This window comes from Candidatus Nitrosocosmicus agrestis, assembly GCF_008389435.1.
GTDB classification, from domain to species: Archaea; Thermoproteota; Nitrososphaeria; order Nitrososphaerales; family Nitrososphaeraceae; genus Nitrosocosmicus; species Nitrosocosmicus agrestis.
Window position 1 is genome coordinate 1 of sequence record NZ_VUYS01000005.1, and the last position, 115,343, is coordinate 115,343.

Below are 115,343 nucleotides of genomic sequence, written 5' to 3' on the forward strand. Positions count from 1 at the left end.
AATTCCAGTCATGGTGGTGTTAGTCTGGTTAGGAATAGGCATCAGACAATGGCTTGTACTTTCAAAGTGGGATAAGAAATACAAGAAATACAAAGAGTTGCAAAGAAAGGTCGATGAAAAATTAGATGATGATGAAAAAATTTAATCAGAACACGTTTCTTCTCCTACCAAGATTTCTTTAATAGAAGAATATTGTAATTTGAGACTAGACTTATTTTTTAAGCATTTATGAATTACATTGCAGAAATTATTACTACAATAAATTGAATAAGAGCACCAATTAATGATTTTTCAAAGTTCATTTTTTCAATTAGATTTATAGATCTGTAACTCGTGAAATTTGAAAATTGCTACGAATCATAGTCAAATTATATAATTACTGATGTAAAATGTAAAATTGTCTTGTTGAACTCAAAGGAATTATTGAAATAAAAAAAGAAAAAATTAGTTTGATATTGCATTAACTAAGCCTGGTGCTTGTTGATTCACAAGGCAATTCTTCTACTTCTCACGGCTAATTTAAACCACTTTATGAATCGTATGGTATTAATCATCTTTTGCTATGAATCCTAATCTTTTTTCTAATTTCCATCAGATCAGGCGAGTGGCTAATGATTTTCAATTTTATCATTTGATTCTTTTTGTTCATTAATAATATTTATGTACAGTGTTTATATGTATTACGCAGTGTAAATATATACAACATAGTCAAGAAATGTTAATTTATCTGCAACTAACATAGGATATATCTACGGAGCAAAGCCTAGAGCATTTTGAATTAATATAAAGTGGTTCGAAGCCTAAACTACCCATTCCCTTACCAGATTATACAGATAATGACATTTTAAAGAACCAGACTCTAATTTTATAAGGTAATTTATTATATGTAATTATATAGTAATCAAGATGAATTAACTAGTTGTTCGAGATTTACTTTAATTTTTTTTAAGCTTCGAAAAATCTGTTTATTATCGTCAAAATCGTCAACAATTTTTTTGTACGATAGATTAAGGTCATCCTGAATCTTCTGATTAATAGTAATTTCGCTATCACCACTCTCCAAAAAAATCTCTACTCCCAAATCTTTATTAACTAACTTAAGGGTTGAGGGATTAAAATTCGAATTATCCGATATGTAAGGCTCAAAATGCAGATTGAATGGCTTGAATTTATTGTCATCAGAAGTATAAACAATGTTTATCCCCATCTTTATCATTTCTGCTTCGGCTTGCTAATTATAAAAGTATTTTATTACCAAATAATTGTAACCTCAAGTTTTGATGGATGGAGGTATACTGGTCAGTCTTAATGTCACTGGCAAATGAAAAGATTCTTCAAGTCGAGAAGCCAAATCAAGTTGTGTACAGCAATAACCTAATTGTTTGCAAGATTCTAACCTTTAACTTCAAGACATTGTCTAATCTGTTAGCTGTATCTAGGTAACGTCAAAATTTTTTACCAAAACAATATAACTATCAAATACAGATGTCAAAGACAACTCTACTAAAAAGGTAAGATTATCTCAAATTAACCAAATAAAATATTTGAGATTGTAGCATTTGAATTTCGAAAGCCTCTGAGCTTATGTCAGATCAGAATTTATTTCATAACTCTATACAAATACAGAATGATTCATAGCAAATGAGTCATTTGCGACATTATATGTGTATTACAATTATAAGATAATTTTTTATGTGGTTTCTCTGTACCAATCTATCTATTTTTACTTTGCAATGATGGAAATAGGCTACTATATTAAAAATACAATAAAAATTTAGAAGAAGAAATTACTCGATTTTTCTTATTAAATGTGGATTTATGGTTGTTTCTTACGAGTAGTTTTTTTTGCTACAGCTTCACTATTATTGTTTTTTTCAGGTGTTGCTTTTGTTGCTTTTGTTGCTTTTGTTGCTTTTGTTGCTTTTGTTGCTTTTGTTGCTTTTGTTGCTTTTTTTTCAGGTGTTGCTTTTGTTGCTTTTGTTGCTTTTTTTTCAGGTGTTGCTTTTGTTGCTTTTGTTGCTTTTTTTTCAGGTGTTGCTTTTGTTGCTTTTGTTGCTTTTTTTTCAGGTGTTGCTTTTGTTGCTTTTGTTGCTTTTGTTGCTTTTTTTTCAGGTGTTGCTTTTAGTTTTTTTTCCAATAATCAATCTATTATAGGGTATTAAATAAATTTATTGGCTCTGAATTCAATTAAAATGGATTAAAGAATAGTAACGATATGATTTACTCGGATTTTCTCTATTGAGGAGTTTATTTTGGAAACATTAAGGTTGAAAAGAACTCGAATTTAACCAAATATTTCAAAATTTAAATAAATTCTATACGTCAAGTTAACAGGTAAACTTCTTAATTAGAGACTTTCTTATCCTTCTTCGTGTACTCCATAAGGGAAAAAACCATAATTCAAATCTTAGGCAAGGTATCAGGTATTAATCTTAATTGTAAGATTAAATTCCTAAGGATCTCGACAGAGAACACAGTGTAACAGTAGATCAAGTAAATGATGCGCAAAATTTCTACATTTTACATCTCAAAAGTTATTCAATTGGCCGGAGAATTCAGAATGGTGATTAGATATGAATGAAGTGTGCATTGCAGAATAATTTGCTACATATTCAGAATTAAATCATATATTATACTATATGAAGTCATAATCCAAATTAGTAGATTTAGATTCTGTATGTCATCATTTATTGATGCAATATATTATTGGTAAATGGTGACCATGGTTGTGATATTATCCTAATCAAAATCACTAATAATTTATCATTATCATAGTACTAAAAAACAATAATTAGTCAATACAAACATAGGATAATTGTCATAATGGAAATTTTTGATCTCATATCATTGATTCAAGGATTGGATTACTCTGCAATTTTTTTGTTAACTTTTATTTCAGCAATTTTAATTGTTGTTCCGATCCCATATTTTCCCATTCTTATGACTGCAGCTTTGGTCACAAGTCTGGACCCTAATTTAATAATTATTATCGGCGCTTTGGGAGCTGTATCTGCTAAATCAATAGTATATCTGATAAGTTATTTTGGAACAAATATCAACAGCATAAAAAGTAACTTTGATTCCAAAGAATATCCAGAAACTTTTAGAATCTTAAAAAAATATGGCGGACTTGCAATATTTCTGGCAGGTGTTACACCGATACCTGATAACATTGTATTTATTCCATTTGGAATGTACAAGTATAATCCCATAAAATTTATCCTTATAACTTTTATTTCAAAAATAATTCTCAATACAATAGTTGTATGGGGAACAGTCATGATTGGAAAGCCAATAATAGGAAATTTCTCTTCAATGTCATTAGATACCAATACTTTAATTATTACTATTTTAGTTTCACTTGTTGTATTTGGTGCCTTGTTCATTTTTTTTCTAAAAATCCGCTGGGCAGTATTTTTAGAAAAATTTCTTGTATATATAAAAAAATTGAGAACGCGAAATTTAGGAGGCAGAAATTAAGTATGATTATTACATACTGGCGGCGGAATTAGATTCGCATTTGGGTTTAATAGAACAAGGTTATTAAGAAAAAATTACTAAGTAACGATAAATGGTTGTCTTTAACTACTCTAATGTAAAGGAGGTCAAGGAGGCAGAAATTGTAATTGTAGGAGTACCTGATGAATCCAAATCACATTCAATCAGAAAAGGCGCAAATAAAGGACCAGATATACTCCGCACAATAACTAACGAAGTAAATTTTTTTGTTAGAAAAGGTATTGTCATACCAATATCTCCGATGCGCGGGTCACTGAAGGGGAAGCTTATTTATGATTATGGCAACATCAAGAGAGATCAGGTATATCAACTGATATTTGATTTGGTTTCGAATGGAAAGATTCCTATAGTTATTGGGGGAGATCACTCAATTACTACAAACATATTACGAGCAATTGGAGATTACCTTGGAAAGATAAGATTATTGTACTTCGATGCTCATCCTGATTTTGTTTCATCTACCAAAGACTATTATGGCTCTGTATTAACGGATTCATCAAAATGGATAGACTTTGAAAGAAGTTTGTTGATCGGAACCCGATCTGCTGAACTTGAAGAGCTTGAGAATACATCCACTGCAGGATTAGAAATTGTAACTCCGCTAGACCTCAAAGAAGATGGAATTTCCAAAACCCTCAATAAAATAAAAGCAAAAGGCAAAAATGGCAATAACTACATTTCAATTGATCTAGATTGTTTGGACCCTGCTTTTGCACCTGGCGTATCTGTACCTTCAGGAGGCGGCCTTTCCGGTATTGAATTAATTTCCATGGTCAAATCAGCCATTGGGATGGGCATTGTGGGAATGGATATAGTCGAACTTTCACCGGATTTTGATGTCAATGACACAACGTCTTTACTTGCCTCCAGAATTCTGTTGGAATCTATTGCCTCAATCAATTTTGGATAGTATTGGACCTTATGCAAAAAAAAGAAAAAGTCTAACAATATCAGAAATTAGTTCTATCACCGTTGCCTGCAATTACTCAGCATACATACCGATACATGAAGGGATCTAAATTATATAAGCAAGTTCTCTTCTTTAAATTAAAATGGCAAAAGCAGTTGTAGACTTTCCTCCAGGACCTTCAAAGTTTTCTCCAAAATTATTACGTCAATTATCAAGAGAGCCTATTAAAACTCTTAGTGATTTAGTGAAGGAGTACGGGGAAATAGTGTACTTTAAAATAGGAAGAGGTCAAATCTATTTAATAAATAATCCTGATTATATAGAAAAAATTTTGATATACAATTATAAGAATTTTAAGAAAGGTAAAAGACTCCAAACCGCCAAGAGATTACTCGGTGAAGGTCTTGTAACAAGCGAAGGTACAAAACACGACAATCAAAGGAAAATAGTCCACCCGCTATTTTTGCCTAAGAAGATCTCTTCGTATGGACAAATCGTTGTGGATAAAGCAACCCAGATGCATCAACAATGGATAGATGGATCCATAATCGATATTCATAAGGAGATGATGAATGTTACCTTAAAAATAATATGCAAGTCGATAATGGATTACGAAATTGATTCCGAGGAGGCCATCAAATTCTCATCTGCACTTGAGTTCTCTAAAAAATACTTCAAACGTCTCCAACATCCAATTGGTCATATTTTGGATCATTTTGAAATTCTTCCCGAGGTATCCAAAAGTAGAGAATCAATAAAAACACTTGATTCCATAGTTTACCAACTAATTATAGACAGGAAAAAAATATCTAGCACTAAAATATTGAAACCCAATTCACCAAGAAATCAAGAAGAGGATTTATTATCTAGACTTTTACAAGCACAGTTTACTTCAAATAATAATTTACAGGATGACCAAGGCAATCATGTTAAAGGTGATAAAGTTAATACAACATCTAGTCCTCGTCCGATGACTAACCAGGAAATAAGAGATAATGTAATAACTATGCTTATAGCTGGACATGAAACAACCTCAAACGCAATAACGTGGACGTATTATCTCTTATCACAAAGCCCTGAAATCGAACAAAAAATGTTTGAAGAGATCGATTCAATCCTATCGGAAGTCCAAAATAATGGTAGCAAGGTTTATAGAAATCCAACCGTTAAAGATATTCCCAAGTTAAAGTACATCGAGAAGATATTTAGAGAGTCAATGCGAATATACCCGCCGGTCTGGAGCATTGGAAGGCTAGTTGAGGACGACTATTTAGTCGACAAATATACCATACCAAAAGGATCTTCAATAATTATGAGTCAATATGTTATGCATCATAATGACAAGTATTATGACAGACCGAATGAATTCAATCCTGATAGATGGACAGATGAATTTAAAAGACACTTGCCAAGATTTAGCTACTTTCCCTTTGGTGGAGGACTTAGAGGTTGTATTGGCGAATCATTCGCATGGCAAGAGGGCATATTAATGATAGCTTCAGTATCAAGTCATTGGAAGCTAGAACTAGTTCCTAATCAAAATATCAAAATGGATCCTGGGATCACACTCAATCCTAAAAACGGCATAAGAATGAAACTAATATCCAGATCGAATTGAATAAAACACCACAGTTATTCAAGGAAAAGCAAAATCATCAAACTCACATACCGTATAACAGAGAATTGAATTAATGAATAAAAAAAGACATGAAATTTAAAACAATAAGACAAGTCCAAGAAATAAATAAAAAAAAGGTTATTACACGATCACTAATACAATTCGCCTTTACATTACTACTACTGTACAGTTCGTTTTTCATTATTGGAGTTCCTATCGAGTTTATTATACCATATATCATATCATTTGTTAGTATTTTTCTATTGTCTAACAAATACTCCGACAGGATTATGAGATTCTACAAGGATTCGAATGGTTCGATATTCGTTGATTTAGGATGGTTTTCTAATTTTTGTTACATTTTGGCTACTGTGACCCGCATCATTATAACTTCATTAGGTATCATAGTTAGATTTGGATTACCCGAAAAAATGGGAGTAGATCTAGAATTTACATTTCCAATTTTGGGGGAAACCGTTGCAGGGTTTGTGGTTGCGGCAATTGTATTTGACTTTTTGTTAATTTATGGTAAAGCAGTTTTGGCAGGTATGCAAATAAGGATGTTGAAGCACTACAAACTAATTTTGACAGGCAAGGAAGAAGTTAAAGAAACAAAGTCTGGCGGACATAAAGATTATTCTAAATAAAGGCATTGAGTTGACTTCATGACTATCGAAATCTTTATGCATTTTTAGCGAACAAAATACTCTAACTTAATCTGCATAAAGATTGATATTTCTGAACAAATATGAAACAGTATTATACAGAGAAAAACAAACTATCCACATATTTCTATGGTTTATACTTAGTTTGGTTATAAAAAAAATATCAAATTACTGTATTATCATTAAATGTTCTTTGCGTATAAATAAAAATTTTCATGAGATATAATTGATTCAGAATTAAGAATTTTTTCAAGGTTTGCAGATACTGGTAAGAAAAAATAAACGTTGGTATAAGAATCATTGTTAAAATACTTTTTGAATAGAAGACAGGTAAGTTTGAAGAATATGGATAATTCAAAGCAATTCAAATAACTGATCTGAAGGATAACCTCATTATGTAATTTCTCAAGTTTTTTTGTCATATATTTTAGTATTATCACTTCGACGATCTCTTTGTTCTGATTCACGATCAATAAAAGTTCATTATTTTGCACAAGCGAAAGTAAGTTGAAAAAACCAGAATCCAGATCACAGAATCTCCACGAATCAAAATACTTGTGAAAACTCTTGCACGAATCATTTTTCGATAAATATGTCTGGATCTCTGGTATGTCAATTAATTTTGGTACTTTTATATCAAGACTTGTTGAAAATTTCGTTGTATATCTATTTAAAGGTTCATTATTTAGAACTAATTTTTCTAATCTAATATTATAATATACGCAGTCAAAAAGTTGTATGAATCCCATCTTTTCTAGCATTTTTTGAGAAGCAAAATTATCCTGGGATACGAGTGCGCCAAATTCATTAATTCCTTTTCTAATTCCGTAATTGATACAATAATTTAGTAATTTGGTTGCAATACCTTTTTTCCTATAGTTTTTGTTTACTCTCAATCCCTCAAGCCATAAGATGTTTCGAGGACATTTGATAATATGTATCATTGCAATAGGTTGAGGTCTTAGTTTAGAATGAAAGGATGTAGTTTCAAAAATGAGTAACAAACCTGATTGATCGGATATCCATTCATCCCATGTCCGATCAATATAATCCCCCCATTCAAAGGTGTCCGTACAAAAGTCCAATACCAAATTCTTATCGGATGATCGTGCATTACGAATACCCATTTAGACAACTATAAAACTCCTTTATCCTTTTTATTTATTATCAGATATTTTTCTTCTTTTAAACAACCAATCTGGATGAATATTTATCGGCTGATAGGTACGAACATGTATAACAAATATTAATGAGTTAAAAATCCATTCAGAGATATCAAATGTCGATCAAAATTCCATATTCAATAATTGGGCTACAAGAATATCATTTTGATTGTGGACTGATTTTTCTCAGATATGATTCCTTTTATTCATTAACTTTTAATTGAATATAAAGTGACAGGTATTCAAATAAATGTTAAAGAGCACTTATGATTACATTTTAACAATTTGCTATGTTTGGTTAATTATCATTGGTTTTTTTATAGTCATTACCTTTGAAATTGTAATTCTCATAGGCTTCGTTTTTCCAATTCTTATAATATTCATTCTTCATAGAGAAAAACGAATAAATGTCAACGAAAATGGCGGGCAAAAGATAAGTAAAAATAAGTAAAAAATGAGGAACAATCATATCTGGATGATCTTTTAGTTTTAACATATCCATTTAATCTGATGAAATATCATGATTAATCAAAATCAAAAAAAAGTCATTCGAAAATTCCTGTTTTTTCTTTCTATGTCCATTAGATTTAGGGTAATAGTTATCAAAATCAATGAATAGTCATTGTGTCTATAATTTCTTATCTCTCTGACGAGTGTATCATAATTTCTGATATGTATTCCGAATAAACAGGATCATTGTTACATCTATTGATGCGTTAGATATTTTTCTATTTTCCTCTATCCAATCATCCATCTTACAAGAGTGGTAAAAATCTCTCAACTCCATAATTCTGCTTGGTTTGCATCATGGTCGAACAATTAGGGCAAGTTAAATCGTTAACCTTGGATAAAATATAATTTGTCAATTACTAAATTACTAATCCTCATGTTGAAATAAAATCAAGATATTTGTTAAAGAAAATGAAACATGATTTGAATGCCACTATGATTAGCAAAGAAGATTCAGACATCAAAATTGAAAAGGCTTTTAATTAATCAAAGCATAACTATTCCATGAAATTAGATGGAAAAGTAACTATAATTACTGGAGCATCAGGAGGTATTGGAAAGTCAGCTGCAAAAAGAGTATTAAATGAAGGTAGTAAAGTAGTTTTAGTTTCCAGGGATCGTAATAAGTTAAAAAAAACAGTAGATGAAATAGGGAAAAATGATAATTTAATGTATGCATCTGCTGACGTATCCCATGAATCAGAAGTTCTAAGCGTCATTGAACAAACCTTGGCTGCATTTGATAAAATTGATATTCTCATAAACTGCGCTGCAATTATCAATGACCCTACTCCTTTTCATTTAATGACCGAAGATCAATGGACGAATTTGATCAACGTTAATCTAAAAGGCACTTTTCAACCCATAAAAGCAGTAATTCCGATTATGATGGAACAAAAAGAAGGAAATATCATAAACATATCCTCTTTATTGGGAATGAGGGCTATACCTAAGGTCCCATTTTCAGTTTACGGGGTCACCAAAGCAGGCATAATAATGCTAACAAAAAGTATAGCAGTCGAATACGGGCAATACAATATAAGATGCAATTGCATTGCTCCATCAACTATACGCAGCCCGATAATGGAACCATATTTACAAGACGAAAATGCTAAACGGATGTTGGAGGGAGCATTTCCTCTAAAAAGAATTGGTGAGCCTGAAGATGTATCTAATGCCATATTATTCTTAGCGTCGGAAGAATCAAATTGGATAACTGGTTCTGTCATGTCCCTAGATGGAGGTATATCTGCAAAACTATAAGAATTTATAAAAATAAATATCACTATATAGACTTATATATTAAATTTTGGGCTCAAAAAACAACAAGTATTGATTAGCAGTTTATTAATAACAGTTCATCAAATATTTAAAAATCATTTGCGAGTATTGCTTCTAGATATGGGATTAAATTTAAAACCGTTAATTACATCTCATCCCATCAATATTTCGGATTTAAATGGCAAAGTAGTTGCAATAGACGCCTACAATGTGATATATCAATTTCTAGCTACAATCAGAGGTCCAACTGGAGAATTACTTGCTAATAATAAGGGTGAACCCACTAGTCATCTTAGTGGTCTATTTTATCGAAATCTAAATTTACTGTGTGATGGAGTCAAACTAGTATACATCTTTGACGGGATCCCACACAGATTAAAAACCAAAGAGATCCAAAGAAGAAAGAAGGTCAAAGAAGAAGCAACTCAAAAGTATACTTTGGCATTAGAGGAAGGAAGAATAAATGATGCAAAAAAGTTTAGTCAAGCTACTTCTGTTTTGACTTCAAATATGATAAATGAAGCAAAGTACTTGTTATCTTTGATGGGGATTCCCTTTATTGATGCAGAGTCAGAAGGAGAAGCAACTGCAGCTTTGTTATCGAAAAATGGATTAGCATATTCTTCTGTAAGTCAAGATTACGATTCCATCCTATTTGGTGCTAAAAGGCTAATAAGAAATTTAACTATTAGTGGAAAAAGAAAAGTCCCTAATAGAAATGCATATATTGATATTGTACCAGAATTGATAGAACATGATCAAGTCCTAAAAGACAATAGTTTGACTCATGAACAACTTATAGATGTTGGAATACTTATTGGTACTGATTTTAATCCCCAAGGGTTTAGTGGTATTGGACCTAGAAATGCTTTAAAACTTGTCCAGAAATATAAAAAGCTCGAAAATATAGAAAAGATAAAAGATGAATTATCAAATACTCCGTATGAGGAAATTAGGGAAATTTTTTTGGCTTCACAGACCGCTAATATAGATCATATCAAAATTGAATTCAAGGAACTTGAGAAGGAAAAAGTTGTAAAATATCTTTGCAATGAAAAGAACTTTTCTAGCGAAAGAGTTATGAGCCACATAGGGAGATTCGAAAAATACACATTAAAAAAAAGTCAGTCATTAGACAAATGGTTTTGATATTTATTAACAACCGATAAAATTTTGATTACCAATAGTATAAGAAATCAAATATAGAAGTAAGATTTGTAAATTCAAAAATCCATTTTTATAATGCTTTGATCTTAGGAAATAATCTTGTCATTCAGATGAAGATAAATTAAGTTGCTCTTCGATATATCTAATCGATGAGGGGAAAATAGTAAGAAAAAATTAAATTAAATTGACTTTAATTACGACATTGGTGTATCCGACATATTACTCTTGTTTATATCATTAATTATTAGTAGCCATGATATGAGTAGATTCGTTATTTTCAGCTGATGTAGCATTCTCCATTGACGTTTCTGCATAACTTGGAATTTCCTCATTGGGTATCTCTTGGGATTCATGTTGCGAATCTCGCACATAATCAACATTCTGTTCAGATTCTTGATGATTTATATTTTGTAAATCATAATTAATGACTTCTTCCTTACTCTCGTTCTGAACAGTCAACTGATCACCGTTGTTAGAAACTGTAGTGTTATCTATCGTTTGTTGTGTAAGTTTGTTAATGATGTTGTTAATTTCGGTTTTTTCCAAATTGACATGATCCAATAATTCGTTTGTATGTAAAGTTATTTGTTGATATATATCTTCAGTTATTTCATTACTCTTATATTGCAACTTTGCATCAAAAAGTACAGCTTTTACTCTCTTGGACTCCATATCAATTTCTGAAATTCTCTGATTTAGTCTTTCAATAATTTCCTTTGTACTTTCTCCTAGATCTTCCAATCTTTTTTCGTATTTTAAGTATACAAGTTCGGCGTCGTCTTTCATACTGTCATTGTCGGATACTATTTCTTGTAATGCTTTAATTCTTTTTAACGTTAGAGATTTTTCCCTCAGCAGTTTTTGTGCATCTAATCTCCATCTTGGAATGAAAATAACGTAATCTCCCTGAACTAAAAGTTGTTCATATGGCAAATTTTTGATTCCACTTGATCCACAATCTACACTCACAGATTCAATAGATCCTTCGATATCTGTAATAATGCCTACAACCTTCCCTATGTATGTTCCATACATGTCCTTTACTTTTTTACTGACAAATTCGAGCTTCAATTCGCTCATATAGTTTCATCAATAGACGGGTATAATGCTCGCTGTGTGAAAAAAAATTTATCATGTTATAAGATTTAATACACCAATATTTTTGATATATTAAGTTCGAAAGACAAATTAGATTGTATATTATTAATAGTTTTTAGATTAAAACAACAAAAATTGAATTTATTAATTATTCTACTTTTGGGTAGTTGAACTTAAAAGTTCTCCAATTTCGTTATGCATTTTGAGGAAATTCAATCCTTTCTCGGTTGTTTTATAGGTTTGTGAGCCTTCAACATATTCGATTAGAGTATTTTCTATTAATACAGATAAATATTCACGTAATTGTGCGTAACTTAAAAATGCTTTATACATGATTTTTGTCTTTGTAGCTCCACCATTGGCCGCATCAAGAATCATGGCTACTATTTCGGTTCTACTTCTATATTTCACATCTTATTTTCGTTCCTGCTATTTATTTTAATTTATTGCAACTTTCACATATAACATTCATATATAAGTTTGTAATGGGAGTTGAATTCTATTATATATAATAAGCAATTTAGCAAAGTCATTCTCGATATTTGAATAGAACCATTTAGTATATTCTGTTTTAATAAAAAAAGGATTTATGTTAATTAAATTTATCACTTTTATGAATGATCTTCGAAATAATAGGGATGAATCACAGGAAATTATAACTCTAGAAGGAAGTAATATTAAAAAAGTTAAAGAAAATGCTAAAAACAATCCTGATGAATTTTGGACAGCTTGTGCCAAAAACTTGATCTGGTTCAAAGAGTGGGACCAAGTTTTGGATTGGAATTATCCTTTTGCAAAATGGTTTCCCGGTGGTAGAATTAATGCTTCATACAATTGTCTTGATAAACATTTGACAACAGAGATAAAAAATAAAGCAGCTTTTATTTGGGAAGGCGAAGATGGAAAAACGATCACTGTTACATATTATCAATTATTTACGAAAGTGAATCAATTGGCCAATGCATTAAAAAAACTAGGAATCAAAAAAGGTGATAGGGTTACAATTTATCTTCCCATGATACCAGAGCTACCTATATCCATGCTAGCTTGTGCAAGAATTGGAGCCATACATTCAGTAATATTCTCAGGATTTAGTTCCCAATCAATCATAGATAGAGTAAATGATGCAGGATCAAAAATAATAATTACTGCCGATGGTGGATATAGGAGAGGAAAAACAATTCCACTTAAAAGTATAGTGGATGAGGCCATAAAAGATACTCCCACGATCGAGAAAGTAATTATCGTCAAAAGAACCTTTGACGACGTTCATATCGGGGGAAAAGATATTTGGTATGAAGACATTGTGACCGAAGAATCAAGTTATTGCCTTTCCGAGTGGAATGACAGTAACGATCCGTTGTTTATACTATATACTTCAGGTACCACAGGAAAACCAAAGGGTGTAGTTCACGGTAGCGGAGGGTATCTTACTCATCTATTTAATTCCGCAAAATGGGTTTTTGATTTCACATCAACTGACGTCTTTTTTTGTACTGCTGACATAGGTTGGATTACTGGACACAGTTATGTTGTATATGCACCTTTAATGCATGGGGTCACACAAATTCTGTATGAAGGAGCTCCTGATTATCCTAATCCTGATCGATACTGGAAAATAGTTGAAAAGCATGGAGTCACCATTCTATATACCACTCCAACGGCGTTAAGATCCTATATGAGATATGGAGACAAGATACCAAATTCATATGATTTATCAAGTCTGCGATTATTGGGTACAGTAGGAGAGCCTATAAATCCGGAAGTTTGGAAATGGTATTTTAATGTTATCGGAAAAAAGAGCTGCCCGATTGTAGATACCTGGTGGCAAACCGAAACGGGAGGCATTATGATAGGCATGTGCACTGGTATTGAAAATATTAGCATGAAACCTGGTTCAGGTACATTCTCATTACCAGGAATAGAGTTAGAGATAGTCGATGAGGAAGGATTAAAGGTAGAAAATGGAAAAAAAGGATATTTGATCATTAAGAAACCATGGCCAGGAATGCTCCTTTCCTTGTGGAACAATGAGGAACGATACAAGAAAACATATTGGGAGAAGGTATCCGGTAGTTTCTTTGCAGGTGATTTTGCTTATTTGGATAAAGATAATTATACATGGATCTTAGGCAGAGCTGATGATATTCTAAAAGTCGCTGGTCATAGATTAGGAACCATTGAATTAGAAAGTGCTTTTGTATCTCACCCCTCAATAGCTGAAGCTGCAATCACTAGTAAAAATGATGATCTAAAAGGCGAAGCTATTGTAGCATTCCTTGTATTGCGAAAAGGAATTGAATCTTCACCACATCTAGATGCAGAAGTTAATGAACATATAAGAAATACTATAGGACCCATAGCCTCAACCGAAAAGATATATTTCGTAAATAAGTTACCGAAAACAAGAAGTGGCAAAATAATGAGGAGGCTTCTAAAATCCATTGTAAATAAAGAAGCAATTGGAGATATATCAACACTTGAAGATGAGGCATCCATCGAGGAAATAAATTACGAATTTAACGAGATAAATAAGCAATTATGACATTACAGTATCCATATTCGTATAGTATAATTATAAATGAAACGTATCACAAGGTCAATGCTTTAACTGACCTAGCCCTTAAACCACATAAAAACTAAGCATAAACATTATTGCTTCCCACAATTTGAAATATGGAATCATTAAAAAATAAGAGATATTTTGAATATTATGTAGAGGTTTTTGTCATCTCATTTGGCATGATATAAGAATGGTGGTTAGGTTTAGGTTGAAATTATTTCTAATGTTGAATTTTTAGATATATTATTATATTGAATAAATCCAGATGATCCAGCTAATACAAATTGAGCTGGTATAGTATTTTTGAATGTACAGTTCGATGAATCAAAGATATTATTACATGGTTGTGCATTTTCTTTCAAGTAAACGATATTGCCACTGTGATTAAACCACATTAGATCTAAAGGAAATTTAACATTTAATAACGATATTGGATACAGATCGGGCTTGTCGTACGTAAGGAGCAAACCGGTATTAAGATTTAACTTTTCATTTCTAAATGTTAGCCACCTTTGCTTATCTGCATCAGTATCAGCAATTTCAACCGTTAGTAAATTTTCATCTAATTTTATTGTTCCTTTATCCAGATCAGTATTCCTATTCTTTATATCAGATGGAATGAATACAATTCCCAGAATTCCTATCACAAACGCAGATATTATTATTGGAATAAGGAGAGATATCTTTTTTACCATCTTCTAATTATTAAAAAATAGTAGTATTTTAAGAATGGCTACAAGATTTAACAACAAAATCATTGCAAATATCAGGATATTTTTGTCAAATTTCTATTAACAAAAAAAAGAACGAGTGCTATGCTTGTGATTCGCCACAAGCTGGACATAGTTTAATACTTTTAGACATTTTTGAACCGCATTCAATACAATATCTAAAATTATTCTTGCTCATTCATTGTTATATAGAATAGATGTAATATATTTTATTTACATAACACGTATGATATGAACAATTATTAATAGATCTAAAATTCTAAATAAGTTTGTCTTTTGTTTTGATCAATCACCATTACAGACAAGTCGCTAAAGGTTTTTCCTTCCAGTGAATTTAATTTTCCTTTATAGGTATTTTCTTTCTTGTTATTGGCTAAATTTTCGAATACCCATACATCTATTTTAGTAGTATCTACGCCCTTTTCTTTAAGAAATGAAGAAATTTCTGATGGCATGAAGTTTTTTAGTTTATCAGATGGCCATGGCCTAGGCACCAATATAACACTTTTATTATCAACAACTGATTTTACCAAGCTTATCTTTTTGTCTTCAATATCACCAGTGACATGAAAACTTATAATTGCTGCTTTATCCAATGGAACTCGAGATTTGGCTGATGCCACCTGGATGGAACTTACACCAGGAACAATTTCCACATTTTCATCGCCAAATAAATCCAAAAGCCTGTCAACAACCTCTGATTCTGAAAAATTTACATCTCCCGTAAACGGTACTGTACATATATCACCATCTTTCATTAAATCGTTAAAAACATTAAGATATACTTGTTCTTGAGTTTTCATTGTAATCTCAAATATATTATTAAAAGATCGATCCAAAATATGTTCAATTGTATTTAACGTATATTTGTAACCTATTATATAATGAGATTTTCTAATTATATCGATCGAATAATTTGTTAAATACTTTTCAGTTCCTGGGCCTACTCCCACAACATATAACTTCTTTGACAAGTAAAATTAGTAGTAAATGTATTGGATATTTAAGTGATAATTAAAATAGCGAGAATTAAGGTTATTTATAAAATTATAAACTTTATTAATAAAAAATAAAAAAATAGAGGTTTAGCCCTCTTCCCAGCCTTTCATAAATATTGCGTTCTTCTTTAATGGGATTGGTTGTCCCGGAGTATATTCCATAGGCCTCATCCAGAAAATTGCCTTGGTTGGGCATACACCGATACAGGCACCGTCTGAAATACATCTCTCTGGATAAAAGACAAATGCTTTACCTCTTTTCCAACCTTCTACAGGTTTCACTCTCAGTACATCTGGACCAAGAGCTGTACAAATTTCTACACATAAAGCACATCCAATACAATGCTGTTCACTAACATCTGGAAGTATTGCTACCGGCATCTAATAATTCACTGAAGGTAAATTTTCATTAAAACTATTTAAACACTATGGTATTTTATAACAATGATATAAAAATATACTCATTCTACTTTCTAAATATTAAGTATAATTACAATTTTCTTGGAATATTTTCGATCATCATCCATTCTATTACAGCACCTGCGAAAAGCAGTCCCGACACTATTGCGATTTCGAGTAAAAGGTATAGGAGAGATTTCCGCGTAAATTTTCTTTTAACTAATTCCATCAAAATAATTCCCCCTCTTGATATTGCCAAGCCATATGAAATAAGCTCCAAAACTCCGAAAGGCGTCAAGAAAATAATAAGCGGATTGAGAACCAAGTTATTATTGCTGGTGACAGAAATATTCATAATCGAATTGAATACCAACCCGGTCGAAAACCCAGATATTGTTCCCATTACAATACCGATTACAGGAATGAACATCACTAAGGCTATTTTAAGATTATTGAAAAATATCCCAAACTCATCTATATCACGTATCTGGTTAATGAAATTTTTTGATAATTCTTTGGAAAACGACTCGTCCATTTTAAATACAAAGCCAAGATAAAATACTCCAAGGAAGAAGAGCATTGCAATAAAGAAAAATAAAAGCCTCTTTTTAATCGAAATGAGCATGGTTAGTTATAATATTTCTATTAATATAAAAAGACTTAAAAAATATCTTAAAGTAGTTAATTTGATTATTGACCGTAGACCTCAACCTATCAAAGTTGATTTCACTAATTACAAGCAAAGGGTTTCAGATTCATCCCGACGCTCTAGTATTAATCGAAAATATTGAACAAAATGTAATTTATATAATCGAGGAAATCCTTGAGGAGAAAAGAAGGAAAAATGAGTCGAATATTATTGGATCGGACGATATCAGAAAGGCGCTAAAACATTCCCATCATCCAGATATAGGCAAGAAGTACTCTCAAAATGATAATACAATGAACGATATTGTTTCTAGTTTTGATGTTGGTATTAATATTACAAAAAACACCAAAAAATCTGCACTGGAACTGGTTACTAATACAAAAAATAATTATTATGAATATTCCCCCTCAAATAATATTATTTATGATGTAAACAACAACGTTAATAGTGGAGAAGGGGTTGATGGATACACCTCTTTGTTTCGGAGTAGATTTGAAAAATCTCTGAAAATATTATCTAATAGGCCTGACAGCAAAAGAATTAAAAAAATTGGCAATATTAAACAATTATTCAATCAGATACGAATAACTTCGAATCCCGACCTAAATTCAAAGGAGAAGATTGAAGAAACATTATTTGTAGCTGGATTAGTTATGGAAAAAAAATTGAAAAAGAATAGTTACAACATTACAATTGATGATCAAACTGGGTTATTAGAGGTGTCGGCATATAAGGAAGATTTGAAAAAGCAAATTTCGTTGTTGACTTTAGATCAGATGATTATGATAGAGTTAGAGAATAATACGAAAAGAAGGAATTGTGTTATGAAGAATTTGTATTCTTTAGACGTTCCGGATAGAATTCCAAATAGATCTAATTCAGACTCATATGCAGTATTAATATCAGATCTACACATAGGGAGTAAATTCTTTTTGGAAAATGAGTTCCAAATGTTTCTAAGTTGGCTTAACTCCAATAAGGAACCAGATGGTATTGCTTCTAAAATAAAGTATGTTTGTATTTGCGGAGACTTGATCGATGGTATTGGTATTTTTCCTCATCAAGATAAAGAACTACTTGAAAAGGATTCATATTCTCAAATGGAACATGCCACTAACCTACTTTCGAAAATTCCAAAACATATGAAAGTATTTCTGATTCCAGGAAATCATGACTTGGGAAGGCGAGCATTACCTCAACCCGCAATACCTAAAAAATATGCTAACAAGATCTACTCTTTTAGTAATATCAGAATGTTAGGAAATCCTTGTATGATAAATATGGATGGTGTAAAGACATTAATGTTTCATGGTCAAAGTTTGGATGACACTATTGCTACGATACCTGGACTAAGTTATTCAAAACCCTCTGAGGCGATGAAGATCTTGTTAAAATCAAGGCATTTGTCACCCATTTATGGTCAAAGGACACCCATAGCACCAGAGATAGAAGACATGATGGTTATTGAAGAAGTTCCTGATATTTTTCATTCTGGGCATGTTCATGTTATTGATGTAGATAGTTATAAAGGGACGTTAATTGTTAATTCTGGAGCATGGCAAACACAGACACCTTTTCAACGTGCTATGGGAATTACTCCTACACCTGGAATTGCAATTGTAATTAATTTGGCTACATTAAAACCATATCAGATTAGCTTCATGGATAATTATTCGATGTAAATGACATTTTCAAATACTAAAGGTTACAGATAATCTAATAATGTTGGTTGTATTTGTTTTGATTGAAATATGAAATTTAATTCAACAATTAAGGATTCTACTCTACTTTTTAAATAATTTGTTACCTTAAAATTATTGCACATATTTTCTGCCAGAAGAACATATTTTTCAACAGAACCTCTAGTAACAGTTTGCAACAAACTGTTATCACAAACTAAACATCTACCATATAACGGCATTCTTCTATATTTTTCTCCACATTTATTGCATCGAAAGGCCTGTGACGAATATGAACGCATGTTACCCATAATATCAGGGATTATATGCGTGGTTAGAACCATCGAAATTACTTCGTTTGTATCAACAGAATTAATAAGATTTGCGGTTGCTATTTGCATTTCTAGTTTTTCAGTCATTGTATTTAAGGTAGAATATGCACTTCTGTTTACGTCCGATATTAATACACTACTTAGATGAGTAAATCCATAGTCATAGAATTGTTTATTGGTTCCTATGCGATTTTTCAAAATTTCTATCGAATCAGAAACTTCCGAAGCTTTGACTTCTGACCAAGTTTTTTGATAAAAATTGAGAGGATATTTTCCTACGACATCGATGTTGTGAGCTTGTCGCTGAACCTCATGAGGTAATACAATTGGCTGTATTAGTAATGGAGCATCCATCAAACCGCCAATTTTATCAGGCAAATATGAGTACGAAAAATTTAGGAAGGCATCGAATAAAAGTATGATAGAGTCAGCATCGCCATCGCAATCCCTTCTCTTTGCTGAATGCCAAACAGGTGAGCCCAGACAAACTTGTGATTCTGTATATCCTATGATTCTTCCAATTATGCCCACAGATGTATGCGGAGCTAATCCCACTATTAGATGTCCAATCAGATCACTTTCATCATAGGCATTATAAACTGGTGGTAAATTGTATAAACTAACCATTTCCTCATCGATAAATTTTGCAGTTTTCAAAAGATATTTTGCGGAGTCTAATGGAATAATTACATCTTGAATTAACAACTCGATTATTTGTTTATCAGAGGTTACCTCGATATTTTTATAATCTAGTACATATCCTAAATCTCTTAACCTTGAAATAGACGTTTTTATGAAAGATGGCATAAAATGAGTGAGTGGTTCGTTAGTTGCATCAAACCTTATAGTTCCATCTTTAAATACAGATAAGCCACATTTTTGTCTTAAGATTCCTTTTTCTATTTGTTCGGCTTCTTTATCTTTTCCCATCAGCGATTTTACGCCCTTTAAGGGAGGATCAATTCTCACTCCTAATTTGGCTTCAGCTCTTGCCATTAATGTTTTTAAAGGAAATTTAATAGGAGAAAATGTTTTATATTCATTACCACATTTCAAACACTTGTTCCTAGTCTTTGAGATAGCAAGATTGTCAATGTCCAAATCAAGAGATTCAATCTTGCATACCTTGCAAAAATGCTTAATGGGAGTAGGTTGGTTACAATGGTTACAATTTGTACCTAAGGATGGAATATTACAATTATAACAAAACCTATTAGATTTCTCAGAATAGAAAGAATCAGTATTTGAAGCTTTTATTAGGTCTCTCATAGGTCCACCTTTGTTACCTACAGGAAATAACACGTGAATTGGTGGTTTCATCTTGCGTTCTGCAGCCTTTTCAGGTCGGCCTACTCGAACAGATATAGAGGATGAAAATTTTGAGCGTATTTGAATGACTGAAATTGAATTTATCAGTTTAATAACATTTAGTTTTGCTTCTCCCTTCTCAGTCATTAAATTCTTTATCATAGATTCTAAATTTTGTTTGATTCTATTCTTTTGTAAATTATCAAATAATACTGAAAATGGGATCGTATCGTTAGTATCATATAGGGATAGAAATGTTTGTTGAAATTCTGGTATACATAAGCACAGTAATGCTAAAATTTGGGATTCATCTTGAAATATTATTGTATTCGTTGATGAGTTCATTTTGTGAAATACCCCAATTTTTTCAAAAATACTTTTTAGTTTATGATCCTGAATGATCTCAATCTGTTTATTATTAGAGTCCTGATTCGCTCCTACTTTATACGAGGAAATGAAGTATAGTAATGCATTTCGAACATATAAAAAATCTTTAATCGAAATCGCTTCCCAATAGAAGGAATATTTTGGGTGAAGTGGGACATCAAATATTACAGAAATTTTTAATGCCTCTATAAATAGTGGTATAATGCTAGGGTGTGTACTTAGCTCACTTAATCTCCCTTTTGCGAAGCTAAGCATCACTTTTGAGGTATTAAAATTTTTAACTCGTTCAAATAATTCCTGCGACCATATTTCTTCAACATAGCTGGCTGGTAGAAGTTGAGCATTATTTTCAAGAAAATCACCATAACTGATCAGAATATCTCCTAAAAATAAGATCTTCACAACACGAGGTCTCAAATTTAAGGCTTGTTCAATAGTATTGATCTGTAATACAGTCCCGTCGTCTAGTTTTACTATGGGTGGTTCTATTGTGTCAACCAGTGCTATAGTAGATGCTTTCCCAGGAACATCCATTTTAATTTGTGTTCCTACAACTATGGCCGAGTTTAGTAGTATTGGAATAGTTTTATGTATACCTACAGTTGCAAACCCCGTATTAAAGCATCTCCCATATCTTAGCCTAAACCCACCGATTTTCTTGCTCATGGATAGAACAGGTCTTCCTGTAATTACCTCTGACATTCTATGGCTAACCGTATCATCATCGCCGGTCTGAATTGCACCATTTAAATTCGCTAGCCAGTTCCATCCTTCCAAACCTAAAGACTCGACTAATTTCATTAACTTCCTACATCTCCCAATTAATCCGTCATTCATGACTCGAAGTGCTCCTCCTCTAACGCGATCGGTTTTAATCCTTTTCATCTCTCTATGGATTACAAGTTCGACTGGATCCGTATCCACACCGTCGATTTCAACAGGTAGATTTGAAATGCAATAATCTACATCCTTGTCTAGAACCTTAAATTGGAAGTTACCTACTTCTCTTTCATACAACCTTAATTCTTCAATAAATCTACCAGTTTCATCATCAAAAGAGTTTGTTTGATACTTAGACAATCCGACGACTTGTCTAACATGATCGGCAATCAACATAGTTAAAGCTGCTTCAGTTCCTCCCGCCGATCTTATCGGTCCTGCAAAAGAGATAGATAAATATTGAGTGCCGTCCTTATTATTTTTTATTTGAACATCAGAAATACCTTGTAGAGGTGCAACGGTTACTCCCTCTGTAACGACGGCCAAACTTACTCTAACTGCATTCTCAAGTCTCATCCTAAGATCTCCGGATCCATATTCTCCCGTGGCTATCTCTTCCGCTATTTTAAGAGCTGCCTTTTCTTTAGAAGTAACATTCAGTAATGCTCTAAGTCTATCCGAAATGTCTATATTATGCATTTTTGCAACTCTGTCTGACAAATCATAGGCTATTTTTGGTTCAACATGATTAGTAACATCTAATCCTCTTTCTCGCGCTTTTTGAGCTAAATTGTAAAGTCTACTCACCTGATTCAATAAATCATTGTGATATTGGTCATAGTAACTAGGCATGGAAATATTGCCAAGTCGTACCTTAGATTCCTCGATTAAATCCATAGTATGCACTAGTATATGTTTATGAGCGAATAATAGATATGATATCAGCTAGTTTCTTTTCCCAAAGTAGATCGCGCTCCAATAGTGTGCCAACCACCAAAATATCCGCTCCAGCATCCACCAATTCCTTAGCCACTGTCGAATCTCTTATTCCACCCCCAACAATTAATAATCCATCATAATATTTTCTGACATTCGATACCATTTCAGATGAGATATTTTTCTTTGCCCCTGATCCAGCTTCCAAATAAACAAATCGCATTCCTAAGTATTGAGCTGCTAAAGAATACATGATAGCAATATTTGATTTTTCAAACGGAATTCCTCTTGCTCGTCCAACGAACCAAGCCGTAGTATCATCACCTATAATAATATAGCCCGTAGGTAAAGGCTCGATGTTGTATTTTTTAACTAGTAATGCACCAAGTGCTTGGGCTCCTGAAATAAAATATGGATCTTCAGAATTAAGTAAAGAGGTAAATAAAATAGCATCCGCATTGGGACATACCCCCGTAACATTGCCAGGGAATAATATAACAGGAATTGAAGTAGTTGACTTTATAGATACTACCTTTTTATCTAAATCTATCTGGTCAATTGCGGAGGAGCCACCAACTAGAATTGCAGAGGCACCAAGCATCTCCACTTTCCTTGCAACATCAGAAATATCATGAAAATTTTCCGAATCTAATAACGCAAAACATATTTTTTTATGCTTCTTCAATTCATTCTTAATATAATCCTCTACACGGCTCAATATTATACTACATCAATATAAATTGGAGTAAATTTAATGATTGCGAATATATAAAAAGATAGATTCAGCTATACAATAATGTATAGCTATTGGATAATAATGATTACCTAAATAATTCACTTTTTGTAACATTAGTTGAGAATTCTATATTTACTAAAAAACAAATGCAAATTATTTACAAAACTTATATGAAATCAAAAAGACCAATGAATATAAGTTCAGGCGCCTATTACAGGGAAGTAAAGCAATCTAAATCAAAAATATACAAATTAATCTACTCTCTGATTCTTCTAGAATTACTCAATATTCTTGATCCTGATCAACTCATAACGATAACTTCAATTGTAGAACAATTGAGACAATTACAAGAAAATCACAACAATTATCACACAAAGGACCTAGTATCAATCTTAAATGTGATAGAAGTGATGATAAGTAGAATAATAAGACTATAATTTATCACTTATTATTATATGAAATTCAGGTGAATATCACATACAATAAAGTTATATCACAGTCTATCATATCATTATTTGTGAGCATAGATCTTGTGACAATAGTGTTGTATTACTCCATTATTCCATTTGTATCTGCTTTAATTATTTCGATTCTAGCTATGCATGGATATACTAAGCTTGAATTCAAGAGTTTTAATTTTCGGAAAAACGAGTTAAAGATACAAAATATTGAAAAGGAGACAAAAGTTCAAGGTCAAAAAACTGAATTTATTATCGAGCAGTTTAACTTAATTTACGAGAGGATTAAAAAAACTGATGAAAAAATAGATGACCTTCAAAAAATGATAAAATGGATGGATGATAAACTAATTGAGACGGAAAGGATTGCCATCAAATCACAGAATAATGTAACACCACCAATTCAATATTACACAAGTAACTCAAATAATGGGACATCACATCCTCATCACGATATAATATCACCGAATTTAACTCAATCCACTGACCAAAGTGATGAGCGTCAGAATGGAACTATAGAGTATATATTAAAGAAATTAAGTGACGAATCTTTAACAACTAAAGAAATCCAAAGAGTAGTGGGAAGAACAAGAGAGCACACTTCCAGGATAATGAAAAAACTCTATGATGAAAAACTTGTTGATAGAGATATGAATATGAAGCCATTCAAATATACTATTACAAATGAAGGTCGTAAACGGTTGTCAAAGCATTCTGTTTCAGAAATTCATTCTCGTTTGAGTGGTCCAAAGTTGGAGAGTGTAGTAGATTAGAATGAGTGTCAGATAAAATATCACTATTTGATACAGTTTCCATTTTATTTCTAATTAATTTATAAAGCCATTCTTTTCCTCGTTTAGTTCGTATCAATTTGTGCTTTTCAAAATATCTAGATAGATATGTCGATATTAAGCTGAGTTGAATTGGATCGCGGTATAACTCCTCATAAGAATCTGCGATATCAGTTGATGTAAACGAACTATACGCAAAATTATTTTCAATCAACCTCCAAATCTTGGACTCAATCGATCGATTTGTATTATCTGATTTAACATCATTCTTATAGAAATTACTGCTTTGGCTAGTATGATATTCTTGCTCATTGATTGATTCTTCTCTAGTGGTATTCAAAGACTCAACCAGTTGAAGTACTTTTTGAATTTTATCTTTTGATAGATTGCCTTCTAAGGACAAATTATACTTCCCACCATCGGCATCTTCCAATTCAATCTTAATTTTCTTCTTTGCAGTGGACAATCTACCTATCTGTTAACTAAGATAACTTGTGTTAACTTAACATTATAGAATAAAAAATGATAACTATTTGATTAGTTTTTGTTAACAAAACAAGCATAATCTACTCAAGTTTTTGAAATACCAAGTGAATGATCCTTTTTTAATTCTTTTGAATGCTGTTCCAATGGAAATGAAGGGGTTGATTCACCCCTATTAACAGAGTGATCTGCAAATTTTAGGTTCCAATGGAAATGAAGGGGTTGATTCACCCCTATTAACAATTTTTCTATAACTGTTAATAAGAAAGATAATATTATAATAAAGAGCCCAGACCCCTTTATTTCTCATGTAATAACTATAATTTTAATGGAGGATTATGGAATATTATATTTTATTATTATGTATAAAATAGTTGATTAACCTGTTTAAAATAGAATGTTAATAACAAATAACAATTTAACTTGGTATTATTATTTATTATCACTCGAATGGAAAAAATGGGGTGTGCCCTTTCTCAATTAGAATATTTTAATAATGAAAGTGAGTATTATGGATTCAGATTACTTAGATAATATCTTCGATAAAGCGGTTAAAGGTACTGACCTTATCAAAAACAGAAAAACTTTGACTATCGATTATGTTCCTGAAAAACTTCCATTCAGGGACGAAGAATCTAAAATTATAGCACAGGTATTATCAGTAGTGCTGAAAGGAGGGAGGCCATCAAATTTATTGGTATTTGGAAAGCCTGGAACAGGAAAAACAGCAGTTGTAAAAAATGTTATTACTAGGTTAAAAAGAAAATCTATTGAACATGGTGTAGAAATAACTGTTACTATTATTAATGCAAAAACCTCTAACACGTCATACAAAGTATTATATGATATCGCTGAGGACATGGGAATCAATAGGTTTGACAAAAAGGTTAGAGTTCACTTCACAGGATTATCAATGGGTGAAGCTACTGATAGGATTCTAGAATTTTTAAAGAGAAATAACTTACACGTAGTGTTGGTAATAGATGAAATTGATTCTCTTGTTGAGAAAAATGGAGACGATGTATTGTATAGTCTTACTAGAGCAAATGAACGCTTGTTGGATAGTGGATTCATATCATTAATTGGAATATCAAATAGCCTCACATTTAAAGATAAGTTGGATCCTAGGGTTAGAAGCAGTCTGAGCGAAGAAGAAATTGTTTTTAACCCTTATACAGTAATTCAATTAAGAGAAATTCTAAATGACCGTTCTAAACTCGCATTTAATGAAGGATCAATAAGTCAAGCAGCGATTAACTTATGCGCTGCTGTTGCTGGTAAAGAAAATGGCGATGCTAGAAAAGCTATCGATCTCTTGCGAGTTGCTGCAGAAATAGCAGAACGAGAAAGAGCTGATATGGTTAATGAAAATCATATACGGGCAGCACAAGAAAAAATTGAAAAGGATACAAATTATGAAGTAATTAGAAATTCAACTACCCATACGAAAATTATTATTTTATCAATACTAAAATCTCAATCAGGAATGACTGGAGATGTATATGACATATATGTTTCTCTTTGCAATCGAATTGAACATGATTCTCTAACTCAGAGACGGGTAACACAGATAATTAGCGAATTGGATCAGTTAGGTTTAATCACATCAAATGTAGTAAGTCATGGAAGGTATGGTCGTTCCCAGATAATTAAGATTGCAGTCTCACCCGAAACAGTAACTAATGCCCTAAAGGATGATAGTTTTATTTCTATATTATTATAAGTAACTTATTAGAAAAGTATTCACTTTCTGATCGAATGTTCTGATCGAAAGACATGATCGAATGGACAGCTTTTTATAAATACTTGATCAACAATGTTCTATTCGATAATAATGAAATATAGAAGTAGAACAGAAATAACTGTATTAATACTAGAAGCAGCAAACGGTGGAGCTACAAAGACAAAAATCATGTACAAATCATTCCTTTCATATGCACAGTTAAAAGAATACTTTACAATGTTAATTGAGAATGGTTTGTTAGAATATGAAGATGGAACTCAAAAGTATAGAACTACAGAAAAGGGTCTAAGATTATTAAAGATATATAATCAGATAGAGGAATTAATTCCAAGTACTATAAAGTAATCTTTAGATATAATTAAGTTTTTAATTCATAACTTATTATTTGTGATGTTCCTTCCTTATATTTAATAATTAAAGTATCTCCAACTTTATATGGGCATTGACTAATTCCTCTAGGATGATCACTTGTATCTACTACGCATATTCCATCGTTTTTTGTAGTCACTTTAACCTCCGCAGTAACTTCTTCTCTTATTAAATTTTTTACAGGGAATACAAAGATACTTAATATTGCGAATGCGCCGATTGCTATGGCGACGAAAACCATTACAAGTTTTTTTGTAGATGGTTCTGATGAGGCGGAAGTTCCATAAGACATGTGGTCATTACCGATACATTATTTAAATAATTATCGCAGTTCATGTGATAGATCACAACATTGCATATATTTCTTGATACTAATTATTATTTTACAAGTATAAAGTGGGATGGAGAATATTTTTTAATGTTTTCATACATCGATATAGGAATGGAATTAAACACATATCCTTTGGTATTTCAAGATCTCAGATATTAATCACCTTTCTGATCGAATGTTCTGATCGAAAGACATGATCGAATGGACAGCTTTTTATAAATACTTGATCAACAATGTTCTATTCGATAATAATGAAATATAGAAGTAGAACAGAAATAACTGTATTAATACTAGAAGCAGCAAACGGTGGAGCTACAAAGACAAAAATCATGTACAAATCATTCCTTTCATATGCACAGTTAAAAGAATACTTTACAATGTTAATTGAGAATGGTTTGTTAGAATATGAAGATGGAACTCAAAAGTATAGAACTACAGAAAAGGGTCTAAGATTATTAAAGATATATAATCAGATAGAGGAATTAATTCCAAGTACTATAAACTCGTCTAATAGAGAGCCTTTTTAAAATCTTATTATCCTTTAATTTATTAGATTTATATCATCGCACTAGTCATGTATTACATTGAATTCTAAGATACTCGCTCCAGTTGATGGCTCTGAAAATTCAATGGGATCATTAGATCATGCTATGATATTGAGCTCAAAATTGAATACCACCCTCGTTATTCTTATTGTACTTGAAGTTCCTCCATTTGTGTACGTTCAATCTCAAAAATTGGTTAATTCTATAATGATGGATTTGGAGAAAGAAGCAAACGACATTCTTGAAATTTGCACAGGTAGAGCTAAAAATTATGGCATAACAGTGGAGACAATGTTTTTGGAAGGACAGAACGCAGGTTCCATCATCATTGATTATATTGAGAAGAATAATTTTGACTATATTGTTATGGGAAGCCGAGGACGAGGAAAATTTAAACATGCTATATTGGGAAGTGTCTCTCATAGAGTACTACATCATAGTAAAGTACCGGTTCTAATTGTTAAATAATTAATTTATTAATACTATAGTAAGGTAATCATGAGAAATTTTGAATTAGTATTTTGTTTGTATTTGAGGTAATATTTCTTCTATCTGATTATATATCTTTAATAATCTTAGACCCTTTTCTGTAGTTCTATACATATTTACCAATCCATCTTCATATTCTAACAAACCATTCTCAATTAACATTGTAAAGTATTCTTTTAACTGTGCATATGAAAGGAATGATTTGTACATGATTTTTGTCTTTGTAGCTCCACCGTTTGCTGCTTCTAGTATTAATACAGTTATTTCTGTTCTACTTCTATATTTCATTATTATCGAATAGAACATTGTTGATCAAGTATTTATAAAAAGCTGTCCATTCGATCATGTCTTTCGATCAGAACATTCGATCAGAAAGGTGGATAGTTCTTATATTTAATATCGGTTTAAAATTTATATAAGGTGCAGCATATTAACTAATCTAGTCAATAGATTTTATGAATATTATTTATTTCAATTATTTTATGATACTATTTCACTGCAATGCAGTGAACACAATGATGTTTTAAATATGTTATATAAAAAATAGGATGGTTGATCAATAATAGTGAAAAAGATTGAAATAATAATTCCAGACAGAGAGCTACAAACTGTCGGTGTAGTTTTAAAGGATAATAACATTGGTGGAATGAGCTACTATAGAGTAGAGGGAAAAGGAAAGGCTAAACCTGAACCAGTTTCAATTGGACGTGGTACCATGCAGTATACCCCCGAATTTATTCCAAGAACAAAAGTAGAAATAGTGGTAAAAGATGAAGTTGTAGAAAAGATAGTCAATACATTGTTGGATACTTTAAGTGATAAAATAGGTGGTAAAATATTCATATCTGACATACAGGAGGCAATAAGTATAAGGACAAAAGCCCGAGGCGATTCTGCCATTTAATATTTTTGGATGTATATTTTCAATTTCGCCACTAATATCGATACTACATATTCACAATATTTATAATAATCTTTATTTTATCTACAACATTGAGTAAACAAATTTGGTGTTTCTCTTGCAATTCGCTAAAATCAGTTTGCATTCACGATAATTGCAATGTACATTGTAATCTTTGTTCTAAAATTAATCAAATATTGCTTCAAAATAAAACTTAACTAAATGATATTGTTATTTTTTTTCAACTTTGATAATCTCTCCTACCGTTTGATTCATTGCTGACTCTGCAATATCACTTGCATGTTCTACAGTTCTACGTAAATCTTCTAAAATCAGCTTTATCCCTGCATTAACATTTTGTTCGTCAATAGTTTTATTTTCTAAAGAATCTAAAAATAATCTAATTTCTCTCTCTGAGGTAAGAACGTTATCACATTTATCAGCGATTTTATCTGCTAGATTATAATTTCTTCTTAGAAAGGCTTCAACTGCCGAGGTCAAAACTTCAAGAGCAGAATTACTTAATTCCTCTATTCGTTCAGCAATAGAAGTCGGAATTGGACTTAAAATTTCCATAGATTTCGATGCGATCCTAGATGCATGATCTGCTACTCTTTCAATACTTTTTACCGTTACTCTATAACTCAAACAGTCCGAAGGATTTTCTAATCCAATTTCCTGTAATATTCGCTCATTGTTAGTTGCCATAACTAAATTTCTGAGAATATATAGACTAAATCTGTCTACTTCGTCATCAGATCTAATTACTCCTACCGCAATGTCATGATTTTTTTCTTTCAATGCTACCAAAGCATCTCTGTGCATTGAAGAGGCTATTAGAAACATCCTTCTTACTGCGGTATTCACTGAAAGTTCTGGTAATGTTAACAAAACTTGAATTGTGATGATGTCTGAGGAATCTGCTATAATTTCTGTTCCGATTAAACTTCTTCTTACTACTTCTCTTACGGCCTCTCTTTGAATCGGTTGTATCCTTGAAGATTTCGCTTTTAAATTAATCAAATTAAATCCTGAAAGGTATATGGATACTATCTTCCTCTTGAGGGTATTTGGTCCTTCATCAATCATTACTTGAGTACTAACTTCGTTTGCGGAATCTTGTAATCTTTTATCTTGTTCTGGGATAATACACAATGAATTATTGGACCCCCGTGAAATAGAAACATGATCACCTGCTTTCAAATTCATTTCCTCGATCCACTTTTTAGGTAACGATAAAATATATGTAGATCGGCCGGTAAATTGAATTTTCCTAATATCTGAATTCAATTTATTTGACATCGTTAACAACCCTATTCATCGTATATAGATATTTGAAATTACGTTGCAATATCTCTTTGCTATATAATCTATATACTTTCTTAATATTGTATATACTTATTAATATAATTATTGTGCAATTATATATATTGGATTATATTATGCTATTACTAAGATATATCATTGGCAGAAAATTCTGTCAGACACATAGATACAATTAAAGAATTAGAGTCGATAAAGTATGAATATCAAATACGTTGCAGCCATTATAGATTAGAATATTCATCCAAGGAAAATATCATAACATGTTCTATTTGTGGAAAAATCTGGAACTTTTTGGAAGAAAAAGGATACTTAAATTTGATTCAAGTTTATAATGCAGAAATAGATTAGCTCTTCCATTTGTCCTCTAATTTTTTGAATAAATATATTTTTTTGAATTTGTTTAAAATAATTATCAATAAACCCACAATGAAAATGGCTAAAGTTGCTTGTATGATTGAAGTTAGTAAAAACGAAAAGGAACCAGATGGAGTAATTAGAATTTTGCTGATTGGGGCTATAACAAAGATGATAAATAAACATGCAACCATTACCAAAGACCACATAAATAATATGAAAAACCTCAAATCTAAAAATCTCATTTCGATTTGACCTTATTTCGTAGTTAATATCCATTGTATTAATATAGTTATTAATGCAATGGATGATGAAAAAGTAACTAACTTGTATATTTTCATGACTATTTGATTCTCCGAAAGCTTTCCATCAAGTAGAATGAGTCTAACCAAGGTTATTGGAGCATACTTATCTTTAGATGCCTCTAATGTAAAATCTTCATTTAAGATAGTTGGTCGAGACTTAAGTTGCCTGTGCTCTACAATCTTTCTAACGCTGATTAAAAACAAAAACGAGTTCATTATTGCGGGCAATAATGCGATTATGGCTATGATTTCAGATTTAGATGCAATAGCTAGTGCTCCATACATTGCTCCCATCAGAAGAGTTCCTGAATCTCCTGGAAAAATTCTACTAGGATATCTATGAAACAAATAGAATCCCAATAGGGCCGCTATAAATGGCATTTCAAACATAAGAATTTCTAGATCGCCGAATAGAAATGTACTAATTACAATTGGAAACATAGTTATGATCAAAAATCCTGTAGCTACTCCATTAAATACGTCTATAGAATTTATTGTATTACCAGCTAACGGTATTGATATAAGAATTAACGGAATATATAATATAGGAATAAAAACACTTCCAAATATTACATTAAGTTCATTGTCATATATATGAAACAATATTAGGGGTATGGATGCTATTATTAATGCAGCAGGTTTGAACCATCCTGGCATTATTTTGAAATCGTCTATTATGCCAATTACAAATGCAATACTCGTAGTAATTAAGATACTTATTATCTCTAAATTTCCAGTAATAAAATATAGTATTAATTCTCCGATGATGATACTTAATAACAATATGGGTCCTGCAGGCCTTGGAACTTTTGGTTTGTTGGGTTTATGGTTATCATTCACAACCTTTCCCTTAGATTTAAGAAAACTTATGAATTTTGGCATTAACGTTATATTTATTAGGAACGAAATGATAGATGCGATAACAGTTCCAATCAATAACCCTTCCAAATAAGGCAAAAACAACTATTTTATTATGAACTATCTATATATATAATATCGGTCATATTATTTGCAGTGCAGTAGTAGTTTATACTATTCGCAATAATAAATTTATATGAATATTTATGCTAACATATAAACAGATAACCTGAAAATTCTTATTTTATGTCTTTCTAATCAGCTTTTTCTAATTGTAAAAAGAATCTATCTCATTTGTTTATAATAGATATATTGTTAAGTTACTAATAGAAATCTAAAGTGCTCATTATAAAGTATGATTGTTTAATTTTTATGTGCACATAGCAATCAAAACTAACTGCATTTTAGTGATACTTTTATTGATATCGTTTACAACTATTTTCGGTTCAAATTTAAACTCTTCGTTTGGTCAAATTAGTTTAGTTCCAGATAATTCACTTATTGCTCAAACTACCGACTGTATAACTAGTATGATGACTAGTGCTCTTATTGGTATAAATTCTGATTGTACAGATAATATAAATAAAATCAACTCTACGTCCCCCGACAGTACCACATCCATATCCTCTAACAAGTCCCCCGACAGTACCACATCCATATCCTCTAACAAGTCCCCCGACAGTACCACATCCATATCCTCTAACAAGTCCCCCGACAGTACCACATCCATATCCTCTAACAGCAATCCTTATAATTTGAGCAAGAATAATCCATTTTATCACGAATTTCAGACAACGAGTAGTGTGTCACACGACAAGGATATGACTACATTCACCCCTGGTTCGACTCCTTCAATTAGCAATAACAACATTAATAACTTAAAATCTCCAGCTCAGGATAACCCTTCAACCTTTATTAAATCTCCAGCTCAGGATAACCCTTCAACCTTTATTAAATCTCCAGCTCAGGATAACCCTTCAACCTTGTCGATTTATAGACAGCAAAACATTAACCAACCAATATCTAGTCCGTATTCTTTCCAATCTTCATACACTACAATCAATAAAAATACATTGCCTACTTCAAATCACAATGAATTAAAAGATGCCTTAGATGGAAAGAATAAGCATTCAAAAGAAATTTCGGATTGTTTTGATAGAGCCTTTAGCACAGACAACTATCTATCTGATTCAGAAATTATTGAATGCGCAAAAGATAGAAACAGCTTTTCTCAAAGTAGCATTAACAGTTATGCATTAAGTGAAAAAATTGTAAATAATGACAAAAATAGTGATGGCAAAACTGATAACAAGCATTCAAAAGAAATTTCGGATTGTTTTGATAGAGCCTTTAGCACAGACAACTATCTATCTGATTCAGAAATTATTGAATGCGCAAAAGATAGAAACAGCTTTAAATAAATTTACTTTCAAATAATTTTCTCGTTTTACTTTGTGATGATAAAACAAATATTTCTCAAAATTAATCAATCTGTTGCTATGATGACAATATTCTCACCCTTGATAAAAATTTCTCCTAACTCTTGAATTTTGTTTTCTTCAAAAACTTCAGAAGCATTATCTAATGTGAGATTCATATATTGATCAAAACTTTTCAACTTTCCTTTTATTGTTCTCTTCCCTTTAAGTTTAAGAAGTATGTCTTTATTTAAACTCCCTTGTAGGATATTTGATTGATTATTTGGTGATGACAATAATCTTAAATATTTTTTTTGATATTTAGGTTTAACTTAGGGTACAGAATGCGTCAAACCCATGACCATGGCTCAATGTTGCGTAATAAGCATTGTTTTCTTACAACCTTCTTTGAACGCTCTATCGACTCTTCTTCAGACATATTGCCTTTCTTTAAATACTGCAAGAAAACTTCTTCATAAAGTTTCTTTGCCCTTTCCTCTGTAAATTCTTTAAAGTTATTACTTGGATTACCCTCTGTTTCTAACTTTTCTTTATCTAGGTTAACTCCTTTCAAATTCCTATATTCTTCCTTGCAATCATTACATTTCAAATCAAAGAAAGCCGTATGTATATTGCACAAAGACACAGCATAAAAAAAAATATATTATTATTTAACTTTTTCATACATGCAACGCAGAAAATTATTACATAATTCCACTTAGGGTGCCATAGTAGCTCAGCCTGGAAGAGCGAAGGTTTCGTAAACCTTAGGTCGTGGGTTCAAATCCCGCCTATGGCTTAAAAGTCTTAAATATCATGTTACTACCAATCTAACTTGATCCATTTTTCTATTAACCTGAAATTTTTTCGTTATATTCTTAATTTCTCTTGCATCGCCATAAAGAACAAAAATCTCAAGACATCTATCTTTATCGATTTTATTGTGAATATGGGTATTAATTATTTTATCAAATCCATGACGAATTTCACTGATTTCTTGATCAGATTTTTCATCATGTATTACTAATAAAACTGAGTGTAAAACTCCCGATAATTCATCAATCCTTTTCTCTTCTAAAAGTAAATTTCTTACACTTGCTCTTACTATCTCCGATCTGCCAGAAAAGCCCAAAAACTTTTGCAGTTTATCCAATTCTTGGATTATATTTTCATTCAGGGAGATGCTTATTATTGGCAATGTTTATTATTTCTCAATAATTCGTAATATTTGTTTTCTCAATTTTTATTACTAAATGAAATATGTGGCTCAAATCAACTTACTCGAGGTTCAATTTCTCTAATACTCAAATCCTTAAAATTCAATGCTACATTGTCCACACCAAATGTAACATTAGGTCTGGAATTCAAAACCATATGATCATTGGCCTGTCACAATTCGAGTTATAAAATACTTTGGGCTACTTACAAATCATCCTTCATCGTATTTGATATCAAAAACCTTGTCCCAGAGTTTAGAACTTGAGTTGTCCAAATATGACTCAAACTTAATGGCGGAGCCATTGTAACTATTGTAAATAACAACTTTCCAACCAATCCATCTATTCATTATAGAATCAGTTACCTTAAGTACAGCTTTTTCTTTTGTATACTCTCAGGTAAACCCGATTTGATTTTTCCATATACAGAAACGTCAGGGTAAAGTCCTCCATAAAATGACAACCCATAACATGGCGGTTTCTCATCATATTTATCAGTCCTGAAAATCCAATCAATGTCAGTTACAATTCCTTTACGACTATTGATTCTTGGATCTATTTTCACATATCCTGTAATTTCAAGTTTCTTCAATTTCTGTTCCGTTTGATATGTCAACATTAATTCAAATCTTGTCATCTTTTATTTTCCCAGAGTATTCATCCTGTTTGATTAGTGAGCACTAAAAGTAAAGGTTACTTCTGAATCATTCTTAGGATTGCATATGTTAATATATATTCTCTTGCCTCTAATTCAGTTAGATAAACTTGCCTGATCCCAAATTGATCATTTATTTGTGAAATACTGTTATTCTTCCTTGCTAAAGCCTGATAAATAAAAGAGGCTATGATGATGGATAATACAAAAGAGGCAGATGGTAATAAAGATAAACGTCGCTTTTAATCCTAATTTATCAGAGAAATAATAATATCTGGATTACCTATATGAATTCGTCATCTAGAACTTGCTACTTTTTTTACTGGATTTTTGTCCAATCTCGATTTTATTAATTTAATTAAATTTACCCCGAAAAATATTCCTGCAGCCATAATTACTATCATTCCACTAGGGGTAATATTCCATTCGTATGCTAATATTGTTCCTAATATTACCGATAATAATGAAAAACAAATGGAGATTAATATGGTCTTTCTAAATCCGTATCCCAGAAGTAATGATGAAACATTGGGAATGATTAATAGAGATGAGACCATCAAAACCCCAATCAAGCGGATTGATATTACTATTGCAATTGTGGCTAAGGTAATTAATAGAATATTTAGTATAGCTGTATTGATCCCATTCACTAACGCCTGCTCCTCGTTAAATACTAGATATACTAATTTCTTGTAGAAAGCAGTTACAAAAGCTACAACAACTATGCTGAGAATTATGGTGGTTAAAGTCTCGGTGTTGTTTACTAATAGTATACTACCAAATAGATAACTTGTAATGTCGATGGAGAACCCTCCAGATAAGCTAATTAGTACCAACCCCATAGCTAATCCTAAAGAAAGTAAAACAGATATCGACGAGTCAGCATAGACTCTTTTACTAGAATTTAGTTTAATGATAGACAAACCTCCAATTATTGAAACAACCAATGATACCCAAATAGGATTGGATTTGAGAAATAACCCTAAAGCTATACCTCCGAAAGCTACATGAGACATTGCATCGCCAAACAAGGAAAAACGCTTCAATATCAAGAATAAGCCGATTAACGTACAACTAATGGAAATTGCTATTCCTGAAATAATTGCACGCTGCATAAATTCATATTCAAAAACTTCAAACATCGTTGCTCAGCAATTCTCCATAATGTATATTGATCTATTCTTTACATCCGAGTGCAACTTTCAAACTATTCAAGTTATCGTACATCTTGGAAAAGTAATCTTTTTTTAAATCTAGTTCCTTTTGAGATATCATTTCTATTGGACTTAGGATCAGTACTTGTCCCCCTATTTCTTCCGATACGGTTTGTGCAAGCCTTGGGTCAATATTGTCTTCCGAAAAAATAGTCGTAATTCCCAACTTTTCTGCCAATTCTATTGTCTGAGAAATCCTTTGAGGATTCATATCTAGCTCTGGAGATAAGCCATTGATAGCATGTTGAATTAATCCATATCTTTTTGAAAAATACCCAAATGCATCGTGAAATGCAATGAAATCTTTCGATGGACAAATGGTCAAATTATTAATAATATTCGAATTAAGCTCTTCAAGTTTGCTATCAAATTCCTTCAAATTAGCTTGATAGTATGCTACATTCTTGGGATCCAACGTAACGAGGTTATTGAATATTATACTTGCCATAGTTTTTACAAGTAATGGATCTAACCAAATATGGGGATTTGAATTCGTTCCTATCTTTTCGATACTGATTTTCTTGCTTAAATCTACTATATTTGGGTTTGTTATCTTGCTAATCCATTTCTCGAAACCAGCTCCATTTATGAATACTAAATCCGCCTGCTGCAAATCGATTATCTGTTTTGGTGTTGGATCAAAATCATGTGGCTCTACACTCATAGGGACTATTGTTGAAACATCTACCTTGTCTTTTCCTATTTTCTTTACGAAATCATATAGTGGATAAAATGATGTGTAAATCCTTAAATTAGTATCGTTTGAAGAAATCCTTTCTATCGTCTTAGATTTATTCATGGAATTTGGGTTCTCTTGTGAATATTTGGTAGATGCCCAGGCATTAGGGGAAAACACTAAAAATGAGGTTAAAATAAAAAAGATTAAACAAATAGTATTTCTCTCTCTACAACTATTTAACATAATACGAATAGAATTATTAAAGATATAAAGCTTTCTTATTAATTTTTATTAATTTTGTACGAATAAAGTAATAAAAACACTAACCAATGAATGTTTTACTAGTGATATTTAAAGAACTTTGGGTTCAGAAAGGAAAAGAAATTTTTTGTTTCATATTTATTCAATCATTTTTAAATCAATGATGTACTTGCATTTCACTATGTATTGTAAAAATTTTAATATGTAATAATATTTCTATATAGTAAATAATCTATGCTGTTAAAGTCAAGCAATGATAAGGTCTATGCTTATCTTTCATTTCTTGGTTATGACACTCTTTATCCACCACAACAGTTAGCCATAGAACGTGGTTTATTGGATCATACTAACTTGTTAATTACTACTCCTACTGCAAGCGGGAAAACACTAATTGCCATACTAGCTGCAATTAAAACTCTGGAAAAAAATAAAAAAGTTGTTTATCTTACACCTTTAAGAGCTTTAGCCTATGAAAAATATCAAGAATTTACCTCTATCGATAAATCCGGCATATTTTCCAAAAAAATTAAAGTAAAAATTAGCACTGGAGATTTCAACACATCAAATGCGGATCTAAGTTCTTCTGATGTGATTATTATGACTAACGAAAAAATTGATTCAATAATGAGGCATAGTGCTTCGTGGCTTTCAAACGTAGGATTATTTATTTCAGATGAAATACACCTTATAGGTGATCAAGATCGAGGGCCAGTTTTAGAGATGGTATTAACTAAAATAAAAAAATATTATCCCTCATCACAAATCCTTGGTCTCAGTGCTACAATAACTAATGCAGTAGAAATTGCAGAATGGTTAAATTCAAAATTGATAGAAAGCTCTTGGAGACCGACAAAATTAATAGAAGGAGTCTATTCAGAGGGTATAATACATTGCAATAATAATACAAGGTATAATGTTACTGAATCAGGTAGAGATACTACTTCAATGACCACCGATCTGATAATGGATTCCTTGCAAAATAATGTTCAGAGTCTTGTATTTGTTGAAACGAGAAAGCGTGCAGTATCACTTGCCAAAAAAGTTTCGGATCTTGCCTATACGATATTATCTCCAGATGAAAGAAAAAATGCACTTAACGTCTCCAAACAAATCTTGGAAGAAGGAGATGATACTGATCTGACCAAAAATCTATCAAAACTAATTTCTTCTGGTATAGGATTTCATCATGCTGGTTTAAGCCTTCACAGTAGAGGCATAGTGGAGGATGCTTTTAAGAAAGGATTAATTAAATCCTTATTTGCTACACCTACACTCGCTGCAGGTGTAAATCTTCCCGCACGTAGAGTAATAATCACAAATGTTACTCGATATGATTTTATGTATGGTGCTTCAGTTCCAATAAGTATTCTTGAATATAAACAACTTTGTGGACGGGCAGGAAGACCAAAATATGATACTCATGGAGAATCCATAATTTTATCGGATTCGAGGACTAGCCATGAGGAATTATATGAACATTATATACTGGGGATTCCTGAACCTTTAAATTCGAACCTTGGAAATGCAGTATCTATAAAGTTACATCTACTTGGTCTGATTGCTTCATTCAACGGAATTAGTTTGGATGATATCTATGACTTGTTTTCAAAAACTTTTTATTCATTTCAAGATAAGAACAATACTTCTTTGTTTGATAAAATTGATTCTGCATTGGATTATTTTATGGACGAAGATTTGGTATCAATAAAAGATAGTTCTTATCGTACTACTGCCTTTGGGAAATTAGTTTCAAATTTGTATCTAAATCCGGAGACCGCTGTGAGCTTTCGGGAAATTATTACTAATATAAAGCCAAGATCATTAAGTACAAATAATGTTCTTGGTTTTCTTCAAGTGATTACAAGCTGCTCAGACTTTTATCCAAAATTTTCCTTTAGAAAACAAGATATCGAAGAATTCAACTATTTGTTTTATAATAACTATGATGAATTTTTCACAGATATAGACATAATGGATTGCTCTCGCAGTTTATGGACCTTATATGAGTGGATTGATGAATCCACTGAAAAAAGAATAAATGAAAGAATTGGAATTGAACCAGGTGATATACATAGGATGGTTGAAGTTGCTCAATGGCTGATCTCTTCTATTTTTGAAATTGCAAAATTGCAAAAAAGAAATGATTTATTACCTATTATTTTTTCGCTTGAATCTCGAATTAAACATGGGGTAAAAGCAGAACTAGTTCCCCTGGTACAAATTAAAGATATAGGTAGAGCGAGAGCACGATCTCTTTATTCTACCGGCATTCACTTACCCAATGACTTGATTACAATTTCAGAAACTAAACTAGCTTTGATCCCAAAAATCGGACCAAAATTAGCTAAAAAATTGAAAAAAAAATTTACTTAATTTGTTTATGAATCAAGTTGAATCGTACAAAATTATTCAAAATTAACCACCCCTAGGTTATTCATTTCTGAACCTATTCCATATCCTAATAATGCAATACCAGTACCAAGTAATGACATCTCCAAGCCACCTTTGATCCAACTTTTTTTTGCTAACCTGCCTTTGATTGCACCAATTATAAAAGATGAAGCAAGACTGATAGAAATGGCAATCATCAACGCCACAAAATTATTAATAAAACCTATTTTGACTATAAAATACGGTAGTATTGGTAAAACTCCACCTATCAGAAAAGATACAAACATAACAATAGCTCCTTTGATTGGATTGCCTATGATTTCTAAATTAAGTCCCAGTTCTTCAGTCAACATAGTCTTTAACCATATTTTCTTATCGGAAGTAATCCTGTCTACAACCAGTTTCAATTCATCTCCTTCAAATCCTTTTGCTTTATAGATTTGTTCGATCTCTTTTCTTTCGTCTTCTGGTTTATTTTCAATTTCGTACTCTTCTCTCTCAATCTCTGACTCTAAGATCTCTTTTTGTGATTTGACTGCAAGATAATTTTGTACTGCCATTGCCTTTGCCCCAGTAAACATTCCTATAATTGCAGCCAAAATGACTATATCCACCCCAATCGTAGCTCCTCCGATTCCTGCTACTATTCCCAATGATGTATTAACACCGTCTCCAAAACCAAATACTACATCTCTAATGTAACTACTTTCTTTGATATGGGGCTCGACATGACGATCTGAAATTCGGTTCAATGTATTTTGTTCATAGGCTATACTTGATATTTAAGGTTCGACTTTTTTTTACTGTGAATATTTTATCATGAATCATCATAATTGGAGTGGATAGTTATTTCTAGTTGAGATAACTTGCGGTAAGTAAAATTAACAATCAACAATAGGACTTTTTTTGTTAAATTGAACAATTACCTAATTATTTATTATTATTAAGTTTTTCTTAATTGCCTTGAAGCTTGTGCAATTTCTTCTCTTGCGGCAGGTGTTTCTGCTACTACATTTAGCATGACGAAGTCATGAATTGTCCAATGATTAGTTAAAACAGTAACGACTATTTCTGACTCTAGGTTTGTGAGCGTCTTTTCTACCCTTTCTCTTATTATATCAAATTTGCAAGTAATTATGAGTATAGGCGACAAGTCATTCAACTGATCTCTTGGGACAATTATTGAACATATCGTTGGCTTGTTAAGATCTGTTTTGCTCGGCATCTAATTGTGCCAAACCCATTTTATTGCTCTTCTAGTCAAAAAGTGGCCCTCTTAGAACATGATATGACCCAGTTTCGAGATTTCTATTTGGAACTGATAAAAAAGTACCTGAAACAAAATTTTGGGTCCATCCCGTGTCTTTACCAACATAGTAACAGCCGCAGCTATATTACAGCCAACACTGTCCCCATCTACTGCTATTCTATCGACATCCATGTTGTACGAGTGTAAATTTTCTGAAACCCATGTTGAAGTTTCATATATTTCTTTTAAAGCAATTCGATATTTAGCTTTTGGAGGTCTACTATGATTGATAAACACCTTTTGCTCCTTAACTGAATTTGCTAATTCTCTTGCTAGGCTCTATTTGGTATCCATTCCACCCAATACCCAACCACCACTGTGTGGGTGTATAACAACGGGAAATATCTTGTCTTTACTATCCATAGGTCTGATAATCTTTATTGAGATTCTGTTACAAGAACAATTGAAATAATGATATCTTTTATTTTAGCTAATGGTTTTGTGGCGTCCCGGATGAATGTTAGAGAGAAACTCTTGAACTTTGTCTGAAGATAACTTGTAAATGGCAGTGCCAGAATAATTTTACAATTTTTCCAAAAAAACTTTGGTTTCCTTTTCAACTCTTAATTAGTTGTCATATCTATATAACCAAGTAGTCAAAAGATACTTTAAGGTAAGTTTATCCACTTGCTTGTAATCTCATCCTTATTAAGAACCCGAAATTTTAGAACAAGTAAAATAAAATCAGACGGATTTTGGACGGATCACTCCTAAAATCTTTAAAGTTAAATAACACGAAAAAATGTTCTCTTGTAGTTTGTGATATTCCTTATTGGCATAATCTTTTTCAACGGATAAATATGGAATTATATTTTCTTTCAAGTCCTTCGCAGCGTTAAAAACCTCGTTCTTATCATCCTTTATACTCTTTGAGTAATCGAACTCAATTCTATCTTCCAAGAGGTCTTTAATGAAATTGTTAATTGAATTTTCCCTGATAATTGAATAGTTAAATTTTGTAGACTCGCTCATTATCTAAATTAATCTCAATCCTAAATAAAATTATTGATTAATAGTGCTTTTGTTTACCAAACATAGAAAATATGCTATTTCTCTACTGTCTTACAAATTATCGTTTTTTAGGAGATGAGGTAGGGCAATGTAATAACCTTCCTCATCTCAAAAGATGATATTTTTGACTTGGGAAGTTTTAAGATATCATTTATTTACTATGATAAAAGGTTATCTTATAATTTTTATATTTGAATTTTGGGCAGAAAGACTAGTTAAATAATACTTAAACTATCTACTAGTAGAAAATTGGTTAATTTGATATAGTTACCGTGTAACTTCTAATAATGATTTTAAAAATTCTCATTATAATTGTTCTTTCTATAAATCAAATGATAATGATTTAAAGGAAGCGGGCCTAGTATCAATGTTATCTGTGCGCACTAGAACATATCCAGATCCTTGATTTATTGTCTGCATAAAACCATTTTCATCATTAATTCCATCTTGTTCTTTTAGTTTTGAAAGATTATTCAATGTCCAATAAGGTACTTCATTGCCAAATCCATTATCAATAAAAGTCTCAACAGTCCTAGTATTAAGATCAGTTAAGAATGTTTTTACTTTTAACTCCACATCATCTTTGTTTGTCAGATTGTTTATGAACTGGGGTTTTCCTTCACTATTCAATTGATGGAAAATAAAATTGTTTCCGGCTAATTGCTTCATACTATCGTAATCATATTTTACATATTTGCCGTTATCTCTATATTCTAAGAGATTTGGATTGCTATCTCCAGAGACATCAAATAGTACCCCAAAACCTCTTTCTTGATCATCATCATGACTCCCGTGATGACCAGTATTAAATTGTAGTGAAATATAGGTTTCATTCTCAAATTTGCCTTTTGGTTCCTTAAAATATTCATGAATATTGCCATGCCATATTATTTCCTGATTCTTTGCTGCAGTCATATCTGGATTTCCTTCAGAATCTTCTCTCACTATTTCTATACGTGGAGAATTGATTTTATTATTCTCACTCTGTGTATGCTTATTGAAGTCCATGGTTACTCTAAATTTATTATTGTCATTAATTGGATCATTTAGTTCAAATGAATACTGTTGGTTAAATTTTGTATCAGCCAATAAGTAGCCGTTATCGCCAAAATTATCAGGACTTAGCTCATTCTGATTATTTTCATCATCGTTTAATTCACAGGGTATTTCTGAATTATTGCCTGTATATTCAGTACAATTAATCGAGTCCGATACTCTCAATATTTTGCAAATTCCTTTGTTTTCATCTGACTTTGGATTTTGAGTTGATAATAATGAATCTTGGATATTATCATGGTCATTACTCATGTAATTAGGAATACAGTTTGATACTTTTGTAGTGTTAATTAGAATGGTTGGATTTAATGACTTTGTTGAGGATTGATTAATGATTGTGCTATATACATCGCTGAACTCATAAACCGATATCAAAGAAAAAAAAGCATAAATTGTGATTGTAACAAGCAACAATTTTGAAATCAGCGATAGACAAGATTTCATGTATATGGTTATTTTTTTATTATATATATATGATAAATTTATCCATTTTTATATTAGAGATTACACCAAATCAAGTTGTCCATGAATTATTATCTAATAACATTAAATTGATAAATAAATTCGGCTTATTCTACAATTATCTCTCCTATCATCGATGGATGATATATGCAATAGTATTTGTAATTTCCAGGGCTATCAAACGTAATACTATATTTTTGTTGCAATGATTGCATCAGAATCAAATATAGAGCCTTCATCCGGATCGTTATCTTGACCCTATATCATCGTGTGAGATGCTGTGTCACCATTATACCAAGTTATTGTTTGACCTACTTCTATTCTCACTGGATCAGGTAAATATGATTCACTGCCCTTGATTCCAGAACTAATAACGGGAATAGACTCTTTTGGCTGTGATTCTTCTCTTCAGGTATACTCTGTTGGTTTTTAGACGTATCGCTTTCAACCAATGGTACTACTCTATATAGTGTGCCCGTATAGCTTAGTACGTAGAGGTATCCATCGGGTCCCACTTGAAGATCAGTATTCTATCCAATCCTTGGCCAAAAATTAGTGCCTAATTCTCCCTAGTATCATCTACTTGATTATCCGCCAATACTTTGGTATCTCTTTGGTAAGATTGGTTTATCAATATGTTATCACGTGGCTCATTTAAAGTAAAGCAGTACAATAAACCATTGTTTATATCTCCTGCGAACATATTATTTGCATATTACTTTCCAAGTTTGTCTGAATTTAGAAATATAAGAACAGTTGGACCAATTATGGTAACCCAAACAAATTTCGGATTATAGTATTTCGCATTTCCAAAGCATACTAATTCATCCTCAGATGATATGCCACGACCAAGCAAACTCTGCATTATATATCCTTGAACTTGCGACCAACCACCATTAAAACTTGATGGAATAAGGTTAATTTCATCAGCGATGGTAGGACCATTTTCAGTATCTCACAGATTACCAGTTACTGGATCAAAGTCCATTTCAAAACTGTTGCGGATGCCCATTGCATAGTAAATGTTCAATGGCAACTCCTCTCCAAAAATAGATTTATCAGAATCAACAATTCATCCGTATTGAGTTATGAGTAATACTCTCCCTAAGCAGCTAGGAGGAGGTCCATCGAGTATATTTTGAGCCTGGGTTCGATATCTACCCACTTAATCTATCCTAAAATGTATATTGTTATCTAGACCAACCAAAACCTTTCCACCATTATGCTTCCCTTTTGAATTTATGGGAGTAGCCGTCAAATCTAGCAATAAAAGTGGATTTATTAGTTGACCATTTACATACTCATATCTATAGAGTCGATTACCCCGCGGGTCAATCTGATCATCAGTATCACTTCCATCTTCTCCGTTACCTGATTCAGTACATGACAAGAATGCATATGTTTTTCCATTTAGATGCTTAAACGGCAAATCCTAACAAGCCTCGTTCAATACTGTTGGCCACAGGTACATCTAGTAATGGTTTTTCTTGTACTTGACCATCTATTACTCTAACTACTCTACCAGTATTTTTTCAGTAGCTAGTATATCGTTCTCTCCCACAAAAGACATACTTGGATGGAAATCTAACCCCTTTGTTACCTTTTCAACTATGATTCTAACATCGTTTATGGTAGGCCCATTAGGCGATAAAGGCGCTTTCGCGTATGCGCCGTAAGAGAATTGAATATTGAAAGTGTATAAAGAAGAAAACAAAATAAATACAAGTGCACAAAAAACCGTTACTATGTGCTTATGCATGATTTTGTCAGCATCTGGTATCAAATTTTTCAGCTAATTAAATTTATGAATAAATCTTAATGAAAATATAAGTTACGCCTTTATTGTAATTTATACTATATCAATCTATTTATAATGAAAAAGACATGATTGTTTATTATTACATTATATATTAAGTTGGTAACAAACTTTAGTGGCTTAGTTATCAAGGCTCCAATCAACCTCGAAATTTATTAATTCATTTGTTTTTTTACTAGTATAAAGTATGAAACATCAATTATGATTATGTTATTTTGCCATAATTCTTTTCTTTTCTAACATTTTCCATTTATTAATCCAATTGTTTAATTGATGTAAAATAGACTCCAATTCCTTGGTCCTATTCGTTAAACTATATTCAACTCTAATTGGAATCTCTGGGTAAATTTTCTTTGATACAAGACCTTCTCGTTCAAGCTCTAATAATCTTTGAGATAATACCGTACTACTTATTTCAGGAATCAATCTTTTTAACTCGTTGAATCTGACAGTACCGTTAGTGCTTAAATTCTTCAATATATGAAGGGACCATCTTTTTCCTAGTATTTCCCAAATATCTGCTACTTCACATTGGTCTTCTTTCATGAGAAATCTTTATGATAATAATATCCATGGTCCTGTATTAAAATATTGTATGATGGGTATTTCACTTATCGCTAATTTAGTCTGAGTATCATCTTGGCAATAAGAAAGCACCATATATGGATCTATTTGATACTAATTGTTATTGGTGTAATGGAATTTGATGTCTAGAAACTTGTGTTGCCTAAATACCATTTTAAAGACCAGGTAGTAATCAATGAATCAAATTACTTTATTGTATTTACTTGGTACTACTTATTTAAAGAATTAATGTTATTATCGGTTATTTAGATAAAGTTAATCTATTACAATACTTCGTGGTTCATAAAAAAAGAATTAGACCTGTTTACTCTGATATATCTGTGAATTACTACTGTAGCTGATACTGGTCTGATACATTCCAAATGTGGCAGTAAAATAGCAAACTGAAGTGTAAATGTTCTGTATGAATGAAATCTAAAAAGATTTATTGTTATAACATTCACAAATCGTCTAGACTTTATAATTTTGAGAGTATAGAATTAATGGTGCATGTTTTAGATTAATAATTCCAATAACCTGAATTGCTTTATGAAATATTAGTCAACATAAAATATGTCGACTGAGCATAAATAAATCAATCACTTTCGCAGGAACAATCCTTTTTTTTAGATCTCTTCTATCAACATAGTTTCAGGCATATCGGATGTTATCATTTTTTGTTAAATCATAACTTCTAAAACCTTACTTTACCCTAATGCACTATTAAGTATTAAGTATTAAGCAACAAAGGCATCATTTTAGATACGGATGACCTACTCATGATTTTGTATTACACGCACACAATTTGGATATGAATTTATGCCATGAATGTAGCCTCTTCTACTTTTTAAAGTTAAAAACTTTTTAGAACTTTTTAAAATAGAGATAGATCATTTTATTTAATCCTATTCTTGATTTTCATGATTGAGACTTTATAAAAAAATGTAATATTTTGTAATATTCGGCCAAGAGTATATTTTTTATTTTTTATTTTTTACTTAATAATGGACTACAAAAGAATATTATAGACAAAATAAAAAAAATTGTTATCGGATTTCTAGCTTTGCTAGAATATCTTCAATATTTTGTTCATCTTCTAACTCTGCGTCTAAAAGTTCTAGTGCAAGATGATAAGTACCGTGGTCCTTGCCATTAACACTATTGGCTAATCATTATGGTGTTTGATTACTTCTCTCTCAAACTCGAGCGCTTTTTCCAATGCGCTTCTCAGCGTCAAATACCTTGAGGGTTGGAGTTTACCCAAGCCGCTATCTTGCTCCCATTGTGCTGGGCCATCCGTCGGTTGAGTTTCCAATTGCATTAATCTGAATGCCACTTTTTTTGCATGACCAAGCTCTTCTTTGGCTCGTTCTTCAAAAAATTCTGCTTCCAATACTCCTAACCCTTCAATATTCTGTGATACATACCAAAAATAATGAAACGCAGATAATTTGGCTCCATATGCTTTTTTTAGCATTTGTACTGTACCTTCAATACCAGGTCCAGCTATTTCTTTAGACTTTTACCCATAACTTATCAAATATAGTGCGTATTTCTTTTATATAAATTTTATAATTCTGTATGATTTTTTATAAAAATATTAGTACAAGTTAACCAAATATTAATATAATTAGTACCAATTAATATAAAATTAGTACAAATTAATTCTTCCAAGAAAATGATTTAAATTTTTGGATGCCAAATGAGAGAATATAGTCTCTTGAAACAGATTATTCGGATCAAATGGATCATTTCCAATCATTCTGCTACCGATAGAACTCCTTCAGATTGGTACATATTCTGACTTTAATATTATTAATTAACAGAACTAAACTTGAAAATCTAATATACCCTATGAATGTATCTATGATAAAATCTTATCCATTAATCAATATCTACAAGGTTATTTTTTATGATGATCTGACAAAGCAGGTATTTCTTGATAGCCAACAGATTAATTCATCCAATGTCGCTTATAGTTAATAAAATGAATGAGATTTCTACAAGTATTGCCCAGAAGACATAAAATTATGTTAGCAAACATCTACTATATTTTTATGGTTATCGGAGGGTAGACAACTTTTTCTGAATATTTTGTATTTATTTTGATTACATTCTACTAGAGGATAACAAAAAATTTTAAAGTGATGTAAAATACTTTGCGTCATCATCCAAATGTAAATGTGTAAATTTGAAGCCCTTTTCCTTTTATATCCATAACTATTGATCTCGGTTCATAATCGTCGTACAATCCTATATTATATAATCTTTGATTATCCACGATAACTTTCGCTTCTTTGTCTATATCGATGGCATTGTTGGATGTATTATTTGCAAATTTATTATCTTCAGAGATCTTTATTTGCTGCCCTTTGCCAGAGGCTACAACGTTGATTGATTTCGCATAATAAGTTAATATTATTTTTCCAGCGTTACTAACCAGTTCTATATTATCCGCATTATTCTTCCAGGTGCCATTTAAATAAACTAAATTGGGTTGAATCTGTGTATTATTTAGTTTTATTTTGTAGTCTACTTGTTGATCAGGGTGGAAACCTTCTGTGTTACCAAGAGATGATCTTGCGGAAGAGTATCCAAGATATATTTCTGGTGAAATTCTTTGATTAGGATCCACGTATGTTAAGCTATTTGCAGTTACATTTTCTAAATTTGATTTACTAAGGTTGAATGAAATTTCTGTCTTGCCTTCCAAGGTAGCTTTTTCGGCTAGTAGGGTTTGAATTGTTTTCTCGGTTTCATTATACCCTCCTTCTCCTATGTGATCATCCCGGATGTATCCTTGGGTATCTATTAGATAATGTCTTGGCCAATAATTATTGTTAAAAGCATCCCACGTTTTGTGTTCACTGTCAAGTACTACAGGATAGCTTATATCGAATTTGTTTACTGCATTTTGAACATTCTTTGGATCTTTTTCAAAATCAAATTCAGGCGAGTGAACTCCAACTATTACAAATCCCTGATCAGCGTATCGAGCATACCAATCGTTAAGATACGGAATTGTTCTTATGCAATTTATACAAGTATAGGTCCAAAAATCTAGTAATACCACTTTTCCTTTCAAATCTGACAGTTTAATTGGCTGATTATTCATTGTATTGATATAATAGTCAATACCCGTCAAATCGGGTGCCTTCAAGAATCCACTCTTATCAATCGAAACAAAAGCTGTTTTATTTAAAGATACCGTCAGTATATCCCCCTTTTTAGTTATAGATTGATCAACTGATTTTTCCAACTGCTGTTGTTGTAAATAACTATGAGATGCATTACCATAAAAATTAAAATAAATACCAAAACCTATGATCAATGAAATTACTGCCAATGCAGTTACTAATGCACTGATATTATCCTTATTCATGATGCTTCTACATCTCTTTCTATTAGATATTGATTAATTGTCCCAAGAATGGGATACTGATAAGTAGTGTCAATTGATTAAAGAATATTAATATTCCTAATATTATTAAGATAGCTCCCATTGCGAGATTGAAATACTTTAGATATTTTGTCATTTTTTTTATCAAGCTAGTAGCTTGAGAAAAAAATGCACCCGTAATGAGGAATGGAATTCCAAGTCCCAACGAATAGGCCAATAACAAGTTATATGCTGTACCAGGATTCGTGACCGCTAATGCAAATGTGCTCCCCAAAATTGGCCCTACACATGGAGTCCATCCCGCTGCAAATGCTACTCCAAATACAAAGGAAGTTATGTAACTCGTCTTAAATTTAGGTAATTTAGTGAACTTTTTTTCAATATTGAGCTGACCAATTTTTAGCGATAGGATTAGATATACTCCAAATGCAACAATTACAGTTCCTCCAATATATGACAAAGATTGTTGAAAACTATTTCCAATCGAAGTGGCAAGGACACCGTTTAAAATTACTCCTAGCACAGCAAATATCAGTGAAAATCCTAGTACAAAATAGATAGTATTTATGAAAATGTTAATCTTGACTTTTCTTGTTATTAGAATCACCGAACTATTAGGATGACTTTGATCATTACCTTCGTCTCGTTCTCTACTTGCCTCTTTGATCGACGAACTTGAGAGATATGATAAGAACCCTGGAATAATGGGTAATATACAAGGTGACAAAAAGGATCCTAGTCCTGCCAAAGCAGAAAGAAAAATAGGTATTTCAAGTTCCATCTAAACTTTCCAACCCCTGCTAGTAAAATTTAGTCTCATAGTAATAATTAATATTAAGATTATTGAAATTTTATTCATATAACTGGTAACTAAAAAAAATATTAATAGTTATTTCCAAATCTCTTCCAAATCTCTTCCAAATCAATAGATCTATTTTTCCCATAACTAATATTGGTGTTTAAGAAACTGTGTTCAAAACAATGAAATCAAAATATTCTATCTATTCAAGAGTGATTTTCAAAAATATGCCTATTCCAGCCATCTCTGCCAAAGAAATGGCAAGAAGGTATGGAGTAAGTATATCTGAAAATAGCATGGACATAGTAACATAAGAATAAACAGATATGATGCTGTTAATCATTAATAAACCGCTAAAAAATATTAAACCAAGTGTGAAATTCGCTCTACTACTCCGGTATATTTTTATGAAAAGGACTATTAATGTACTTAATAACCCCAAGTTAATGACATTGATAAAAGCATTAATTCCCATCCATATATCCATTAGTTAAATCAAGTGTAACTGCGACTAGTGTATTTATTTATTTATTTCCAAATCTCTTCCGTATCTTATTTTTTACTTTTTTTGACTATCTGGTTTTTTACGTCTTGAAATGCATTCATGTTGGCCTCCAGATAACTAGAAATAAAATATAGTATTCCATATTTCTCTCCGGTTTTTGTGATCAAGTTATTCTTCTCTAATACATGGATATGATGTGCTACTGCTTTATAGTCGATATGAATAATTTCGGCCAATTGGTTGATGTTATATGGTTGTTGAATTAATAGCTCTATAATTGAAATTCTTTTGGTTCCTCCCCTTGACCCTGCAAATAAAAACCAAAATAATCTTTTAGCGTTAGGATCAACCATTATTCATCTTGCTTTTTAAATATCATAATTATCCAACTTTAATAAATTTAATTCAAATTAACTTGTTGAAATCGTAAATTTAACTCGGTGTAAATCTTAAAGGTGTTGATAAATTGAATTGATCAAGATGCCATGAGCAATAGGATTGTTGTGATCATTAAGAGTCAAATATCACACTGTAATGTTGATCTTTGGTGATGTCTTTATTCTTATACTTTATTATTGATATTATGGAAAATTCATATTATGCATGCTTAACAACACGATTAATAGCGATCATACGAGATTTCTTTGAGCATTTGCACATGGAACGAAATTATAACAGTTAGATGATATGTTATCTACATTGATGAATACCATAACGGAATCCTAGTTTATATGAAAGTCAATGCTGTTTCATTAACGTATTTGTGGCTATATCTAGACTGGAGACGTTTGCAATTGTATATAGCTTTATTGTTGTTATTGCAACCCTCGTCGATGTATAATATCAAATTAACCGTGTTATACCATCTCCTCCTCCACCTCCAAATTTTATGGTTATAAATCAGACAGTGGGGCCAGATGATATACTGGAGTGCTATTTACCTGCTTCTGTAAAAGATGCTGATTTATGATTGATGGAAGTACATTTTCTGGGGTATAAAAACTAGATATGAGAGTCTCAAATTGCTTAATAAGATACCAGTAACTACCATTAGATTAAACCATTTGAGTAATTGGAATGTAAAAATGGTTTTGAATTATTATCCCTGAGAAGAGAACAAATGATATACTAGTGAGTCTTAAATCCTTGAATTGGGAAGGTAGAAAGTATGGAATACAATAAACTTACACGAGAGGAAGAAAGGGTCATTCTGGAAAAGGAGACGGAAAGGCCATTTCTTGGTAAATATGACAATTTTTATGATGATGGAACTTTTATTTGCCGAAGGTGTAATAATCCACTGTTTTCATCTAAGAGCAAATTTGATGCTGGATGCGGGTGGCCAAGCTTTGATGCAAGCTTTGAAAATGCATTAAAACGTATACCTGATCTTGATGGTGTAAGAACAGAAATACAATGTAATAACTGTGGGGGGCATTTAGGACATGAATTCCGGGGAGAACGTTTAACAGATAAAAACACCAGGGAGTGCGTCAATTCACTATCGATATACTTTATTCCAAAAGGGAAAGAGTTGCCAAAAATAATTCAGGTAGGATAATAAATAATTCTGGAAAATATCTAGATTTAATCTATGTCGAGGCTAGGATAATTTAATAAATATATCATATTAAAATATTCCTTTTCTTTTCATATGAATACATTATTTGGTACTACTTAGTCAATAGTAAGTTTGTTTTTGTGTGTTGGAGGAAAATCTCAAGGGATGAATGTCAGATTTTTTTATCAAATGAGACAACAAATAAGGAGATGACTTATTCAAAATAATACAATTAGATAGATACTATTATTTATCATGTTTACAAAGTATTATTTTATTTCTTAGTAAAGGAACATTATATATATTATGTGAATTTGAACGAGTATGATCACTTTTTAATCTTCAACAGGTAAATCTAAATCTCAACAATATTCTTGATGACCAAAAAATTGAATAATAATCAAGGTAATCTGATAATATTTAATAGTACTCCAATGACCTCTCTGCAAAAAACTAGAAAATTAAAACCCGATAGGTATTCATAATAAGAAGGAAATGTGATGTAATTCACACTAACTATGTTATTCGTCATAAAAACTTGTTATAAGTAAGTTACCTTCTCATTTTTGGTTTACTACTGATTTGAAGTATAAAAATCATGTACACTAGAGGTTCGATTCAATATGTATGTATTATTTATTTGTCTTGTTCCTTAGTCAACCCACTAACCAGCGTAAGGTTTATTCAATAACATTCTAAAAGTAGTATACTTATGGCAAATTATGAAAACATAAAGAAATGTTTGGATGAAAGTGGTGAAGTAATGATAAGGCTAGACAACAACGAGAGTATTGAATTACACAAGCACAACGTAAAGTTTGATGATGCATCACAAGAGATTATAATTGATGCAGCGACCGAAACATATTGGATAGGGGCAGATAAAGTTTCCTACTACTGGATACATAAAGAGGGATTTGAAAAAGGAGAATAATTTTATTATTTTAGCTAATTTTTTGTCTCAAAATCTACAGCATGTATACTACATCAGATGAATTTGTTGGATAAGCATAAAGTATTGGATCATTAAGTTCCTTTGTGGTGAGACCCAATCTTATTGCTATTGAGAATATATTTATGACCTCATCAGAATGCGGTCCTAATAAATGAGCGCCTAGAATTTTATCACTTTCTTCTTCAACCAATACTTTATATCCGGAATGTGTTTCACCTACGCGTTTTGAAGAATACCAATTGGAAGTGTCTTGATTGTTAATCCTAAACCTTAATCCTTGTTCTCTGGCCATTTTTTCTGTTAAACCTACAGATGCAAGTGGCGGAATCGTAAAAACAACGCTAGGTAATCCTTTGTAAGTAGATTCCATAGTATTTCCATTTAGTATATTATTTGCTACTATGTGTCCGTCGTAGGTTGCTACTGGGGTTAATGGTGCACCTCCATTATCTACAGAGTCACCTGCTGCATATACAACAGGATTAGTGACACTTTGAAGGTATCTATTTACCCTTATACCTTTAGAAGTATAATCTACTTTACCACTTGTTAATTCCAGATTCATGATATTAGGAGATCGTCCAGCACCATGCACCACCAAATCAGCTTCCACTTTTGAATTTGTTGGCGCTGTTAAAGATGAATCTCTATTTAAAGATGAATCTATGATACTGGAAAAGTGAACGCTCAATTTGTTACCCTTAATGGTCGCGTTATCTGTCAAAGATGTTCCCAGATTTTCAATCCTTTCGACTTTTTTTTCTAATATAATATTTATACCGATATCCCTACTTTTTTGTACCAATTGATCAACAAGATCTGGATCAAAATGTTCTAATGGCTGTTTACCCCGATGCAAAATCGTGATCCTTTTAGCACCAGATCGAGCAGCAATATGAGCAAATTCAAACGAAATATACCCACCACCTATAAATACGATATTATCAGGCAATTGCTCTTTATCCAGTTCCAAAAATTGATCACTTGTAATTACGTTCTCTGATCCAGGAATATTTAAATTAGCAGGTTTGGCTCCTGTTGCTATCACAATATTCTTGCCATTTAATATGGCATTGCTAGAATCATTTCCTACTAGCACTGAATCCAGACCAACAAACTTTGCAGGGCCATGAAAAGGAACAATACCGACACTGACATAGCTTTCTTCCCTCTCTTTTGGCACGGAATCTGTAAAGGTCCTCTTAAATTTTATTAAATCATGCCATTTTATGCTAATCTCATCCATGTTGCTAATACCTTTATTTTTATGCCTTTGGAATGAGTCAATTGTTTTTGCGGCTTCAACCAGAATTTTTTTTGGCTCACAACCACGCAATGCACAAGTTCCACCAAATGGTACCTCATCAATTATTGCAACTTTTAATCCATTGGAACTACATTCCGATGCTACTGCGGATCCCGCAACCCCTGTTCCAATTACAATCAAATCAAAAATAAATTTATCTACCATCTATAACCAAATCCAATTTACTAACAAATAACCCGAAGGTATTACATTGAAAGTTGAAAGATTTCATTCTTCAAAGTTGTTTCATCTGCATGGAGTAGATTAAAATCTGAGAGATAAAAATCAACGAATAAATTACTTAAAATTCCTGTTAGAGGGACTATTTGACATGTATTTTCATGTTGCGAAGAATCAAGAAAACAACTTCTACAATTTTGTGAGGAATATAACCATGATTGTAAGAGGGATGGATTTAAAGGAAAAGTTAGGTTTCCAGTTAGCATAGAATACTAAATGCGTTATACTATATACAGGTATAGTAATTTCAATCTAAATTTTCATTCATAATTGGACACAGTAAAATATCAACTTCGCACGATTGTTCTCTCTGTGTTGCCAAGGGTAGTCAGAAAATGTCTTATTAGCAAGTTTTATGATACTTGAGGGAAGTATAGCCTTTTAACCATAGATAAGTGACCAATAGTTTTGACATGTAAACAGAGAAAATATTTGGATATACCCAAACAGTCCAAGTTGATGATGTCATATTGAGTTAAGACTGGTATGTTGTGACGATGCAGGGAGATTTGGATGCTGGAAAATTAAGATTCAAATACATCAGGCCTGCACAAATACATAAAAAGTATTGTCACAATGTGGACAATAATCGTTCACGCCTAATTTGTGCGCTAATAGCGCTTCCTTTCAACTAGTTGCCAACCATTAATCTAACGGGGACCGTCAATGGGGATACTTCATGAATAGATTGTAAGAAGACATCCAGTACCTTTCTAACTTCATAAATGCGAGTCATATTAAAAAATTGTCTGCCTAATTATCTTAACCGGTAAAGCCCTCAATGATGAACCAAACATCTAGGACTTAAGAAAAGACAACAGGTCATCGTTAACCTGATCCTGAAGTGTGGCAGTGAGGCCATGAGGAGCTCCAGCATAGTAAATTTCCTTAGCGCCTTTGATAAGCCGGGCCGACTTCTTAGCCGCGTCTTTAACTGGAACAATTTGGTCATCCATTTGGTCATCCTCACCATGCATAACCAAGGTTGGGATGTCGAACTTCTCGAGGTCGGGTAAAATCGGTCTCGGAGAAGGCCTTAATGCTTTCGTAAGCATTCTTAAGGCCAGCCTGCATGCTCCAGAGCCAGAATTGTTCCAGGATTCCTTGGGAGACCTGGGCACCTTTTCTGTTGGCGCCATAAAACGCAATGGCTAGATCCTTGTAGAATTGCGAGCGATCCTTAAAAAAATGGTAAAGTTTGTCGGCCTATTCTTATGTTACCACTTTTAATTAAGTATCATGATTGCATCATCAATAAATAACTATAAAATTTACTCCATAGAAGTCAAAAGCCGAAAGGACATAATAAAAACCAAGAATATGACCACAGCAGACACAAGGAAGGTAGTGGGACCAATCATATTATACAATATACCTCCTAACACAAGCCCAATAATACTGGCTAAGCTTCCCATACTACTTCCAACACCTTGGATTACACCCTGATGAACAGTTCCAGCACGTTTTGAAAGTATTGACATAAATGATGGCCAACTAAGACCATTACCTACTGCAAATAGAATTAATGCGACATAGACAAATATGGTGCTATTTAAAATAAACAGAACAAAATTTATGCTCAAAATTAAACTTCCAATTATCACCAATTTTTCCTCTGAAAATTTTTGTAGAGCTTTTCGAAGAATTGGCCCTTGAACCAAAATCATTACTGCACTTAATACCGAATAGAATATGCCCATTTCAGTTGTCGACCATTTCAAACCTGTAGCTGCATGGATTGGAAAAGCAGTGTAAAAGACATTAAAACCAAGAAAAATAAAAAAATACAAAACCAGCAGGAAAGATATATTCTTCAGTCGGAAGACATCTAGGATTGAAAGGTTGTTGGGATTAGGAAGTTTATAACATTCCTTTGGTTCACAAGAAAAAGCCTTTCTAATTGATTCTGTTTCTTCAGTATTGTTTATGGAAGTTGATATCGATGATGCCACTTTTGATTCCTTTAATTTGAATGCTATGACAATCAGTGCGATCAACGAAATGAATACAGCTGCCAACACTGGTAATAGTTCCTTATAAACAGTTGCGCCTAAAAGTCCCGCCAATGCTGGCCCCACAATAAAACCCAAATTGGAAGATATTGCCATCTTCCCAAAATTTTTACTTCTATTCTTGTCTGTAGAAACATCTGCAAGATAGGCATTAGCAACAGAAATATTGCCTCCTGTTATCCCATCTAACGCTCTGGCCAAAAATAGAATAGCCATTGGAAGTGTAATAATGAACGTCCCAAGAATAATCGAATTAACGCTGTAAATATGCAAGGTGGGTACTAGTAATGCAACTAGAAAAATCATCCAACCGATGAAAGTACCCACATTACTAATCAGTAAAATTTTTTTTCTTCCAATTTTGTCAGACCATTTTCCTAATATAGGTGCGCCAATAAGCTGAAATGCAGGATAAATTGCAGCTAGAATCCCATAAACAAGAGAATTACCTCCAAAATCAAGCACCAAAAATACCAAAAAAGGCAAAACTATGCTAAAACCCATAGTCCCAATAAAATTAGATAATAATAATGGAAAAATTGAAACCTGTCTATCCAGAGTGGCCAATTAAGGTACTATTCGGATCTAATTGAATATAAATATAAAAATTTGTGATTTCATACATTTTTTGTGGTTATCACGTAATTTTTCATGCATTAAGACTTGTATCAACTGTTTTAACCAAGGACAAACTTCAATCATTATTCCAATTCTTCTAAATGTTTTTTTTAAGACATGAGCATCATGGAAATCCTGGTGAGCTTCTTATTGATGCCTTTTCTACTTTTCCTGCTTATTATTAATTTATTTATTTTAGAAAAGATTGATATTAAAAATGAAAATCAGCATTAGAGTTATATCTACTTGGATAGATTAACAATAGCTTGTGACTTTTCAAATTTCCAATGATTCGTAGTATTGCATAAATAAGTATTATACAACATTAATGAGAAAATAGTAGTTTTATTAAATATTGAACAATAAAGGAGACTAATGTGCAATTTAACTTAGTAAAGCTTGCCGTTATTATATTTCTTTGAAGTTAATGATAATATCATGGTTGTTTTTTTGTCAGCCTATTATGACAATATATATTTTGTCTATTTTTGACCTCCCAATATTCCTTTTTGGGATAATCTTTTTATCAAGCTCCTAGGATATCAAAGTGTACTTTTAGACAATATACTACTAATTCTATAACTATGCTTGCTTACTTTTTTTGTTCAAATGCCCAATATTACTTTCTTAGTAGTAATCCAATAATCCTGTCGTCTAGGGGCAATGATTAATGGGCATAATCAATACAACAAAGGATAGTGGTATAATACAATCATTGGTTATAGATGAACAAGTTGATGATCTGGCAGGATCAGCACAACCCATGATAGACTATCCTTTGTTATTGAAACTTGTCTCTGTTGTCGTTCTCATTTGGAGTAGTTGCTACACCACAAGAGCGCGTAATTATAATAATATGCTTAAAGAAGAAAAAACTAACTCTTCATCAATATTTATAAATTTCAATCAAACGGTATTCGTTATCAGTGATTGTTATTTTTCTTGCATATCAAACAATATCTTTAAATTCATATGAATGAGAATAGAAGGAAAACAAACTTAGCTGACCTTTAATTTCCAATTTTGGCTCCTAATGTCTAACAAACTCTCTAATTAAATGCTTAATCAATCAGTAATTTTGTTATTATGATTTAATTATTGTTTTTTTATCTTTCTTTTTCTTGCTCATATAACTATTTCATTAATTTATTCTCCTTATAAATAAATTAATAAACAGGATTATCAAACACTTGTGAAATCATTTCTTTAAATAAGAAAAAAATGAGATACGCACTCTTGTATCTTGTTTAAAATGCAACACGAATTCAATTGATATTAGATGACTTGATGAGGATTGTCATCCGACAATTTATAATTGACTGATCTTTATATATAGAATACCTAGATTTACCATGTTATACAGGAACAAAATCTAATAGTTTTGAACTACTGATCTTTTTTCTTATCCTTTGATAGGTGAAAGGCAATAAACCAAATTAATATACATACTTTTGAAGTTGCACTATTGCGATACTAGTACAAGAGAAATTTATATCAAATTTTGTTATACTTTCGTTATCAGTTTGAGAGACAAATAATACCTTGTCTTTTCTTAATATACTGGTGTATATACATGAGCCTTTACAAAAATATATTTGAAATAAAGTTAAATCTAAAGTAATTGAATGGTGTGGATAGTAATACACAGGGTATAACAATATATTATATATTTTACATATATTAATCAATTAAATACTATGGTGTAGGTAAACAATTTTTGACAATCTATCATAAATTCAGCTTTATTTGTTAATTAATAATGAGCAAAATAAGGAAAGTTCCAAAAGGATATCATTCAGTTACACCATGTTTGGTGGTAAAAGAAGGCTTGAAAGCAGTCGAATATTATAAAAAAGTATTTGGGGCAAAAGATCAAGGATTAATGATGACTCCTGATGGAAAATCCGTTGCACACGCTGAATTAGAAATAGGTGATTCGAAGATTATGTTGTGTGATGAATTTCCTCAAATGAAGTGTCTTGCTCCATCTACTATTGGAGGTACTCCCGTTTCATTATACTTGTACGTTGAAGATGTGGATAAAACATTTAACTTGGCCGTGACAGAAGGAGCAAAAATTTTGGATCCGTTAACAGACCAATTTTGGGGAGATAGACATGGAATTGTTCAAGATCCATTCGGTCATATTTGGTCATTAGCAACTCATGTAAAAAATCTTACTGGGTCTGAAATGAAAAAGGCTGCGGAAGAAGCATTTTCAAAGAAGCCCGCATAATTTATTAACTCTCCATTGATATATTTCCCAAATACCTTTCTCTTTTATGAACCTGATTACTATCATCAACCTATTTGGAAAAAGAACTATATATTAGAATGTGGATAGGCTAGTTCTAATTAGTCTGATTTATCTGTGAATATTCTGAATTGGTAGTGTTTAATCCAAAAGGTGATTGTTTCAGATCATGGATAACTTTGTTAAATATTGAGTTTTGATTCAATTGCTATTACCGTAGTAAGATGCCTTGGTCTGTGTAATTTCTTTTTGGCGATAGATCAATCTATGAATATTGCATAAATTATTACTCATAACAGGATCTAGTAATTTCTAGTGTACTTAAATAGCATATCTATTTATTCAGATATAAATGCAAGTAGGGATCGATAGCTTTGCAGCAGCACATGATAATACTAACCTCTCAGTTAGTACTGTTGAACGTTTACAAGGATTAATGGAACAAATAGAACTAGCCGACCAACTTGGGTTAGATATATTTGGAATTGGAGAGCATCATCGCAAAGAATACTTGGATTCTGCTCCAACTGTTATTTTAGCTGCTGCAGCAGCAAGAACCAAACGTATTCGCCTAACAAGTGCTGTTACTGTTTTAAGTGCTGCAGATCCCGTAAGAGTTTTTCAAGAATTTGCAACTCTGGATCTATTGTCAAAGGGACGAGCTGAGATGGTAGTTGGTAGGGGCTCATTTGTAGAGGCATTCCCCCTGTTTGGTCTATCTTTACAAGACTATGATTTGCTATTTGAAGAGAAGATTGATTTGTTATTGAAACTGCGCGAGAATGAATATGTTCACTGGTCTGGTAATTATAGACCTAAACTTAGTGGACAAGGAGTTTATCCCAGACCCCTGCAAAATCCCTTACCAGTATGGATAGGTGTGGGAGGAACGCCTGAATCATTTATCCGTGCCGGTAATCTTGGATTACCTCTTATGGTTGCAATAATTGGAGGAAAAACACATCAATTTAGACCACTAATAGATCTGTATAAAGAAGCTGGTAGAAGAGCTGGACATCCTCTAGACAAATTGAAAGTAGGAATACATTCTCTGGGTTATGTAGGAGAAACTACTGATGAAGCCATTGAGGACTTCTTTCCTGGATATGCACATACCATGACAGAAATTGGTAAGGAACGAGGGTGGCCAAGAATGACTCGAGAGAGATTTTATGCTCAACAAGGCCCAGAAGGAGCACTTGTTGTGGGCGATCCTACTGAAGTTATCGAAAAAATAATTAGGCATAGTAAAGCACTTGGAGAGATTTCTAGATTTACCTTTATGATGAATCCTTCAGCATTAACTCATGATAAACTAATCCGCTCTACCAAATTAATATGTACTAAAGTATTACCTGCATTACGTCAACATTATGATCAAAAAGATTAACCATAATTCAATTTATATGAAGTAAATAACATACTTTTATCACAACGCTTCTAAAAGGTGATACTCTGAGATCAGTAGAATCAAAAAAATGACTCATATTCTCATTTCTTGCTCTCAAGCTCTATCTTCTATCTATCCATTCTTTGTACGACATTCGTGGGACTTTAAATAAGTCGATGGTTCTGGTATAAAAATCTCTACCGTGGGCTCTACCTATTGGTCTTATTAACTCCACAAGAATCCTGAAATCGTTTTCATTAAATTCTATGAATTCGTCCTTTAAATGTATATAAATTATTTCGCCCAAAATTATGCGTGTATTTCGAATTTCTATCGTGTTTACATGACGACATTCAAGATTAGCAACAGATTCGGCAATTCGAGGTGGTCTTATCTTTGTTGAGGGAATCTTAGTTAAACCGGCTATTTCGGTCTCATCAATATCTGAAGGAAAATCAACCGATGTAGTATTAACTTCATTTACTATCTTCTCATTGACTATGTTGATTACGAATTCTCCTGTCTGTTGTATATTATACCCTGTATCTTTTAGGCCATTTCTACGTGTCTCGTCTTTTCCAACTCCCAGTGCAACTATAGGAGGATCGTTACCCATCAAATTAAAAAAAGAAAATGGGGCAGCATTTACAATTCCTTGTGTGTCTATCGAAGTAACAAAAGCGATGGGTCTAGGAACTACTAAAGATATTAATAGATTATATCTTTTTGACGGGGACAATTTATCTAAATCAAATTCTGTCATTTTTTAAATCACTCATTCTAGACTATTAGGACACTATATCGACATAAATGCCATTTCTTTCAAGATAAAAGATTTTCTTAAAAGTAAAAGTCAGAAAGAAATGAGAACAGTAGGTCAATTCATAAATAAACTTAAGAAGACATTGCAAATAATAAATGACAATTAATAAATTTTTTTTTACATATGGTAGACAGATAGTTTGATTATCTCTAGTAGAAATGATGTAATCTCTATGCTAGAAAAAGACGCTGTAAATATTTTGTCAGAATCTGCATACGGTAAGCATAATTTGGTAATATATAGCACATATGGTGATTTAAGAGACTTTACATAAATATATTTAAAAGCAGATTCAAGAAAAAAATGGAGTAATCGAGTTTCTACCTTTTATTATACTGAAAATTCAATTCGAACTATCCTGTCTGACAGTAGTTTCGAAATAGTTGAAGAGATGATTGAAAACAGAGACAAAACTTTAATCCTACACGATTACTTAGGGATGTATTTTGATCAATCGTCACCAGAATCAATAAGGAATGCCCATTTTGATTTCGTTGAACATTCCAATGCCATGAAAACCAAAGGAATTTCAATATCAAGTTATATGGGTGATTTTTTCTTCAAAAAAGAAATCCAGAGGCTTCTTGATTATGAAAAAATCTTACACAAGGATTTTGATGCAAATCTTAAAGGATACACTCTATCACCAAAATGACTTTAATAATTTGTCTGACGATGTTAAACAAAAACTATTTAATTATCATCAAATTGCCATAAAAATTTAGCATAGATCGAATTATTTTTATTGTCAAACGTCATTTATTTGTCAACATAACTCGGGAAACTAGTGTTATATTAATCAGGTTATAAATATAATTTATTTGACTTCGTTGGCCCATAATTCATTTATCATACTTCTTAAATCGGCAAATCTAACTGGCTTTTGAATTAGCCTGTCGAACTTGGCTTGCTTGAAATTTTCTTGGTCTCTTAGATCTTTGGTTTCAAACGCTGTCATTAAAAAGATATGAATATTTTCATTGATTTCTCTCATCTTAATGGCAAGATCAATTCCACAAATTCCTGGCATCCTCAAATCGGTAATTACTAGGGAGTGTTTGTTTGATGTTTCTTTGAAAAAATCTAATGCTATTAGTGGATCAACAAAAGATACCACACCATATCCTTCCTTTTCTAAAAATGATTTAAAAAGTGAAGCTAGTTCCATTTCATCATCTATTACAATGATGGAACGGCCAGATGACATGAAAATTTTATTTTTAAGTTAGTATTTAATCTTATCTGAAGGTGGATATCTAATTGATGTATTTCACTAAAAAATTAGATCTTAAAGTAATATCCAAATTATAAATCATGGCAGACGTCTCACTTAGTCGTCTATTTAAACCAAATTTCTTATTTGAGTATGGATTTTGAGCAAAAAAGCTCAAAAATAGACATAAAGATAAATAATATCTAATAATTACAATTAGTATCACTATATATTGTATTTGTTAGTTGGTGTGGACAAATTTTTGCTTAATGGAATCGGATTTAATGAAACTAAAAATGCCCACGAGGAAATGATGGGAACTACCAAAAGTTGTAGACTTTATTATGGAGGGGGAAATAAACCACAACACGAATCCTACAAATTGCTGTTATATTCGAGTTATTATTTTTATTCGATATATTGTAGGTAATAGTTCCTTCGCTCACACAAGTAATGAGGTGTCCTCGACAGCCTACTTGATAAATTCAACTAAATAGATTCCTGTTTGTCAATTACTATGAAATTATTATTTATTTAAACTATGTGAAACAAGGTGTTTTAATGTCAAAATCTAAATTTTCTTTATTTGGACTCGCGCTATCTGCCATAATAATGGTTTCAATCACTTCGTCCTTACACTCTTTCATCAGCGCCGAACCAGTTGTCATGGATATTAATAAGGCAAAAGATCCGGGTCCAGGATTTGGGACTGAGAAAATAGGTACATTATCTATCGACGCCAAGAATAATACTATAGTTATTAATGCAAACTTGACTGCAACTCCAAAAGCAGACAAGGCATTTGAAGCATGGTTAGTGGATGCAGACGGTTCTAACTATAAGCTTAGTTTGGGTGCATTCAACGGTGGACAATTAAATGTTTCTGAAAATATGGTCAATCCATATACATACACACAATTCATAGTAACTGAAGAACCCCTCTCAGACACTGATCCTAATGCAGCAGGTACATATGGTGGAGCTGAATTACAACCACCATTTGGCCAATAATCTTTTTTTTGTTAACAATTAGCGTTTCATAATATCGCACTGCAGTGACAAAAGTTAACGATTAAGAACAAACATTTCCACTTTATAGTCTAATTTATTATGCATTGAATTTATTTTTTGCAATTTATATGAACTTAAAAAAGGTAAATAAAATAAAAAATAACTTGTAAAACGTGTTTATACATATATTCAACTCATAAAAGCACGTCTTTTCCTAGGATGATGATTATATTCTTTTAAATCGTTATTAATCGGATCAATCATGCTTTCAAATTATTTCATTTTTGGATTTTTCAAATATTTAAAATGTCAAGCTAGTTAAAAATTATGATAAAATTTTTTATTTAATTGTTGAGTTAAAAAAATTTGGATTAGGTTCTAATTTTTAGCTTGAACCGTTAACTAGGTCTTGTAATCCTTCTACTGCGCCTTGAGTAGCATTAGAAAGAGCCTCACCTGTTTCGTTCATTGCGCCACCTAATCCTTGTGTTGCGTTACCAGCTGCTTCACCTGTTTCGTTTGCAGCACCTTGCATACCTTCTCCGGTTTGATTAGCTGATTGGCTCATATTTTGTGCAAAAGCATTCACTGCAAAACTTCCTGCAACAAAAGTCAAAGCTATGAAAATAGTGTATACTAATGAATTATTCATTAATATTTAGCATTGACTATGGCTTTTAAACTTTGTGTTCTATTTTTGTGATAAATCATTATAATTGGTAACCGTTATATTTTTTATCTTGTGTTACTATGCATAGTATATATACTTTGTTATTTAAATATAATATCCTTTAGAATTATCAAATTATAATGCTGGGGACTACTATTGCAATACTACTACTTCTTTAGCGGTTAGATAGAGAATTTACAGTGTAGGTATTTAGTATCATTGATCATTAAATCTATAAATCTATTATTTAGATACAAATCTTTGAAATATCTAGATATATTTTTATTAAATAGTGGATTATTCTTCCAGCTGAATATGTAAATGTGTTGAGATTAATATTGAACTTGTAAACCGGTGTCCAGAAGTATATGCTTTTCAAACGGAGGTTAATGATGATGGGGATGTTGATTTGAGTATGTATGGTAAAAGCCAACAACAAAGAGGTGAGAACAACCTTGGATGAAATTATGACTAGTTAATTCATACCCTTTTTACTTGTTTCTGTTTTCCCTTTGGAATATTCATTGATTAAAGCAGAAAAATAGTATTTGCTTTTAAAAACTTGAGGAAATTACAAAGATAATTCCATTACAAATAAAATTAGATAAAAAATGATCTTAAATGATCCATCAAAAGCAATTGGAAAAATATTAGATACTAAATTATGAGATGGATGGAGAAATATACATATCACCATCATCTTTCATATCATAATCTTAATGTTCTCGAACCTGTCTTCTACAAATTCATTTCTGTATTTGATTAATTCTTTTTATAGGTTGTAAAGTGCCAGAAATAAATAGTAAATAGCAACATTAACTACTGTTAATAGAGAACCGATTTTAAAGAACTCAAAGAATGTAAATACCTTCATTCCTTTGGATTCAGCTGTTTGCATTATGATGATAGTGCTTGCAGCACCAATTATTGTCAAGTTGCCTGCTATTGTACTTGCTGCAGATAACATCATCCATTCAGAAATATGACTTTCATCAAAACCATTTTGAATCATAAAAGGAATGTAAGAAGCGACAAATGGTACATTGCTAAGGATTTGACTAACAAATATACTCACAGCAGAAATAATGGTATTATTATATAGCGTGTATTCAATCACGTCTTGGGTATTGTTAGTAGTGTTATCATCGAGTCTGAATGAGGGAAAATAGTCCATTAGGCCTGGAATAAGTCCTGATGTCCATAATGCGGCTGTGAAAATAAACATGCAAATAAAAAAAACTATTACCGAGTAGTTTACGCTTTTTAATATTGAAATTCTGTCCCCACTTACAATGTATAATACTAATGCACCAGCAAGTGATATTATTCCAATATCTATGTAAACTCCTGTAAACATATTTCCAATCTCTGATGATACTATGGCTCCTAAGGTACAAAGAAAGACCGCAGTTGAAATTTTAGCCAATCTGTTTGAGAACAATTTCTCAGTCCTGTCAACCTCTGAAATGCCATTTGCAAGCTTGTATTCTTTATTATCTTGATGATTTTGGATAGAAAGTTGGTTTGTTAGTTGTTGTCGGCTAACGATTAACTCTTTTTTGTAGTAGTGCTTTAAAATGAGACCACTTAACAGCAAATTAATTATTGTAGGTGGTCCTAATAACGAAACAAATGAGATGAAAGGAAGAGGAATTCCACTCTGGCTCGCTATAAGCAAGTTCTGAGGACTTCCAATGGGTGTCATTACACTTCCAACGTTAATTCCTATCGCGATTGAAATCAATACTATTGATGGCTTTACTTTCATCTGATTGCAAATTGATATAGCAAATGGTACAAGCAATATTGCAGCTGTATCATTGACAATGAAAGCTGACAGAATCCCCGAAAGAAATACAATCATTATAATTATGTTATTTGTTTTCTCTCTGAGTTTCGCAAGAGTTAATCCAATTATCCAGTTTATTACACCCGATTTTTCAAGAGCAGTTGTAATGCTAAACATTCCAAAGAGAAAACCTATTACTTGCAGATTAATTGACTTTAACGCCGATTCTAAAGGTATTATTCCATAAACCATCACCAGTATAGCTCCGATAGACATTATCAGCCAAAATGGAATATTCTTTAGTTTTGTTCTAGCAATGATTAAAGAATATACTAATAGAAAAATGCAGAATGTGATAATGATTTCGGCCAATTTTACTTCGAATTATGAAAATCATTTAATTTTGACGTCAATAGCAAATAAATCCTTGCCCATGTCGGTTAATAAGTTGTCGGGACTTATTTTAAACTTGTCTAAATAGTATTAACTTAATAAAACCTAAATTGTGTGCTTTATGACACTTTTTTTAAGTTGAAGTAATCTGCCATCAATACTTGTTGTATCGTTTGAACAAATAAAAGTTCGATCATGATTTTGTCGAGTTAAATTGCAAGCGCAAAAAAATTTTATGCTTATCCATAAATTTTTGCAACATTAATTAGGTCTACTGTGTCAATATTTGCCCATTAGATGATGCTTGGCATTTGATCGGGCAGAAAGGTCTGATCCTGCCTATATTTAGTGCTAGTAATTGAATTATGGTGTAAATACTCCTAGTAAAACCCAAAGATCTACAATGTCAACAATTCAGGTTTCCCTAGGAGCAAAGACATGATATGAAATCTGCCTTGTTTTAATTGAAAAGAATAATGCTATGAGGATTATCATGATTCTATTTCTTTACAGATATTTCTTTTCAAATCTACACAGATCTTGAACATATAATATTATAGATAGATAAACTCTCTGGATATAGTCTCCCATAGTATTTCAAATTTATTCTTATTCATACATGATGTCATTTCTGGATCTATCCAATTTGGTCTTAGTAGATATTGTTGTATGGAAATTGTGAGACTGTGTTGCCATATCTCATAGCTTTGACAGCTATTTCCATTTTATTTAAAGCAAAGTTCTTTGGAATCGCCAGCCTATAATAGTTTGAAAATTGGAAAACGAAAGCATAGGGTATGAAATCCATCTAAAGAAGCGTCCAATAGGGCCTGTTAAATTGGACCACTTTGGATTAGTGAAAACAGACATTCCACAGCTCAAAGAAGAAGGTGATTTTTTAGTTCGAAATATTTGGATGTCAGTAGATCCATTCTTGCGTATTTACATGGCCTCAGGAACCAAGCATGCAGCGGCTTTTGAATTAAATAAGCCACTCACGGGAGGATGCATTGGAGAAGTAATAGAATCTAAAAGTTCCAAGTTTAAAGTAGGTGATTATGTCAAAGCCAATTTCGGTTGGAGAAAATATTGGATTGGCAAAGATATGGACAGTGTAGAAAATTCCATATCTAAAATTGATTCAACAATAGCACCTTTAAGATCTTTTCTTGGATTACTTGGAATCACGGGCATGACTGCATATGTTGGACTGTTTAAAATATGCAATCTGAAAGAAGGACAAGATGCTGTATTTGTATCTTCAGCTGCTGGAGGAGTAGGTTCGGTTGCATGTCAACTGGCCAAGATAAAGGGGTGTTTTGTTGTAGGAAGTTGTGGAAGTGACGAGAAGGCAAGGTGGTTAGTTGACAAACTAGGTATAGATCATGCTTTTAATTACAGAAAGATAGGCCAATACAATATATCGGAGGAGTTAAAAAGAGTATTCCCAAATGGAATCGATCTTTATTTTGATAATGTTGGAGGTAAACACCTTGAAGCTGCTATTGACAACATGAATACTTTTGGACGGGTTGCTTTGTGTGGAACTACATCTCAATACAATGATGACGGTAATGCTTCTTATAATAACCAAAACAAAAAAGTCACTAAATCCAATTCTGATGGTCCCTCTAATCTTTCATTAGCTGTTTCACATAGACTTAAACTTCAAGGTTTTATATGGAGCGATCACTTTGATATTTTGAATGAATTTAATGCAAATATGTCTCAATGGATCAGTGAAGATAGAATAAGACTTCAAGAAACTATTTTTGAAGGCCTGGAAAATGCACCAAAGGCCTTTGTTAGTCTCTTTAATGGAAAAACCGTAGGTAGAACTTTGGTTAAAATTGATTAGGTCACAAGCTAAATCTTGTTTAAAAATCGATTTTTTGCAGTTACCAACAATAAATGATCTGATCATGTCATAAAAAAATTATGCACACAAAGTCCAAAATATTCCAAATAGACTGATAATTGAAACTATTGCTAATTGGAAAAATCAGACAAGCTTGATTGAGATTGTCCTTTCATGTAATCGGGATTATTATTTTGTCTTTCCAATTCTTTTTTCCAATCTGATTCTGGCAAATTCATTAATTTTAAGAAATCATTGACGGACTGAGGACCAAATCCTGCAAAATGATTATTAAATGCGATCAAAATATCTTGAATTCCCGTATTTTCATTTTGCGTTTCTCTTATTTTTTTTGCATATTCAAGCATTTCTTTGCTTCTATCTTTTACAGTTTTACCAAAATCTATATCAGAGATACTTCTATCACCGATAAATCTCACATAAAGCTGGTTGGTTGTCACAATAAATGGTGATTCTAATTCATCACGGACACTCCACACCCATGAAATGTCGTGTTCTTTCAAAAAATCAAAAACTTTATTGCTAAACCATGAGGAATTTCGTACTTCTAAAGCATATCTGAACCTTTTATCTAAAAAACGAATCATGGTTTGGAGAGAGGTAAATCCTTTCTTTTCAGACAGAAAGGGCGGGAGTTGAATTAGCAAGGTTAATGTTTTTTCTGCCAGTGGTTCCAGGGCATAGAATAGTATTGATAGGGGTTTAGAAACATCTTCTAATTTTTTTTCATGGGTTATTACTTTGGGAAATTTGAGAGAGAACTTAAAATCTGATGGTGTTTTGTCTTTCCAACCTCTTACCGCTTCCCTAGAGGGGATATGGTAATAAGTAGAATCAACTTCAACAAACTTAAGAAATTTGGAATAGTAAGATAAGTAATTTTTATTGTCTATGTTACGGGGATAAAAGGTGTTTTTCCAACCTTCATAACTCCAACCTGAACAACCTACGTAATAATTATTCAATTGATTAATTAAAGGAAAGGTACTTAAAAATAATATAACTTGTTATAAATTTTTTATTATTATTTTTTTATATTTATCTTTTAATTGAATAATACAATACCTTTTAGATAGATATTTGATTAATCAATATGTATTTTAGAAATAAGCTTTTCATCAATAACATTCTAATAATCGTGTTGACCACATGCAGTTTTCATATAATATAATATAATAGAATTGATTCATATGGACTTTCGTTCATCATGTGTTTATTATTACCAGATATATTGCGGTTTATTTTAATATACATGAAAAATAAGTTGATACATATAATTTTTTTGTTTAAATCTTTTACATAGAAATTTTATTTACTTTATGAATTATATAAAAATAGAATGTTGTAAAAAAAGAATTAAGTAATTGTGCTAATAGTGGATTGTATCGATATCAAATTTTAACAATCCTATTTTTCTTCATCGTTACTGTCATTAGCAGTGTTTAGATACACAAATATCGGAATAAATCTTGGATTCATAGTCATGTCTCTATTCGCTCTATCGCATATATGATTATATGATCTAGTCGCATTAGAGATTTCAAAAAGCAGATAATTTAGTAAGGAACTTAATTCTAGACAAAGATTATAAAGATTTCGTTTTCTGATTTTCAGTTCATTGTTCTCATTACTAAGATTATTATGAAGTAATCTTTGATCCTTTACTTTATAATTAGTGTTCTTTAACTCTGTTAATTTTTGTATAAATATATCCCAATCTTTGTTCTTGCTTTTACTATTGTGTTTATTAATATTATTATTGTTGTAGTTATAATGCGAGTCCAATTGTGAATTATCGTTATATCTGTCATTTACAAAATCCGAAAGAAAATCGTTATTCTTAAAGTCTAAAAATAGATTTCTCATAGATATAATATGCTGATTGGTCACCCCATTATTATGTAAAAATAAAAGAGAAGTGCTGGCTATAGCTTGTAATTTTAGTGTACTCGCATATTCAGGAATTTCCTTCTTTAACTTTTTCTTTTCCATTCTATATTCGTTTATTACATTTTCGAATCCTACTTTGTCGTCATACTGGTCCTCTATATCCTTGAGAAATTTATTACCCACTTCAATGGGATTGATGTTGTTTGCATTTGATATTTCCATGAAAATTTGTCGTAATTTTTTTAGCTCCTTTAATCCAAAGCCATAATTATATAGCTCATTGTAGACATTGATTGTCTGATTACAAGAATATAATTGGTCTTTAAGATAGGAAATCTGATTTAGTAAATGGTCTCTTATGGGGGCGTTTGAACTAATATCTTCATGTATCTTTATTTTAGCTTGATTTAGGGATTCTATACTTTTGTATTCTAATATTACTCGAGAAGGATCATATCCATAACCTTTGAAATCATTGATTAATTTGGAAAAAGCCTCTATTTCGTATTCAATATTTAGATTGTACTTGACAGATAATTCCTCACCTAGATTGTCATACCATCTAAAATAACCAAGTTTTTTTTCACTTTTTTTGGATAGATCATTTACATCTGATTCTAACTTGATCTTTTCCTCGATAATTTTTTGAATTCTATTCTTTATTTCACTTTCTATCTCCCATAGTCGTTTGATTTCATTCTTTTTTCGATCAATAAAAAAAGAGACCTTTGAAATGAGTGGTATATCGGCGACAGAGTTAGCAATTAGGTCTGTTTGAATACTTGGAAAACTGATGTATCTAGAATCTATGGCATTATCACTTCGAACTACGTTATTGTTACCATTATCATGATCATCATTTGGTGAATCTGATGGGATTTGGTTATTCGAGGGGGAAAATAAGGCAAAGGAGGATGAGGTGGTGGATGAGGAGTTGAAGTACCCCAACATATCTGTTATCCACTTGACCGCGATTGTTGGAGATATCTGATGATTTTTACATTCTCCGTACAATAATTGCACAAAGTATGAAACAGGATTGAGATCGGGTCTTGTATTATTAGTCTTTTTAGTATTTTTCTTTTCATTTGTCCTTTTCCTAGCGAGTCCAGGATATATTGAATCTAAAAGTGATTCTTCCTTGAGAGTCGGCCTTATGGATCCGGAATTATCAAGAATATTATTAATATTGCTGTCAGTATAGTCGCTTCTCAGCATCCAGTCATGCGGTTCATCTGGAATTCCAAACTCCATTAGCATTTGTTTTACCCTAAAACCCTCTATACAATCCTCTATGGTGATACCTGATTCTCTTAGGTTTCTCAAAAAAGATCTTATATCTTCGATATTCCCTGCAGAAACCCTTCTATTCCAATCGTGAGTGATAGTATGAACTGTTGTTTTGGAAATCCCGACCATTTTTGCAATTTTACCCATAGAATAACATGGATGTGCAAGTGAATTACTTCTCTGTAATAATGATAATTATTTTCTGACATAAGATCTATCTACTCAAATGCTTATAAGACTTCAATTTCTGCACTGTTCATTGAACCGTTCGCTTTGTTCACTAATTCGTTCAGCCTGAAAATTATGGTAAAATGCGAGGAAAATGTCATTATAGGATTAGCAAGACTCAGTCACAATTTTTCAACTCGAGTTAAAGTAAATTAGATGATTTTGCTTAGTCAATGAAATCTTTTACCTCAATCCAAAACCAATTGTATATGCTTAAACCATTATCAAAAAGTATGCTTATATCTCCATCGACCTTCCATCAAACATTCAAAGTTATTGACTATCCTGATGGTTTTAATCTCGACAAGGCAGTTCAGGGATGGTTTTATTAATAGTGGAGATCTTAGCATGGAAATGCAGATAAGTTCCCCTATTTTGATATTTTCAATGATTAGTTTTCTTACTAATAATGATGCTGAACTATTGGACACGGCTTATATACTCATTATGATAAATGATACTGAATGACAAAAAAGGTCAAGCTTAACGTCATTTCTCCGCCTGCTGAAGGATCGAGAATAATCTTTGCTACTCATGATAAAGACTCATTAGTTAAAGGTATTGAACTTGAAACCTATACATGTGGAAATTGCGAATTTGTCTTGGCAGAAAATATTATTCCAAATACATATAACGATATAGTTTTTCGGTGTCCTTCCTGCAAATCTTATAATGAAATAGCCAACTAACGATTATTTTTTTTAGAGATGTACCGACGACTATAATGGTTTAGAAATGACAGGTCCTTAAGTTATCAATTACCGTTAATTCTATCATTTGGTTTTACTGGTTTATATGATCAATGAGGTCATTTCAAATCCAATATTAACTTATTTCTTACATCCATCGATACATATCTTGATAGGAGAAGAAAATTCCTATTTTCTATTTTGAAGATTAGTGGTGGAACTCCAATCTCAACGTGTAATCGCAAAGTCATCACAAAAGATTTACTCAATATCTTCAAGTTTTATACTTTTCACCTTCCTTTATTGATATCGGATTTATTCATGTAATGTAGACTTGGGTTTGTATAGTATTCGATGGCAATATGATCTTCATCAGATACAGAAGCAGAGTTAAACCCTACTGTTACATGCGAGTAGGGGATTCTGATAACATAACTATTTTCCTTTCCTTTAGAGTTTTTAATACTATTAGATATACAATTTAAATTCTATCATTTTGCTGTTTGAGTGATTTGAAAATATCTTGCACATTTATTCAGACTTAAGGATATATGTTGAGAACTATATTTCATTGCAGGGTTTTACTCATATAATAAAGAAGAATTAAGTAGTAAAAGGAAATCCAAAGACGTATGTAACAACTTCTTATACACATGCTTATTTCGAATGCGATTTTGCATGTGTCTATACAATTAGCGCATGTCAGTATGTCCTACAATATACGTAAAAATCAATAAAATTTCTAATAGTCAAGAAATATTCGTCTAATTGTTAAAATGAAGATAGGGATGGATATAATAAGCACAAGGCTTTTTCTATCTTTCCTATCCCCATAGAGACTACATATAGGTTGACTTGTAAAGTTGGTTATTGTATCATATTTCTCAAATATAAAAATATCGATTATCACTGCCTTTGCATTTAAGAAAATATGGATATATAAATAAAGTATCAGTAATTTTTATCATTGTTAACAAGTATATCAAAAATACTTTGGAAATTGAGATAAGTCGAGTAAGCTACTGCTAATACTTGTCAAACTCGCCTCAAAAAGAATATTCTCTTATAAATTAGTAAAATTCACATACAAAAATACTTTACAAGATTTATTTCATTCATTTGAATTTTTGGGGTCGAAATTTAGTTTAATCTACTACTGACCCTGTCTCATATAGGGATTAGTATGTTATAACTATAATTAATTCTAACATAGCCTCTAACATTTTTATCGTTTGGTGCTTCCCTTGCAATATTAACATATCTTTGATGGTCGTCTAAATATTTGGATGGAATATAATATACTGGCAGAAGGCCTTGAGCTTAAAAATGCACTGGTTATAAGAGTTCTATTAGATATATGGCCTTAATTACTATCGTGAGTAAACATGTTCATGTCTGTATAAATATCTGTATATTGTTAACTGAATTTATAGATTTATACCTTAAAAAGATATCTACAATTCTAAGACTCGAAATTTGTTAAAAAGATTTACAAATAGATAACGTCTTTAATCTCGAAATAAATAAATTAGTTATGCTAGATCTTAAAAATGAAAATCTAATATTGATGTATCATCAATAATTTACTTTACATTGGAGAGGGTAAATTAGTATCGGATTCATTAGAATTTCTACTTTGGTTGCTTGTTTGATTATAGGATTCGTCTAATTTTAGAGTTGGGTTATTTGGATTTGTTAAATTCGAGGAGTTTTCTATTATTGATTGGGCTGTTACTATATGTTTGTAATTAAAAACTGCGGTGATACTAAAAATTCCAACTAATACAAACAATACAACTCTGATCATAAATTTATTAGATCACAATAGTATAAATATTTCCATATTGAAATTCTAATTTTTTTTGAAATTGTTCTTTTGTTGTAATTTTTATATGGTGCGTAGTTTGAATATCATAACCACCTAACCTTACAAAATTTCTTAAAAATAGAATCATCAATAAATCAATGAATAAAGATCCATTCATTTATCAAATACGAGATTAAATTAAGAAAAAGAAAAATAATAGTTAAATTAATAGAATTTATTTCGCAATATTATGTAACATTTCTTTTTTCTTAATCTTTTTGAGTGCATCTTCGAAATGACGCATGCTTATTCTGAATTTCATAGATCTTGGACTAATAATATTTACTGTCTCTTTGTTGTTATGATGACTGATAGCTTGAGAAGTTATTTTGGCGTTATCTAACTTTTCCATCAAATTAATGTGTTCTTTAATCGCTAGTATAGCTGCAGCATTGACCAATCCTTCTATATCAGCACCAGTATAGCCTTCTATCTTGTCTGCAATCTTATCTAAGTCACAGGTAGGGTCCAAGGGTTTTTTCTTTGTTTGTATTGAAAGTATCTGGCGTCTAGCATTTTTATCAGGTGGTGGAACTTCCATTATTCTATCAAATCGGCCTGGCCTAAGCAATGCTTCATCTATTATGTCGGGTCTATTTGTAGCTCCAATTATGACAACCCCTTTTAAATCCTCAAGACCATCTATTTCCGTCAATAACTGAGATACCATTCTATCAGTAACATTTGTATCAGACGATCCTGCTCCGGTATTTCTTCTAGGAGCTACAGAATCTATTTCGTCAAAGAAAATAATGCAGGGAGAGGCTTGTCTCGCTTTTCTAAATATTTCTCTTACTCCTTTTTCAGATTCTCCGACCCATTTAGACAACAATTCGGGACCTTTAACACTAATGAAATTGGATTCTGACGTGGCTGCAACGGCCTTTGCTATCAAAGTTTTTCCAGTACCGGGTGGACCATATAACAAGATACCTTTTGGTGGTTTTACATCGCCTTCTGTAAATAAATAGGAATACTTCAGTGGCCACTCTACCACTTGTGATAATTCTTCCTTGATTTCCGACAATCCCCCAATGTCTTCCCATAATATGTTTGGTCTTTGAATCTGAATTTCCCTCAAAGCTGAAGGTTGAATGTCCTTTAAGGCGTCTTCAAAGTCATTATTTGTTATTTTTATTTTGTTTAAGATCTCAATTGGGATTTTTGATTGTTCCATGTTTATCTTAGGTAATTCCCTGCGAAGTGATCGCATAGCAGCCTCCTTTGATAAAGATTCTAAGTCAGCCCCAACAAATCCATGAGTTACTCTAGCAAAGTATTCAAGGTCTACATCATCCATCAAAGGCATTCCCCTAGTATGAATCTGAAGAATATCTAATCTTCCATTCTTGTCTGGTATGCCGATTTCTATTTCTCTATCAAATCTACCGGGTCTTCTTAGAGCTGGGTCAATAGCATTGGGTCTATTTGTAGCTCCGATTACTACTACCTTCCCTCTACCTATTAACCCATCCATTAAGGTCAATAACTGAGATACAATCCTTTTTTCAATATCACCGAAGACTTCCTCTCTTTTTTGTGCGATAGAATCAATTTCATCTATAAATATGATAGATGGGGAACTCTCTTCAGCATGTTTAAAGATCTCTCTTAATCGTTCTTCAGATTCACCATAGAACTTACTCATTATCTCAGGCCCGCCAATAGAATAAAAGTTTGCGTTTGTTTCGTTGGCAACGGCTTTAGCTAACAATGTCTTTCCAGTTCCTGGAGGTCCATATAAAAGAACACCTTTGGGGGCCTCTATCCCAATTCTTTCAAATATCTCTGGATGTCTTAGAGGAAGCTCTATCATTTCTCTAACCTTTTGTACCTCGTTTTTCAATCCTCCAATATCTTCATAGGTAATCCTAGGCATTAGTCCTTTTAATGGGGCTTTTGAAATAGAACTAATTATAAATTCGGTTATATGTGAATCTATTATGGTTACCTTGTTAATAGGACTAATGCTGTTAATTACAAATCCTATCTTTCTTCCCATCATATTTACAGGAATGACATCCCCTCTAGTTATTACTCGACCATCAAGTAATTCAGGAAGGTGTTCCTCCAAGCCTACTACATTGAGTTCTTCAGTTGGAGAAAGTATAACCTGTTCAGATTTTTCTACATTTTCGATTTTTCTAATACTTATACGGTCATCAATTCCCTCTCCTATGTTATTGCGAGTATAACCATCTATTCTTATCAAGCCCTTTCCGTAATCTGAGGGAGGACTTGACCAAAGCAAAACATAAGTGCTTTTCCTTTTCTTACTTATTATTTCAATAACATCTCCGGTCTTTAGCTGCATACTTTCCATTATCTCTGGGTCGACTAGAGCCATTCCTTTCCCTACAAACTTGGGATCAGTTTCAGCAATTTTCAGTGTTGATTTTGGATATTGATTTATGTTGTCTTTATTTTTATTGTTATCAAGATCAACCATATTTTATAACCACCTTAAACATTATTCTTTTACAAAAAATAAGAGGTAGATAACATATGCACTCACCTTCCGTTACTGTTATTCTATTTTAATCTCTTTTCCATTTGATTTAGTTTGCTGTTTCTTTAATTTTAATTTCAACTCTAATATACCATTGGAGTAACTGGCCTTTGTCGAAGTATAATCAATTTCAACATTGAGAGGCAGCTCAGTATGGTATTTTTTCTGATTATTTTCCCCATGTATTGTTATGAGGCTCTCCGTTGCATTTACTTTGATATTTTCTTTTGATAACCCAGGCATTTCTGCAGTGATGATCAAAGTATTACTCTTTTCATCTATGGTGGTATCAACTAAAGGTTCTCTTGAACTGGATTGTTCTACGAGTCCTCTAGCTCCTGGTTTAACATTTCCAAATTCTCTGACATGAGGCCTCCCGTCAGGACCTACTGTTATTTGATATCCGTAGTAATATGGAAATGTGGATACTTTTCTAAATGCATCTACATTAGAAGGACCAATACCTCTTGCAGTATTAAAAACCCTATTTATCATTTCTTCAGCCTGTGCAAATTCCCTGTCCATTTCGTCAAAAAAGTTTCTGAATGAATTTCTTCTTGGTATTATATCTCTTTCCCAATAGTCAAACATTCAATCCACCTCACTCCTTATGTTATAAATATTACAAATATATATTTTTCTAACATATGTGTTCTATATTATTTAAAGTAAAAAATAAATTACAGATTTTTACTTTATTGGGCTGGTAATCAACTAATGGCTATAACCGAATCTGTAACCAAAATCGTCAGCACAAGTCAAAATCAATCCATACAGAGGGTAAAAACTCTAACTAAACTACTATCAGTCGAATTACTCTCTATACTAGGATTACTCCATTTGACGTTAGTTAAATCCAGAGGTGCGCTAACATATGCTCAACTTATCCAACAACAGGAAGGTCAAACACAAACAATAACTGATCCATGGTATCGATCACTAGAGATAGCACAATCTAAAGTCCAAGCAGCTCTTTCTCTTGGAGCATTCGGACATGGTGTTCCTAGGTTACACCATCTAACACCAGCTGATATACTAGTGGCCTTTAGAATGTCTGTTTTAATAGGAATTTGCATATATAGGGCGATCAGAACGTTACTTAAACATACTAATAAGGGAAAAATGTGTAGAATGTTATTATTAAATAAAATTACTATGGATGTTGGTACATTTATCTATAAACTATTATTTAAATGCGATTATTTATGGGGATAATAAAAAGATGAATTCTAATCAAATCAGAAGTTTGGAAAGCAAATCTATTATACAAAGAGACAATGTGACCAAAAAGATTCTAATAGATATCCCAAAACCATTAATCATTAGATTTCTATCTTTGCCAAAGAAATGGAAAAAAAATTTATTCCTCAATTTTTAGATTTTTGGTAGATGGATGATTTATGAGTTGCAATGGAATTTGTGAAAGATTTAAAGCGAAAAAAAATCCTTCTATTTCTTCCAGATATGCTCAAGGACAAAAAAGGTGCAGTGTTTGTGAGATTTTCATACAATGGAATGATAGTCTATACTGTCCTTGTTGTAGTTATAAGCTAAGGACGCGATCATTTAGGGGATTTGGTACGAGCAGAGAACAAAGAGAAAAACTTATTAAAAGATACTAAAAGCCATCATGACTTTTCAGACTTTTTTCTTTTTAGCCAAGGACAAAGTGTATAATTGTATCAAGTTATTCTGGTTGCATTTTATTCTAATAAATGTTCAACCAAACTTTTACTAATTTCAGTATTAGGACTTATAAACATGAAGGGCACATTTACAGGATCCTTAAGTTATTTGTGCCCCTCATGTCAATAGAATCCATTTAGGGAAGGGAGAATTCTACTCTACATTTCTACAGTGAATGTCCATAGAAGGATGATTGTTGGTTACTCATGACTTTGTGTGCTGGAATAATCCATCTCACATCATCACCTATCCATTTATTTGCAAAACCGATATTTTAAATTTATTTGTTCTAATATGAATGCTTCATATTATAAAATATTTAAATTGAAATTTTCCTCAGCCTTTTGTTTTGAATTTAACTTTCAAAATGAAAAGGATTCATATTTCTCTTTTTGAATAACTAATGGTTACTGTCGGTTAAGCTGTACTTTCAGTTATGGTTGCTTTCTTTGGATAATTTAAAACAAAAAGAATCTTGGATTAAAAACCTTCAAGACGAACGTTCCTAGTTCCAATGTGTAAATTTTAATAGGAGATCAAATTCTAATAAGCTTGTTGAGGTATATCGAAAAAGAAATCAAATCAGTACCTTATTTAGTCAAAGCATGGGATGTTATATATTTCAAAACAATTAACTAATTTTATGAATATGGGGATGATTTATCTATCCATAATTAAAATAAACAAATGTTGAACTGAATCACATCCCTATTTCTAATGACATCAGCACACACTTTTAGACAACCTAGGTGACAAAAATACTATTATAAGATCGCAAATAAAACAACAGGAAGATGTTTATATAAAACTTTAACGTATATAGTTGTTACAATGGTCAAAGCACGAGCATTAGTAAATGTATCTGCTACTGCTACTGTAAGAAAGAACAAGCCGAATCCTTCATCGACTAATGGAACCTTTACAGATAGTATATTGGTATTGTGCTCCACTGAAAACTGTTTAAACAGTGTGACTGCAAGGTGCACAATTTGCTTAGAATACTGTTGTTATGACCATGCATTTTTACATAAACATTCAATGGAGTCATTGGAAATAATCAAATAATATACCTTAACCTATTTTTTCATGATGTGTGGATATTGACTATCTATTTCTATTTGAACCCATATTGATAATTATACTACATGATTTTACAATTTGGTAAGATTGAGGAACGAGATTAGGTAATTAGAAAGGGCAATTAACCCCGCAAATGAGTTATTCCGACTAAAGGATCTCTCTTCTCCCTTCATCCAAACAGCATTGTTTTGTCGTTCTGCTCCTTCATCATATTCTATCCATAGAGCTTGAAGCTAAAGAATTATTTTAAATGTTGGTGCGTTGTGTTGTGTTGTGTTGTGTGAATACAATTGACATCATTGCCAGTGGTTTTTGAGTATACTCAAATATTATTTACTATCTAGGGGTATAGAATATTATTACTGCTCCCAAAAGTACTATAAAACCACCAATTATTTCAAATCTATTTGGTCTCTTCTTATCGACAATTAATCCCCAAACGATTGTCACTGCTACAAAAATTCCACCATAAGCCGCATACACTCTACCAAAATTCGATGGCTGAAGAGTTGGAATTATTCCGTACACAAATAATATGATACCTCCAACAAATCCAATGGTTATTTTCTTTCTCTCTCTTAGCCACTGCCATACGAGATATCCTCCTCCTATTTCAGCTACTGCTGCAACTAAGAACAATCCAAATGTTGAGACGATAGAGGTTAAGTTAGAGTTAACCGGAAGTATTGATTCCAATTTTTTCATCTTCTTTACGTGGGTAGTAAAAAATAATGAGGACTCCTACTCCAGCGACAATTGCTCCCACTATATCATAAATATCCGGAACTACTCCTTCAAAGAGATAACCCCAACCTAAAGCCATTATGATAAAAATTCCTCCGTATGCTGCATAAGTTCTGTGAAAATGAGTTTTTTGAAATGTAGGAATTACTCCATATAGAAACAAAACAAAACCACCTAGGGCTCCAAATATCCAACTATGGTTTTCGCGTAACCAAAGCCATACGAGATATCCACCACCAATTTCACATAAACCTGCCAGAAAAAACAAAATTAATGAATAAAAAATATCCTTTATTGTAATGCCCAATTATTAATTGATAATGATTTAACTCACTTATTTATCTATTAGACTATTTCTCTTTCTCACATATTGCTGGACAAATCAAATTTAGCAGTTCAAAATACGACTCAAGGGGTTGAATCTATAATTAAATTGTGTGAGTTATAGAATCAAACTCGATTCTAGTGATCGATAATGTCATCACTCGGAAAAGTAGAATATAGTCTAGAAGTATTTGAGGTTAAGTTAAGTTCTCCGAATACGAGTTTTATTCCAAAGTGATGGGTAGTGGTTAAACATTGGTAATATATTTAGATAAATTACTTAACGATAACTATTTACTATTATATTGCATTTACTATTACTATCAGTTTTTTAAACTATTAGTTCTAAATATAGGTAATATGATGTTATTGTATAGATTAGTTAGAAGATATAATGATATTTAGAAGTTGGAATCTAAAACAATAACTTTGTCATCATATCGTTTCATAATAATTTAGAATAGATTACAAGCAAAAAAATAAAAATATCTTAAGAAGATTTTGATTCCAAAATCTCTCACATTTTGCATGGGATCTTTCTTTAACCAATCAATTATCTTTTTATAATTTGAATTCACATTTTTGACATTGATTCAACCATTATTATGGTATGATGGAATATTACATTAAGAACTGCTTTGATTGAATGAAATACTGGATTTTGATATGTGCTGTATAATCTGTTACTTTATAGAAATTTATAATATTGTAATATAATAATATAAAATGATTTTAGCTGAATAATGCCAAGCAACCTCTGACGGAGTCTAATGTATTAAAGAACTTTCCATTTTCCACACAAAGAGAAAATCAGAAAGGGGTATTGAATGATATTTTGGATGCGTTTAATTCTGGTTATAGATGCATAATATTGGAAGCTCCCACAGGATTTGGAAAGAGTGCAGTAGCCATTTCAGTTGCTTTAAGTCTAGGTTCTAGCTATATATGTACTTCTACAAAAGACTTGCAAACTCAGTATTGCAATGATTTTCCATATGTAAAGGCAGCTAAGGGGAAAAATAACTTTTCTTGTTTACTTAAGCAGGATTTTATAGACAATGGGACCTATCAGTGTGGGATATGTGGTTCCTCTCACCCCAATGAATGTTACCACACAACTGTTGAATACGGCCATTGTATGACTGACGAAGCCTTTAAAGAAGACGGTTGTAAGTACAGAACTTTTGCAAAAGATTATCAGATCAGTAATAAAGGAATTACAGATGAAAAAATTTGTATTGCCAATGACACTATACAGAGCTATCAAAAACAATATTCTGAATGGTTACCTATTAGCAACCTGAAAGTACGAAGAGAGTGGAAGCCTTGTGAATATTTTAATCAATTAAATATTGCATTGGCATCGAGTCATTCTATATTCAATTATTCTATCTTCCTCGCTTTCTTATCCTATAATAAACGCATGGGCGAGAGGGACCTTTTGGTATTGGATGAAGGCCATCTTTTAGAAACAGAAATTGTAAAGTTTAGAGGATTATCGATATCTAAAAAGAGATGGAAACGATATATATCTAATTTTGAAATTGTTGATTATGGTTATGACAGTGTAGAAAGATGGATTGATTTCTTGATAGATCTTGAAACCAAGATGCTGTCTTTAATTGGTAATGCTGATTTGGCAGGTATATTTGATATCGAAAGAAGTATCAAATATGCATACTATAATTCAAGAAATATGTCATCAGAAAATCCCGATAACAAAAAAAGAATAGTTTCTGCAAATGAGTTGTTTGAAAGTGATGTTGAAATAGCAAAAAAATATTCCAATGATGAAATTGCATCAAAAGCTAAGACGATGAACCTTAGCAATGAGATTGCTATTGATGCAGTCAAAGATACGGATAGATTAACTCGAACTATAAACAGCATACTTGCAAATCCAAGAAATTGGATAGTTTCTGAGATTAAGAAAACTAATTATAAGATAGAGAAAGTGGAACTAAAGCCATTAGATATCTCGCCATATTGCAATGCTGTATTTGAGAAGGGATCCAAAATACTAATAATGAGTGCTACTATTCTTAATAACAAGACATTTTGCAAAGGAATTGGTTTAACTCCTGACGAGGTAAAGTTTATTCAGGTTGACTCGGATTTTCCAATTGAAAATAGACTAATTTATCCACTAAATATTGCATACCTTAATTACAGTAACTTACAATCAATGGATATTGTGTCTAAAATTTCTACGACTATTGATAAAATAATGTCTATTCATAAAAATGATAAAGGAATAATCCATACGACATCTTATGAACAGCTTAATTTTATCAAAGAGAATTTGTCTAAGGAAAATGCTAGAAGACTTTTGATTACTGATCCAGAAATACAAAGGGATGAAATAATCTCTCAACATACTTCAAGTCCAAAACCAACTGTACTTATTTCACCCTCACTTCATACAGGGCTTGACCTAAAAGATGGTTTATCAAGATTTCAGATCATAACTAAAGTGCCTTATCCAAATAAAAGTGATAGATGGACAAATGCAAAAAGAGAAGTTGATGCAGAATGGTATTATTGGCAGACTGCGTTGAGATTAATACAGGCATATGGAAGGTCGGTTAGATCTAGGGAAGATTGGGCAAGAACATACATTTTGGACTCAGCTTTTAGGTATTTTGTAAGAAAGAATAGAAATACTATACCGGTATGGTTTATGCAAGCAATTAAAGGTTATTGAAGATAGGAAATATCTTTTTTTTATTTTATCGGATTTACATCAATACTTTTTGAATGACTATATCCCTATCTATAATTGACAATTTTTGATAAGGCTAGATCAATGTGATTTTGTTTCTGTATGTGCCTTAGAGGTATGAGATTTAGTGTAACATATATCAATCGAAGGAAAAACTACAATAAACACTCTCTCTACTTTAGTTCAATTTTTTTATCGTAATAGCCGCAGTACATTCCTATTAGTCCTTCTTATTGATGGAATGATCATTTCAATTTTTACCTTCTTTGCCAATACCAAGCTTGAGTTGATATATTTTATATACGTTTATGTAAATTTAGTTATCACTATCCTATTTAAGATTCTATTTCTTATAATATTTACATATAGTTAAATAATTATATAAATAATATTCATCGTATAAAACCTATTTTGAAATATGATAACCTATCTATTAGATTATCGAGAACAATAAATCGCAATTTTAATATCCAATCTAAATTCGATTATCAGTATTTTTAAAGAATTCAATTCATAAGGAATATGGTATTTAAGCATACGGAAATATAGTCCCGATGCCTAGTTTCACGTGTCATAATGTTGGATTTGTCTGCAGTTATGAATTATATATTCAAATGATGAGATAATTGTTACCAAAGTTAAAGAATATAATAAGAATAATCATAAAATGATCCCAAACGATTTTACACCAGATCCTTAAGAAAATATAAGTGGCTCCATAACAGAAGCGAAATAGAAATATTGATTGATCTAGAGAACCCAATGACTCCATTTACATTTGAGATTCTAATCCCAAATTGATTCATTCTAAGTTACTATATGACTTTACTATTTGATGATTAGATAAATAATATAACATGGAGTTGTATTTAGAGTAGTTAAGACCATTCTCAACTTGGAAAACTAAAATAGATTACTAGTTAACCTGTCAAAGAAGTGCAAAATTCTGTCGTATGTTTTTAGTAGGTTACTGAAGACATATAATAATCCGCTTCTCATAAAACCTTGAATTCTTGAAAAGTGTGTAAATACTGTGCTAAAAGATAACCATCACTCTAATATACAGTCTTATTCACTTATAATTGGTAAACATGATAAATATATATAAAAAGTAAAACGATTGCTTAAAGTAATGTTCCTAAATAAACTGCTATTGACTATTTGTTCTCATCGTAGTAGTTGTAGAATTTGAATTACCAGGTCCTTGGGTAGTGGTAGTGGTAGTGGTAGTGTGTGAGTCATTACTATTTCCAGGGTTGGTATTATTACTGCTGTTTGAGGCCTGATTTATCGAGTCAAATGTATTTTCAATATTGTTACTTACGGCATTATTGATAGTGTCTGTAAGACTTTGGGCATGTGCGAATTGTATTACTGGCAGCAAAAACAAACCCAGCAGGATATAGGTGATATTCATAGATTTACTTATACAAAATAGTATAAAAAGATGGAGTTATTTATTTACCTGATAAAAGCTCAAAATTAAGGGACAAATAATCCTGATAGACTTTCATTTTTTTCTTCATTTATCCGAGACAAGATGATAGTCATAATTGAACTATTTAGATTAATGAAATAAGTTACAAAAAGAATACGGGAATATTATCTTTTGTATATTGCCTATCCAGAGCGTATCCTTTGTAAGATGTATATTTATATGATTATACTAAAGTAACATAGTTATATTGCTACTAATAGTTTGAAAGCAAGTGATTTAAAAAAATAGAAAATTGGAAATACATTAAATATAATCCTGATAAGATTTCTTTCGATAGATTGGAAACAGTTTTAATCGAGATCTCATTCATGTAATTCAGTAGACTAGTTCAAGGAATCTGGGTATGGTGTATATATATTCTAATATTGATTTCTTGTCGTTAATTGAATTATTAAATTGCATTGATAAATATGACATGATGAGGAAATAAAGAAGGATGTCTAATATTTTGATTTAATCTTCTTGTAAAAGGCCATAATACGTGATTTTCGTATGAACAAGATTGACACAGATGCCATTATAAATAATAGCCAAGCAAGAATTGTTGCAGATTCTGAGTATTCAATCATTTCTTGTTATTGATAATTGACAGAGAATTATAAAAAAATACTGTATTAAGTAGATTATTTTAGAGTAAATAGGACCACTATCTTACTTTGTCTATGAATTCTTGTTATTTCTTCTTCGACTAAACTTGACTATCAGCCGGGTTTATCATTCAGATGTAGACAATTGGTGTCAGATTGATGTAGGTGTTTTAAGAAGACAAATCCTGAGATGCTAATATTCATTTCCTTGTTTGTCTCACGTGGCCTTGACTCCCAAGCATTTATCGATGGAGGTCGGCCAGTCCTATCAATTCTTTCAAATACTATAATGATTATAATCGTAAAAACAAAATCACTCATATATCATAAACTATTTTACTAAATATCAAAATTAGCTTCTTTTTTATAGATACATGTGTAATAAATGGTGTATGTAAATAATTATGTTATTTTGAAATACTTAAAACAAAAGGAAAAGTCGATAGTCAACTATACATTTAAAAAAAAATTTAAAAAAATTTATGTAAATATATGACTTTATTTCTTTATCGTATTAATGTATTGAGGTTATAGTGCTAGAGCAAAAAATATGAATTTTCATTATATATATTTAATATATGACTAGAATCTCTTGATGAAAATAAAATTGAGATTAACGCATTAGTGTATGTCATATAGTTATAGTAAGACTAACAACCCCGAGATTTCTACTCTAATTGGTATAGATAATTTAATAATACTATTTTAAAATAAGTTTATTATTATTAGATGTACTCTTCTTAACTAATATCAGAAATTTTGATTTGTCTTAGAATCTTCCTTAAGCGTGTTGCAGTATATATATCTCAGTCTTGTCAGTAATCTTTGAGATTACTTGTATTTTTTATATTAATCAAAAATATTCTATTTATTTGATGTTTGATTTAAGACTTACAAATAGAGAGACATAATATAAAACCTGATTCCTTGTAGGATTCTATCATAAAACCTTTTATACTAATAATTATATTATTCTGCCGAACAGATATATTCATTTCAAATGATTCATTATTGAAATTAGGAATAGTGTCCTTAATTTTTCTTGGTAGCTTTTCCTATATATTTAGCTTTTACATGTCTAATTCACTTGCCCTATCTACTCAAAATATTAACTTGACCGGTATTTGGAAAGCTAATGATGGAGGAACGTATTATATAAGAAATATGGGCGATGATGTATGGTGGCTTGGAATTAGCTCAAAAGATGCTGGGAAAACATTTTCTAATGTACTAAGAGGACAAATTTTTGAAAATAATAATACGATAGTTGCCGATTGGACTGATATACCTATGGGTAGCAACATGTATTATGGTAAACTGATCTTGAATATTGATTCAAATGTCACGTTAAATAAAATCAGCGAATCCAGCTACAGTAGCAATGGGAGCTCTTCTTGTTGTTTCGGGGCCACCACTTGGCAACGATAATTCCAATTTTTCTTAGTCTAGGTCTATGCTCATGCTATAAACATATAAATTATTATAAAATCATCAGTCAATAAAATAAATCAATCTTTGTATAAATCGCCAAACATAATTTTCCTTACAATTTCGGAATAAATTGATTCAAGAATACAACAATGGCAGATCTAATCTGTTGAAGTGTCATAACTGCCCATATGTTTAAGTTACAAAATATAGGATCAGAATAACATGTCTTACTGCAAATCACTTTACATACGCAGATATTGAATTGGAAATGCTTGAAAAAAAAGCCGGTCTTACCGATTTACCACAAACCATTATTCATATAAAAGAAGCATAAGTAGATGGTGAATTGTCATCTTGTTTGAAACTAATGGTTGTAAAGTTGTATTTTCTACATCCGTGCTACATAGAATATCGATGCCTTTTTCCGTAGTTGGATGAAATACTATGTAGCCATTGTAACCTCCTATGGCTGCTCCACTATGTCCTACGATTCTGTGATCAAAATTCAAAGTCATGAGCCATCCTGATCCACCAACACCTATATCCCAATGTATTTGCACTTGTCCAACATTGCGAATTGCCTTAGGGATTTGCTCAGTGCTATACCTTATCTAATGGGCTCGCATAAATCCATCTAATATCAGTTTGATGAATCCTATATTTTTCAACAAAATTTCTAGCATGTCATTTACAGTAGAATGAAGAGCACCATCAGGGGCAATAGGACTCCAGTTCATTTTTAGTATTTTCTCCTCATTAAATGTCCAATCGCTATCCGGATTGCAGTCTGTCTGAAAGAACAAAACCTGTGTCAGCATCCCTAAAGTGTCTGAAATATCATGTTTAAAAGTTCATCAAATGATTGCCTTTTTGATTTTAGAATCAAAAATCTTAACGAACAAGTCTGTGCCCAAGGTTAGATATTTTACTTATGGGCGGTTCTTTTGCTAGTGTAATATCCTCATGTGCTTGATAAAATTGGTCCATACCTAAGTCTTTGGGGCAGTCAAAACTTTTGATCTAAACTGTAGGATCTTGCATTTCAGTTTTAGCAGGATTAAAGGAGGCGCAATAATTATCTTGAAATTCATGCAATCTTGATAATATGTAACTAAATCTTCAATAGTTATTTTATACATCTTGAAAGGGGGAACATTGACTTCGGATAGGTGAACACTTTAATAGTATCATTTATGATGATCAAATCCTCCTTTACCATATCTGCCAAGAGAATCGTGGTAAATACTTTAGTAGTGGATCCAATTAAGAAAATCGTCGTATTTAGATCTACGTTGACATTGCTATTATCGGATAATTTTTCGTAACCAAAAAATTGAGTTTCATTTGGATTAAGTAAGTAATCCTACAACTATAACAGCATTAGATTTATTGCTGTTTATTCTATCCTTTATCAATGCTTTTGATTCATCAGTTGATTCAAACTCTGTTGAGAAGCAGTATGAATTAATCTACTAAATTCTAGACTGTAGTAGCATTAGAAATTCTAGATTGAAATAGAAGAAAAGATTGTAACAGAATTATATGACATGGGCGATAGATGGTTATACAAGACAGCTACTAAAAGGAAAATAAAAGCAAATATTGAATAATTTGCAGATATTAATATGATTATTTAAATATGCAACTAGAAAGACTTGAGTTTTTTACTCATTCCATCTCATTTGAATAAAACATCCTTAGTCTGCATATTAAGGATATCGGGTGTAATATTGATAGTAATGCACGAGACTACTGGAGAGTATTAGACAAATGTACCACAATTAATAATTAAATGAATCTTTTATTTCTAATAGTACGCCTGCATACGTACACGAATGTTTCATTAGTGATGTGGAATGGATTAAGCGTTATTATTTGACGTGTTGCCTTAATGATCCATTCCCATCGCCTCAAATCCAATACAAAATACATATGTTTGATATGATATAATTTGAACTTGCTAAGGTTGGCCATTGTTATTTACCTTAAAATAATTCTAACTCTTTTATTTGGAAACCATGCAAATTTGGTGTTACCTTCAAGGTAACATTGTGAATCCTGTCGCAACGGCAACAGACAATATCCATGGTCTTTGTCTAATTAATCTTAATACTATGATCTAGCATCAGGAGACTGATCCTCTCTTCTGCATGCCTTTTTTTAATAAAATTGTTTAATTCTTTGACTGTACTACAAGATTTCATACTCTGTATGATGTACTGATGCGACTGCATAACTCAATATGCCTTGATACAAAGTCAAAAAAAATTACTAAATATGTTTTACCATTTAGAAGTAAGGAGGCACTCTTGTTCGTTTTCTGTCTGCTTTTTAGTTCTCTATATGTATAGCTTACCAATTTATTTATTTATTTCCTGCTTGAATGATGTTTAATTACTATGGAACGTATGGTATAATGACCAAAAGCACAGATAGGAAAAGCGCTCATATAATCCAAGATCATTGTTTGGTGACGCAGAGGGTTTCTTGACCTGTTGTTTTCTTATACCTGACTCAACGGGATTAGGAATTTCATGACTTATTTCTAAATCATTCAAATAAGAACAAGATTATGCTATCATAAAATTCATTACATTTATTATTACTATATTTAAATCATATAATTGAGCATGATATTTTCAAAATTATGATAGACTTCTTATTTTATATGTATCTTGTCTTCAGCGAATAAATTATCTAATTAGCATCTTACAACAATGGAACAGTATAAAACCTTGTAAAACCTTTTAACTGCACATGAAAGTCACAACAGAATATCTACAATTCAATACAGAATCAAGATTTAAACTTGTAAATATCACAAAACAGGTTGAAAAAATCTTAAAGGATAGTGGGATAAAAGAAGGATTATGCCTCGTAAATGCAATGCATATTACTTCCAGTGTATTCATAAATGATGATGAAAATGGCCTTCATAATGATTATTATAAATGGCTAGAAAAGTTATCTCCCCACGAACCCATTGATCAATATCGACACAATGATACTGGTGAAGATAATGCTGATGCTCATTTAAAGCGACAGATAATGGGAAGAGAAGTAGTAATTGCAATTACAAATGGTAAATTAGATTTTGGACCCTGGGAACAAATATTTTATGGAGAATTTGATGGGATGAGAAACAAAAGAGTACTTGTAAAATTATTAGGTCAATAATGATCCCCTATTTGGCACATCAATTCCGGGGTTCGAAAATAATAAATATGACGATTTGTAATTATGTTGACTTAATATCAATTGCATTTCACAAATCTTATTATGATTATACTCTAGTAGGATTTTAAAAAATACGAAATGAAGATCTCATCTTTCTTCAACTATAGCTATATGACATTGAAATGTTTTTAGACTAGTGCAATCTATGGAATGTCTCTTTTATGAGAAAATTAGAGACTTTCACTGTTTTACCATAACTTTCCCACTTCCCTTAATTTGGATAACTCATTAAGTGTGAGTGCAAATTTAATGTGTTCACAATGTTTGTCTGATTTATGGCTGTTATGATATGCACAATAAAGTGCATCATTTCCGATCAAAACTTCTACGTTTTCTTTCAGATTGTTATCACCTATCACTAAAGTACTATCGTAGTGATATTTGAGGAAATATTTGTCATCATCTTTCTGCTTATTTTGTTTCGTCATAAATTTACAGTCCTTTGATAATTGTTAATATTGCTGGTGAAATATTGACTTTTGTAATATTTGAAGCGATAGAGTGCCATTACATTAAAAGAAAAGTACTGCAAGTACAAATAAGAAAATGAATAAAAGTAAGAACTTGAATGCACCAAATGATTTTTCTAGTGAGGATGCACTCTTTTTGTTGTACTTTTTATTAAAATCAAGTATCTTGACATAATCTTCAACTACTTTATCTTCAAATTCCGTATACTCATTATTCCTGAATTTAGTGATCTCTGCAGAATTAATCCTTCCAGTTGTCAAATCAAAGAGTTTGTATATATCTATCAAATTTGGAAACAAAGTGGGTTTTGATGAATCTATAGCATGACGAATGGACATCATTCCAAAAATAATTGCTGACAACAACAGAATTATTTGAATTATGTCTAGATTATCCCTACTGATATAATATCCATCAATCACAACTGCAACAATGATTGAAATTATAATACTACTTGCTAGAATTAACTTAGAAGCTTTATCTTCTATACTCTTTTTGATTTCCCATTCTTTTTTACAAGCTGTAATTAAATAATCTATGAATGGTTTCATTTTATAATATTAATATTGGTAACAATCAATATTTATCTATTTTTCTTACTACATTTGTGATACTGATATTTTTTACATCGGTGTTAGATCATATGTCAAATATATAATATTAATAGTGATTTTAACTGTTTTTTTAACTTCGTATCCATACATCCTGCTCATGGCAATTTATTTTTGAATGTTACTCATAGACCTGTTATCCATAGTATTCTTCCAAAACTTCAAATGAATATACAAAATCCTTTTTAAAATTGAGAAACGATTTGAACTCAAACAAAAACTAGTTTCTAATAATCAATTGAGCTAAAAAGTACATAAAGTCGCCAAGAAGAATTTTAATCAAATAAATCTTTTCTTCGATTAAATTTGAGGACTGGTAATCTGTATGCTCAAAGATATATACAGTAATCTCCCTCATTGCATAAGTATGGTATATATTTTTGTAAGTTTTTTGATTCTGGTTGGAATATTGCTATACCTTAATAATAGCGTATTTGGTTTAGAGTGGAAAACATTCTCTAATGCTTATGTATACTTGGAACTACCTTCTGCGTGGAATATAACTGAAACTTCAAATAATCTTATTGATTCGTATGGTGCAGACATTCGGATCGTAAATCCAACGAACAAAGATAATGCATTTAGCATTAAATACAGTAACTTTATTACCGCCAAAGAAATATCTCAATCGAACTTAGAGTCTGCGAGTTACAGCAAGTTGAGCAATACAGAAAAACATTACAATATTACATTACTTGAAGGCCCTGATTTATTTACCTATACCATTAGTGGTTATCCTACATCCTCGACAATATTAGAGTATCAGGATCAAAAAAGAATATATCAAGAATTCATCGTGGATAGAAAAGATAAGGCAACAATATTGAAATATAGTAATACTCCCGAATTATTTGATTCCACAGAAAGTCAAAAGACACTACACAGAATGATTGATTCAATAAGACTTCTATAGATCCTACATGGAATGGCTTTATATCAACAATTAATGCCTCAGTATTTCAAATCGCTTTAATTTGCCATATGTCATATAGTTTTGGTTATCTTACATATTACAGTCCAAAATTCTTTTTTCTGACTTAAAAATTGCGTCTTATTGTTTATTTGGTAACGGTCTTTCTTACTTGTATCTATGCTCACTTCATTTCTATTTCTTCTTGTATTGAATGACAATCCATCATCATTCGTAATGTGATTTGATGTTTCGATGATACGTTGGGGGGAAGTTTATCTTGTCTAATTTTGAGAAATTTGGGTTCTCTCATGGTCTTATCATTGGTCTAATCATTAAATTTTCCTTCGACTTCTCTCATTGGTCTTATCTATGATTTTTTCCCCGTTTAGATATGGTACATTTCCTATAGGATAAATTACAACTTTTATCTTTTTCAATTCACTATACACGCAATGAAGTTTCAAGATCAAAATCACTTCCAGTACATATCCTATGAATCTTAATTAATTATAATATTCTAGAGTTATACCATTGCTTATATGCTGAGTGGTGGTGATCTTATTTTAGATGCTAAATTGTTGCAGCAAGTAAAAGAGATTCGAAATATTTTTCTCTATCGCCCTCGCCTCTAGGAAATCCTCTTGTAACTCAATCTTGAATATTGACAGTTTTTATTTTAAGCATTAATAGAATGCATTCCTGAATGATATTTGTATTTCTTAGGTTTTGCAATTACACCTTCAAGGATCATTTTTTATAAGATCGAAAATATCTAATCCATATTCTTCAACAAAATCTGAAAATATTCTTTTCTCATTTTATTTTTCTTTTTTTTTGGTTAATCGATATTTTTCTTCTTTCTACATATATCAATTCTTTCAGATTTTAGTTATCAATATACAAATTGTCTAATATATATTACAATGCAGAGTGAAGAATAGGCACTATTTTGATATTTCTTTTATAGTTATTATTTATACTTCCTGATTATCTTGAAAATTTGGAACTCCATTCTTGTCCAAAATCACTATTTCCCAGTATAAAATTACTGGTCTTTAAACATTCTTCATTTAAGACACTTGCGAGGATGTACAAGCACTTATATTTTATAAAAAAGGGCTAATAACCGTAAAAATATGGGTATCTTGATATTGGCAATAATATGTATCGTGTTACGATAAGATATCACATTAAGATTTGTATTTTTTATAATCCCTTAATTATATGATCAAAAGGTGGATATGCAAAAAAAGATAAATTATTATCGTAAATTCATTGTAATTAATTCATGGTAGAAGCTATTAGACTACTCAAATAGTATTTACTTTCACCAGTAATTATCCACAGTCTATAAAGATTTGACTATTAACAATTTTATCTACAAATATTACAAGATCCTCTTGGAGCAATTACGCATAAAATATTTAATTAACTGGTGATTCTAATTTTGGTAAATAACATAGTAAAGCAATTATCTATAATTGACCTTTTTTCATTATATTTACGATGTATTTATAATATGTTTATTAAATAATATCATGAGTAACACTACTAATTGGGTTGATGTAATAAAGAAAGAGGCCCGAGGGCTAAGTGATTTTGACCTCGGGGAAGTTCAAGAAGTTTCCAATGGCTTAATATTAACTCAGAAAGGAATTGTGAATAAAGAAATCTATAGTTTTCCAATTAGTATAGTTGAAAGTTTTGATGGAAATGTATTGAGACTAAAGGTTTCCGAAGAAGATGCTATAAACAAATTTAAAAAATTTACTGAAAAGGATTCTACCATATTAGAATCTAGTACTAGTGAATCTAAACGTGATTTTACTTTAGAATCTGAAGCCTCTAAAATTGATGCGGTAGTTGATAAATCCGTGGATGACTCTCTAAAAGAAGCTTTAACCACTCCAACTTCCGAGGAACTAGGACTCGAAAACAAGGTTGAAAAAGAACTTACTGCATTGGTTGACGAAACTACAAACTCTAGTAATACCTATTCAACAAATGAAACAAGAGAAATAGAGCGAATAGAATCAGAGCAAGGTCAAGATATGTTGTTTAAAGATGAAAATTCAATTAAATCCAACATATCCGAAAAAAATCCTTTAAAAAAGGAAGAAGCCGGTATATCGTAAAAATGCAGTCCGCAAATAAATTGCTACGGTTCTAAGCCAATACTTATTTCAACAATAGGGATCACAATTTTTTCATACACTATACCTTAAAATGGTTGAATAATTAGGCAAACAAGAACTTATCACAATGCATATACCATTTTTATTCTTTATAACTTAATCTTGCAATAATAGTACAAATTCCTAACCTCGTAGATACAAGCAACTGAGAATCAGAGGGAGAGTGAACTTGTTGATTGCAACAAAGTTATTGCCTCATACAATCCATTATTATTTAGTTCAATAAAATGATGAGAGATTTTTTTGTGTTGTGAAATGGGAATGATTAATAATGGAAAAAGTGAATTCCAATCAATGAAGTTTAGAATTATTAGTACTATGTTTTTGTTCCTGTGATTTAGATTCTTTTGGTACCTGATAAAATCTTTGGCTATGAATTGGAATATCTGTTGCTCCCTCATTTGATTTAGTAGGAAATAACCTTTGCACTTAATCTAGGTATACTATCTGCATAATTTAGGATTATGTTAGCTCTTGTACGGGTGTATATCTTAAATTGTATTCAGAATTCCACAAGCAAATAAAATGTATCAATATCTGCTTGATTTTGTGCCGGATTTTAACATTGAAAATGAACCTTACCTATGGGATGGTAAATATTAAAGATTATAAAAAAGATTTGAGTATTTTAGACTGCTAGTATAATCTTTCTGTATGAGATTTTTGCATTAAATCATTGGGTGCAGTGATACCATAAATCACAGGTGATTTACCAAAATGATAGTCTACACTTTCAGGATCAATTGTTATTTTAAACACGCTATTATTATTGGATTTTTGGATTATCGTAGGGACTTGTAGGGCGGGACCGTCGCGCAAACTTATAGTAGAAGTTCCATTGTATATAGTTGAGCCATTTTGTTCATTTTGAGAACTGCTCGTAACTACAAAATCTGTAAGAGTATGTGTATGCCTGCTTAATCCATTTGGTTTAATCATTTCAATCGCTGCAACAAACCTTCCATCCGTTTGATTATCTTGAGTACTATTTGTAATAACGCCCGAGTCAGTAAGATTTGTCAAACTTGATCTCCACGTACCAGACAATAGCCAATCTACATTTCCAGTATCATTTGTTGTAACTCCAATCAACGGTCCAAATACAAAAGTTCTGTCTAGAAAAGTTGATGGTATGGCATTCACAGAATTTGAAATATATCCTATTGATGCAATAGTGATAAATAAAACAGCAATTACAGATAGTTTGAATTCATAATTATGCATTGATAATATTATTGCTGAAACCCTAAATAATACTAATGTATTTGAAGCAAACAAATGCAAACAATTGCAATTAAGACTTTTACTTTTACTAATTGATTTCCATAGGTTTAATTACAATGCAGTTTGACTCTTCTAACTAATAATTCATTGAAAGTAGAATAAACGTAGATGCAAAGTAGTCAATAGAATATCACTCTATGTTTTAAATTCGATCTTAGTTATAAACAAAATTCTAAATTATTATTTTTCTTACTAGAATCTACTAATCAAATTTTTACTTATTTATTCTTCAGACTGAAGAAAAATGATCGTTAGATTATTCTATATCGAAATAGTACAGGGCCGAAAACTATCTGTTCTATATACATAAAACATGGCGAGTAAGCCATGAATAGAAAATATGAAAATGACTACAACCTGATTATCTTTTGTCTTCGAATACTGCTTGTTTGAAGAGTTTTTATCATTTATAATATTCCCCCTTTAACTTTATTAGTTGCCTTAGAATTACTGATGACAAATTAAAATATACAAAGCTAGTTAGAATGATAGAATGTTTATAGAATATAAAAAAATCTATATAAAATAATTACCTTACAATCTAGTTATATATTATTACATTCATTTTATATCAATGAATACAAAATCATTTTTTATATCTTCCATAATCGCTATCCTGCTGTTAGGATTGCTTGGAACTGGATCGTTGTCTACAATATCTCAAACTTTTGCACAAGCTAACGATACAAGCACTGACAGTAATGACAGTAATGACAGTAATGACAGTAATGACAGTAATGACAGTAATGACAGTAATGACAGTAATGACATCCCCAATGTAGATTACAGCACGGTACTTTCAGGAGATCAAGAAGTTCCACCAGTAGACACTGAGGCTACTGGAATCGCAGATTTTAGTCCATCAAATGACGGAAATGGTATCGATTATACTATCACTGCATCCGATATTGAAGGAGCAACAGCAGGACACATTCACTTTGGGATTGAAGGACAGAATGGGCCCATAGTAGTTACTCTATTTGACTTTGATTCGCCCCAAGACGAAGTTTCTGAGAGTGGAACAATTACTTCTGATGACCTATCTGGTACTTTAGAAGGAATGCAGATTTCTGATTTGGTCGATGCTTTTAATGACGGAAATGCGTACGCTAATATCCATACCCAACAGAACCCTAATGGAGAGATACGTGGGCAAATAATTAGCGAACAATTACAAGAGGATACCGAAGAACAATAACCTTATTTTTTGTTTTGGATTATAACATAGCACTTAATTTGTACAAGTCACTCTTCTGATATCGTATAGTATGTCGTAGACAACACTAGTCTGCACACTATAATAGAAATTGAAATAACATACTTACCCAGATTTATTAGCAAAATCATTTGCCATCTTGATAAAATTTTGTCAGTGACTTTTTAGTGTGTGTTCAAATACGCCCGGATAGAGCGATAAAGAATGATGTGATAATTTTATGAAAAATAATGAAATAAACATTTTGTTGTGGCGGAACAGGTGTATATATTGATCATAATTTCATTGTATCTTGTCGGATTTTAATTAGTAATGAATCCTAAGTAACTACAATACAATTATCAATTAATTCTTTTAAGACTATTATAATAAATTAATTGAGGAGAAATATAACAAATCTCTGACAAAATTTGATAGGTAAGACGAAGAGATTTATGATAAATATAATAGTAATAGTATTTTGGATGACAACATTAAATAGAATATAGGAATGTCCTTAATATAGAAGTGGATCGGGTATTCACTAACAAAAAAGCTGATTCGATTTATCTGAAGGTATCTATTACAGAGCCAATATTGTTAGCGTGTATAGATGGAGCATCTCTACCAGAGATCCATATAAGAGTGTACAAGACAGTTGCAATTACTGAACGTATTATAAGAAATTATCTTTTCCATCTAATAAATAGTCTTTTAGTTTCATACAAAGGAGTCATGAAAATGTATTTTGTAACACCAAGAGGTTTGGATATGTTAGAAATAATATATTTCCAACGCAAACGAGGAATAGCAAATTATACTGATCTTGCTCTCAAAATAGAATAACTTCTCAAATCTACGCCCATCGAAAAGAAAATCACTATAACCATAATTTCGCTATAATATGAATGAAGACGATTGAGATAAAATAATTAAATTTCTTTATCTTTGTTCTTAGTAATACAACCCCTTCTGGCATTGTCGTCAAATCGGATGATTTCTTTTAATGCGGTATGTACTCTGAAAACGCTTTATGAGAGCTTGAGCAGTAAGGACAATATTTTCTCCTTGTATTTAATTTCTGGACAGTATATTTCCCTCTTTTCAAATGGACAGTAAAGAAAAATGATTTTGGATGTGGAGGGTCTAGATTTGCTTTTGATTTGTCCGACTATTTTCCAAAATAGGTTTTAACATTAGACTGGAATAGATAGTAAATTACTATACCATTGATAATTATGAGAAATAATGAACCGACATGTCCAATAACAATAGAGCCTAAACCTACTATAATTGCTATGCCACATAATATCAAGGTAATAAGCCATGCCAAACTTGATCCGCTCCATAGTCCATATGCCACAGCAAAATATGCTAGTCCTATTATAAAGAAAATTCCAGCAAGAATTATGCCTAATATTGGTAGCAAAGCTAAAACTGTCAGTCCACTTAAAAAGGAGCTTACACCTGCAATAGCTAGAAGTACAGCAATTATTGTAACACCAAAAGGTCTATATCTTTGCATTCACTATATGGTTACTTGCTTTTACCTTTTAAACTTGAACTTTGAATACAGTCTGTTCTATAAAAATATAGTCAAAGAAAAAATCTATTATGGTGCTTTTAATGTAATGGTAACAACTACGACGTTTCCAGTTACACTTAACCCTTTTTACAAAATATCCAAGGTGATAGCAATATATTGGACCAAAGCCGACATTGAAATATTTACGAAATTGGTATTGGTCACATAAATTATAAACATTCCTATTACGGTATTTAGTAAATAGTAAAGAAAAATTCGATTTGCAAATAATAATTATTTTATATCGTATAAGTAATCTGGCATTCAAAACTGCCTGTTATTTGCTTTATATATTAAAAAATTAAGATTTACAAAATATGATTGAAAAACTTATTTCCTGATCGTAGGAATATTGGAAGAATTTAAATAATTAATTATATCTTTGGAGTACATGGGCAAACAGGACAAACAAGAAAAATATGGTGACTATTTTCTTAAGTATCAATATGATAATGCACTAGTAATTGGTGATAATAAACTGAAAGAAAATATTGAAATATTGATCGGAAAAAGGGGCATATATTGTAAGTATCACGATACACGTAGATCTGACCAAAAATGCGAGCATATCAAGTTTGCCTTGATGGCTAAAGAACTATCTAAATTGATAAGACCAGAGAAGTTAAGATGAATTTATTGTCAATGATCTCAATGTCCCTATTGGATTAAGTGTGTAAATATAAAAACTTTTGAAAAGTGCTAAATGTGTAAATTTGAGTCTTCTATTATCCAAAAAGACTTTGTGATATGACTCAAATTGCAATTTGACTATTGAATATGCTTAATGACAATAGATTTTAGATATTTGGTTTTAATTAGATGAAGGTTGTATATTCTTTATTATTAGTATCATTAATAAGCATGGTTAAGGTTTAACAGCAAGAACTAATTTCAACCTCTGATTCGATTACTAAACCAAAATAGTTAGAAAATATGTCTTCACTATTTGTTACTTTAGTAACAGGATCATATACTTCATCCAATCTCTTTAGGCTTTCATCTATATTTACCAAAAATTAAAAATCCCTAGTTTCAATTATAGACATATTTCTCCGAATAATAGTTCTGAAGCGTTCAAGATCATTAGAAAATAGTGGTAGAAGCATTTCCAATAATCAATCAAATGCATTTGGTATGGGATTTATATATAATACTTTAGGTTACATAATAACACAGATATTGTTATTGCTGATTTCCAATCACAATAAGTAGAATTTGTGGATGGTATAATCTATCAAGCAGAGATTTTTGTAATATGTTAGTATAAGGGAATCTGAGTGCTGAATCTTAATTAATATATCTACTCCAATTTCAAATGTTCGTTGACATGTATCTATGCTATCAATAGGATAGATATAGTCATTGATTTAGAATATTTCCAGTAAGATAGATACACTCATTATTATGGTACTACAGTCCATTGACTAGTAAAAAACCTTTCAGGATTCCAAACAAACGATCTCTTAATTAACACCATATTATGTTACCCTTTTACTTCTTCTACTACTTGACATTCTTTTTTTTGAACCCATATCTTCAATTTGCCAACCTTAACTTGAGTACTTGTGTGAAAATGAATTATTTCTTCAGCATTTATTCATCATTTTGTAACTGCCAGTGCCCATGGATGTTGCAAATAATTTTCCTTGGGCCATGGTATTTCTAGCCTCTCCCATGAGGATCCAGAATCTCTAGAATGATATATCCCCTGATTATTTAAACAAAAAAACTCGTCTTTAGCGTAAGGGTGAGATTCCACTAGAGAGATTATGGTATCTTTTGATTTGGGTAAACCTTTTGTTATTAATTCCCAACTCTTATCTTTATCTGAGGTGCATCTATATAGAAATGATTCAGCTTCTTGTCTTGAATGAGCTTTCCATGCATTACTTGCAGCAGATAAAATTTTGTTTTGTGGATCATTACTATTAATTGCAATACTTCCGAGATAAGTATGGAATCCTAATCCGTTTACTATTCTTTTCCAACTGCTTCCATAATTTTGACTTTCAAAGTATCCATCACCTGCAGCTGAATACAGTCTTCCTGGAATCATTTTGTGAGTCCTTAATGTATGAGTATCATATGGTCCATCACTTACTCTATCAATCCATGTTTTACCACCATCAAGACTCTTGATTAATGCTCCAGCTTCAATAGCAGTATATATGTATTTCTCATTATTTACATCGAGTTCAATCCAGCGAACGTGGTGTGTGTGAGGCCTAGGAGGAAATGACCATGTAGAAGAAGAAGGTAGTTTATTAAATTCGTCGATCTTCTTCCAAGTATCGCCACCATCGGTTGAAGTAAAGATCAAACTAGGCTCTGTACCTACCATGAGTTTTCCAAATCCGCTTTCTGTTTTTTCTACTTTACTTACTGAAAGCGACATTATATTTGAACCAGATGTATTCAGAGAAGTTTTCTCCCAAGATTGACCATTATCGTCAGTTTTCCAAAGACCGTTATCAAAAGTTCCGCAATAGGCTCTCTTAGTATTAAAAGAATCAAAGGTTACACTGGTTGGATTTAGATTATTTAGACATTGTTGAAAATTCCAACCATCTTTTGTAGAGCATAAAACTAACAGGGTAGTCTGCATTGAGGCTAATATAGTTGTCAAGTTTGTTTGTTACCACTCATATTCTCTTTATATTAATATTTAAAATTAATTTGATTTACAATTTTGCAAACGCTTTCAAAATGGATATGTATGACCTATCTCTTAATTAATTAATGCCTATAAACAGAAATCATCAATATTTGAAATAACAAATAATTTTACTGTAGGTTTTAATACTGGTTTTGCTTGTTTCGAACTTTGTAACTGTTCTAATGAAGAATTTGTTTTTACTAGATCATAAAACTGCATTTTTATTATTGTATATGTGTTATGCTTTTCCTCCTCCTTCTGGACCATAGATTTTGTCATGTTCATCTCTTTCCATTCGAGGGCCTATCGATGATCGCCCTGGTCCTGATCTAGAACCCATTATAAACTCAACATCATCCAGGGTACTTAGATAAACAAGTGTTTTGAAATTAACTCTGTGTTCTATCGCTGCGTGTCCACCATATTTTTCACGTTGGTGAAAACCAGGTACAACATCCATATCTCGTAAGATTGTTTCTCTAAAATTATTTTCATTAAATCCTTCTTTCAATTTTATTTGAAGGTTCCAACCAGGATAATCATCTTCTTTGAGTTCATTCAGCAATTCGATTATCATATCTTTGTCTACTTTAGGAAGACACCCTTGCATTGCTTCTTCTAACTCTCGAAACTTGGTTTGTATGTTGTCGGTACAATTCATATAATGATACTTACCAATGATAGTTTAAATAATGAAAACTTTTCTGGCTAGAAATATCCAAATCTTTATTTCCATTATTGAGTGATTAACAACAAGAACGATGGTTAGAGAAACTCCATGAATCCTGTGGAAAGGTCGTAAGAACTTGGAATCCTGAGACTAGGTGCCATACATATTCTTCTCAAATACAACAAGTTTAAGATCCGTTTATGCTGAATCAAACGGTCAAAAATGATGTCGAGAAATATGGAGATAGCATCAATCAATCATTGAACTACTAGTTACCTTAGATGATGACTATTCCAGTATATGTTTCTTTAATAAAGAATAAATTATCATTCTTTTTATTATTTTTATTATTACTACCATATGTCTTTCATTTGAAATGTAAAGGTATTGGACTATCTCTTCTGTAATCTATTATTAATTTTGAAAGATGTTACAAATACTAGGTGCATATTTGACAATCCTGGTATGTAGACATGAATTGCATTCCAACCTTATTCTAGGGGGGTTTTGTTACCTATATGAATCCTCATTTCTATTGTGTTTGTATAGTGCGTCTTTAGACGATTTTTTGAGGCCACATTAAAATAATGAATGAGTTGTTGTGAAACTCATGATGTTGCTATAATAAAGATATAATGTAATGCATTTACTAATAATAAAAGCTAGATATTTAAAGACGCCAAAAGGTATATGAGAATAAGGTAATATTAATTAACAATTGGAAATCTATCTTATTGATATACTTTAGTATTCAATTATATATTGGAAATCGAAAATTGACTGCAAAAGAAAAAATTGAATCAAATGATCAAAATGATAATGATTCTTGTATTCTTGAAGAAGGTGACATTTACTTTTTTTATAGGCCTAAAAAGAATTCTACAGAGGTAAAAGATATTGATGATGTTAGGAGATTTTTTATGATAACTTCTGTTAACAAACAATATGATAGGGCCAGTTATAAAATTAAAAAAACACAAAAGCAATTTTATAGACTCTTTGTAATTGGCAAGAAATCGCTACCGGAAGTGAGGCAAAGTGAAGCAAGATCTTCTGAAAGATATTGGGCTCGTGTTGGGGGTATATTTGATAAACTTGATAATATTACTAACGAATTGTTTGCGGACGAGTTTAGAAAAGGAGATGGTGCAAGACCTGTAGGAGCAGGCAAATACATCATCGCAAGGCATCAAAGCCATGCCGAGCTCGCATATGTTTTGATAACTCCCCAAGAACCTGGAGATGCCCAAGACGAATTAGGGATAGAAAAGGAGGCAAGCTTTATAATCTCAGTAATTAATCCCAAAAACCCTGCACCAAAGGGTTTTCCTAGCAGCGAAGAACCTCCGAAATATCCAGAAAAAGTATTAGAGGAGTTTAACAAAAAAGAAAAGTTTGTATCTTTGGAATCAGATACACATCTAATAGACTATCAAAACTCTCAAGTTATTCTAATAGGCGCTAGAGAGGGTAAGAATGTAATTAAAAGCGATTTGGGAATCGATATTGATGAAGAGATCAGACAGAAAGAATCTGATATTATTAGAAAACTTAAACTTGAGAATCAGAATGTGCCCATAAAGCCATTGATGGAAGGTAAATTAGAATAATTACAAATAAGTTAATTCATTTCTATCATAACATATATGATTAAATCATCTACAAATTACAATAGAGATTTTGAGGAGGATGATTTGATAATCCAAAGAATAGAGTCAATAGTTTTATCATCACTTTACGGTGCTTATAAGATCGGGTTACCAAGATTAACATTTAATGATTTAATAGAAATTATATTTAGCAAGCTTGGAAATGACATTACTTTAGATGTACAAAGAACCAACAAGATGGCAAGTAATGCAATATCTTCACTAACCAAGCGAGATTATATCATGAGTCCGAATAATGGAAAAGATTTCCGTATTACATTGTCTGGAATAGATGAACTCGAAAAGGAAGATTACAAAAATCTAGCCTAACCCTTCTTTTTCTTTTGCTGTGTTGAATTATTGAGATTTTTAATGACATTCGTATTTTCTTGATATAATAATTGAAACTGTTATCTATGAATCTGATGTTTTGAAAAATTGGATTGTCAGTTGACTTGGCTTTTGCCCCCACAATGAAATATCTTCTGATAATTATGATAACGTGTATTATATCTAGAATTCTTTCAAATAGTTACTAATTGAGATCTATATTGCCTTATTTGGTTTCAATATTAATAACCTACCTCTATCTATATCAATAATTAAATAGATTCCCATGAAGTATCAAATTATATACTCTTGGTATATACATCTCTTTATAGATACCAAAAAAGAGAATTATTAATTGTATAAATACTCATGTTTTTAATTAAATATATACACAATTTCAAAAGTTTATTTATTTGCTAGCTTGGATATACCTGATAGGTAGTATATCATATATTTTTTTACTTATATCCATCTCACTCATGTTTGTTTTTTCATTTTTTCATACTGAATGTACGAAAGTACTTTATCACTAAATTTAAAACTAAATAGGATAAAAGGGATGCGCTCATTGATGAAATTGTTGTGGATTCGATTGCAGAATAATCTAAATTTAATAAGTACGACATAAGAGCAAATCTAGTTATATTATTTATTCCGTCAAATACCGAACTGACTAGTATAATTCTAATCCATATGTTCTTCAGTAGCTTAAGATTATTTCTTTTAGAAAATCTTTTTTTATAGGCTTGCTTATTGTCGACGTGAAAGAGAATGGCAAAAATCGTTTTGTATATAAGAAATCCTGTAATTACCGTTAAAGCAGAGTTGAGAATTGAATCAATAGAATAGTGTACTAGAGAGTGGGAAATGATGATACTAGCTATAAAACCTCCTATTCCTGAAATTATTAAATTTTTATTTAAAGTGATTGTATTGTAGTATCTGCAATAGGATTTCGATACTTTGGATTTGATTTTGTTTACTGTCGCGTTCACTTATTTTGTGCAAATATGATTAATAATCTATATAATGATCATATATATTGAAAGTGGTTTTAAAAAAGAATTTAATAAATTCGCTAGTCTGCTGAAGATTATATTCCATTACTGTATGTCATTTAAACAAAAATTGTAAATCTTACCATGGACTATATATCCGACGTGCTCTGAAAATTGATTCAAAAAGTTAGTATATTATCATAAAGTTACACAACTAATTACTGCAAAATGAGTGGTAGAAGGTAATTCGACTATACTCTGTCTGTGGCATTCAATATACCTACAGAATAGTCAATTCGTTTTGAAATAAACTCATTCCTTATTATTAATCAATATCATATCTTTTATCACTGTCAGAATTGTGAAAATCGGACCTCATATTATTACAATTCTAAAAACCAAAGTAATAGATGGAATAATATTTAGAACACAAACAGTCGTATTTTCTAGAAAAAGCTATTACTGTTTATATATTTTTCATATATTAGGATATATAATTACGCATGGTTGGTAGCAGAAGTACTTCTAAAACTGCTGTTTACGCAGCCTTATTTGGTAATTTGGGAATTGCCATATCCAAACTGATAGCAGCTCTTCTTACAGGAAGTACTTCGATGTGGGCTGAAACATATCATTCGTTTTCAGATACACTCAATCAAATTTTACTTCTTTTGGGTATTAGAACTAGCAAGAAAAAAGGAACTGAAAGGCATCCATTCGGTTATGGCAAGGAGCAATTTTTCTGGTCTTTTATCGTGGCTACTCTAATTTTTGGAATTTCAGGTGTTTTATCTTTGGAACAAGGGTTAGGATCGCTACTAGGAAGTGAAATACACAGGTTAGAAAATGTATCTATAAGTTATCTTATATTGGCAATATCGTTCGTATTTGAAGGAAATGCACTTAGAATAGCTTTAGGCCTATTTAAGAATGCAATAGAGGATAGAGGTGAAAAATTTACAATCCTGTCGGTGATTAAAGAATTTAAAGAAAGCAAAGATACTTCTATCTTAACCGTCGTTGTAGAAGATTCTGCTGCACTATTGGGAATTACAATTGCTGCTATAGCCTTGTACCTTTCAGATATTACGGGAAATCTGATGTATGATGCTGTTGGCTCTATTTTGATTGGATGTACGTTAATGGCCTTTGCATTCTTTTTGGCTAGAGAGAACAAGGAATTACTGATTGGCGAATCTATTTCAAAGAGAGATTATAAATTGCTCTTCAATTCGGTATCTGGTATTTCAGAAGTAAATAAAATTATTTCAATTCGTACTATGCACTTGGCTCCTGAAGATGTATTGATAGCTATAGAAGTAAGCCTTATAGACAATCTTGACACCGATGCCATTGAGTTAGTCATAGATAAAATCGAAAATACAATAAAACAAGTTATTCCCTATGCTGTATCTTCTAAAATCTATGTGGAACTAGAACGACCTAAATAGAAATATAGGCAATATAATTTACAAGTTCTATTCTGCTATAATAATAAAGCAGCTAGTAGGAGAATTTTATCACAGGATATAGGGATGTTACACTATTAACACTTAAGTTCCGAAAAAATGAACTGTTACTAAATCTTGCAACAGAATGCATCCAGACTTCGGTCTGTGGCAAACATCCAGACTATCAGTTCATTAGTTGTCTTTTAGAAAACGTGGAGTTATCTCTATCAAATATAGGGATATATCTATGGTGGATCAGATGCTGTGTATATCCTTGATAAATAATTAATGCTAAATGAAGATAAGCTATATATGATTTAAGTTGTTTGTTAAATACTTTTAATTGTGATCTACTCCAAAGAAGAAGATGAATGTGAAAACCCTATTCCTACCGTTGATACAATAATTGATAATGACTCCAGAGTCTTATTTATTAAAAGAAATAAAGAACCATTTGTAGGTAAAATGGTTTTTCCTGGTGGATTTATGAAAAAGGGTGAAACCGCTGAAGATGCTGCTAAACGTGAAGTAAAGGAAGAAACGTCATTGGATGTCGAATTGGATAATATATTGGGCGTGTATTCTGATCCTGCCAGAGACCCTAGAGGTCATATTATATCGACCGTGTTTATTGGTAACATATCTTCTAATAGTAAGGTTAAGGAACCAATATCTGGTGATGGTGTTGCAAGCACAAAATGGATCAGTCTTGATGACTTTGATCAGGAGGATTTTGGTTTTGACCATAAGAAAATTCTAAAAGATTATAAAGCATGGAGGCAATCAAAACAAACCTCTTGGTCTTCCAAAAATTAACTGGGAATAATACCATTTAATAATTGAATCTTTCTTATAAAGAAAAAAGTCTGATTTTTAAATTATCATAAACTGCAATTATTATTGTCACTGAAACTTAAAATTAAACAAATCCCAAGAAAATGTGCTCTATGACAATCCCGATTTCAGAAATTTCTCTACTAAAATCGTCTAGTGGGGATTTAAATACGTCATAATCATTGTAATGTACCAGAATAGCTAGTTTCAGATTTATTTTTTAAACAAAGACCTTGTCTTACATACATTGTAACACGGATTTCTAATATTCTATCACCTCCAACAAGGTGCAAAATGGTTATGTCTATATCACTAAACCGTTTTGATATTTCCCTTATATGGTCATAAACTAATGTGTGGCCAGTTATGTGTAGTTTTATTGATTGATTGATTAATTGATTCCTACTACCTATAAAGTCCAATATACTTCAATTACTTTAGAAAATAATATGATATTGGTAGTGATTCATGCCTACTTGGAGTAGAAATTATTTTGACCTTTACGTCGCCTTTCACTACTGTTAAGGTATCTCGTTTCTCTAATTTTTCTATGTTGGAAAACTTGCTTTCTTAGTTGTTTTGCTACATGTGATGCAGTAACAATCAATAATGATGTATCTAACTCTCTTTCTGCATCTTGGTCAAAAGGATCTCCATGAAAATGGTATGATAATATAAAATCTATGTTTGGTAATTCCTTAATAACAATGATAGCATCAGTATAAAACTTTGGTTTTAGACCGTATCCTAGATTAACTATTTCATGCATGTGAATAGGTGATGAGTCCATAAGTATAGTTAGCCATCCAAAGCATATTTACATCATTATATTTCCTATAAATAATAAAAAAATCCTTCTTTTTGTTATCTTTTAGATCGTTTTCAAACAAAAGATTAATTTCCTTTGCCATGTTTATTGGTTTAAACAACAACATTTCTATTTATAGTAATGAATTCGGTTTATCAATCGTATTTTATTTTATTATCTTCTTCAATATTTATTTCGCTGCGTCTCTTGCTAAAAAATTAAGGTTATAAAACCATATTCTTTGTTTATTTTTAAATAAATATCTCATTAATATAATGTAAAAATTCTAGGGATCAGCCTTTAAATTATATGATGCTAATTTATTCCTGTGCAAAAGATCAATTCAAATGAAATTGTGACTCAGAAATTCATTCTTGAGCTAAATAGTGCTTTAGCAATGGAGAATGCAGGAGTAGAACGATTGCAAACGCGAATTAATGAGGTCAGTATACCTGAAGCAAAACAGAGATTAGAGCATCATTTAAAAGAAAGTGAACAACATCAGCAAAGGTTACAAAAACTAATAACAGATTTGGGAGGAAATGTGACTACAGAAAAATTGGGATTACCACTTCCTACCTATCCACAATCCATACAACAGGTTATGGATAGCTCTATGACCATGCAAGAATGGGAATTAAAAAAATCGGAATATGATATGATTGTGGAGAATGCAGAAGTTGGCTGTTATCTTGCATTATTACAAAAGGCTCAGATAGCTGGTGGTGTACTTATGAACGCAATAGAACCACTCTCGCTAAATTTAAAAGATGAACAGTCCATGGTGGATTGGATAAAGACCAACTCTCCAGGAATGCTTGCACAACTTTGGCCACAGATATAGTCTGCTATAGCAACCGCTTCATCGACATGAAATCTATAGTTTACCATGGACCCATGGACGTTAGAATAGATGACAAACCAAAACCCCAAATTCAAGATAAGGAGGATATTATATTAAAAATAACGTCCACAGCAATTTGCGGATCGGATTTGCATTTATACCATGGAAATGTTTTAGGAATGCAGCCGGGGCAAACACTAGGACATGAATTTATGGGCATTGTAGAAGCAACCGGACCTGCGGTTCATGAAGTCAAGATAGGCGACAGAGTTGTCATTCCTTTTAACATAAGTTGTGGACATTGCTCTTTTTGTAGTAAGGGAGTTTGGTCACAGTGCGACAGATCTAATCCTAAAGGAGAACTAGGTGGAACCTTTGGCTATACTCAACTATTAGGAGGATATGATGGCGGACAAGCAGAATATGTCAGAGTTCCTTTTGCAAATACTGAAGCTAATCTCAAGGTACCAGATAGTATATCCAAAGATGAACAAGTATTGTTTTTAAGCGATATATTTCCAACAGGATATTTCGGAGCCGATATAGCGAATGTTCAACCAGGTGATGATGTCGCAGTCTTCGGAGCAGGACCAGTGGGTTATTTTGCCGTCATGAGTTCTTTTCTAAAGGGGGCTGCCAGGGTATTCTCGATAGACCACTGGCCAAATCGCTTGAACAAAACAAAAGAATTGGGGGCTGAAATAATTAACTTTGACAATGAAGATCCGATGAAAACGCTAATGAAAGAAACTAATAAGAAAGGAGTAATTTGTATTGACGCGGTGGGATATGAAGCTGTAGGACACATGGCTGGAAATATTTGTAGTAGAGAGGGTAACATGCTTAAAGTTAGCAATGATAAAAACAATAACCATAGTAAGGAAAAACATCAAAATGGCCCCTATCATAGTCATGAAAATGTATCAAATCCTGGTTATGAACCATCTAATCCATTACAAGTAATCACATGGATGGCTCAAGCTGCAAAAAAGAACTCGATCGTTTCGATACCTGGGGTATATGGCTCTGCATATGATCAATTTCCACTTGGCCTATTCTTTAACCGTGGCCTCCAAATCCATATGGGTCAATGCCCGGTAAAGAAATACAATGAACAACTATTACATTTAATAGAGACCGGGCGAATAGATGCCACCAAAATAATTAGTCATAAAGCAAAGTTGGAAGATGGACCAAAAGCATACGAAATGTTCAATAATAGTAAGGATGAGGCGACCAAAATTGTATTAAAGCCTTAGGGAAAAGCCAAAAAATGCTTTATCAATCTTTTTATAATCAGTAGTATATTAAAAATTTTTGAAATATGCGAATGTGAAAAAGTGTTTTTCGTTGTTTCGGTTATATGGTCTAATTAAATGAGATAATGACGTATTGCTTAGATAATATTGTAAAAATGAAATCAAACGTAATATTAGCTTATGTAGTGAATTAATAATTATATTTGCCTCTTTTGAAACTTTGCTCACAATATCATAAAATAATTGCAAATTTCCAGAATTTTATATACTTGTGACAATTTACTTTGTTGCAAAAAAAAACATCACTGACTTTCATGACTAGCTGCTCTGACTCTTTATGCCTAAAAAGTCAGAGCTTTCGCTTTAGGTCACTATATGTAGAACACTTATTTACTGGAATTAACCTATTATTATCTGAACTATAAAAATCTACAGAATTTGCGATGGACTGGATTTTTTAATACCTCTGTGTCTAATTTCTACCATTTTTATGATCTAAATATTTGTACTTTGTTCTTTTGATCAAATTTTATTAGAAAGATTGTTCCTATTAGCGAGATAATTACTTTTGTCTATTTAACAAGATTCACTAGCCTTATTTTATATATATAGACAAAGATATATGAATAGATTTTATAAGTATGACAAAATTTAACAAATCCTCAATTCTATATCTATTCTTAATATTTGCACCAATTTCTTTTTTTCTGGATCAATTTAGGTCAGATTCTACTCTACTTTTCTTAGTGTCCATAATTTCGCTGATTCCTTTGGCAAAGCTAATAGGAGATTCCACAGAACATTTAGCTTCTCATTATGGATCTACAGTAGGATCTCTTCTAAATGTAACTTTTGGGAATGCAGCGGAGATTATTATAGGTACTATAGCCATAAGTGCAGGTTTAATAGATCTTGTAAAAGCTTCTATCATAGGTGCTATTTTGGGAAATATCATGCTTATATTTGGTTTGAGCATGATAGTAGGCGGACTCCGTCATAAAGAACAATCTTTTAATCGGGAAAATGCTGGCCTACAGTCCTCAATGATATTTCTATCTATCATTGGCTTGGCGATACCAACTTTGTTGGCAATAACTGTATTTCAATCAGATTCGGTTAATGGAGAAACAAAAATTCAACTTCTTAGTGACTCGGTTGCTATTATTTTAATATTTGTTTATGCAGCTGCTATAATTTTTACATTTGTCACACACAGGTATCTATTTACATACACCGCACATTCAAATGAAAATAATACTTCAACTAGTATGGAAATAAAACATTGGACAAAAAGAAAATCATTCTTGATACTTGGACTTAGTATGCTTGGTGTAGTCGTAGTAAGTGAAATTCTTGTTGGCTCGGTAGAAGAAACAGGCAAGAATGTGGGTTTTGGTGAAATGTTTGTTGGTGCCATTATCGTCGGTATTGTAGGTAATGCGGCTGAACATAGTAGTGCGATTCTTTTGGCCAGAAAGGGAAAAATTGATTTATCTATTGGTATTGCTGCTGGGTCAGGTACTCAAATCGCCCTTTTTGTGGTCCCGATCCTAGTTTTTGCAGGAATAGCTCTAGATCAGCCTTTCACACTAGAATTTACATTATATGAATTGGTAACTCTTTTCTTGGCAGCAATTATACTTAATTTAATAGCGCATGACGGAAAAAGCAATTGGTTTGAAGGAGTAATGCTTACTGCAGTATACATAGTAATTGCACTAGGATTCTATTTTCTCGGATAATCTTTCTAATTTTTCTATATGGTGATGATATTTACACTTTATTATTCAAAGTAAAAATATTGCAAAAGAGGTAAAATAATTAAGATTAAATATTTTTATGTGCATAATTAAATATGTGGGGAATTACTATGCTGTTAATGCGCCTCGCAGATTACATTCAACAACGCAAGGATAAAAAGACTTGTATGTTTTGTAATTATGCTGCCCAAAGTGAGAAAGAACTAGATAAACATATCCATAATTTACACCGGGAACAAATATGATGCTTAAACATTTCAAAAAATATTGTAAAAACATAGCATGATATTACAAATCAGTTATGGATTAATAGGCTTAAGATTTCCCTCGAAAATAATCTCGTAAATCTACTTTCGACCGAAATTTTATCTTTATTTCGTACTATTTAGTAAAACCTGTTTTTTTGTCTGTAAAATATACTCGATTAAGGTATATATGCAAAAGTGGACTTGCAATTAGATCTAACAAACCTGACACGGAAACAATGATCTCATTGTTGAATGTCTTGGTACTCCTTCCTATTGATATGAAAATAACTTGTATAGCAAAATCTTAGAACTACCGAATCTTCATGATAGATCGAAATCACTTTGTCCGATTCACTACAGTCTATACGATAGTGTCGAAATTGCAATTCAGAGCGAGTAAATACAATATGGTGATCACTTGAATTTGGATCCGTATTGGTATTAATAGGTTGTAACTTGATAATCTGTCCCTTCACATCTATTACCAATTCGTGAGTATTATTCGCATATTGGAAATAATTAAAAGGTATATGATTGTCTGAAAATTCTCCTATTGTATATGCCATAATAGTAAAGCGATCAACAAATATTAAATATAGTATAGACTTGATCTTTTAATTATTATTTATTATGGATTTATTTAAAATTGTATACATAGCGACTTCAAATCCTAAATAAGGGACATATATTCAAAATCAAAAGAATATGGTAGTCTATTACTCTTCTCTGTCGTCACAAATTTCGAATTATTGAAAACAACGAAATAGATTTCTCTTGTTCTTTCAAATCTTTATCTGCATCAGAAGTATTTAGGGCAATTTGGCATGACAAAATTGTAATATTGACATAGATATATTTCTGGCAATTAATTTATCTTGACAATATCACTAGTAGTAAATACCAAAGATCTCTATCCATGAAGATAATCGATAATTGAGATTTTGTTTGATTGTGTAATCGTGATAGTTCTCCTTTGAACCTGCAATTTACAGGATGTTATTACTATTATTGTTTTTTTATTGTTAGTTCTATTACTTTCATTAAATAGAAATGAATCTTTAATGCTATAATAATTATATTCGCATCTAACTGCCACTATATACGTTATCGTATTATTTTATGTTTTATATTCTTGGAGTTTGTCGGGATTTGGTTCATATCCATTACAACATCCGTGAGGAGCGATTAGTTTTGATACTTGGCCAAATACATCTGGACCTTCATCAGATACTATCATACATCTTCCTCCCATTGAGTCAATCCAGTAAATACAATTGTAGCAAAAATAACCTGTATGCAGATTAGAATCCTTGAACTCTTCTCTTTCCATATAGCCTGATTGCAACTTTGATTGCTTTTGAAATTTGGTGATATTTCCTACCACATCTGCGGCCTTTTCAATAATATTTTTGTCAGACATTTTGTTTCACTTTATTTCATCGTTGTTGGGTGTCCAAAGCGAACATATACCATGTGGTGCTATTTCATTGGATATATTTCCATGTAAATCTTGTCCTTCATCAGTAACAATTGCACAGTGATTAGGCTTTATAAAATAGATACAATTATAACAAAAATACCCTGTATGGTGATCAGATTTTCTAAAAGCACTTAATTCTAGATATCCTGCAATACTTTTGGTCAGCTTGTTAATTTGCATGGCCTCTCGCGGTATCTTTTGCGTAGAAGCAAAATTAGAGGTTATACTCATGCATGGTCATATAGAACATATTATAAAAGGATAAAAACCTTTAAAATCTGAATTTCGTTACCATTTTTATTTTCCATTCTTTATACAAAGATAAAACCAGGTACTTGTTCAGTGTTATGAAATGTAAGACTTTGTAGGAAGAAATAGATTACTTTTGAAAAACAATATACAAATGTTCATTTTACCTAATTTTTTGATAAATAAAGTCATTTGTGGGTGAAATTAGACAACAAATTTCATATATCTGTTAAGGGTTATAATCAAAATAATATAAGTATGAGAAAAAGATCTATGAATATGCAAAATCGAATCACTAATATACTAACAGGGAGCCAATTTCAAGGGCAATTAAAAACTGATACCCTAATGGCAATTTGGATTCAATATCTCATTTAGTATTTTTTTCTATGATTATCAAAATCACGATTGTATTTCGTAAAATTGCGGCCCAGGGATGCTCTTTTAGATGTGTTTGAAAAATTGACATTAATCATCTATTGAGATGTTTTATCTCGCTAAACCGATTGTACTATACAAGCAAAAAAATTCTATTGTTTATTATTATATCAAACCAATCTATATTCCCTTCTCACGCCATTAGGAAATAAACTGTTGGTAATTAAAGTAATTGCTTCTTATTTGACCTTATGCAGAATCCAGGTGTTACTCTCGTATCAAAAAAAATTTAATTCCCAATTTGAAATAGGAATTATTAGATGATACATAAGTTTAATCATGCGTGTATTGATATACCCGTTAAATAAGATCATGAACAACAAAATTTGATTAAATTTGAAGAAATCTCTAGTCATTGCAACATTTGCACTGTCATTTATCTTGACAGCCACTTTAGTGAGCAAAACATTGGATCAGACTGTATTGGCCCAAGATTTAT

Annotated in this window: 111 protein-coding genes, 1 tRNA gene and 2 pseudogenes (1 of these 114 running past the window's edge); 47 read left to right on the forward strand and 67 right to left on the reverse strand. The window is 31.7% G+C overall.

The window, feature by feature from the left end:
* Window positions 1-901: 901 nt before the first annotated feature.
* On the reverse strand, window positions 902-1,207 hold the full coding sequence (locus F1Z66_RS03905; RefSeq protein ID WP_149862309.1) for a hypothetical protein: 306 nt from the start codon (window positions 1,205-1,207) through the stop codon (window positions 902-904).
* A gap of 609 nt (window positions 1,208-1,816) precedes the next feature.
* Window positions 1,817-2,137: a hypothetical protein gene (locus tag F1Z66_RS15240; RefSeq protein WP_154670481.1), complete on the reverse strand. Its 321-nt coding sequence runs from the start codon at window positions 2,135-2,137 to the stop codon at window positions 1,817-1,819.
* 686 nt (window positions 2,138-2,823) lie between these two features.
* Here F1Z66_RS15240 and F1Z66_RS03915 point away from each other — a divergent pair.
* The 4 genes from F1Z66_RS03915 (at window position 2,824) to F1Z66_RS03930 (ending at window position 6,694) form a co-directional block, all read left to right on the forward strand.
* Window positions 2,824-3,480, forward strand: a complete 657-nt coding sequence (locus F1Z66_RS03915) for a VTT domain-containing protein (protein WP_149862310.1) — start codon at window positions 2,824-2,826, stop codon at window positions 3,478-3,480.
* Window positions 3,481-3,571: 91 nt separating this feature from the next.
* A complete protein-coding gene (locus F1Z66_RS03920) occupies window positions 3,572-4,429 on the forward strand; it encodes an arginase family protein (protein ID WP_149862311.1) in 858 nt (285 codons plus the stop codon).
* A gap of 142 nt (window positions 4,430-4,571) precedes the next feature.
* Window positions 4,572-6,047, forward strand: a complete 1,476-nt coding sequence (locus F1Z66_RS03925; RefSeq protein WP_149862312.1) for a cytochrome P450 — start codon at window positions 4,572-4,574, stop codon at window positions 6,045-6,047.
* Window positions 6,048-6,136: 89 nt separating this feature from the next.
* The gene (locus F1Z66_RS03930) at window positions 6,137-6,694 is read left to right on the forward strand and encodes a hypothetical protein (RefSeq protein ID WP_195907469.1); all 558 of its coding nucleotides are present in this window, start codon (window positions 6,137-6,139) and stop codon (window positions 6,692-6,694) included.
* Between the two features lie 200 nt (window positions 6,695-6,894).
* Here the strand turns inward: F1Z66_RS03930 and F1Z66_RS03935 are convergent, their stop codons facing one another.
* The gene (locus F1Z66_RS03935) at window positions 6,895-7,839 is read right to left on the reverse strand and encodes a GNAT family N-acetyltransferase (protein WP_149862314.1); all 945 of its coding nucleotides are present in this window, start codon (window positions 7,837-7,839) and stop codon (window positions 6,895-6,897) included.
* A 1,050-nt stretch (window positions 7,840-8,889) separates the two neighbouring features.
* On the opposite strand from F1Z66_RS03935, the gene F1Z66_RS03940 reads away from it, so the two are divergent.
* Window positions 8,890-9,648: an SDR family NAD(P)-dependent oxidoreductase gene (locus F1Z66_RS03940; RefSeq protein ID WP_149862315.1), complete on the forward strand. Its 759-nt coding sequence runs from the start codon at window positions 8,890-8,892 to the stop codon at window positions 9,646-9,648.
* Between the two features lie 138 nt (window positions 9,649-9,786).
* Window positions 9,787-10,815 (forward strand): flap endonuclease-1, encoded by a 1,029-nt coding sequence (gene fen / locus F1Z66_RS03945; protein WP_149862316.1) that lies wholly within the window; start codon window positions 9,787-9,789, stop codon window positions 10,813-10,815.
* A gap of 255 nt (window positions 10,816-11,070) precedes the next feature.
* Here the strand turns inward: fen and F1Z66_RS03950 are convergent, their stop codons facing one another.
* A complete protein-coding gene (locus F1Z66_RS03950) occupies window positions 11,071-11,913 on the reverse strand; it encodes a CdvA-like protein (RefSeq protein WP_149862317.1) in 843 nt (280 codons plus the stop codon).
* A 171-nt stretch (window positions 11,914-12,084) separates the two neighbouring features.
* Window positions 12,085-12,342 carry a winged helix-turn-helix domain-containing protein gene (locus F1Z66_RS03955; protein WP_149862318.1) on the reverse strand — a complete coding sequence of 86 codons (258 nt, stop codon included), beginning with the start codon at window positions 12,340-12,342 and terminating at the stop codon, window positions 12,085-12,087.
* Between the two features lie 202 nt (window positions 12,343-12,544).
* Here F1Z66_RS03955 and acs point away from each other — a divergent pair, with 202 nt between their 5' ends.
* Window positions 12,545-14,476 carry an acetate--CoA ligase gene (gene acs, locus F1Z66_RS03960; protein WP_149862319.1) on the forward strand — a complete coding sequence of 644 codons (1,932 nt, stop codon included), beginning with the start codon at window positions 12,545-12,547 and terminating at the stop codon, window positions 14,474-14,476.
* A gap of 221 nt (window positions 14,477-14,697) precedes the next feature.
* Here acs and F1Z66_RS03965 read toward each other — a convergent pair whose 3' ends face one another.
* The 4 genes from F1Z66_RS03965 to F1Z66_RS03980 form a co-directional block, all read right to left on the reverse strand.
* Window positions 14,698-15,189, reverse strand: a complete 492-nt coding sequence (locus F1Z66_RS03965) for a DUF192 domain-containing protein (protein WP_149862320.1) — start codon at window positions 15,187-15,189, stop codon at window positions 14,698-14,700.
* A 287-nt stretch (window positions 15,190-15,476) separates the two neighbouring features.
* A complete protein-coding gene (gene cbiE / locus F1Z66_RS03970) occupies window positions 15,477-16,178 on the reverse strand; it encodes a precorrin-6y C5,15-methyltransferase (decarboxylating) subunit CbiE (protein ID WP_230207442.1) in 702 nt (233 codons plus the stop codon).
* A 132-nt stretch (window positions 16,179-16,310) separates the two neighbouring features.
* Complete coding sequence (locus F1Z66_RS03975) at window positions 16,311-16,604, reverse strand: NADH-quinone oxidoreductase subunit I (RefSeq protein ID WP_148685289.1); 294 nt, start codon at window positions 16,602-16,604, stop codon at window positions 16,311-16,313.
* A 109-nt stretch (window positions 16,605-16,713) separates the two neighbouring features.
* Window positions 16,714-17,157, reverse strand: coding sequence for a stage II sporulation protein M (locus F1Z66_RS03980; RefSeq protein ID WP_230207443.1), 444 nt, complete (start codon window positions 17,155-17,157; stop codon window positions 16,714-16,716).
* 158 nt (window positions 17,158-17,315) lie between these two features.
* Between F1Z66_RS03980 and F1Z66_RS03985 the strand changes: the two genes are divergently transcribed.
* A complete protein-coding gene (locus F1Z66_RS03985) occupies window positions 17,316-18,953 on the forward strand; it encodes a DNA-directed DNA polymerase II small subunit (RefSeq protein ID WP_230207444.1) in 1,638 nt (545 codons plus the stop codon).
* Between the two features lie 23 nt (window positions 18,954-18,976).
* On the opposite strand, the gene F1Z66_RS03990 is transcribed toward F1Z66_RS03985, so the two are convergent.
* Together F1Z66_RS03990 and F1Z66_RS03995 are read right to left on the reverse strand one after the other, a co-directional pair.
* Entirely contained in the window at window positions 18,977-22,594 is a 3,618-nt protein-coding gene (locus tag F1Z66_RS03990; protein ID WP_149862323.1) for a DNA polymerase II large subunit, read from the reverse strand.
* 19 nt (window positions 22,595-22,613) lie between these two features.
* The gene (locus F1Z66_RS03995) at window positions 22,614-23,351 is read right to left on the reverse strand and encodes a geranylgeranylglyceryl/heptaprenylglyceryl phosphate synthase (protein ID WP_230207445.1); all 738 of its coding nucleotides are present in this window, start codon (window positions 23,349-23,351) and stop codon (window positions 22,614-22,616) included.
* A 535-nt stretch (window positions 23,352-23,886) separates the two neighbouring features.
* Between F1Z66_RS03995 and F1Z66_RS04005 the strand changes: the two genes are divergently transcribed.
* On the forward strand, window positions 23,887-24,600 hold the full coding sequence (locus tag F1Z66_RS04005) for a helix-turn-helix domain-containing protein (RefSeq protein ID WP_195907470.1): 714 nt from the start codon (window positions 23,887-23,889) through the stop codon (window positions 24,598-24,600).
* Here F1Z66_RS04005 and F1Z66_RS04010 read toward each other — a convergent pair.
* Window positions 24,506-25,084 (reverse strand): hypothetical protein, encoded by a 579-nt coding sequence (locus F1Z66_RS04010; protein WP_149862327.1) that lies wholly within the window; start codon window positions 25,082-25,084, stop codon window positions 24,506-24,508. The genes F1Z66_RS04005 and F1Z66_RS04010 overlap by 95 nt on opposite strands.
* 528 nt (window positions 25,085-25,612) lie before the next feature.
* On the opposite strand from F1Z66_RS04010, the gene F1Z66_RS04015 reads away from it, so the two are divergent.
* The gene (locus tag F1Z66_RS04015; protein WP_159357457.1) at window positions 25,613-26,824 is read left to right on the forward strand and encodes a Cdc6/Cdc18 family protein; all 1,212 of its coding nucleotides are present in this window, start codon (window positions 25,613-25,615) and stop codon (window positions 26,822-26,824) included.
* 111 nt (window positions 26,825-26,935) lie between these two features.
* Window positions 26,936-27,190, forward strand: coding sequence for a winged helix-turn-helix domain-containing protein (locus tag F1Z66_RS04020; RefSeq protein ID WP_148685296.1), 255 nt, complete (start codon window positions 26,936-26,938; stop codon window positions 27,188-27,190).
* A gap of 13 nt (window positions 27,191-27,203) precedes the next feature.
* Here F1Z66_RS04020 and F1Z66_RS04025 read toward each other — a convergent pair whose 3' ends face one another.
* Complete coding sequence (locus F1Z66_RS04025) at window positions 27,204-27,506, reverse strand: hypothetical protein (protein WP_149862329.1); 303 nt, start codon at window positions 27,504-27,506, stop codon at window positions 27,204-27,206.
* A gap of 290 nt (window positions 27,507-27,796) precedes the next feature.
* Between F1Z66_RS04025 and F1Z66_RS04030 the strand changes: the two genes are divergently transcribed.
* Entirely contained in the window at window positions 27,797-28,072 is a 276-nt protein-coding gene (locus F1Z66_RS04030) for a winged helix-turn-helix domain-containing protein (RefSeq protein WP_149862330.1), read from the forward strand.
* A 57-nt stretch (window positions 28,073-28,129) separates the two neighbouring features.
* A complete protein-coding gene (locus tag F1Z66_RS04035) occupies window positions 28,130-28,558 on the forward strand; it encodes a universal stress protein (protein WP_149862331.1) in 429 nt (142 codons plus the stop codon).
* Window positions 28,559-28,603: 45 nt separating this feature from the next.
* Here F1Z66_RS04035 and F1Z66_RS04040 read toward each other — a convergent pair whose 3' ends face one another.
* On the reverse strand, window positions 28,604-28,867 hold the full coding sequence (locus tag F1Z66_RS04040) for a winged helix-turn-helix domain-containing protein (RefSeq protein WP_149862332.1): 264 nt from the start codon (window positions 28,865-28,867) through the stop codon (window positions 28,604-28,606).
* A 277-nt stretch (window positions 28,868-29,144) separates the two neighbouring features.
* Here F1Z66_RS04040 and F1Z66_RS04045 point away from each other — a divergent pair, with 277 nt between their 5' ends.
* Window positions 29,145-29,483: a P-II family nitrogen regulator gene (locus F1Z66_RS04045; protein WP_149862333.1), complete on the forward strand. Its 339-nt coding sequence runs from the start codon at window positions 29,145-29,147 to the stop codon at window positions 29,481-29,483.
* Window positions 29,484-29,711: 228 nt separating this feature from the next.
* Here the strand turns inward: F1Z66_RS04045 and F1Z66_RS04050 are convergent, their stop codons facing one another.
* Complete coding sequence (locus F1Z66_RS04050; RefSeq protein ID WP_149862334.1) at window positions 29,712-30,782, reverse strand: phosphate signaling complex PhoU family protein; 1,071 nt, start codon at window positions 30,780-30,782, stop codon at window positions 29,712-29,714.
* Between the two features lie 162 nt (window positions 30,783-30,944).
* Between F1Z66_RS04050 and F1Z66_RS15790 the strand changes: the two genes are divergently transcribed.
* Complete coding sequence (locus F1Z66_RS15790) at window positions 30,945-31,154, forward strand: hypothetical protein (protein ID WP_195907471.1); 210 nt, start codon at window positions 30,945-30,947, stop codon at window positions 31,152-31,154.
* A gap of 102 nt (window positions 31,155-31,256) precedes the next feature.
* Window positions 31,257-31,415 carry a hypothetical protein gene (locus tag F1Z66_RS15245; protein WP_154670482.1) on the forward strand — a complete coding sequence of 53 codons (159 nt, stop codon included), beginning with the start codon at window positions 31,257-31,259 and terminating at the stop codon, window positions 31,413-31,415.
* A 2-nt stretch (window positions 31,416-31,417) separates the two neighbouring features.
* Here F1Z66_RS15245 and F1Z66_RS04055 read toward each other — a convergent pair whose 3' ends face one another.
* Window positions 31,418-32,305: an MraY family glycosyltransferase gene (locus F1Z66_RS04055; protein ID WP_230207446.1), complete on the reverse strand. Its 888-nt coding sequence runs from the start codon at window positions 32,303-32,305 to the stop codon at window positions 31,418-31,420.
* Window positions 32,306-32,742: 437 nt separating this feature from the next.
* Here F1Z66_RS04055 and F1Z66_RS04060 point away from each other — a divergent pair, with 437 nt between their 5' ends.
* On the forward strand, window positions 32,743-33,744 hold the full coding sequence (locus F1Z66_RS04060) for a hypothetical protein (RefSeq protein WP_149862335.1): 1,002 nt from the start codon (window positions 32,743-32,745) through the stop codon (window positions 33,742-33,744).
* A gap of 65 nt (window positions 33,745-33,809) precedes the next feature.
* On the opposite strand, the gene F1Z66_RS04065 is transcribed toward F1Z66_RS04060, so the two are convergent.
* The gene (locus tag F1Z66_RS04065; protein WP_149862336.1) at window positions 33,810-34,037 is read right to left on the reverse strand and encodes an LSM domain-containing protein; all 228 of its coding nucleotides are present in this window, start codon (window positions 34,035-34,037) and stop codon (window positions 33,810-33,812) included.
* A gap of 53 nt (window positions 34,038-34,090) precedes the next feature.
* Entirely contained in the window at window positions 34,091-34,351 is a 261-nt protein-coding gene (locus tag F1Z66_RS04070) for a hypothetical protein (RefSeq protein ID WP_195907472.1), read from the reverse strand.
* Between the two features lie 115 nt (window positions 34,352-34,466).
* Here F1Z66_RS04070 and F1Z66_RS04075 point away from each other — a divergent pair.
* A tRNA-Thr gene (locus tag F1Z66_RS04075) sits at window positions 34,467-34,540 on the forward strand.
* 15 nt (window positions 34,541-34,555) lie between these two features.
* On the opposite strand, the gene F1Z66_RS04080 is transcribed toward F1Z66_RS04075, so the two are convergent.
* From F1Z66_RS04080 to F1Z66_RS04095, 4 genes are all read right to left on the reverse strand, one after another.
* Entirely contained in the window at window positions 34,556-34,939 is a 384-nt protein-coding gene (locus F1Z66_RS04080; protein ID WP_149862338.1) for a CopG family ribbon-helix-helix protein, read from the reverse strand.
* Between the two features lie 380 nt (window positions 34,940-35,319).
* On the reverse strand, window positions 35,320-35,595 hold the full coding sequence (locus tag F1Z66_RS04085; protein ID WP_149862339.1) for a hypothetical protein: 276 nt from the start codon (window positions 35,593-35,595) through the stop codon (window positions 35,320-35,322).
* 314 nt (window positions 35,596-35,909) lie between these two features.
* Window positions 35,910-36,755, reverse strand: a complete 846-nt coding sequence (locus F1Z66_RS04090) for a metal ABC transporter permease (RefSeq protein ID WP_149862340.1) — start codon at window positions 36,753-36,755, stop codon at window positions 35,910-35,912.
* Window positions 36,756-36,789: 34 nt separating this feature from the next.
* Window positions 36,790-37,626, reverse strand: coding sequence for a metal ABC transporter substrate-binding protein (locus F1Z66_RS04095; RefSeq protein WP_159357459.1), 837 nt, complete (start codon window positions 37,624-37,626; stop codon window positions 36,790-36,792).
* A 375-nt stretch (window positions 37,627-38,001) separates the two neighbouring features.
* On the opposite strand from F1Z66_RS04095, the gene F1Z66_RS04100 reads away from it, so the two are divergent.
* Window positions 38,002-40,140 (forward strand): DEAD/DEAH box helicase, encoded by a 2,139-nt coding sequence (locus F1Z66_RS04100; RefSeq protein ID WP_149862342.1) that lies wholly within the window; start codon window positions 38,002-38,004, stop codon window positions 40,138-40,140.
* Window positions 40,141-40,172: 32 nt separating this feature from the next.
* Here the strand turns inward: F1Z66_RS04100 and F1Z66_RS04105 are convergent, their stop codons facing one another.
* The 15 genes and pseudogenes from F1Z66_RS04105 to F1Z66_RS04170 all read right to left on the reverse strand — a co-directional run bounded on the left by F1Z66_RS04105 (window position 40,173) and on the right by F1Z66_RS04170 (window position 51,433).
* Entirely contained in the window at window positions 40,173-40,910 is a 738-nt protein-coding gene (locus tag F1Z66_RS04105) for a VIT1/CCC1 transporter family protein (RefSeq protein WP_201448571.1), read from the reverse strand.
* Window positions 40,911-41,101: 191 nt separating this feature from the next.
* The gene (locus tag F1Z66_RS04110) at window positions 41,102-41,383 is read right to left on the reverse strand and encodes a hypothetical protein (protein ID WP_149862343.1); all 282 of its coding nucleotides are present in this window, start codon (window positions 41,381-41,383) and stop codon (window positions 41,102-41,104) included.
* 51 nt (window positions 41,384-41,434) lie between these two features.
* Window positions 41,435-41,731, reverse strand: a pseudogene (locus F1Z66_RS04115) (alpha/beta hydrolase); the annotation flags it as partial.
* Between the two features lie 420 nt (window positions 41,732-42,151).
* Window positions 42,152-42,439, reverse strand: coding sequence for a hypothetical protein (locus F1Z66_RS04120; protein WP_149862345.1), 288 nt, complete (start codon window positions 42,437-42,439; stop codon window positions 42,152-42,154).
* Between the two features lie 360 nt (window positions 42,440-42,799).
* Window positions 42,800-43,978, reverse strand: coding sequence for a hypothetical protein (locus tag F1Z66_RS04125; protein WP_149862346.1), 1,179 nt, complete (start codon window positions 43,976-43,978; stop codon window positions 42,800-42,802).
* Between the two features lie 125 nt (window positions 43,979-44,103).
* On the reverse strand, window positions 44,104-44,235 hold the full coding sequence (locus tag F1Z66_RS16385) for a cupredoxin domain-containing protein (protein WP_149862347.1): 132 nt from the start codon (window positions 44,233-44,235) through the stop codon (window positions 44,104-44,106).
* A gap of 476 nt (window positions 44,236-44,711) precedes the next feature.
* Window positions 44,712-44,861, reverse strand: a complete 150-nt coding sequence (locus F1Z66_RS04135; protein ID WP_159357462.1) for a hypothetical protein — start codon at window positions 44,859-44,861, stop codon at window positions 44,712-44,714.
* A gap of 300 nt (window positions 44,862-45,161) precedes the next feature.
* Window positions 45,162-45,425, reverse strand: a complete 264-nt coding sequence (locus tag F1Z66_RS04140; protein WP_149862349.1) for a hypothetical protein — start codon at window positions 45,423-45,425, stop codon at window positions 45,162-45,164.
* An 84-nt stretch (window positions 45,426-45,509) separates the two neighbouring features.
* On the reverse strand, window positions 45,510-45,755 hold the full coding sequence (locus F1Z66_RS04145) for a hypothetical protein (protein ID WP_159357463.1): 246 nt from the start codon (window positions 45,753-45,755) through the stop codon (window positions 45,510-45,512).
* A gap of 267 nt (window positions 45,756-46,022) precedes the next feature.
* Window positions 46,023-46,358 carry a winged helix-turn-helix transcriptional regulator gene (locus F1Z66_RS04150; RefSeq protein WP_149862351.1) on the reverse strand — a complete coding sequence of 112 codons (336 nt, stop codon included), beginning with the start codon at window positions 46,356-46,358 and terminating at the stop codon, window positions 46,023-46,025.
* A gap of 1,183 nt (window positions 46,359-47,541) precedes the next feature.
* The gene (locus F1Z66_RS04155; RefSeq protein ID WP_149862352.1) at window positions 47,542-47,853 is read right to left on the reverse strand and encodes a ferritin-like domain-containing protein; all 312 of its coding nucleotides are present in this window, start codon (window positions 47,851-47,853) and stop codon (window positions 47,542-47,544) included.
* 690 nt (window positions 47,854-48,543) lie between these two features.
* Window positions 48,544-49,758: a redoxin domain-containing protein gene (locus F1Z66_RS04160; protein ID WP_149862353.1), complete on the reverse strand. Its 1,215-nt coding sequence runs from the start codon at window positions 49,756-49,758 to the stop codon at window positions 48,544-48,546.
* A 22-nt stretch (window positions 49,759-49,780) separates the two neighbouring features.
* Complete coding sequence (locus tag F1Z66_RS04165; protein WP_149862354.1) at window positions 49,781-50,557, reverse strand: cytochrome c biogenesis CcdA family protein; 777 nt, start codon at window positions 50,555-50,557, stop codon at window positions 49,781-49,783.
* Window positions 50,558-50,777: 220 nt separating this feature from the next.
* Window positions 50,778-50,918, reverse strand: a complete 141-nt coding sequence (locus F1Z66_RS15250) for a hypothetical protein (RefSeq protein ID WP_154670483.1) — start codon at window positions 50,916-50,918, stop codon at window positions 50,778-50,780.
* Window positions 50,919-51,127: 209 nt separating this feature from the next.
* Window positions 51,128-51,433: an ArsR/SmtB family transcription factor gene (locus F1Z66_RS04170; RefSeq protein WP_201448572.1), complete on the reverse strand. Its 306-nt coding sequence runs from the start codon at window positions 51,431-51,433 to the stop codon at window positions 51,128-51,130.
* 815 nt (window positions 51,434-52,248) lie between these two features.
* Here F1Z66_RS04170 and F1Z66_RS04175 point away from each other — a divergent pair.
* Window positions 52,249-52,641 (forward strand): methionine-R-sulfoxide reductase, encoded by a 393-nt coding sequence (locus F1Z66_RS04175; protein ID WP_149862356.1) that lies wholly within the window; start codon window positions 52,249-52,251, stop codon window positions 52,639-52,641.
* 712 nt (window positions 52,642-53,353) lie between these two features.
* Window positions 53,354-53,575: a hypothetical protein gene (locus F1Z66_RS04180; RefSeq protein WP_149862357.1), complete on the forward strand. Its 222-nt coding sequence runs from the start codon at window positions 53,354-53,356 to the stop codon at window positions 53,573-53,575.
* Between the two features lie 34 nt (window positions 53,576-53,609).
* On the opposite strand, the gene F1Z66_RS04185 is transcribed toward F1Z66_RS04180, so the two are convergent.
* The 3 genes and pseudogenes from F1Z66_RS04185 to F1Z66_RS04195 all read right to left on the reverse strand — a co-directional run bounded on the left by F1Z66_RS04185 (window position 53,610) and on the right by F1Z66_RS04195 (window position 57,721).
* A complete protein-coding gene (locus F1Z66_RS04185; protein WP_149862358.1) occupies window positions 53,610-55,067 on the reverse strand; it encodes a dihydrolipoyl dehydrogenase family protein in 1,458 nt (485 codons plus the stop codon).
* 872 nt (window positions 55,068-55,939) lie between these two features.
* A pseudogene (locus tag F1Z66_RS16390) lies at window positions 55,940-56,321 on the reverse strand (alpha/beta fold hydrolase); the annotation flags it as partial.
* A gap of 92 nt (window positions 56,322-56,413) precedes the next feature.
* Window positions 56,414-57,721, reverse strand: a complete 1,308-nt coding sequence (locus F1Z66_RS04195; protein ID WP_201448574.1) for an MFS transporter — start codon at window positions 57,719-57,721, stop codon at window positions 56,414-56,416.
* A 721-nt stretch (window positions 57,722-58,442) separates the two neighbouring features.
* On the opposite strand from F1Z66_RS04195, the gene F1Z66_RS04200 reads away from it, so the two are divergent.
* From F1Z66_RS04200 to F1Z66_RS04210, 3 genes are all read left to right on the forward strand, one after another.
* Window positions 58,443-58,748, forward strand: a complete 306-nt coding sequence (locus tag F1Z66_RS04200; protein ID WP_149862359.1) for a hypothetical protein — start codon at window positions 58,443-58,445, stop codon at window positions 58,746-58,748.
* 783 nt (window positions 58,749-59,531) lie between these two features.
* Complete coding sequence (locus tag F1Z66_RS04205) at window positions 59,532-60,008, forward strand: VOC family protein (RefSeq protein WP_149862360.1); 477 nt, start codon at window positions 59,532-59,534, stop codon at window positions 60,006-60,008.
* A gap of 370 nt (window positions 60,009-60,378) precedes the next feature.
* Window positions 60,379-61,416, forward strand: a complete 1,038-nt coding sequence (locus F1Z66_RS04210) for an LLM class flavin-dependent oxidoreductase (protein ID WP_149862361.1) — start codon at window positions 60,379-60,381, stop codon at window positions 61,414-61,416.
* A gap of 121 nt (window positions 61,417-61,537) precedes the next feature.
* Here the strand turns inward: F1Z66_RS04210 and F1Z66_RS04215 are convergent, their stop codons facing one another.
* Window positions 61,538-62,179, reverse strand: a complete 642-nt coding sequence (locus tag F1Z66_RS04215) for a flavin reductase family protein (protein ID WP_149862362.1) — start codon at window positions 62,177-62,179, stop codon at window positions 61,538-61,540.
* A 199-nt stretch (window positions 62,180-62,378) separates the two neighbouring features.
* Here F1Z66_RS04215 and F1Z66_RS16215 point away from each other — a divergent pair, with 199 nt between their 5' ends.
* Entirely contained in the window at window positions 62,379-62,513 is a 135-nt protein-coding gene (locus F1Z66_RS16215) for a hypothetical protein (protein WP_255437889.1), read from the forward strand.
* Window positions 62,514-62,630: 117 nt separating this feature from the next.
* Entirely contained in the window at window positions 62,631-62,894 is a 264-nt protein-coding gene (locus tag F1Z66_RS04220; protein WP_149862363.1) for a hypothetical protein, read from the forward strand.
* A gap of 162 nt (window positions 62,895-63,056) precedes the next feature.
* Here the strand turns inward: F1Z66_RS04220 and F1Z66_RS04225 are convergent, their stop codons facing one another.
* On the reverse strand, window positions 63,057-63,446 hold the full coding sequence (locus F1Z66_RS04225; RefSeq protein WP_149862364.1) for a response regulator: 390 nt from the start codon (window positions 63,444-63,446) through the stop codon (window positions 63,057-63,059).
* Between the two features lie 567 nt (window positions 63,447-64,013).
* On the opposite strand from F1Z66_RS04225, the gene F1Z66_RS04230 reads away from it, so the two are divergent.
* Window positions 64,014-64,463, forward strand: coding sequence for an anti-sigma factor domain-containing protein (locus tag F1Z66_RS04230; RefSeq protein ID WP_149862365.1), 450 nt, complete (start codon window positions 64,014-64,016; stop codon window positions 64,461-64,463).
* 385 nt (window positions 64,464-64,848) lie between these two features.
* On the opposite strand, the gene F1Z66_RS04235 is transcribed toward F1Z66_RS04230, so the two are convergent.
* Window positions 64,849-65,052 carry a hypothetical protein gene (locus F1Z66_RS04235; protein WP_149862366.1) on the reverse strand — a complete coding sequence of 68 codons (204 nt, stop codon included), beginning with the start codon at window positions 65,050-65,052 and terminating at the stop codon, window positions 64,849-64,851.
* Between the two features lie 853 nt (window positions 65,053-65,905).
* Window positions 65,906-67,294 (reverse strand): SLC13 family permease, encoded by a 1,389-nt coding sequence (locus F1Z66_RS04240; protein ID WP_149862367.1) that lies wholly within the window; start codon window positions 67,292-67,294, stop codon window positions 65,906-65,908.
* A 796-nt stretch (window positions 67,295-68,090) separates the two neighbouring features.
* Between F1Z66_RS04240 and F1Z66_RS04245 the strand changes: the two genes are divergently transcribed.
* Window positions 68,091-69,173 carry an NADP-dependent oxidoreductase gene (locus F1Z66_RS04245; protein ID WP_149862368.1) on the forward strand — a complete coding sequence of 361 codons (1,083 nt, stop codon included), beginning with the start codon at window positions 68,091-68,093 and terminating at the stop codon, window positions 69,171-69,173.
* A gap of 131 nt (window positions 69,174-69,304) precedes the next feature.
* Here F1Z66_RS04245 and F1Z66_RS04250 read toward each other — a convergent pair whose 3' ends face one another.
* On the reverse strand, window positions 69,305-70,159 hold the full coding sequence (locus F1Z66_RS04250; protein WP_159357464.1) for a DUF72 domain-containing protein: 855 nt from the start codon (window positions 70,157-70,159) through the stop codon (window positions 69,305-69,307).
* 442 nt (window positions 70,160-70,601) lie between these two features.
* Window positions 70,602-72,521, reverse strand: a complete 1,920-nt coding sequence (locus F1Z66_RS04255; RefSeq protein ID WP_149862370.1) for a hypothetical protein — start codon at window positions 72,519-72,521, stop codon at window positions 70,602-70,604.
* 545 nt (window positions 72,522-73,066) lie between these two features.
* Between F1Z66_RS04255 and F1Z66_RS04260 the strand changes: the two genes are divergently transcribed.
* Entirely contained in the window at window positions 73,067-73,291 is a 225-nt protein-coding gene (locus F1Z66_RS04260) for a hypothetical protein (protein WP_149862371.1), read from the forward strand.
* A 1,588-nt stretch (window positions 73,292-74,879) separates the two neighbouring features.
* On the opposite strand, the gene F1Z66_RS04265 is transcribed toward F1Z66_RS04260, so the two are convergent.
* The 3 genes from F1Z66_RS04265 to hsp20 all read right to left on the reverse strand — a co-directional run bounded on the left by F1Z66_RS04265 (window position 74,880) and on the right by hsp20 (window position 78,258).
* The gene (locus F1Z66_RS04265) at window positions 74,880-75,098 is read right to left on the reverse strand and encodes a hypothetical protein (RefSeq protein ID WP_159357465.1); all 219 of its coding nucleotides are present in this window, start codon (window positions 75,096-75,098) and stop codon (window positions 74,880-74,882) included.
* Window positions 75,099-75,333: 235 nt separating this feature from the next.
* On the reverse strand, window positions 75,334-77,607 hold the full coding sequence (locus tag F1Z66_RS04270) for a CDC48 family AAA ATPase (protein ID WP_149862373.1): 2,274 nt from the start codon (window positions 77,605-77,607) through the stop codon (window positions 75,334-75,336).
* A gap of 78 nt (window positions 77,608-77,685) precedes the next feature.
* Window positions 77,686-78,258: an archaeal heat shock protein Hsp20 gene (hsp20, locus tag F1Z66_RS04275; RefSeq protein WP_149862374.1), complete on the reverse strand. Its 573-nt coding sequence runs from the start codon at window positions 78,256-78,258 to the stop codon at window positions 77,686-77,688.
* A gap of 126 nt (window positions 78,259-78,384) precedes the next feature.
* Between hsp20 and F1Z66_RS04280 the strand changes: the two genes are divergently transcribed.
* On the forward strand, window positions 78,385-78,882 hold the full coding sequence (locus F1Z66_RS04280) for a hypothetical protein (protein ID WP_149862375.1): 498 nt from the start codon (window positions 78,385-78,387) through the stop codon (window positions 78,880-78,882).
* A gap of 1,235 nt (window positions 78,883-80,117) precedes the next feature.
* On the opposite strand, the gene F1Z66_RS04290 is transcribed toward F1Z66_RS04280, so the two are convergent.
* The 3 genes from F1Z66_RS04290 to F1Z66_RS04300 form a co-directional block, all read right to left on the reverse strand.
* Window positions 80,118-80,339, reverse strand: coding sequence for a hypothetical protein (locus F1Z66_RS04290; protein WP_149862377.1), 222 nt, complete (start codon window positions 80,337-80,339; stop codon window positions 80,118-80,120).
* 430 nt (window positions 80,340-80,769) lie between these two features.
* Window positions 80,770-81,129 carry a YnfA family protein gene (locus F1Z66_RS04295; RefSeq protein ID WP_201448575.1) on the reverse strand — a complete coding sequence of 120 codons (360 nt, stop codon included), beginning with the start codon at window positions 81,127-81,129 and terminating at the stop codon, window positions 80,770-80,772.
* Window positions 81,107-81,484, reverse strand: a complete 378-nt coding sequence (locus tag F1Z66_RS04300; RefSeq protein WP_149862379.1) for a YnfA family protein — start codon at window positions 81,482-81,484, stop codon at window positions 81,107-81,109. Before F1Z66_RS04300 ends, F1Z66_RS04295 begins: the two co-directional genes overlap by 23 nt.
* An 852-nt stretch (window positions 81,485-82,336) precedes the next feature.
* Here F1Z66_RS04300 and F1Z66_RS04305 point away from each other — a divergent pair.
* The gene (locus tag F1Z66_RS04305) at window positions 82,337-84,205 is read left to right on the forward strand and encodes a helicase C-terminal domain-containing protein (protein WP_149862380.1); all 1,869 of its coding nucleotides are present in this window, start codon (window positions 82,337-82,339) and stop codon (window positions 84,203-84,205) included.
* A gap of 1,168 nt (window positions 84,206-85,373) precedes the next feature.
* On the opposite strand, the gene F1Z66_RS04310 is transcribed toward F1Z66_RS04305, so the two are convergent.
* Window positions 85,374-85,640 (reverse strand): hypothetical protein, encoded by a 267-nt coding sequence (locus F1Z66_RS04310; RefSeq protein WP_149862381.1) that lies wholly within the window; start codon window positions 85,638-85,640, stop codon window positions 85,374-85,376.
* A 782-nt stretch (window positions 85,641-86,422) separates the two neighbouring features.
* The gene (locus F1Z66_RS04315) at window positions 86,423-86,629 is read right to left on the reverse strand and encodes a hypothetical protein (protein ID WP_149862382.1); all 207 of its coding nucleotides are present in this window, start codon (window positions 86,627-86,629) and stop codon (window positions 86,423-86,425) included.
* A 753-nt stretch (window positions 86,630-87,382) separates the two neighbouring features.
* Between F1Z66_RS04315 and F1Z66_RS04320 the strand changes: the two genes are divergently transcribed.
* Window positions 87,383-87,736, forward strand: a complete 354-nt coding sequence (locus F1Z66_RS04320) for a hypothetical protein (protein WP_149862383.1) — start codon at window positions 87,383-87,385, stop codon at window positions 87,734-87,736.
* A 314-nt stretch (window positions 87,737-88,050) separates the two neighbouring features.
* On the opposite strand, the gene F1Z66_RS04325 is transcribed toward F1Z66_RS04320, so the two are convergent.
* Together F1Z66_RS04325 and F1Z66_RS04330 are read right to left on the reverse strand one after the other, a co-directional pair.
* Window positions 88,051-88,299 (reverse strand): hypothetical protein, encoded by a 249-nt coding sequence (locus tag F1Z66_RS04325; protein WP_149862384.1) that lies wholly within the window; start codon window positions 88,297-88,299, stop codon window positions 88,051-88,053.
* 51 nt (window positions 88,300-88,350) lie between these two features.
* Window positions 88,351-88,557: a hypothetical protein gene (locus tag F1Z66_RS04330; protein WP_149862385.1), complete on the reverse strand. Its 207-nt coding sequence runs from the start codon at window positions 88,555-88,557 to the stop codon at window positions 88,351-88,353.
* 1,939 nt (window positions 88,558-90,496) lie between these two features.
* On the opposite strand from F1Z66_RS04330, the gene F1Z66_RS04340 reads away from it, so the two are divergent.
* Window positions 90,497-90,916: a secondary thiamine-phosphate synthase enzyme YjbQ gene (locus F1Z66_RS04340; protein ID WP_149862386.1), complete on the forward strand. Its 420-nt coding sequence runs from the start codon at window positions 90,497-90,499 to the stop codon at window positions 90,914-90,916.
* A gap of 248 nt (window positions 90,917-91,164) precedes the next feature.
* Here F1Z66_RS04340 and F1Z66_RS04345 read toward each other — a convergent pair whose 3' ends face one another.
* Window positions 91,165-91,404 carry a hypothetical protein gene (locus tag F1Z66_RS04345; RefSeq protein WP_149862387.1) on the reverse strand — a complete coding sequence of 80 codons (240 nt, stop codon included), beginning with the start codon at window positions 91,402-91,404 and terminating at the stop codon, window positions 91,165-91,167.
* Between the two features lie 84 nt (window positions 91,405-91,488).
* Window positions 91,489-91,998, reverse strand: coding sequence for a hypothetical protein (locus F1Z66_RS04350; RefSeq protein WP_149862388.1), 510 nt, complete (start codon window positions 91,996-91,998; stop codon window positions 91,489-91,491).
* 427 nt (window positions 91,999-92,425) lie between these two features.
* Here F1Z66_RS04350 and F1Z66_RS04355 point away from each other — a divergent pair, with 427 nt between their 5' ends.
* Both F1Z66_RS04355 and F1Z66_RS04360 read left to right on the forward strand, forming a co-directional pair.
* Window positions 92,426-92,971, forward strand: a complete 546-nt coding sequence (locus F1Z66_RS04355; RefSeq protein ID WP_159357466.1) for a hypothetical protein — start codon at window positions 92,426-92,428, stop codon at window positions 92,969-92,971.
* Between the two features lie 1,538 nt (window positions 92,972-94,509).
* Complete coding sequence (locus F1Z66_RS04360) at window positions 94,510-95,106, forward strand: hypothetical protein (RefSeq protein ID WP_149862390.1); 597 nt, start codon at window positions 94,510-94,512, stop codon at window positions 95,104-95,106.
* A 696-nt stretch (window positions 95,107-95,802) separates the two neighbouring features.
* On the opposite strand, the gene F1Z66_RS04365 is transcribed toward F1Z66_RS04360, so the two are convergent.
* Window positions 95,803-96,444: a hypothetical protein gene (locus F1Z66_RS04365; RefSeq protein WP_149862391.1), complete on the reverse strand. Its 642-nt coding sequence runs from the start codon at window positions 96,442-96,444 to the stop codon at window positions 95,803-95,805.
* Window positions 96,445-97,024: 580 nt separating this feature from the next.
* Here F1Z66_RS04365 and F1Z66_RS04370 point away from each other — a divergent pair.
* From F1Z66_RS04370 to F1Z66_RS04385, 4 genes are all read left to right on the forward strand, one after another.
* Complete coding sequence (locus F1Z66_RS04370) at window positions 97,025-97,648, forward strand: CHRD domain-containing protein (RefSeq protein ID WP_149862392.1); 624 nt, start codon at window positions 97,025-97,027, stop codon at window positions 97,646-97,648.
* Window positions 97,649-98,173: 525 nt separating this feature from the next.
* Window positions 98,174-98,491: a hypothetical protein gene (locus F1Z66_RS04375; RefSeq protein ID WP_149862393.1), complete on the forward strand. Its 318-nt coding sequence runs from the start codon at window positions 98,174-98,176 to the stop codon at window positions 98,489-98,491.
* A gap of 392 nt (window positions 98,492-98,883) precedes the next feature.
* Entirely contained in the window at window positions 98,884-99,399 is a 516-nt protein-coding gene (locus F1Z66_RS04380; RefSeq protein WP_149862394.1) for a hypothetical protein, read from the forward strand.
* A gap of 222 nt (window positions 99,400-99,621) precedes the next feature.
* Complete coding sequence (locus F1Z66_RS04385; protein WP_149862395.1) at window positions 99,622-99,861, forward strand: hypothetical protein; 240 nt, start codon at window positions 99,622-99,624, stop codon at window positions 99,859-99,861.
* Window positions 99,862-100,102: 241 nt separating this feature from the next.
* Here F1Z66_RS04385 and F1Z66_RS15255 read toward each other — a convergent pair whose 3' ends face one another.
* The 3 genes from F1Z66_RS15255 to F1Z66_RS04395 all read right to left on the reverse strand — a co-directional run bounded on the left by F1Z66_RS15255 (window position 100,103) and on the right by F1Z66_RS04395 (window position 102,547).
* Window positions 100,103-100,243 carry a hypothetical protein gene (locus F1Z66_RS15255; RefSeq protein ID WP_154670484.1) on the reverse strand — a complete coding sequence of 47 codons (141 nt, stop codon included), beginning with the start codon at window positions 100,241-100,243 and terminating at the stop codon, window positions 100,103-100,105.
* A 587-nt stretch (window positions 100,244-100,830) separates the two neighbouring features.
* Window positions 100,831-101,856, reverse strand: coding sequence for a WD40/YVTN/BNR-like repeat-containing protein (locus F1Z66_RS04390; RefSeq protein ID WP_149862396.1), 1,026 nt, complete (start codon window positions 101,854-101,856; stop codon window positions 100,831-100,833).
* Window positions 101,857-102,124: 268 nt separating this feature from the next.
* Window positions 102,125-102,547, reverse strand: a complete 423-nt coding sequence (locus tag F1Z66_RS04395; protein ID WP_149862397.1) for a hypothetical protein — start codon at window positions 102,545-102,547, stop codon at window positions 102,125-102,127.
* 785 nt (window positions 102,548-103,332) lie between these two features.
* Between F1Z66_RS04395 and F1Z66_RS04400 the strand changes: the two genes are divergently transcribed.
* From F1Z66_RS04400 to F1Z66_RS04415, 4 genes are all read left to right on the forward strand, one after another.
* Entirely contained in the window at window positions 103,333-104,166 is an 834-nt protein-coding gene (locus F1Z66_RS04400; protein ID WP_149862398.1) for a hypothetical protein, read from the forward strand.
* Between the two features lie 36 nt (window positions 104,167-104,202).
* Window positions 104,203-104,535, forward strand: coding sequence for a hypothetical protein (locus tag F1Z66_RS04405; protein WP_149862399.1), 333 nt, complete (start codon window positions 104,203-104,205; stop codon window positions 104,533-104,535).
* Between the two features lie 1,501 nt (window positions 104,536-106,036).
* Window positions 106,037-106,984, forward strand: a complete 948-nt coding sequence (locus tag F1Z66_RS04410; protein ID WP_149862400.1) for a cation diffusion facilitator family transporter — start codon at window positions 106,037-106,039, stop codon at window positions 106,982-106,984.
* Window positions 106,985-107,329: 345 nt separating this feature from the next.
* Window positions 107,330-107,800 (forward strand): NUDIX domain-containing protein, encoded by a 471-nt coding sequence (locus F1Z66_RS04415; protein WP_230207448.1) that lies wholly within the window; start codon window positions 107,330-107,332, stop codon window positions 107,798-107,800.
* Between the two features lie 197 nt (window positions 107,801-107,997).
* Here F1Z66_RS04415 and F1Z66_RS04420 read toward each other — a convergent pair whose 3' ends face one another.
* Window positions 107,998-108,240 carry a hypothetical protein gene (locus tag F1Z66_RS04420; RefSeq protein WP_149862402.1) on the reverse strand — a complete coding sequence of 81 codons (243 nt, stop codon included), beginning with the start codon at window positions 108,238-108,240 and terminating at the stop codon, window positions 107,998-108,000.
* 50 nt (window positions 108,241-108,290) lie between these two features.
* Complete coding sequence (locus F1Z66_RS04425) at window positions 108,291-108,608, reverse strand: hypothetical protein (RefSeq protein ID WP_149862403.1); 318 nt, start codon at window positions 108,606-108,608, stop codon at window positions 108,291-108,293.
* Window positions 108,609-108,954: 346 nt separating this feature from the next.
* On the opposite strand from F1Z66_RS04425, the gene F1Z66_RS04430 reads away from it, so the two are divergent.
* From F1Z66_RS04430 to cax, 3 genes are all read left to right on the forward strand, one after another.
* Entirely contained in the window at window positions 108,955-109,470 is a 516-nt protein-coding gene (locus F1Z66_RS04430; protein WP_149862404.1) for a DUF892 family protein, read from the forward strand.
* A gap of 26 nt (window positions 109,471-109,496) precedes the next feature.
* On the forward strand, window positions 109,497-110,729 hold the full coding sequence (locus F1Z66_RS04435; RefSeq protein WP_149862405.1) for a zinc-dependent alcohol dehydrogenase: 1,233 nt from the start codon (window positions 109,497-109,499) through the stop codon (window positions 110,727-110,729).
* Between the two features lie 641 nt (window positions 110,730-111,370).
* The gene (gene cax / locus F1Z66_RS04440; RefSeq protein ID WP_149862406.1) at window positions 111,371-112,471 is read left to right on the forward strand and encodes a calcium/proton exchanger; all 1,101 of its coding nucleotides are present in this window, start codon (window positions 111,371-111,373) and stop codon (window positions 112,469-112,471) included.
* A gap of 508 nt (window positions 112,472-112,979) precedes the next feature.
* Here cax and F1Z66_RS04445 read toward each other — a convergent pair.
* From F1Z66_RS04445 to F1Z66_RS04455, 3 genes are all read right to left on the reverse strand, one after another.
* Window positions 112,980-113,303 carry a hypothetical protein gene (locus F1Z66_RS04445; RefSeq protein ID WP_149862407.1) on the reverse strand — a complete coding sequence of 108 codons (324 nt, stop codon included), beginning with the start codon at window positions 113,301-113,303 and terminating at the stop codon, window positions 112,980-112,982.
* Window positions 113,304-113,854: 551 nt separating this feature from the next.
* Window positions 113,855-114,157 (reverse strand): hypothetical protein, encoded by a 303-nt coding sequence (locus F1Z66_RS04450; RefSeq protein WP_149862408.1) that lies wholly within the window; start codon window positions 114,155-114,157, stop codon window positions 113,855-113,857.
* 6 nt (window positions 114,158-114,163) lie between these two features.
* Window positions 114,164-114,448: a hypothetical protein gene (locus tag F1Z66_RS04455; protein WP_149862409.1), complete on the reverse strand. Its 285-nt coding sequence runs from the start codon at window positions 114,446-114,448 to the stop codon at window positions 114,164-114,166.
* A gap of 792 nt (window positions 114,449-115,240) precedes the next feature.
* Between F1Z66_RS04455 and F1Z66_RS04460 the strand changes: the two genes are divergently transcribed.
* Window positions 115,241-115,343, forward strand: the start of a protein-coding gene (locus tag F1Z66_RS04460; protein WP_149862410.1) for a hypothetical protein. Its footprint extends 167 nt past the window's final position; the window shows 103 of its 270 coding nt (coding positions 1-103); the start codon lies at window positions 115,241-115,243; its stop codon lies off the right edge, out of view.

Excerpts from the sequence above, each read along its gene's own strand:
- F1Z66_RS03905 (WP_149862309.1), bottom strand. The coding sequence starts at position 1,207 with ATGGGGATAAACATTGTTTATACTTCTGATGACAATAAATTCAAGCCA.
- F1Z66_RS03915 (WP_149862310.1), top strand. The coding sequence starts at position 2,824 with ATGGAAATTTTTGATCTCATATCATTGATTCAAGGATTGGATTACTCT.
- F1Z66_RS03920 (WP_149862311.1), top strand. The coding sequence starts at position 3,572 with ATGGTTGTCTTTAACTACTCTAATGTAAAGGAGGTCAAGGAGGCAGAA.
- F1Z66_RS03925 (WP_149862312.1), top strand. The coding sequence starts at position 4,572 with ATGGCAAAAGCAGTTGTAGACTTTCCTCCAGGACCTTCAAAGTTTTCT.
- F1Z66_RS03930 (WP_195907469.1), top strand. The coding sequence starts at position 6,137 with ATGAAATTTAAAACAATAAGACAAGTCCAAGAAATAAATAAAAAAAAG.
- F1Z66_RS03935 (WP_149862314.1), bottom strand. The coding sequence starts at position 7,839 with ATGGGTATTCGTAATGCACGATCATCCGATAAGAATTTGGTATTGGAC.
- F1Z66_RS03940 (WP_149862315.1), top strand. The coding sequence starts at position 8,890 with ATGAAATTAGATGGAAAAGTAACTATAATTACTGGAGCATCAGGAGGT.
- fen (WP_149862316.1), top strand. The coding sequence starts at position 9,787 with ATGGGATTAAATTTAAAACCGTTAATTACATCTCATCCCATCAATATT.
- F1Z66_RS03950 (WP_149862317.1), bottom strand. The coding sequence starts at position 11,913 with ATGAGCGAATTGAAGCTCGAATTTGTCAGTAAAAAAGTAAAGGACATG.
- acs (WP_149862319.1), top strand. The coding sequence starts at position 12,545 with ATGAATGATCTTCGAAATAATAGGGATGAATCACAGGAAATTATAACT.
- F1Z66_RS03965 (WP_149862320.1), bottom strand. The coding sequence starts at position 15,189 with ATGGTAAAAAAGATATCTCTCCTTATTCCAATAATAATATCTGCGTTT.
- F1Z66_RS03975 (WP_148685289.1), bottom strand. The coding sequence starts at position 16,604 with ATGCCGGTAGCAATACTTCCAGATGTTAGTGAACAGCATTGTATTGGA.
- F1Z66_RS03980 (WP_230207443.1), bottom strand. The coding sequence starts at position 17,157 with ATGGACGAGTCGTTTTCCAAAGAATTATCAAAAAATTTCATTAACCAG.
- F1Z66_RS03990 (WP_149862323.1), bottom strand. The coding sequence starts at position 22,594 with ATGGATTTAATCGAGGAATCTAAGGTACGACTTGGCAATATTTCCATG.
- F1Z66_RS04015 (WP_159357457.1), top strand. The coding sequence starts at position 25,613 with ATGGATTCAGATTACTTAGATAATATCTTCGATAAAGCGGTTAAAGGT.
- F1Z66_RS04020 (WP_148685296.1), top strand. The coding sequence starts at position 26,936 with ATGAAATATAGAAGTAGAACAGAAATAACTGTATTAATACTAGAAGCA.
- F1Z66_RS04025 (WP_149862329.1), bottom strand. The coding sequence starts at position 27,506 with ATGTCTTATGGAACTTCCGCCTCATCAGAACCATCTACAAAAAAACTT.
- F1Z66_RS04030 (WP_149862330.1), top strand. The coding sequence starts at position 27,797 with ATGAAATATAGAAGTAGAACAGAAATAACTGTATTAATACTAGAAGCA.
- F1Z66_RS04040 (WP_149862332.1), bottom strand. The coding sequence starts at position 28,867 with ATGAAATATAGAAGTAGAACAGAAATAACTGTATTAATACTAGAAGCA.
- F1Z66_RS04050 (WP_149862334.1), bottom strand. The coding sequence starts at position 30,782 with ATGTCAAATAAATTGAATTCAGATATTAGGAAAATTCAATTTACCGGC.
- F1Z66_RS15245 (WP_154670482.1), top strand. The coding sequence starts at position 31,257 with ATGATTGAAGTTAGTAAAAACGAAAAGGAACCAGATGGAGTAATTAGA.
- F1Z66_RS04085 (WP_149862339.1), bottom strand. The coding sequence starts at position 35,595 with ATGACAAGATTTGAATTAATGTTGACATATCAAACGGAACAGAAATTG.
- F1Z66_RS04090 (WP_149862340.1), bottom strand. The coding sequence starts at position 36,755 with ATGTTTGAAGTTTTTGAATATGAATTTATGCAGCGTGCAATTATTTCA.
- F1Z66_RS04095 (WP_159357459.1), bottom strand. The coding sequence starts at position 37,626 with ATGAATAAATCTAAGACGATAGAAAGGATTTCTTCAAACGATACTAAT.
- F1Z66_RS04100 (WP_149862342.1), top strand. The coding sequence starts at position 38,002 with ATGCTGTTAAAGTCAAGCAATGATAAGGTCTATGCTTATCTTTCATTT.
- F1Z66_RS04110 (WP_149862343.1), bottom strand. The coding sequence starts at position 41,383 with ATGCCGAGCAAAACAGATCTTAACAAGCCAACGATATGTTCAATAATT.
- F1Z66_RS04120 (WP_149862345.1), bottom strand. The coding sequence starts at position 42,439 with ATGAGCGAGTCTACAAAATTTAACTATTCAATTATCAGGGAAAATTCA.
- F1Z66_RS04125 (WP_149862346.1), bottom strand. The coding sequence starts at position 43,978 with ATGAAATCTTGTCTATCGCTGATTTCAAAATTGTTGCTTGTTACAATC.
- F1Z66_RS16385 (WP_149862347.1), bottom strand. The coding sequence starts at position 44,235 with ATGAAGGCTCTATATTTGATTCTGATGCAATCATTGCAACAAAAATAT.
- F1Z66_RS04135 (WP_159357462.1), bottom strand. The coding sequence starts at position 44,861 with ATGCAGAGTTTGCTTGGTCGTGGCATATCATCTGAGGATGAATTAGTA.
- F1Z66_RS04145 (WP_159357463.1), bottom strand. The coding sequence starts at position 45,755 with ATGCATAAGCACATAGTAACGGTTTTTTGTGCACTTGTATTTATTTTG.
- F1Z66_RS04150 (WP_149862351.1), bottom strand. The coding sequence starts at position 46,358 with ATGAAAGAAGACCAATGTGAAGTAGCAGATATTTGGGAAATACTAGGA.
- F1Z66_RS04155 (WP_149862352.1), bottom strand. The coding sequence starts at position 47,853 with ATGCTAAAAAAAGCATATGGAGCCAAATTATCTGCGTTTCATTATTTT.
- F1Z66_RS04160 (WP_149862353.1), bottom strand. The coding sequence starts at position 49,758 with ATGAATAAGGATAATATCAGTGCATTAGTAACTGCATTGGCAGTAATT.
- F1Z66_RS04165 (WP_149862354.1), bottom strand. The coding sequence starts at position 50,557 with ATGGAACTTGAAATACCTATTTTTCTTTCTGCTTTGGCAGGACTAGGA.
- F1Z66_RS15250 (WP_154670483.1), bottom strand. The coding sequence starts at position 50,918 with ATGATTAACAGCATCATATCTGTTTATTCTTATGTTACTATGTCCATG.
- F1Z66_RS04170 (WP_201448572.1), bottom strand. The coding sequence starts at position 51,433 with ATGGTTGATCCTAACGCTAAAAGATTATTTTGGTTTTTATTTGCAGGG.
- F1Z66_RS04175 (WP_149862356.1), top strand. The coding sequence starts at position 52,249 with ATGGAATACAATAAACTTACACGAGAGGAAGAAAGGGTCATTCTGGAA.
- F1Z66_RS04180 (WP_149862357.1), top strand. The coding sequence starts at position 53,354 with ATGGCAAATTATGAAAACATAAAGAAATGTTTGGATGAAAGTGGTGAA.
- F1Z66_RS04185 (WP_149862358.1), bottom strand. The coding sequence starts at position 55,067 with ATGGTAGATAAATTTATTTTTGATTTGATTGTAATTGGAACAGGGGTT.
- F1Z66_RS04200 (WP_149862359.1), top strand. The coding sequence starts at position 58,443 with ATGGGCATAATCAATACAACAAAGGATAGTGGTATAATACAATCATTG.
- F1Z66_RS04205 (WP_149862360.1), top strand. The coding sequence starts at position 59,532 with ATGAGCAAAATAAGGAAAGTTCCAAAAGGATATCATTCAGTTACACCA.
- F1Z66_RS04210 (WP_149862361.1), top strand. The coding sequence starts at position 60,379 with ATGCAAGTAGGGATCGATAGCTTTGCAGCAGCACATGATAATACTAAC.
- F1Z66_RS04215 (WP_149862362.1), bottom strand. The coding sequence starts at position 62,179 with ATGACAGAATTTGATTTAGATAAATTGTCCCCGTCAAAAAGATATAAT.
- F1Z66_RS04220 (WP_149862363.1), top strand. The coding sequence starts at position 62,631 with ATGATTGAAAACAGAGACAAAACTTTAATCCTACACGATTACTTAGGG.
- F1Z66_RS04225 (WP_149862364.1), bottom strand. The coding sequence starts at position 63,446 with ATGTCATCTGGCCGTTCCATCATTGTAATAGATGATGAAATGGAACTA.
- F1Z66_RS04230 (WP_149862365.1), top strand. The coding sequence starts at position 64,014 with ATGTCAAAATCTAAATTTTCTTTATTTGGACTCGCGCTATCTGCCATA.
- F1Z66_RS04255 (WP_149862370.1), bottom strand. The coding sequence starts at position 72,521 with ATGGGTAAAATTGCAAAAATGGTCGGGATTTCCAAAACAACAGTTCAT.
- F1Z66_RS04260 (WP_149862371.1), top strand. The coding sequence starts at position 73,067 with ATGACAAAAAAGGTCAAGCTTAACGTCATTTCTCCGCCTGCTGAAGGA.
- F1Z66_RS04265 (WP_159357465.1), bottom strand. The coding sequence starts at position 75,098 with ATGATCAGAGTTGTATTGTTTGTATTAGTTGGAATTTTTAGTATCACC.
- F1Z66_RS04270 (WP_149862373.1), bottom strand. The coding sequence starts at position 77,607 with ATGGTTGATCTTGATAACAATAAAAATAAAGACAACATAAATCAATAT.
- hsp20 (WP_149862374.1), bottom strand. The coding sequence starts at position 78,258 with ATGTTTGACTATTGGGAAAGAGATATAATACCAAGAAGAAATTCATTC.
- F1Z66_RS04280 (WP_149862375.1), top strand. The coding sequence starts at position 78,385 with ATGGCTATAACCGAATCTGTAACCAAAATCGTCAGCACAAGTCAAAAT.
- F1Z66_RS04310 (WP_149862381.1), bottom strand. The coding sequence starts at position 85,640 with ATGAATATCACCTATATCCTGCTGGGTTTGTTTTTGCTGCCAGTAATA.
- F1Z66_RS04315 (WP_149862382.1), bottom strand. The coding sequence starts at position 86,629 with ATGAGTGATTTTGTTTTTACGATTATAATCATTATAGTATTTGAAAGA.
- F1Z66_RS04320 (WP_149862383.1), top strand. The coding sequence starts at position 87,383 with ATGTCTAATTCACTTGCCCTATCTACTCAAAATATTAACTTGACCGGT.
- F1Z66_RS04330 (WP_149862385.1), bottom strand. The coding sequence starts at position 88,557 with ATGCTGACACAGGTTTTGTTCTTTCAGACAGACTGCAATCCGGATAGC.
- F1Z66_RS04340 (WP_149862386.1), top strand. The coding sequence starts at position 90,497 with ATGAAAGTCACAACAGAATATCTACAATTCAATACAGAATCAAGATTT.
- F1Z66_RS04345 (WP_149862387.1), bottom strand. The coding sequence starts at position 91,404 with ATGACGAAACAAAATAAGCAGAAAGATGATGACAAATATTTCCTCAAA.
- F1Z66_RS04350 (WP_149862388.1), bottom strand. The coding sequence starts at position 91,998 with ATGAAACCATTCATAGATTATTTAATTACAGCTTGTAAAAAAGAATGG.
- F1Z66_RS04355 (WP_159357466.1), top strand. The coding sequence starts at position 92,426 with ATGGTATATATTTTTGTAAGTTTTTTGATTCTGGTTGGAATATTGCTA.
- F1Z66_RS04360 (WP_149862390.1), top strand. The coding sequence starts at position 94,510 with ATGAGTAACACTACTAATTGGGTTGATGTAATAAAGAAAGAGGCCCGA.
- F1Z66_RS04370 (WP_149862392.1), top strand. The coding sequence starts at position 97,025 with ATGAATACAAAATCATTTTTTATATCTTCCATAATCGCTATCCTGCTG.
- F1Z66_RS04380 (WP_149862394.1), top strand. The coding sequence starts at position 98,884 with ATGAGAAATAATGAACCGACATGTCCAATAACAATAGAGCCTAAACCT.
- F1Z66_RS04385 (WP_149862395.1), top strand. The coding sequence starts at position 99,622 with ATGGGCAAACAGGACAAACAAGAAAAATATGGTGACTATTTTCTTAAG.
- F1Z66_RS04395 (WP_149862397.1), bottom strand. The coding sequence starts at position 102,547 with ATGAATTGTACCGACAACATACAAACCAAGTTTCGAGAGTTAGAAGAA.
- F1Z66_RS04405 (WP_149862399.1), top strand. The coding sequence starts at position 104,203 with ATGATTAAATCATCTACAAATTACAATAGAGATTTTGAGGAGGATGAT.
- F1Z66_RS04410 (WP_149862400.1), top strand. The coding sequence starts at position 106,037 with ATGGTTGGTAGCAGAAGTACTTCTAAAACTGCTGTTTACGCAGCCTTA.
- F1Z66_RS04425 (WP_149862403.1), bottom strand. The coding sequence starts at position 108,608 with ATGGACTCATCACCTATTCACATGCATGAAATAGTTAATCTAGGATAC.
- F1Z66_RS04435 (WP_149862405.1), top strand. The coding sequence starts at position 109,497 with ATGAAATCTATAGTTTACCATGGACCCATGGACGTTAGAATAGATGAC.
- cax (WP_149862406.1), top strand. The coding sequence starts at position 111,371 with ATGACAAAATTTAACAAATCCTCAATTCTATATCTATTCTTAATATTT.
- F1Z66_RS04445 (WP_149862407.1), bottom strand. The coding sequence starts at position 113,303 with ATGGCATATACAATAGGAGAATTTTCAGACAATCATATACCTTTTAAT.
- F1Z66_RS04450 (WP_149862408.1), bottom strand. The coding sequence starts at position 114,157 with ATGTCTGACAAAAATATTATTGAAAAGGCCGCAGATGTGGTAGGAAAT.
- F1Z66_RS04455 (WP_149862409.1), bottom strand. The coding sequence starts at position 114,448 with ATGAGTATAACCTCTAATTTTGCTTCTACGCAAAAGATACCGCGAGAG.